At 52.9% G+C, this 115343-nt stretch carries 96 protein-coding genes, 13 tRNA genes, 3 rRNA genes and 2 other annotated features (2 of these 114 running past the window's edge); of the genes, 98 read left to right on the top strand and 14 right to left on the bottom strand.

Translation table 11 applies throughout. The features are described from left to right. Positions 1-635 carry the end of a glycogen/starch/alpha-glucan phosphorylase gene (locus tag NST44_RS28365; protein WP_340901225.1) on the top strand. Its footprint begins 1798 nt before the window's first position, so the window shows 635 of its 2433 coding nt (coding positions 1799-2433); its start codon lies beyond the left edge, outside the window; the stop codon is at positions 633-635. Positions 636-1082: 447 nt separating this feature from the next. On the opposite strand, the gene NST44_RS28360 is transcribed toward NST44_RS28365, so the two are convergent. Further along, entirely contained in the window at positions 1083-1646 is a 564-nt protein-coding gene (locus NST44_RS28360) for a phosphatidylglycerophosphatase A family protein (RefSeq protein ID WP_007130766.1), read from the bottom strand. 216 nt (positions 1647-1862) lie between these two features. Here NST44_RS28360 and NST44_RS28355 point away from each other — a divergent pair, with 216 nt between their 5' ends. The 3 genes from NST44_RS28355 to NST44_RS28345 all read left to right on the top strand — a co-directional run bounded on the left by NST44_RS28355 (position 1863) and on the right by NST44_RS28345 (position 4436). After that, positions 1863-2918: a GerMN domain-containing protein gene (locus NST44_RS28355; protein ID WP_340901224.1), complete on the top strand. Its 1056-nt coding sequence runs from the start codon at positions 1863-1865 to the stop codon at positions 2916-2918. A gap of 122 nt (positions 2919-3040) precedes the next feature. Then, on the top strand, positions 3041-3799 hold the full coding sequence (rph, locus tag NST44_RS28350; protein ID WP_007130764.1) for a ribonuclease PH: 759 nt from the start codon (positions 3041-3043) through the stop codon (positions 3797-3799). A gap of 4 nt (positions 3800-3803) precedes the next feature. Continuing rightward, complete coding sequence (locus NST44_RS28345; protein WP_340901220.1) at positions 3804-4436, top strand: XTP/dITP diphosphatase; 633 nt, start codon at positions 3804-3806, stop codon at positions 4434-4436. Between the two features lie 68 nt (positions 4437-4504). Here the strand turns inward: NST44_RS28345 and asnB are convergent, their stop codons facing one another. Continuing rightward, the gene (gene asnB / locus NST44_RS28340; protein WP_340901218.1) at positions 4505-6349 is read right to left on the bottom strand and encodes an asparagine synthase (glutamine-hydrolyzing); all 1845 of its coding nucleotides are present in this window, start codon (positions 6347-6349) and stop codon (positions 4505-4507) included. A 164-nt stretch (positions 6350-6513) separates the two neighbouring features. Here asnB and NST44_RS28335 point away from each other — a divergent pair, with 164 nt between their 5' ends. From NST44_RS28335 to NST44_RS28325, 3 genes are all read left to right on the top strand, one after another. Continuing rightward, complete coding sequence (locus NST44_RS28335) at positions 6514-6831, top strand: hypothetical protein (protein ID WP_007130761.1); 318 nt, start codon at positions 6514-6516, stop codon at positions 6829-6831. A 57-nt stretch (positions 6832-6888) separates the two neighbouring features. Next, positions 6889-7254 carry a hypothetical protein gene (locus NST44_RS28330; protein WP_007130760.1) on the top strand — a complete coding sequence of 122 codons (366 nt, stop codon included), beginning with the start codon at positions 6889-6891 and terminating at the stop codon, positions 7252-7254. A gap of 359 nt (positions 7255-7613) precedes the next feature. Further along, entirely contained in the window at positions 7614-9095 is a 1482-nt protein-coding gene (locus NST44_RS28325) for a stalk domain-containing protein (RefSeq protein WP_340901215.1), read from the top strand. Positions 9096-9177: 82 nt separating this feature from the next. On the opposite strand, the gene NST44_RS28320 is transcribed toward NST44_RS28325, so the two are convergent. Continuing rightward, the gene (locus tag NST44_RS28320) at positions 9178-9474 is read right to left on the bottom strand and encodes a DUF4870 domain-containing protein (RefSeq protein ID WP_007130758.1); all 297 of its coding nucleotides are present in this window, start codon (positions 9472-9474) and stop codon (positions 9178-9180) included. 154 nt (positions 9475-9628) lie between these two features. Here NST44_RS28320 and NST44_RS28315 point away from each other — a divergent pair. From NST44_RS28315 to NST44_RS28305, 3 genes are all read left to right on the top strand, one after another. Then, positions 9629-9702 (top strand) — tRNA-Arg (locus tag NST44_RS28315). Between the two features lie 497 nt (positions 9703-10199). Next, positions 10200-11213: a S66 family peptidase gene (locus NST44_RS28310; RefSeq protein WP_340901214.1), complete on the top strand. Its 1014-nt coding sequence runs from the start codon at positions 10200-10202 to the stop codon at positions 11211-11213. Between the two features lie 253 nt (positions 11214-11466). Further along, positions 11467-11910, top strand: coding sequence for a hypothetical protein (locus NST44_RS28305; RefSeq protein WP_340901211.1), 444 nt, complete (start codon positions 11467-11469; stop codon positions 11908-11910). Positions 11911-12051: 141 nt separating this feature from the next. Here NST44_RS28305 and NST44_RS28300 read toward each other — a convergent pair whose 3' ends face one another. The 3 genes from NST44_RS28300 to NST44_RS28290 all read right to left on the bottom strand — a co-directional run bounded on the left by NST44_RS28300 (position 12052) and on the right by NST44_RS28290 (position 15219). Further along, positions 12052-13917, bottom strand: coding sequence for an arginine--tRNA ligase (locus NST44_RS28300; protein WP_251537042.1), 1866 nt, complete (start codon positions 13915-13917; stop codon positions 12052-12054). A gap of 65 nt (positions 13918-13982) precedes the next feature. After that, positions 13983-14209, bottom strand: a binding site (T-box leader). 55 nt (positions 14210-14264) lie between these two features. After that, positions 14265-14693, bottom strand: coding sequence for an EamA family transporter (locus tag NST44_RS28295; RefSeq protein ID WP_007130754.1), 429 nt, complete (start codon positions 14691-14693; stop codon positions 14265-14267). Between the two features lie 452 nt (positions 14694-15145). Further along, positions 15146-15219: transfer RNA gene (locus NST44_RS28290), tRNA-Arg, on the bottom strand. Between the two features lie 360 nt (positions 15220-15579). Here NST44_RS28290 and NST44_RS28285 point away from each other — a divergent pair. The 5 genes from NST44_RS28285 (at position 15580) to ispG (ending at position 21273) form a co-directional block, all read left to right on the top strand. Beyond that, a complete protein-coding gene (locus NST44_RS28285; RefSeq protein ID WP_028407008.1) occupies positions 15580-16419 on the top strand; it encodes a hypothetical protein in 840 nt (279 codons plus the stop codon). A gap of 145 nt (positions 16420-16564) precedes the next feature. Then, complete coding sequence (gene tig / locus NST44_RS28280) at positions 16565-17902, top strand: trigger factor (protein WP_007130752.1); 1338 nt, start codon at positions 16565-16567, stop codon at positions 17900-17902. 272 nt (positions 17903-18174) lie between these two features. Continuing rightward, positions 18175-18765: an ATP-dependent Clp endopeptidase proteolytic subunit ClpP gene (clpP, locus tag NST44_RS28275; RefSeq protein ID WP_007130751.1), complete on the top strand. Its 591-nt coding sequence runs from the start codon at positions 18175-18177 to the stop codon at positions 18763-18765. Between the two features lie 14 nt (positions 18766-18779). Beyond that, positions 18780-20048, top strand: a complete 1269-nt coding sequence (gene clpX, locus NST44_RS28270; protein ID WP_007130750.1) for an ATP-dependent protease ATP-binding subunit ClpX — start codon at positions 18780-18782, stop codon at positions 20046-20048. Positions 20049-20163: 115 nt separating this feature from the next. Continuing rightward, a complete protein-coding gene (gene ispG, locus NST44_RS28265; RefSeq protein WP_007130749.1) occupies positions 20164-21273 on the top strand; it encodes a flavodoxin-dependent (E)-4-hydroxy-3-methylbut-2-enyl-diphosphate synthase in 1110 nt (369 codons plus the stop codon). 886 nt (positions 21274-22159) lie between these two features. On the opposite strand, the gene NST44_RS28260 is transcribed toward ispG, so the two are convergent. Continuing rightward, positions 22160-23368: an IS4 family transposase gene (locus NST44_RS28260; RefSeq protein ID WP_213617303.1), complete on the bottom strand. Its 1209-nt coding sequence runs from the start codon at positions 23366-23368 to the stop codon at positions 22160-22162. A gap of 866 nt (positions 23369-24234) precedes the next feature. Here NST44_RS28260 and lonB point away from each other — a divergent pair. The 37 genes from lonB (at position 24235) to NST44_RS28075 (ending at position 64871) form a co-directional block, all read left to right on the top strand. Beyond that, the gene (lonB, locus tag NST44_RS28255) at positions 24235-25944 is read left to right on the top strand and encodes an ATP-dependent protease LonB (protein ID WP_445670732.1); all 1710 of its coding nucleotides are present in this window, start codon (positions 24235-24237) and stop codon (positions 25942-25944) included. Between the two features lie 84 nt (positions 25945-26028). Beyond that, positions 26029-28365 carry an endopeptidase La gene (lon, locus tag NST44_RS28250; RefSeq protein ID WP_007130747.1) on the top strand — a complete coding sequence of 779 codons (2337 nt, stop codon included), beginning with the start codon at positions 26029-26031 and terminating at the stop codon, positions 28363-28365. Positions 28366-28384: 19 nt separating this feature from the next. Next, a complete protein-coding gene (gene yihA / locus NST44_RS28245) occupies positions 28385-29035 on the top strand; it encodes a ribosome biogenesis GTP-binding protein YihA/YsxC (RefSeq protein ID WP_007130746.1) in 651 nt (216 codons plus the stop codon). Between the two features lie 213 nt (positions 29036-29248). Next, positions 29249-29839 carry a hypothetical protein gene (locus tag NST44_RS28240; protein ID WP_007130745.1) on the top strand — a complete coding sequence of 197 codons (591 nt, stop codon included), beginning with the start codon at positions 29249-29251 and terminating at the stop codon, positions 29837-29839. Between the two features lie 307 nt (positions 29840-30146). Continuing rightward, entirely contained in the window at positions 30147-30545 is a 399-nt protein-coding gene (gene speD, locus NST44_RS28235) for an adenosylmethionine decarboxylase (RefSeq protein WP_007130744.1), read from the top strand. A 305-nt stretch (positions 30546-30850) separates the two neighbouring features. Next, positions 30851-32254, top strand: a complete 1404-nt coding sequence (hemA, locus tag NST44_RS28230) for a glutamyl-tRNA reductase (protein ID WP_340901206.1) — start codon at positions 30851-30853, stop codon at positions 32252-32254. A gap of 18 nt (positions 32255-32272) precedes the next feature. Further along, a complete protein-coding gene (ccsA, locus tag NST44_RS28225; RefSeq protein WP_007130742.1) occupies positions 32273-33106 on the top strand; it encodes a cytochrome c biogenesis protein CcsA in 834 nt (277 codons plus the stop codon). Positions 33107-33109: 3 nt separating this feature from the next. Next, a complete protein-coding gene (locus NST44_RS28220; RefSeq protein ID WP_340901205.1) occupies positions 33110-33769 on the top strand; it encodes a precorrin-2 dehydrogenase/sirohydrochlorin ferrochelatase family protein in 660 nt (219 codons plus the stop codon). 2 nt (positions 33770-33771) lie between these two features. Next, positions 33772-34725, top strand: a complete 954-nt coding sequence (gene hemC, locus NST44_RS28215; protein ID WP_340901204.1) for a hydroxymethylbilane synthase — start codon at positions 33772-33774, stop codon at positions 34723-34725. A 4-nt stretch (positions 34726-34729) separates the two neighbouring features. After that, positions 34730-36286 (top strand): uroporphyrinogen-III C-methyltransferase, encoded by a 1557-nt coding sequence (gene cobA, locus NST44_RS28210; protein WP_340901203.1) that lies wholly within the window; start codon positions 34730-34732, stop codon positions 36284-36286. A 125-nt stretch (positions 36287-36411) separates the two neighbouring features. Continuing rightward, the gene (hemB, locus tag NST44_RS28205; RefSeq protein ID WP_340901201.1) at positions 36412-37407 is read left to right on the top strand and encodes a porphobilinogen synthase; all 996 of its coding nucleotides are present in this window, start codon (positions 36412-36414) and stop codon (positions 37405-37407) included. A 38-nt stretch (positions 37408-37445) separates the two neighbouring features. Further along, the gene (gene hemL / locus NST44_RS28200) at positions 37446-38741 is read left to right on the top strand and encodes a glutamate-1-semialdehyde 2,1-aminomutase (protein ID WP_340901199.1); all 1296 of its coding nucleotides are present in this window, start codon (positions 37446-37448) and stop codon (positions 38739-38741) included. Then, positions 38738-39643 carry an RluA family pseudouridine synthase gene (locus NST44_RS28195; RefSeq protein ID WP_340901196.1) on the top strand — a complete coding sequence of 302 codons (906 nt, stop codon included), beginning with the start codon at positions 38738-38740 and terminating at the stop codon, positions 39641-39643. The genes hemL and NST44_RS28195 overlap by 4 nt, the downstream gene beginning before the upstream one ends. Positions 39644-39887: 244 nt before the next feature. Then, a complete protein-coding gene (locus NST44_RS28190) occupies positions 39888-41276 on the top strand; it encodes a LysM peptidoglycan-binding domain-containing protein (RefSeq protein WP_340901194.1) in 1389 nt (462 codons plus the stop codon). 623 nt (positions 41277-41899) lie between these two features. Then, positions 41900-44569: a valine--tRNA ligase gene (locus tag NST44_RS28185; protein WP_007130734.1), complete on the top strand. Its 2670-nt coding sequence runs from the start codon at positions 41900-41902 to the stop codon at positions 44567-44569. 7 nt (positions 44570-44576) lie between these two features. Continuing rightward, positions 44577-45980, top strand: a complete 1404-nt coding sequence (locus tag NST44_RS28180) for a bifunctional folylpolyglutamate synthase/dihydrofolate synthase (protein WP_007130733.1) — start codon at positions 44577-44579, stop codon at positions 45978-45980. 6 nt (positions 45981-45986) lie between these two features. Continuing rightward, positions 45987-47360 carry a UDP-N-acetylmuramate--L-alanine ligase gene (murC, locus tag NST44_RS28175; protein ID WP_028406582.1) on the top strand — a complete coding sequence of 458 codons (1374 nt, stop codon included), beginning with the start codon at positions 45987-45989 and terminating at the stop codon, positions 47358-47360. 206 nt (positions 47361-47566) lie between these two features. Then, entirely contained in the window at positions 47567-48994 is a 1428-nt protein-coding gene (locus tag NST44_RS28170) for an SPOR domain-containing protein (RefSeq protein WP_340901192.1), read from the top strand. A 127-nt stretch (positions 48995-49121) separates the two neighbouring features. After that, positions 49122-49364 carry a DUF4321 domain-containing protein gene (locus tag NST44_RS28165; protein WP_340901191.1) on the top strand — a complete coding sequence of 81 codons (243 nt, stop codon included), beginning with the start codon at positions 49122-49124 and terminating at the stop codon, positions 49362-49364. A gap of 25 nt (positions 49365-49389) precedes the next feature. Next, positions 49390-50001 (top strand): Maf family protein, encoded by a 612-nt coding sequence (locus NST44_RS28160; protein ID WP_007130729.1) that lies wholly within the window; start codon positions 49390-49392, stop codon positions 49999-50001. A gap of 88 nt (positions 50002-50089) precedes the next feature. Further along, entirely contained in the window at positions 50090-50779 is a 690-nt protein-coding gene (radC, locus tag NST44_RS28155) for a RadC family protein (protein ID WP_007130728.1), read from the top strand. Between the two features lie 38 nt (positions 50780-50817). Beyond that, complete coding sequence (locus NST44_RS28150; RefSeq protein WP_007130727.1) at positions 50818-51852, top strand: rod shape-determining protein; 1035 nt, start codon at positions 50818-50820, stop codon at positions 51850-51852. Between the two features lie 56 nt (positions 51853-51908). Continuing rightward, positions 51909-52784: a rod shape-determining protein MreC gene (mreC, locus tag NST44_RS28145; RefSeq protein WP_007130726.1), complete on the top strand. Its 876-nt coding sequence runs from the start codon at positions 51909-51911 to the stop codon at positions 52782-52784. Then, complete coding sequence (mreD, locus tag NST44_RS28140; RefSeq protein WP_007130725.1) at positions 52781-53311, top strand: rod shape-determining protein MreD; 531 nt, start codon at positions 52781-52783, stop codon at positions 53309-53311. The genes mreC and mreD overlap by 4 nt, the downstream gene beginning before the upstream one ends. An 84-nt stretch (positions 53312-53395) precedes the next feature. Continuing rightward, positions 53396-54058, top strand: a complete 663-nt coding sequence (minC, locus tag NST44_RS28135) for a septum site-determining protein MinC (protein WP_007130724.1) — start codon at positions 53396-53398, stop codon at positions 54056-54058. Between the two features lie 3 nt (positions 54059-54061). Next, positions 54062-54856 (top strand): septum site-determining protein MinD, encoded by a 795-nt coding sequence (minD, locus tag NST44_RS28130; RefSeq protein WP_007130723.1) that lies wholly within the window; start codon positions 54062-54064, stop codon positions 54854-54856. Positions 54857-55135: 279 nt separating this feature from the next. Then, positions 55136-56056 (top strand): M23 family metallopeptidase, encoded by a 921-nt coding sequence (locus NST44_RS28125; RefSeq protein ID WP_007130722.1) that lies wholly within the window; start codon positions 55136-55138, stop codon positions 56054-56056. Then, positions 56049-56903 (top strand): M50 family metallopeptidase, encoded by an 855-nt coding sequence (locus NST44_RS28120; RefSeq protein ID WP_007130721.1) that lies wholly within the window; start codon positions 56049-56051, stop codon positions 56901-56903. Before NST44_RS28125 ends, NST44_RS28120 begins: the two co-directional genes overlap by 8 nt. 123 nt (positions 56904-57026) lie before the next feature. Then, positions 57027-58268 (top strand): Rne/Rng family ribonuclease, encoded by a 1242-nt coding sequence (locus NST44_RS28115; protein WP_007130720.1) that lies wholly within the window; start codon positions 57027-57029, stop codon positions 58266-58268. Between the two features lie 56 nt (positions 58269-58324). Then, positions 58325-58409: a sequence feature (ribosomal protein L21 leader region), on the top strand. A 13-nt stretch (positions 58410-58422) separates the two neighbouring features. Further along, a complete protein-coding gene (gene rplU, locus NST44_RS28110) occupies positions 58423-58734 on the top strand; it encodes a 50S ribosomal protein L21 (RefSeq protein WP_007130719.1) in 312 nt (103 codons plus the stop codon). Between the two features lie 13 nt (positions 58735-58747). Continuing rightward, on the top strand, positions 58748-59080 hold the full coding sequence (locus NST44_RS28105; protein WP_007130718.1) for a ribosomal-processing cysteine protease Prp: 333 nt from the start codon (positions 58748-58750) through the stop codon (positions 59078-59080). A gap of 17 nt (positions 59081-59097) precedes the next feature. Beyond that, a complete protein-coding gene (gene rpmA / locus NST44_RS28100) occupies positions 59098-59409 on the top strand; it encodes a 50S ribosomal protein L27 (protein WP_007130717.1) in 312 nt (103 codons plus the stop codon). Positions 59410-59713: 304 nt separating this feature from the next. Next, the gene (locus NST44_RS28095; RefSeq protein WP_007130716.1) at positions 59714-60454 is read left to right on the top strand and encodes a Spo0B domain-containing protein; all 741 of its coding nucleotides are present in this window, start codon (positions 59714-59716) and stop codon (positions 60452-60454) included. 13 nt (positions 60455-60467) lie between these two features. Continuing rightward, positions 60468-61778 carry a GTPase ObgE gene (gene obgE, locus NST44_RS28090; protein WP_007130715.1) on the top strand — a complete coding sequence of 437 codons (1311 nt, stop codon included), beginning with the start codon at positions 60468-60470 and terminating at the stop codon, positions 61776-61778. A 255-nt stretch (positions 61779-62033) separates the two neighbouring features. Beyond that, positions 62034-63365, top strand: a complete 1332-nt coding sequence (locus NST44_RS28085) for an SPFH domain-containing protein (RefSeq protein WP_007130714.1) — start codon at positions 62034-62036, stop codon at positions 63363-63365. Further along, a complete protein-coding gene (locus NST44_RS28080; protein ID WP_007130713.1) occupies positions 63362-64126 on the top strand; it encodes a hypothetical protein in 765 nt (254 codons plus the stop codon). Before NST44_RS28085 ends, NST44_RS28080 begins: the two co-directional genes overlap by 4 nt. Positions 64127-64148: 22 nt before the next feature. Further along, positions 64149-64871 (top strand): hypothetical protein, encoded by a 723-nt coding sequence (locus NST44_RS28075; protein ID WP_340901184.1) that lies wholly within the window; start codon positions 64149-64151, stop codon positions 64869-64871. 149 nt (positions 64872-65020) lie between these two features. Here the strand turns inward: NST44_RS28075 and NST44_RS28070 are convergent, their stop codons facing one another. Both NST44_RS28070 and NST44_RS28065 read right to left on the bottom strand, forming a co-directional pair. Beyond that, entirely contained in the window at positions 65021-65881 is an 861-nt protein-coding gene (locus NST44_RS28070; protein WP_244152709.1) for an IS3 family transposase, read from the bottom strand. Positions 65882-65892: 11 nt separating this feature from the next. Beyond that, a complete protein-coding gene (locus NST44_RS28065) occupies positions 65893-66189 on the bottom strand; it encodes a transposase (RefSeq protein ID WP_007131733.1) in 297 nt (98 codons plus the stop codon). A 344-nt stretch (positions 66190-66533) separates the two neighbouring features. On the opposite strand from NST44_RS28065, the gene NST44_RS28060 reads away from it, so the two are divergent. The 29 genes from NST44_RS28060 (at position 66534) to yajC (ending at position 89176) form a co-directional block, all read left to right on the top strand. Further along, on the top strand, positions 66534-66971 hold the full coding sequence (locus NST44_RS28060; protein WP_007130711.1) for an ACT domain-containing protein: 438 nt from the start codon (positions 66534-66536) through the stop codon (positions 66969-66971). A gap of 59 nt (positions 66972-67030) precedes the next feature. Continuing rightward, positions 67031-68317: a homoserine dehydrogenase gene (locus NST44_RS28055; RefSeq protein ID WP_007130710.1), complete on the top strand. Its 1287-nt coding sequence runs from the start codon at positions 67031-67033 to the stop codon at positions 68315-68317. A 69-nt stretch (positions 68318-68386) separates the two neighbouring features. After that, positions 68387-69460, top strand: a complete 1074-nt coding sequence (thrC, locus tag NST44_RS28050; protein WP_007130709.1) for a threonine synthase — start codon at positions 68387-68389, stop codon at positions 69458-69460. Then, the gene (gene thrB / locus NST44_RS28045; protein ID WP_007130708.1) at positions 69457-70425 is read left to right on the top strand and encodes a homoserine kinase; all 969 of its coding nucleotides are present in this window, start codon (positions 69457-69459) and stop codon (positions 70423-70425) included. Before thrC ends, thrB begins: the two co-directional genes overlap by 4 nt. After that, positions 70422-71309 (top strand): prephenate dehydratase, encoded by an 888-nt coding sequence (gene pheA / locus NST44_RS28040; protein WP_007130707.1) that lies wholly within the window; start codon positions 70422-70424, stop codon positions 71307-71309. Before thrB ends, pheA begins: the two co-directional genes overlap by 4 nt. Beyond that, positions 71310-72194: a branched-chain-amino-acid transaminase gene (ilvE, locus tag NST44_RS28035; protein ID WP_007130706.1), complete on the top strand. Its 885-nt coding sequence runs from the start codon at positions 71310-71312 to the stop codon at positions 72192-72194. It begins immediately after the preceding gene. A gap of 165 nt (positions 72195-72359) precedes the next feature. Beyond that, on the top strand, positions 72360-74069 hold the full coding sequence (locus NST44_RS28030; RefSeq protein ID WP_340901183.1) for a LysM peptidoglycan-binding domain-containing protein: 1710 nt from the start codon (positions 72360-72362) through the stop codon (positions 74067-74069). A gap of 570 nt (positions 74070-74639) precedes the next feature. Further along, a 16S ribosomal RNA gene (locus NST44_RS28025) occupies positions 74640-76193 on the top strand. 439 nt (positions 76194-76632) lie between these two features. After that, positions 76633-79678, top strand: a 23S ribosomal RNA gene (locus NST44_RS28020). 261 nt (positions 79679-79939) lie between these two features. Then, positions 79940-80056, top strand: a 5S ribosomal RNA gene (gene rrf, locus NST44_RS28015). The 16S, 23S and 5S rRNA genes sit together here with 11 tRNA genes alongside, the layout of an rRNA operon. Before the next feature lie 9 nt (positions 80057-80065). Continuing rightward, positions 80066-80141 (top strand) — tRNA-Asn (locus tag NST44_RS28010). A gap of 5 nt (positions 80142-80146) precedes the next feature. Next, positions 80147-80238 (top strand) — tRNA-Ser (locus tag NST44_RS28005). 17 nt (positions 80239-80255) lie between these two features. Further along, positions 80256-80330 (top strand) — tRNA-Glu (locus NST44_RS28000). Between the two features lie 4 nt (positions 80331-80334). After that, positions 80335-80410 (top strand) — tRNA-Val (locus NST44_RS27995). A gap of 69 nt (positions 80411-80479) precedes the next feature. Beyond that, positions 80480-80556, top strand: a tRNA-Met gene (locus NST44_RS27990). A 29-nt stretch (positions 80557-80585) separates the two neighbouring features. Continuing rightward, positions 80586-80662, top strand: a tRNA-Asp gene (locus NST44_RS27985). Between the two features lie 13 nt (positions 80663-80675). Further along, positions 80676-80751 (top strand) — tRNA-Lys (locus NST44_RS27980). A gap of 22 nt (positions 80752-80773) precedes the next feature. Then, positions 80774-80848: transfer RNA gene (locus tag NST44_RS27975), tRNA-Gly, on the top strand. A gap of 3 nt (positions 80849-80851) precedes the next feature. Continuing rightward, a tRNA-Arg gene (locus tag NST44_RS27970) sits at positions 80852-80928 on the top strand. A 49-nt stretch (positions 80929-80977) separates the two neighbouring features. After that, positions 80978-81057, top strand: a tRNA-Leu gene (locus NST44_RS27965). 10 nt (positions 81058-81067) lie between these two features. Then, positions 81068-81141: transfer RNA gene (locus NST44_RS27960), tRNA-Pro, on the top strand. Positions 81142-81276: 135 nt separating this feature from the next. Then, complete coding sequence (locus NST44_RS27955; RefSeq protein WP_007133158.1) at positions 81277-81990, top strand: BofC C-terminal domain-containing protein; 714 nt, start codon at positions 81277-81279, stop codon at positions 81988-81990. Positions 81991-82329: 339 nt separating this feature from the next. Next, entirely contained in the window at positions 82330-82833 is a 504-nt protein-coding gene (gene ruvC / locus NST44_RS27950) for a crossover junction endodeoxyribonuclease RuvC (protein WP_028404989.1), read from the top strand. Continuing rightward, positions 82830-83447 (top strand): Holliday junction branch migration protein RuvA, encoded by a 618-nt coding sequence (gene ruvA, locus NST44_RS27945; protein ID WP_007133161.1) that lies wholly within the window; start codon positions 82830-82832, stop codon positions 83445-83447. The genes ruvC and ruvA overlap by 4 nt, the downstream gene beginning before the upstream one ends. A gap of 34 nt (positions 83448-83481) precedes the next feature. Then, a complete protein-coding gene (gene ruvB, locus NST44_RS27940; RefSeq protein WP_007133162.1) occupies positions 83482-84489 on the top strand; it encodes a Holliday junction branch migration DNA helicase RuvB in 1008 nt (335 codons plus the stop codon). A 57-nt stretch (positions 84490-84546) separates the two neighbouring features. Beyond that, positions 84547-86628 carry a SpoIID/LytB domain-containing protein gene (locus NST44_RS27935; protein WP_028404990.1) on the top strand — a complete coding sequence of 694 codons (2082 nt, stop codon included), beginning with the start codon at positions 84547-84549 and terminating at the stop codon, positions 86626-86628. 6 nt (positions 86629-86634) lie between these two features. Further along, on the top strand, positions 86635-87666 hold the full coding sequence (queA, locus tag NST44_RS27930; protein ID WP_028404991.1) for a tRNA preQ1(34) S-adenosylmethionine ribosyltransferase-isomerase QueA: 1032 nt from the start codon (positions 86635-86637) through the stop codon (positions 87664-87666). Between the two features lie 19 nt (positions 87667-87685). After that, complete coding sequence (gene tgt / locus NST44_RS27925) at positions 87686-88825, top strand: tRNA guanosine(34) transglycosylase Tgt (protein WP_007133165.1); 1140 nt, start codon at positions 87686-87688, stop codon at positions 88823-88825. Positions 88826-88873: 48 nt separating this feature from the next. Next, positions 88874-89176, top strand: a complete 303-nt coding sequence (gene yajC, locus NST44_RS27920) for a preprotein translocase subunit YajC (protein WP_007133166.1) — start codon at positions 88874-88876, stop codon at positions 89174-89176. A gap of 87 nt (positions 89177-89263) precedes the next feature. On the opposite strand, the gene NST44_RS27915 is transcribed toward yajC, so the two are convergent. After that, positions 89264-89653, bottom strand: coding sequence for a TIGR04086 family membrane protein (locus NST44_RS27915; protein ID WP_007133167.1), 390 nt, complete (start codon positions 89651-89653; stop codon positions 89264-89266). A 449-nt stretch (positions 89654-90102) separates the two neighbouring features. Between NST44_RS27915 and NST44_RS27910 the strand changes: the two genes are divergently transcribed. Continuing rightward, complete coding sequence (locus NST44_RS27910; protein WP_007133168.1) at positions 90103-91050, top strand: DUF421 domain-containing protein; 948 nt, start codon at positions 90103-90105, stop codon at positions 91048-91050. On the opposite strand, the gene spoVB is transcribed toward NST44_RS27910, so the two are convergent. Next, entirely contained in the window at positions 91047-92645 is a 1599-nt protein-coding gene (spoVB, locus tag NST44_RS27905; protein WP_040740405.1) for a stage V sporulation protein B, read from the bottom strand. The two genes, NST44_RS27910 and spoVB, sit on opposite strands and share 4 nt — an antisense overlap. A gap of 204 nt (positions 92646-92849) precedes the next feature. On the opposite strand from spoVB, the gene NST44_RS27900 reads away from it, so the two are divergent. From NST44_RS27900 to NST44_RS27875, 6 genes are all read left to right on the top strand, one after another. Continuing rightward, positions 92850-93110, top strand: coding sequence for a post-transcriptional regulator (locus tag NST44_RS27900; RefSeq protein WP_007133170.1), 261 nt, complete (start codon positions 92850-92852; stop codon positions 93108-93110). A 131-nt stretch (positions 93111-93241) separates the two neighbouring features. Beyond that, positions 93242-94492: a protein translocase subunit SecD gene (gene secD, locus NST44_RS27895; protein ID WP_007133171.1), complete on the top strand. Its 1251-nt coding sequence runs from the start codon at positions 93242-93244 to the stop codon at positions 94490-94492. After that, positions 94482-95402, top strand: a complete 921-nt coding sequence (gene secF, locus NST44_RS27890) for a protein translocase subunit SecF (protein WP_007133172.1) — start codon at positions 94482-94484, stop codon at positions 95400-95402. Before secD ends, secF begins: the two co-directional genes overlap by 11 nt. A gap of 96 nt (positions 95403-95498) precedes the next feature. Next, complete coding sequence (locus NST44_RS27885; protein ID WP_007133173.1) at positions 95499-96467, top strand: cation diffusion facilitator family transporter; 969 nt, start codon at positions 95499-95501, stop codon at positions 96465-96467. A gap of 60 nt (positions 96468-96527) precedes the next feature. Beyond that, the gene (recJ, locus tag NST44_RS27880) at positions 96528-98927 is read left to right on the top strand and encodes a single-stranded-DNA-specific exonuclease RecJ (protein WP_007133174.1); all 2400 of its coding nucleotides are present in this window, start codon (positions 96528-96530) and stop codon (positions 98925-98927) included. Between the two features lie 26 nt (positions 98928-98953). Further along, the gene (locus NST44_RS27875; RefSeq protein WP_007133175.1) at positions 98954-99469 is read left to right on the top strand and encodes an adenine phosphoribosyltransferase; all 516 of its coding nucleotides are present in this window, start codon (positions 98954-98956) and stop codon (positions 99467-99469) included. Positions 99470-99799: 330 nt separating this feature from the next. Here NST44_RS27875 and uraA read toward each other — a convergent pair whose 3' ends face one another. Next, positions 99800-101101, bottom strand: a complete 1302-nt coding sequence (gene uraA / locus NST44_RS27870; RefSeq protein ID WP_007133176.1) for a uracil permease — start codon at positions 101099-101101, stop codon at positions 99800-99802. Between the two features lie 334 nt (positions 101102-101435). Here uraA and NST44_RS27865 point away from each other — a divergent pair, with 334 nt between their 5' ends. The 8 genes from NST44_RS27865 (at position 101436) to NST44_RS27830 (ending at position 112642) form a co-directional block, all read left to right on the top strand. Beyond that, positions 101436-103616 carry a RelA/SpoT family protein gene (locus tag NST44_RS27865; protein ID WP_007133177.1) on the top strand — a complete coding sequence of 727 codons (2181 nt, stop codon included), beginning with the start codon at positions 101436-101438 and terminating at the stop codon, positions 103614-103616. A gap of 116 nt (positions 103617-103732) precedes the next feature. Then, positions 103733-104179, top strand: coding sequence for a D-aminoacyl-tRNA deacylase (gene dtd, locus NST44_RS27860; RefSeq protein ID WP_007133178.1), 447 nt, complete (start codon positions 103733-103735; stop codon positions 104177-104179). Between the two features lie 473 nt (positions 104180-104652). Further along, a complete protein-coding gene (locus tag NST44_RS27855; protein WP_007133181.1) occupies positions 104653-105159 on the top strand; it encodes a type 1 glutamine amidotransferase domain-containing protein in 507 nt (168 codons plus the stop codon). 78 nt (positions 105160-105237) lie between these two features. Continuing rightward, the gene (locus tag NST44_RS27850; RefSeq protein WP_007133182.1) at positions 105238-105684 is read left to right on the top strand and encodes a hypothetical protein; all 447 of its coding nucleotides are present in this window, start codon (positions 105238-105240) and stop codon (positions 105682-105684) included. Positions 105685-106376: 692 nt separating this feature from the next. Further along, entirely contained in the window at positions 106377-107630 is a 1254-nt protein-coding gene (gene hisS, locus NST44_RS27845; RefSeq protein ID WP_007133183.1) for a histidine--tRNA ligase, read from the top strand. A gap of 47 nt (positions 107631-107677) precedes the next feature. Continuing rightward, positions 107678-109453 (top strand): aspartate--tRNA ligase, encoded by a 1776-nt coding sequence (gene aspS, locus NST44_RS27840; RefSeq protein WP_007133184.1) that lies wholly within the window; start codon positions 107678-107680, stop codon positions 109451-109453. Positions 109454-109484: 31 nt separating this feature from the next. Further along, the gene (locus NST44_RS27835) at positions 109485-110240 is read left to right on the top strand and encodes a tRNA threonylcarbamoyladenosine dehydratase (RefSeq protein ID WP_007133185.1); all 756 of its coding nucleotides are present in this window, start codon (positions 109485-109487) and stop codon (positions 110238-110240) included. 230 nt (positions 110241-110470) lie between these two features. Beyond that, on the top strand, positions 110471-112642 hold the full coding sequence (locus NST44_RS27830) for a HelD family protein (RefSeq protein ID WP_007133186.1): 2172 nt from the start codon (positions 110471-110473) through the stop codon (positions 112640-112642). A 223-nt stretch (positions 112643-112865) separates the two neighbouring features. On the opposite strand, the gene NST44_RS27825 is transcribed toward NST44_RS27830, so the two are convergent. After that, positions 112866-112991 carry a hypothetical protein gene (locus NST44_RS27825; protein WP_007133187.1) on the bottom strand — a complete coding sequence of 42 codons (126 nt, stop codon included), beginning with the start codon at positions 112989-112991 and terminating at the stop codon, positions 112866-112868. Then, positions 112978-113292 (bottom strand): hypothetical protein, encoded by a 315-nt coding sequence (locus NST44_RS27820; RefSeq protein WP_007133188.1) that lies wholly within the window; start codon positions 113290-113292, stop codon positions 112978-112980. The genes NST44_RS27825 and NST44_RS27820 overlap by 14 nt, the downstream gene beginning before the upstream one ends. 463 nt (positions 113293-113755) lie before the next feature. Here NST44_RS27820 and NST44_RS27815 point away from each other — a divergent pair, with 463 nt between their 5' ends. Further along, positions 113756-115063 carry a replication-associated recombination protein A gene (locus tag NST44_RS27815; RefSeq protein WP_007133189.1) on the top strand — a complete coding sequence of 436 codons (1308 nt, stop codon included), beginning with the start codon at positions 113756-113758 and terminating at the stop codon, positions 115061-115063. A gap of 114 nt (positions 115064-115177) precedes the next feature. Continuing rightward, positions 115178-115343, top strand: the 5' portion of a protein-coding gene (locus tag NST44_RS27810) for a PCYCGC motif-containing (lipo)protein (protein WP_007133190.1). 371 nt of this gene lie beyond the right edge of the window; only the first 166 of its 537 coding nucleotides appear in the window; the start codon lies at positions 115178-115180; the stop codon falls past the right edge of the window.

Raw genomic sequence — 115343 nt, 5'->3', positions numbered from 1 at the left:
CGGTGGCCGATGTCATCAATCGGGATCCGGAGGTGAATGATAAGCTGCGGGTGCTCTTTCTCGAAAATTATTCCGTTTCCCTTGCCGAGAAGATCATTCCGGCTGCCGATGTCAGTGAACAAATATCGACCGCAGGGAAAGAGGCCTCCGGTACGGGGAACATGAAGTTCATGATGAACGGGGCGTTGACGATTGGAACGCTGGACGGGGCCAATGTGGAGATGTACCGGATGATCGGGGAGGAGCATATGTTTCTGTTCGGGCTGCGAGCCGAGGAGGTGCTTGAGCTGTCCCGATCCGGCGGGTATTTTGCAAGAGCCTGTTATGATCAGGATACCCGGATCGCCCGCGTGCTGGATCAACTGGCTTACCCGAGTCCCTTCAGCCGTCACGGCCGGCCATTTGGCCGCATTCTCCAGGCGCTGCTCGATCATAATGACGAATATTTCGTGCTGAAGGATTTTCATGCCTATCTCACGGCACAGGCAGCTGTGGAAAAAGCCTATGTCAATCCAAGAAGATGGGCGGAGAGCGCTATTGTCAATATCGCACATTCGGGCCGATTCTCCAGTGACTGCACCATTGCCCGGTATGCCTCCGAGATATGGCGGGTGCTCCCTGTGAAGAAGGGATAGGACGTCCGGCTTCCGGAATGGAGCGGGATCGCACGGAGTAATAAATCTATAATCCTACGAAAAAAAGCCCCGTTACAGGATAACGGGGGGCAGCAACAGGTGCTCTATTGAATCGTTCTCATCATAGGATATGTTCGAGGTTTGAAGAATGACTAGATAGATTTACCGGTGTGGACGATATTAAAGCCCGATTATTTCGGAATGTGCAAGACCCTATATTATAGAAGAAACCCGGCTGCAGAGGACGTTGCAGAGCTTCTGCGACCTATCACATTCGTCTATAACTCTTTGAAATGAGGAACGTTTTGACGGTTCTTTTCTGTAAAGATTTTATTCTTGCAGCGTCTTTCGCGTTAAAAACAGCAAGCAGGCTCGCTTTCAGAAGCGGGCCTGCTTGCTTTACTTCATATGTTGAAAGTAGCGTCCGCCAGAGGAGGTTTAATTGCACTAATCCTTCGGGAGTTCTTCGGTCGTCCCATACAATTCAAGCTCCCGCTCCGCCTGCTTGCGGTGGGCGATCCGGCTGCTGGCCGCCGCGGCAACAGCCCCGACGATATCGTCCAGGAAGGTATGGACGTCTCCGTCCGTTTTGTCGTTAAGCCGCTCAAGGACGCCGGGCTTCAGCTTGTCGATGTATCCGTAGTTCGTAAAGCCGATGCTGCCGTACACGTTAACAATGGAGAAGGCCAGAACTTCGTCTACGCCATACAGCCCTTCATCATTGGCCAGCATCTCCTGAAGGGGAGAAATAAGCTTCCCTTCCTCCGCCAGCTTGTCCAGCTGGATTCCGGTCAGCACCGCATTCTGGACCTCGCGCTTGCTTAGAACCGCGTCGACGTTCTGCATGCATTCCTCCATCGTCAAATTCGGATAATATTTCTTCTGAAGGATCATCACCAGCTCGGCGATTTCCTCCACCTTGACTCCTCGTTCCTTAAGCAGGCTTCGGGTTGCTTCCGCTACCTTTTTGCTGTTGAGACTATACGGGATGTTTGCATCCATTTCAGCCATGATGGATATCACCTCATTTTCGTAGTTTGGTAAAAGCTGCTTATAGAGGTTGTTCAAAAAGCCGTCTTTTGACTTTTTGATCTCGCGCTTAAAGACGATTGTACTTTTTAGGAACCCCTTTGTCCAGAAAGGGGAAACTGGAGGGTATTTTTTTGGAAAGGGCTCGTATACATAGGAGTACAACCTGTACTAAAAATGTTAGGGGAGGAACAATACATGACCAGTAAACGTAATCTTCGCAGGCTTTCGGCCGCCGGGCTGCTTGCTGTTCCGATTATCATGTCCGGCTGCGGTCCGTTTGCGGGCAAACAGTCCGAAGCGATTGACCCGCCGCCTGCACAAGTGGAGAAGCAGATGTTGGAGAATGTGAATTCCTCGGCTGCCCAGGGAGAGATCGGCATGCAGACGACGGTATATCTTGCCGATGCCAGGGGAATGCTTGCGCCTGTGACGCTGGGCATACCGAAGGCGGAGGCCGGGAGTGAGCTAAAGGAGTCTTTGGAAGTACTCGTTAGCGGCGGACGCTATACCGGATATATTCCGCAGGGCTTCCAAGGCGTACTGCCGGCCGAAACGGTAATTAACAATGTGACCGTCGATGCGGAGAACAAAATGGCCGTTGTGGAATTCAATAAGGCATTTACCGAATACAAGCCCTCGGATGAACGGAAAATTTTGGAGGCGCTGACCTGGACGCTGACAGGGCATGAGGGTGTTGAACAGATGCAGGTATGGGTAGAGGGGACACGCTTGACCGAAATGCCGGTGAATAAAACGCCGCTGGACCGCCCGCTCTCCCGCTCGATGGGCATCAATCTGCAGAAGGCCGATGATGCGGTGTATTCCGCTTCTTCCCCGGTTACCGTATATTTCTCCTCGGTTACTCCGTCCGGGATCCAGTACTATGTCCCGGTCACAAGACTCGTGCCGAGCGGTCAAGATGCGGTAACAGCCGCGCTGAACGAGCTGATCCGCGGTCCGCAGTACGGTGACGGCCTGGCGGAGGTCATTCCGGACAATACGAAGGTAAAAGCTATCGAGAAAGGGGAGGACGGTTCGGTGATCGTATCCCTTGAAGACGGCATGTTTGTCGAAGGGGATGCGGTTCCGGTTGAGCTGCTTCAAGCCGTCGTATTGACGGTATCCGAAAACGCGAACGACGCGAAAGTCAAAATCCATATGAATGATCTGGCCGAGGTCATCGGGGAAGACAGCCGCAACTACAGCGAGCCTGTAAGCGCGCCGGAATTCATTAACGAAATATCGATTTAAGAGCCGGGCATTTGCTGACGATACGGGGACTGTCTCTCGTCCAAAAAGGTGCTTTTATGCCAACACTTTGGTAAAATAGGGGATGCTAATCAGGATTGCGATATGAAGTAGGAGGCAAACAAATGAGATCTAACGGACGTAAGAGCGATGAGCTTCGCCCGATGAATTTATCAACCCATGTGAATAAATACGCGGAAGGCTCTGTGTACATCGAGATGGGGGACACCAAGGTATTGATTACCGCTACCGTGGACGAGAAGGTTCCCCCGTTCCTGAAGGGACAGGGAAAAGGCTGGGTTACGGCCGAATATTCGATGCTGCCGCGCGCAACGCAGTCCCGCAATCAGCGGGAAGCGAACCGCGGCAAGCTGAGCGGACGGACGATGGAAATTCAGCGGCTGATCGGCCGTGCGCTCCGGTCCGTTGTAAATCTGAATGCGCTTGGCGAGCGGACGATTACCCTGGATTGCGATGTTATCCAGGCGGACGGCGGAACGCGGACGACTTCCATCACGGGTGCATTCGTTGCGCTGGCCATCGCGGTCAATAAAATTGCCGAGCAGCATAAGCTTGCGGTATTCCCGATTACCGATTACCTGGCATCCGTCAGCGTCGGCATTGCGGGCGGACAGGCGCTGCTTGACCTGAACTATGAGGAAGACTCCAAGGCGAAGGTGGATATGAACCTGGTTATGACGGGCAGCGGAACATTCGTCGAGGTTCAGGGAACCGGGGAAGAGAGCCCGTTCTCCCGACAGGAGCTGGACCAGATTTTGGAGCTTGGGCAAAAAGGAATCAACGAGCTGATCGCTAGACAACAGGAAGCGCTTGGACCGATCGCGGCAAAGATTGGATCGGTGAACGCGGGAAGCGGAGTGTAAGGCGATGGCATTCGTACTAGGAGATACACTTATCGTAGCGACGCGCAATGCGGGGAAAGTGAAGGAATTCGCCCATGCATTCGCAGCTTTCGGCACGGAAGTAAAAAGCATGTATGACTTTCCCGACCTGCCGGATGTCGTCGAGGACGGAGCAACGTTTGAAGAGAATGCCTTCAAGAAAGCCAAAGAGGTCGCCGAAGCCCTGGGGCTGCCCGTGCTTGCGGACGATTCCGGTTTGTGCGTCGATGCGCTCGGGGGAGCGCCCGGCGTGTACTCTGCCAGGTACGCCGGAACGTACGGCGCCGACGAGGATAACAACGCGAAGCTTCTTGCCGAGCTGGAGAAGCTGAAGCTCGGTGAGGACACGGAGCAGCCGCTGCTCAGTCCGGCCCGGTTCGTCTGCGTTCTGGTATTGTATGATCCGCAGTCCGGACGTAAGCTTACGGCTGAGGGAACGGTGGACGGCTGGATTACATCCGAACCGGCCGGAGGGGGCGGCTTCGGCTATGATCCGCTCTTCTACCTGCCGAGCCATGAGAAGACGATGGCGGAATTGACCATGGAAGAGAAGCAGGCTATCAGCCATCGCGGCGAAGCGCTGTCGAAGCTTGTGGCCCAGCTGAAATCGGAAATGTAGGGAACGTAAGGAACCATGCCCTGGCGAGACGGGCATGGTTCCTTTTTTTTTATGCTGAAAGGCAATCGTCAGCGTATCGAGACATTGTACTCCTTAAGCCAATAATGTACCTGTGCCAGGTATGCAAACAATTGCGGGCCGGACATCAGCTGCCCGAACCAAGGAAGGTTGGACGAAGCATCCGGTGAGGATGCCAGCTCGCGGATCCGCGTCTTGTCGATAAGCGGCAGCAGCGGTGAGGAGGCATCGTCCAAAATGCGGAGCACCTGAGCCTTGACCGCCGCGAGATAGTTCGGGTTATGGGTTTTTGGATACGGACTTTTTTTCCGATAGAGCACATCGTCTGGAAGAACGCCTTCGAGCGCTTTTCGGAGAATGCCCTTTTCCCGGTTTCCGGTCGTCTTGATGCTCCACGGAATATTCCATACATATTCAATCAGCCGGTGGTCTGTATAAGGAACCCGGACTTCCAATCCAACGCCCATGCTCATCCGGTCCTTCCGATCCAGCAGCGTCGGCATGAAGCGGGTGATATTAAGGTATGACATGACCCGCATCTTCGCCTGCTCCCCGGTTTCGCCGTCCAGCTTCGGAACCTCGGCCACCGCATCCGAATAACGATCCCCGAGGTATTCCAGCGGCCGGATCCAATCCCGGATTTCGGGGGACAAGAGACTTGCCCGCATATCCGGTGCAACCGACCAAGGAAAGGTGCCGGAATTGAGCATTTCTTCCCGGTGAAACCATGGATAGCCGCCGAATATTTCATCGGCAGCCTCGCCGGATATGGCGACCGTTGCGCCTTTTTTGATCTCGCGGCAGAAGAGGAATAAGGAAGCATCGACATCCGCCATTCCCGGCAGATCACGCGTCCTTGTTGAATCATCCAGCGCCTCGACCAGCTCGGGCGTGTCAAACTCGACCCAATGATGATGGGTCCCGAGCTCCTCATGCATGCGCTTGATCCACGGTCCATCGGCGCCAGGCTGGAAGGAGTGGGACTGGAAATGCTTGCTGTTGTCGACATAATCGACGGAGTAGGTATGCACTTGTCCTTGGCCTGTTCGCCGGTAATAGTCTACGGCCAGCGACGAGAGCGCGCTGGAATCCAGCCCTCCGGAGAGCAGCGAGCAGACCGGAACATCCGATACGAGCTGGCGTTCTACCGTATCGCGGAGAAGGCCCTGCAGGTAGCTTGCCGTGCGTAGGACATCATCCTCATGGGGCTTGCTTTCCAGCTTCCAGTACGTATACTTTCGCAGCCCTTCCCGGCTAAAGATCATGGCCATGCCAGGACGAAGCTCGGAAATATCCTTGTAAACGCCATGCCCAGGCGTTCTTGCAGGGCCGATAATGAACACTTCGGCAAGCCCTTCCGCCCCGACCACCGGCTCGACCTTGGGGTGCTGCAGCAGTGCCTTCGGCTCGGAGCCGAAGATTAGCGTTCCATCGATATAACTGTAGAACAAAGGTTTAACCCCGACCCGGTCACGCGCCAGAAATACCTGTTCACGCGCGCTGTCCCAAATGGCAAACGCAAAAATACCGTTAAGGCGCTCCAGGCAGTCGGGGCCCCATTCGATATAGGAGACCAGGAGAACCTCGGTATCGCATTTGGTGCTGAAACGGTGTCCGCGTCGTATGAGATCCTCTCGAAGCTCGACTGCATTATATAATTCCCCATTGTATACAATAGCGTAGACTTCATCTTCCTGATGAATGATCATCGGCTGTGCTCCATTTTCGGGGTCGATCACGCTGAGTCTGCGGTGACCGAATGCGCACGGGTTTGAAATCCAGGTGCCGGATCCGTCAGGTCCGCGGTGAGCCAAACTCTCTGTCATTTTTACCAGCAGCTGCGAATCCTGCGTCAAATCGCCGTTCCATTGTATAAAACCGGTTATTCCGCACATGACGGTTCATCCTCTCTTTGTCTTTGTCGTACGCTGTCCCATCTTTTTACTCCCTTAGTCGCCAAAGTGATACCAGATATATGCCGAAGCAGGGCATAAAATGTCTGTCCTTTTACGAAAACTAAGGAACGACGGCGAATTCAAAGCGAAGGAGAGAAGCGTCCATGGACAAGTCAACCTACTATGTGTCCGTGCAAAGCCGCTCGGTTCTAACCGAACAAGGGGCGAGTCCGTACGAATGGGAGATCGAGGCCACGCCCGAAGAGGCGGATCAGGTCCGGATTGAGCTGGACATGCTGCAGGAGAAAGAAGAGGAGGCGTTTCCGGGATATGTCTTCCCTTGGCCGGATACTCCGGAGCAAAGCACAAATACTTTATTTCAGACCTCGCTGGACAGAGTATACCGGACCATCTACCGTCTGGGCACGCCAGAAACGCGTCAACAGATGGAGGAGCTGCGGCTGCTATCCGAGCTGACTTGAAAAATATGAAGGATGCTGAGCATGGAAGCTGCGCATCCGGGTAAGGAGAATGGAACCATGTATGCAATTAGAGATGCTAAAATACGCCGAATTACGGAAGTGAACGGAGCGCCTTGCGCCGAGGTTGAGGTTTATCCGCAAGAGGAGGGAGAAAGCGCTTTGCTGGCCTATTTGACCCCATCGTCTCCTCTGGGAGGCTATGATCTGGTCAAAATCGTACGCAGCAATGCCAGCTTGGAGGTGGACTGGTATGATAACAGCATGCATGATGCTTTTGTGGATGCGACGGATGTGGCGTTCGAGAACAGCGCGGCGTCTACAGCAGAAGAAGACCGGGATGCCTTCAAGCAGCAGCTGCTCTCCACCGGACAGCTGTACGAACAGCTGAATCAACGGCTGAGCGAAGGTCCGCTTTATTTTTAGGCAAGTCACATAAAACAATAAAGCGCTTGTGTCAAAACCCTGTAAAAAAGCCTGGTCCGTTTGGACCAGGCTTTTTCATGTCACATGGCCCATGTAAAGGGGAAGTTGCCGCCGTAAGCACAACATTTCTCGGATGCCCTTTGCGTTTCATTACGCAGTTCTGCAAGCGAAAGGCCATCTGAATATAGGATGCTGGTGGAGGAGCCCATCGCTCTGGGGAATAGGGACCAATGACGGCTGTGGATTACGCAAAATTAAGAAATAGGACTTATCCTCTATTTGATAACAGGGGAATCTTGCCTATAATGTTAGATTAGTGTAAGCATAATTCTAGCATATTTGACAAGGGGAGATTGGATTTGCGCAAAACAAACAGAAATTTGACGAAGCTGCTGGGCGCGGGATTGCTCGCTTTTTCGCTCATCTTCGGACCCGTTCAAGGGGCTGTGAAGGCAGATGGCACTGAAGGAATTAGCATACTTGAATCATCCCATGAGCTTATTAATGGCAAAATGCGCGTTACTGCCGATGTTCGCAATGGCGGTTCCGGCAAAGAGGGCGGCTTTTATGTCGTAGGTTATGACGAGAACGGCAATGCGCTGGAGGTTGCCGGCAACTCGGAATATTTCATGAGCGATGAGATCAATACATATGAAGTGGATCTTGACAGCGGAAGCAGCATCAAGCGGGTAGAAGTGCTTCCAGCCGGTCCGGCAGGTAATGAAGCCAAGCTGCTGGCATCCGGATCGTGGACCAATAACGGAGTGGTCAAGGTAACCGGCGTCGTTCAGAATGGAACCGAGGGCCGCAATGTGGGCATGTTGGCTGTTGGATACGACGCTTCCGGTAAAGCGGTTGAGGTTACGTCGGCAGACGGCTACTTCACCGGCAGCGAGGTTTCTACCTTTGAAGTCGAGTTGAAAGCAGCCAAATTGATTAAAACGGTTAAAGTTTCCGCGATTGATCCGGTAGAGGACGCTGTGAAGCTGCTTCAAACCGGAAGCCGTCTCGAGAACGGGAAGCTTATCGTAACCGGCTCGATCCAAAACCGTAAAGAAGGCGGCCGGGTTGGCGTAATCGTCGTCGGCAGCAATGGCAGCGGCAAGGTGCTGGAAGTGAACACGACCACCGGTTACCTGAGCGGCAGCGAAATCGCTAATTTTGCGGCTGAGCTGGAAGCGGGCAAAGCGGCCAGCAATATCAAGGTGTTCCTGACCGGAAGCAGCCAAACGCCGAAAATCATTGCCGAAGGCCGGATGACCGTTAACAACAAGCTGGTCGTTACAATCGGGATCGAGAACGGGGATACGTCCCAGCGCATTACCGTCAAATCGACGGCGTACGATGCGAAAGGACGTTCCTTGGGATCGGAGTCCAACTCTACGTTCTTGTCGGCTCATGAGACCACAACGCTGCGGATCGACTATGATTCCCGTGTGAAGAGCGTGAAGCTGAAATACTACGATCAATCCGGAAGAGAAATCGGCCAAATGCCGATCCGCATCAAGCTGAACGGACAGCTGCAATCTTATGCACAGGCACCTGTTATGTCCGGCGGCAGCGTGCTGGTGCCGATGCGCGCGATTTTCGAATCGCTTGACGCTTCCGTGAAATGGGATCAGAAGACGCAGACCATAACCTCCGTCAAAGGCTCCTCCCAAATCAAGCTGAAGATGGGATCAAAGCAGGCCGTGGTGAACGGAAAGAACGTTACGCTTGATTCCGCACCGCGCATGGTAAAGGGCACTACGATGGTACCGCTTCGATTTGTCGCTACGGCTCTCGGCGCTGACGTCAAGTGGGACAGCAGCGAGAAAATGGTGCACATTACAACGAAATAATAAATAAAATGAACCATGCCGGACGATTGCGGCATGGTTCTTCTTTTAGGTCAGGATTTTGCGAAATCCTCAGATAAAAGCATCAGTAGCTCGGTTCGCGGAGAACCTGAATGCCCAGGACGATATTATACACGAAGCTGCCGAAATAAATGATGCCGAACAGAATCAGGTACCCGATCACGGAACCGAAGGAGCCTGAGGTTACCGCCATATAGATGAGCGGGATGGCTGCAAGAAGCGGGAAGAGATGAGAGAAAAGGGCGCGGCGCGCATGCTTCGCTACATAAGCATCTTGGGATAGAATCCACACCAGGATCGGGAGAATAAAGGGCGCAAAGAAAATGCTAAAGTACGATAATGAGGATAGCAGTTGTCTCACGGGTACCACCTCCTGAAATGTTGTTTGATATTACAATACCCTGCGAGCGAACGGCTGATTCCCCGAATGATTCCTTTACAAAAAAATTCTTTGAAAAATGACGAAGTTGCGATATAATATATTTCGTTACTGTTTCAAAAAGATGTATACATATGTCCCAGTAGCTCAGCTGGATAGAGCAACGGCCTTCTAAGCCGTCGGTCAGGGGTTCGAATCCCTTCTGGGACGTAAAATAACACCGCCTTAATGGCGGTGTTTTTGCGTTCCATGAGGATGAGAACCCCAGTTAGGGGGGCGTCGGAGCATCCGCTTCGGGAGGATGACTTCGCAGTCGGCCTGAAAGGCCGCATCCCTTCTGGGACGTAAAATAACACCGCCTTAATGGCGGTGTTTTTGCGTTCTATGAGGATGAGAACCCCAGTTAGGGGGGCGTCGGAGCATCCGCTTCGGGAGGATGACTTCGCAGTCGGCCTGAAAGGCCGCATCCCTTCTGGGACGTAAAAAAACACCGCCTTAATGGCGGTGTTTTTGCGTTCCATGAGGATGAGAACCCCAGTTAGGGGGGCGTCGAAGCATCCGCTTCGGGAGGATGACTTCGCGGTCGGCCGAAAGGCCGCTCCCTTCTGTACGCTCTAGATGTTAAGATTAGTATAGGCATCTGAAGTCAGAACAACCGTGAAGGCTTGCAGGCATGAAGCGATACGTATGAGAGGGGAAGATAACCAATGATCCATTATCCGTTTTTGCAGGAAGGGGCGACCATCGGCATACCCGCTCCGTCATCGGGCGTAGAGGCCGAATTGCATGGTTTATTGAGGCAAGCGATCAACCGGATGGAGTCAAGGGGATTCCGTACGATTGTCGGAGATACTGTCTGGACACAGGAAAAGGCTAAGTCGGCTCCTGCGCGTATTCGGGCCCAAGAGCTGAATGCGATGCTTCAGAATGAAGCGATCGATCTCATCATTCCTCCATGGGGCGGGGAGCTATTGATCGAAATCCTGGAGCATATCGAATTTGATCAAGTGAGCCCCAAGTGGATTCTTGGCTACTCGGACACGAGTGTGCTCCTATTGGCACTCACGTTGGTAAGAGGCATCGCCACTGCGCATGGCACGAATCTCATTGACCTGCGCGGGGAGCAAACCGACCCGACGACTTCACGATGGCAAACCGTGCTGTCAACGTCCAGAGGGGGATCCGTCGCCCAGCAATCTTCCGAAAGCTATCAGAAGGAATGGCAGCATGACAACCCGACTCCATGGATCTACCATTTAACGGAGCCGACGGAGTGGAAATCCGTCACAGGCGCTCCTGCCCAAATGAAGGGACGACTGCTTGGGGGCTGCATCGATGTGATCCGCCATCTGATCGGCACTCCCTACGGCGACGTGACGAGCTTCCAGCAGCAGTACATCGGAAATGAACCCATCCTCTGGTACTTCGAGAACTGCGAGCTATCCACGACCGATTTACGCAGATCGCTTGTTCAGATGAAGCTTGCCGGCTGGTTCGCGAACTGCTCCGGCATTCTGTTCGGCAGAAGCGCTGCCAATCATGCCATCGAGAATTACGAGGCGGAGGATGTATACCAAGTCCTTGCCGAGGAGCTTGGCGTTCCCATCGTTTATGATATGGACTGCGGACATGTTCCGCCGCAGATGACATTGATCAATGGGGCATATGCCGAGGTGGATGTAAAGGACGGCAAAGGGGTGGTCGTTCAGACGTTTCGATGAGGTTGACAGACGGATCATAACCGCTTTGTTTAGACGGTACTGGGAATCGGGAGAATGGCTTAACCTTTTTGCGGTAGGAATCGGTTCATTTTTGCAGAAAGCTGGGGTATTATGAGATTAAGTCCTTTAGCAAGTACATAAGCGATGGAACGTTTAGTTTATATCTTGCGAAGCTTCCCCGTCTCACATCATTGCGAGTCTTATAATAGTAGAAAATGATTTTTTTTCATCCTTGAGGAGGCCTTAATTTACTATGCAGCTTACGAAAATATCGCAAAACACCGCCATTCTATTGGAGCATGCCAAAAATTCAGGAATGTCATCCGCCGATCTCTTGGATGCCGTTCGTTCACGGGAGGTTGAACGGTTCGGGAGGGCCCAAACCGGCCATTTCCATTACGATGAATTGTTCTCCTACGCCGAGGAGCATGGGGAGAATCTGGAGAAGGCTGTTCAGGAAGGCTACAGAATTACATTTAATACGCGGAACGGCTTGAAAATATGGCTGGAGGAAGCGTTTGGCATCAGCTCCGAATCCGACTTTCGCGTAGGCGAAGGGATCATAGATCAGCTGCAGCTGACGGAGGAACAGCTGGGCCGTTTGAAGGATACGCTCGCTGTTAATTGGACCATCCAAGAGGAACCTCTGACAGGCGGGAAGATTCAGGTTAAGCTTACGGTTAGAGGGCTGCAATAGAAGGGAAAATAGCCGTCATCCATCGGGATGGCGGCTATTTTTTGAGGACTGATTCCTGGTCCTTTAGAACCTAAAAGCCTAAGCGTTTACCAGGCAAGTTTCTAGGAAGAAGGAGAGCGGGCGGATGCTCTGCATGCGATTTTACATCCGGCTTGGCGTAGGCAGCCCGAGGACGTCCAGCGCATCGCCCAGCGTCTCTTTAAACACCGAGGTCAGCCATACACGGAATTGGAGGACCTCCTCCTCCGCCTTCAGGATCGGGCATGCCGAATAAAAATTGTTAAACCATGAGCACAGCTCGTAAGTGAAGTTGCAAATGGCGCTTGGAGACAGCTCGCGTCCGGCCGTGACGAGGGTGTCCTGCCAAGTGCTGATATGTCTCAGCAAGGCGTGCTCGGCTTTTTCCATGGCAGGAAAATGTACAGGTCTTACTGGCTCCACACCGGATGCCTTCGCTTTATTCAGTACACTCAGCGCTCGTGCATAAGAATAGAGCAGGTATACCCCCGTATTGCCGGATATTTCGGTAGCCTGCTTGAGATCAAATACGACCTCGGTCTGTAGTGCAAAGCGAAGCAGGTAGTAACGGATGGAGGCGATCGCGATTTCGCGGCTGGACAGTCCGTTTTTATCCGAGCGGGTCTCCTCAATGACCTTCTCCACCTGATCGATAAGCTCCGTAATTTTAATACCGATCCCTTGGCGCCCGGACATCGCGTAGGAGGCCTTCCCGTCACTTGTATCAATCCCGAGATCCGCCGCAGCAGACGGACTGAGGGAAACAACCCCGTAACTCACATGACGGAGCTTCTCCGCTTCCTTGACAAACCCCAGGCTTTCGAGCGCCTGCTTGACCATCGCCTGCGGATATTGCTGCCTGTAGTCAATAACATTGATTACCATAGTGGCTTTGCCGAACGGCTGCTGCTCGCCGTCAGCGCTTGTTGTCCACACATGCTCCGTAAATTTTTTGTAGGCAAAATCCTTGGCCAAAACCCCGTATTTCCACAAGTGGTACGCGATGTCCTTGGCCGTGTAGGTCAAAATGCCGTTGGAGCGGACAAGCACCTTATCCATGCTGTGCTCGGCCTCCGGATTTCCCGCAGCGTCTTCGCCGCCGGATTGCTTCAGCACCCAGCATCCAGCCAGCCTGCCCTCGGTTTCCTGCTGGAACAGCGGCGTATTCTTCAGCAGCTCGAATGCATAATCCCAGAAGCCCTCTCTTACGATGCTGCTCTCCCACACCAACAGATCATACTCGATGCCGAACTGCTTCATCTCCTCCAAATGCTCTTTAACGATCCGCTCCGCCACGAGGAGTCCGATCCACGCCAAGTTCTGGTGTCCTTCCTCCAGAGCGTGAAGCACTTCGGTTCGATGCTGCACGAGCGAAGGATCCTGCGTATAAGCCCGATTGGTGGCAGAGTATACATCCCAGCAATAATCCCCGAACCGGGCATGCTCTTGTGTGAGCGGAGTATGAAGAAGACCGACGACCGTATCTGCCAGCTGATTCCCCAGATCGTCGATATAGTTATGGACCTCGACTTCATAACCGAGCCTTCTCATCAATCTGACCAGCGTGTCGCCGATACAAGAATTTCGCAGATGGCCGATGTGTGCCGATTTATTCGGGTTGATGGATGTGTGTTCAATGACGATTTTTTCATCCGGGGCAGCCGGCAGCTCGAAACGCAATCCCGCCCACGCCTCCCAGCGGATGCGGAGATTCAGAAAGCCTGGTGCCGCTACCTCAACGGAAGCTATAAGCTCGAGGAATGGCTCATGCTGCTGAAGCTCCTGCTGAATCAGCCCGGCGATTTCAATGGGTGCCTTGCGCAAAACTTTGGCAAGCTGCATGGCGATGTTGGTCGCATAATCTCCATGCTCCATGCTCGCAGGTTGCTCGATACGGACCTGTACGGAATCCGGCAGCTTCGTGCCGAAGCTTTGGCACACCTTGTTTACGGCTTGTTCCAGGCTTTCAATGATAAAGTGACTTAACATAATGGTGAAATCCCCCTTTTAACAGTGACAACCATGTCTGAAAAAATAAAAAAAGTCCGCGTCTCCTAAGAGACGAGGACTTATGCTCGCGGTACCACTCTTGTTGTCAACCCCTGAAATTGGAAGGCTGACCCCTTTGCTACGATAACGGTGTAAGCCGGGTCACCCTACTGAAAGTTTCGGATAACCGTCTCCTGGGCCCGTTTCACTGGCGGCTTCGTACCGGTTCCCACCTGTCCCGGCTCGCTTGGACTGAAGCGCGTGCAGCTACTCTCCCAATCACAGAACATCAAAATGATCGAGTTTTCCATATTATAACCAATCTGCTTCGAAAAGCAATACGATTTTTATTTCACCGCAACCAGCAGCGCGCCGACAGCAATCAGAGCAACGCCGGCTGCGTTGATCCAGGAGATTTTCTCACCCAGAAAAACAAAAGCAAGAATGACCGCCATCACGACGCTCAATTTATCGATCGGCCCTACCTGCGATACTTTGCCGTACTTCAGTGCCAGGAAGTAGAACAGCCATGATAAGGCACCGGCAATTCCGCTGAGCACGATGAAGCTGAGCGCCTTTTTCTGCGTTAGAATGTCGCCGAGCTGCGAGAATTTTCCCTGAACCGCTATGACCCCGAGCAAGAACAAAGCCATGATGACTGATCGTATAGCGGTTGCGGAATTCGCGTCGATGTTCTGCAGGCCGATCTTGCCGAAGATGGCCACGAGCGCAGCGGCTACGGCAGACAGCAGCGCGTATATAAGCCACAAAGGCATACGCATCCTCCTCTTTTATGTATGTAGCTTGGCATCACTTTCGAATCCGACAGGGATTCTTTTTTTTTATAGTATAGGGTTATTGGGAAAAAGCCATTATTTTTTAATTTGGGTATCCCATGGAACGCAAAAAGGATCCCAAGGAACGCAAAAACACCGCCCTAAGGCGGTGTTATCTTTACGTCCCAGAAGGGATGCGGCCCTTCAGGCGACTGCGAAGTAATCCTACCGAAGCGGATGCTTCGACGCCCCCCTAATGGGGGTTCTCATCCTCAAGGAACGCAATAACACCGCCCTTAAAGGCGGTGTTATTTTTACGTCCCAGAAGGGATTCGGCCCTTCAGGCCGATTGCGAAGTAACCCTTTCGAAGCGGATGCTCCGACGCCCCCCTAATGGGGGTTTTCATCCTCAAGGAACGCAAAAACACCGCCCTAAGGCGGTGTAATCTTTACGTCCCAGAAGGGATTCGAACCCCTGACCGACGGCTTAGAAGGCCGTTGCTCTATCCAGCTGAGCTACTGGGACACATTTTTTTCAAGCAAAAAATATATTATCATATGCTCTGGAATATTTCAACTATATATTTTTGAAAATAGAAGATTTTTGATGCGATTAGATTATGACTAGGCAATCCGGGGTTATATTGATAAAATACGGTTGCTCTTTACTTGATCGGTGATCCCGATCCCTCTAAGTAAGAGAAGGAACCCATGGACCCCGCGCTTTTTTAATCTTGGCGGTACATATGCTATAATCAACGAATATTAAAAACAGGACTAGAAAGGAGGTGTCCTTATCAAGGACTCTTACTCCCCCGAACAAGAGGATAAGAACATCATCCTGTTTCCGAAGACGCTGGATTATTATCAGATTCAGCTAACGGTTATGCTCGAGAATGAACGGTACGGCGAAGCGATGGAGGTGCTGCGGTTTCTGCTGCAATGCAGCGGACAGAATGAGCGGAACTATGAGGAATGGCGTGCCCTTCTGGAATGGCTGGAGGCAGCCTTCCCCGAAGCAGCCGTGCCCCGTGAGAATGATGCCGATACCGAGGAGATCGACGATCCGGACGAAGCGGAAATGACCCGCCAGATGGTTAACGATAAGGCAGCCCAGGATGCAGGATATGCGGATAAACTTCTTGCTTCGGTCATGAACGGACCTTTGACCGAGCAGACGATCCTTGCGCTTGAACAGCTGGCCTATCTGGACCGTCCGGAAATCGATGCGGCTCTAGCGGATTGGCTTAGCGAGACCCCGCTTCATCCTCTGCTCCAATTCCGCGTGCTGCAGACGTTGCGCAGACGTGGCATGGAAGGGAGCGTAACGCTTAAGAGAGGACAGGAGGCCGTCGAAATCGAGATTGACTCGGTACCGCTCGATCCATCGGAATTCCCGCCTGCAATAACGAAAATATTGGAACGCGTTGCCGATCAGACAGAGGTTCACGAGCCGACGCTGTTTTATTTCGCCCAGGAATTATGGTCGCAGTTCATTATGGCCATTTACGGAACCTTGGATTACGAGTCCATGCTCGACGAGGATGAGTCTACGCTCGATATTTGGGCGGCAGCATTGCACGACATCGTGTCGGAGAGTTTAAAAGGGTTCCGGAATGAGGACGAAATCCGGCCGTTGTACGGAATTACGGACACCATGCGTTTTCGCTATGAGGGAGCATACCGTTCGTTAAAGCAATTCGTAGCTGCCGGGGCGGAGGAATAGGCAGAGATGGAAAACGTTTACGGTATCGCTCCATAAGGGTACGCCCTTGAAAAAGCATGTAATGTTGTTTATACTATAGTGGTTATTCGGTACGTGATAGATTATTGCGCCGACCACGTGAACTATTTTGGAGGGGAAAGCATAAATGAAAGCAACTTGGGAAAAAATAGAGAAGAACCTTGGCGTTCTTGACGTTGAGGTTGATGCGGATCGCGTTGCGGCCGCCCTCGACAAAGCTTTTAATAAAGTAGCGAAACAAGTAAATGTACCTGGATTCCGTAAAGGTAAAGTACCGCGCCCGATCTTTGAAGCTCGTTACGGCGTAGAGAGCTTGTATCAGGATGCAATCGACATTCTGCTTCCTGAAGTATACAGCGAAGCTGTTGAGCAAGCGGATATTTTCCCGGTAGATCGTCCAGAAGTAGAAATCGAGCAGTTCGCTAAAGGCGAAACCTTCAAATTCAAAGCGAAAGTAACCGTGAAGCCAGAAGTTAAGCTTGGCGATTACAAAGGACTTGAAGTTGCTGCTGTAACAGCTGAGGTTTCGGATGAGGAGCTGAACCAAGAGCTTGAGCGCCTGCAACAGCGTCATGCTGAGCTGGCTGTCATCGATGAAGGTTCGGCTGAATCCGGCGACATCGTCGTGATCGATTTCGACGGTTCCGTGGACGGCGTTCCTTTCGAAGGCGGACAAGCCGAGCGTTATTCCCTGGAGCTTGGAAGCAACACCTTCATCCCAGGCTTTGAAGATCAAGTGATCGGCATGGCTACGGGTGACTTCAAAGACGTGGAAGTGACATTCCCTGAAACCTACCACGCGGAAGAGCTGGCCGGCAAACAAGCGGTCTTCAAAGTGAAAGTGCATGAAATCAAGCGCAAGCAGCTTCCTGAGCTGGACGACGAGTTCGCTAAAGACGTAAGCGAGTTCGATACGCTTGATGAGTACAAGGAAGATCTGAAGAAGCAGCTTCTGGCACGCAAAGAGCAGGAAGCTCAAGGCGTCCGCGAGAATGAAGTTGTTGAAAAAGCGGCAGCTAACGCCGAAATCGATATTCCGGAAGCGATGATTCAATCCGAAGTTCAGAACATGATGCGCGATTTCGACAACCGTCTTCGCCAGCAAGGCATGAACCTCGAGATGTTCCTCAGCTTCTCCGGCCAAACCAATGCGGATTTGGAAGGTCAGATGAAGGACGATGCCGAGAAGCGCGTTCGCAACAACCTTGTGCTTGAAGCAATTGCGAAAGAAGAGAAGCTTGAAGTTTCCGAAGAGGAAATCAACAAGGAACTGGACAATATGGCTGAAACGTACAAGCGTTCCGCCGAAGAAATCCGCAGCATCCTGGCTGCCAACGGTTCCCTTGACAGCCTTAGCGAAGAGCTGCTTCTCCGCAAGACGATTGATTTCTTGCTGGAAAACAGCGTAGAAGGCGCACCAGTTGAGAAGAAGGAAGAAGCTGCAGAAACTGCGACTGAAGAATAATAACAACAGGCGGCTGCCGAAGCTGCCGTTACATGAGATAGGGCACGTACTTTATGCGTGCCTTATTTTTACCTAAGAATAGCCAATTTTCAACTAAATGTGACATGAATTGGTTATTTTTTCGACATACATAATGAGACAAGTTGGCTGGATATATTCCTAGCGAAGTTCATAGAATGTAATCAGGGTTAAAAAATGACATTGCGCTTTGAACATGTTAGAATAACTTTTGTAACGCATAAGTAAATTTTCAAGGAAATGAGGTTGGTCGCATGAGTCTTGTACCTATGGTGGTGGAGCAAACCAGTCGAGGCGAAAGATCCTACGATATCTACTCAAGATTACTGAAGGATCGCATTATATTCCTCAGCAATGCGATCGATGACGATGTAGCCAATCTCGTCATTGCCCAGCTGCTCTTCTTGGCTGCGGAAGATCCGGAGAAAGACATCTCTCTGTACATCAATTCTCCTGGCGGTTCGGTGACGGCCGGGATGGGTATATATGATACGATGCAGTTGATTAAGCCTGATGTGTCCACTATTTGCGTCGGCATGGCCGCCAGCATGGGCTCGCTGCTGCTCACCGCCGGAGCGCCCGGCAAACGGTATGCGCTTGAGAACAGCGAAGTCATGATCCATCAGCCGCTTGGCGGAATTCAAGGTCAGGCATCCGATATCCAAATCCATGCAGATTGGATCATCAAGACCAGACAGAAACTTAACCAAATCTATGTGGAACGCACGGGTCAGCCCCTTGAAAAAATCGAACGCGATACAGACCGTGACTTTTTTATGAGCGCGGAGGAAGCGAAGGCGTACGGTATTATTGACGAAGTTCTGTCTTCACCGACCAAATCATAAGGGGTGGTTATTGCATGTTTAAATTTAACGACGACAAAGGGCAGCTGAAATGCTCCTTCTGCGGCAAATCGCAGGAGCAGGTTCGCAAGCTGGTTGCGGGGCCCGGTGTTTATATATGTGACGAGTGCATTGACTTGTGCTCGGAAATCGTAGAGGAAGAACTCGGCCATGAGGAAGAAGTGGATTTGAAGGATATTCCGAAGCCGCGTGAAATTCGGGATATTCTTGACCAATACGTCATCGGACAGGACCAAGCGAAGAAGTCCTTATCGGTTGCCGTATATAACCACTACAAACGGATCAATACGCAAAACAAGATTGATGACGTTGAATTGCAGAAGAGTAACATTTTGCTGCTGGGACCTACAGGTTCAGGTAAAACATTGCTTGCGCAAACGATGGCTAAAATCTTGAACGTTCCGTTTGCCATTGCCGATGCCACCTCGTTGACGGAGGCCGGTTACGTGGGCGAGGATGTCGAGAACATCCTGCTCAAGCTGATCCAAGCCGCCGACTATGATGTGGAGAAAGCGGAACGCGGCATTATCTATATTGATGAAATTGATAAAGTGGCCCGCAAATCCGAGAATCCGTCCATCACTCGTGACGTTTCCGGCGAAGGGGTTCAGCAGGCGCTTCTGAAAATTCTGGAGGGAACGGTCGCTTCCGTTCCGCCGCAAGGTGGGCGCAAGCACCCGCACCAGGAGTTTATTCAGATCGATACAACCAACATTCTGTTCATTTGCGGGGGCGCATTTGACGGGTTGGAGCAGTACATCAAACGCCGGATCGGCAAGAAGGTCATCGGCTTCAACGCTTCCGCTGAAGGCCAGAAAGATCTGAAGCCAGGCGAATATTTGACGATGGTGCTGCCTGAGGACCTGCTCAAGTTCGGTCTCATTCCGGAATTTGTCGGCCGTCTGCCGGTTGTTTCCACATTGGAACCACTGGATGAGGCGACGCTGGTACGGATTCTGTCCGAGCCGAAGAATGCCCTCACCAAACAATACCAGAAGCTGCTTGAGCTTGATAATGTCAATCTCAAGTTCGAACGCGGCGCTCTCGAAGCCATTGCCCAGGAGGCAATCAAGCGCAATACGGGCGCGCGCGGACTGCGCTCCATCATTGAAGGCATCATGCTGGATGTAATGTATGAAGTGCCGTCCAGAGACGATATCAAGGATTGCGTCATCACCGAACAGGTCGTTCGTGACAGAGTGATCCCTGAGCTGATGCAAGGCAAGGGAACGGAAGATGACAAGAAACAGGAAGAAAGCGCCTGAGGCGTTCTAACGCTGCGGACGTGATATAAATTTACGCTGATCCTCTCCACTTCCAGTTATGGCCATGAGCCTAGGCTGGAGTGGAGCTTTGGCGTTATACGGGAGAGATCGTACCATGTTTTTGAGACAAGACACACGGCCCGTTAAGGTGGGGAACCTCACTATAGGGGGAAATAACCAAGTCATTATTCAAAGCATGTGCACCACCAAAACAGCGGATGTCGAGGCGACCGTCGCGGAAATTTTGCGTCTGGAGGAAGCCGGATGCCAAATCGTCCGGGTAACGGTCAACAATGAGGAAGCCGCCGCTGCCATTAAGGAAATCAAGAAACGCATTCATATCCCGCTTGTTGCGGATATTCATTTCAACTATAAGCTTGCCCTTCTCGCCATTGAGAACGGCATCGATAAAGTCCGGATTAATCCCGGCAATATCGGGAAACGCGAGAAGGTCGAAGCGGTCGTAAAAGCGTGCAAGGAGAAAGGCATTCCGATCCGGATCGGCGTAAACGCCGGCTCGCTGGAGAATCATCTTCTTGAAAAATACGGCTATCCGACGCCGGAAGCGATGGTGGAGAGCGCCCTGTACCATATCGGTATTCTGGAGGAGCTCGATTTTCATGACATCATCGTATCCTTGAAGGCATCGGATGTTCCGATGGCTATTGCGGCGTATACGAAGGCTGCCGAGGTGATTCCTTACCCGCTTCACCTGGGCATTACGGAAGCCGGTACGCTGTTCTCCGGAACGGTGAAAAGCGCGGCCGGACTTGGTGCGCTCCTGTCGATGGGCATCGGCAACACGATGCGGATTTCGCTCAGCGCCGATCCGGTAGAGGAGATTAAAGTCGGACGCGAGCTTCTCAAAACGTTCGGATTGATTTCCGATATGGCGACGCTCGTATCCTGCCCGACGTGCGGACGTCTCGATATCGATTTGTTCTCCATTGCCAATGAGGTCGAGGAGTATATCTCGAAACTGAGAGTGCCGATCAAGGTATCCGTTCTTGGCTGTGCCGTGAACGGACCGGGTGAAGCGAGAGAGGCCGACATTGGAATTGCCGGTGCTCGCGGAGAGGGACTGCTGTTCCGTTACGGCGAAATGATTCGCAAGGTTCCGGAAGCCACGATGGTGGAGGAGCTGAAGAAAGAGATCGATAACATTGTGAAGGTATACGAGGAGACGGGCGAAATCCCTGGCCGCAAGCATAAGTCCACGGTCTGAGCTTGATGGTATGCAATGTCAGTCACACATGGCCTTGGCATCGGTGGTTGCGATGTAACTAGAAGCCACATACCGTAACGCTAAGCATTGTGTCGTGATTCCAAACACCATGCAGGAGCTCCATACATCTTTGCTTGGTAATTCAATAGCGTTTGCCTTAAGCGGCAGCCTCTGATTCAGGAGGCTGCCGCTTTTTGCTATTCTTCATCGGGATCGTCCTCGGATTCAGCCGAATTGCGTTGAGTGGACTCAGTCGTTGGCGTCCCCCCCTTCTGTTTCGCCACGAGTCAATGCAAGTACTGGGAGAACGTGAGAGCCGTCGCAAAGTGACACGATTGCAGAAAAGGAGCAAGCAGGTCCCGAAAAGGGACTTGAAGAGGGTAGGTGGGCTCGGAAGGAGCAAGCAAGTCCCCGAAAGGAACTTGTAAAGCGAAAATGGGCTCCAAAGGGGCAAGTAAGTCCCCAAAAGGGACTTGCCCGCCAGGAAAGCTTCAACGGAGCAGGCGGAATTGTTCAGAAGAAGCGAAGCGTTCTCCTTTGTCCGCGGATTTCATCAATAGGAACATAGAATTCAAAGAAATCCGAGGACAACAGAGATCGTAAGAACAATCCGCAGGCGGAGTGCTGATTAAGCTCACAAAGGTTCAACTGGCTGTGAAGAAGTCCCCTAAAGGGACTTATAGAGGAAAATGGGCTTCAAACGAGCAAGTCCCCAAAAGGCATGAGCGTTGCATAAATCTTTACATCAGCAATCACTTGGATGAAATCTGAATAAGAACAATTAATTTACAGTTGTTTTTTCGAGAATTACACCAAAAGATCCAACACTTTCTTAAATGTAGCTACGTTTTCCTATAAAATGTATTTTGTGCAAGATTTTTGTTTCCTAAGTCACTTTGCTTGTTTTAAAAATGCCAATGCTCGTTCGTAATTCAGGTACCTTCCTTGGTGCACCGCGTGGCTTTCCAGAAGTTGTTCGCGTAGGTGCTCGAAACAGAGCATTCAAGAACTGGGACCACGGATGATACATGTGAATTCGAAACAATTCAAGGACACGCCAAACGCTTTTCTTGGTTTCTAGACGTAGCTGCATATACTGTGCCAGCACGTAAGCGATCAGCGCAAGGTAAATCTGGTTCCATATCGCTTGCGGCTTATAGCTGTGCAGTTTTTTTAGGCGCAGATGCTGCTTTATCCATTTAAAGAAAAGTTCAATAAGCCATCGGCATTTGTAGATATGAGCTACTTCTTCGGCCGTTATGTCCTGTCGAGAGGTAAGTAGGCGATAAAAGCGCCCCTGCTCATCATAAAACTCTACGAGCCGGACTCGTTCCTTCATCTTGCGCCAACCGCTACCTACGTTCACAAGAGCATCTCGTGTGATCGGACTTCCTGGAGGGATTTCTCGTTCCTCCACAACATGGATTGAGGTGCGATCTCTCATTCGCATGACAAATTGAATGCCGCGCTCCATCCAGTTATCCATGTTTTTGTAGCTATCATAACCACGGTCCATGACATAAGTTGCCGCCTGCTCGGTGACCAGTTCGACCGCCCCGGCTCGGTCGCCTACGTTTAAAGTCGATGGGATGACAGCGTCCGGATATACCACTTCGGGTGAAGCGGCTACGAGCCGCACATGCAGCTTTACCCCGCTGGAGGTATGCGAAACTCTGGCCCAATCCCCAAGTACCAAGGGGAGTGTGATTTTCGACGAATCAATGAGTGCCAGAGGTCCAATGGTTGAAGAAATGCCCTGCTGGTGAGCCGTCAGCTTCTGGACACGGGCAACGCTATGGAGAAAAAGCATGTGCAAGATTTCCGTCGGGATTTCGCTGAGTTTCCGTGACAATTGGGCTGCGCTGATGCTGGGCAGATCGAGGATGGACCGAATGTCAGAATGTGCATAAATTTGTTCTTCCATCTCGATATAGCTTTGCCAATGGTTGAGCTGAGCCAGAATGAAAATGAGAATGCTTTTGTTGATGGTGAGCTTCTTGGCGTAGCGATCGGCATGAAGGAGTCGATCGTGTACATCCAAAGGCAGTAAAGAAAGCAGTTGACGAACGACAGTGTTTTGGGTTACGTTATCCATGGTTTGGACTCCTTTTTAGAGGTCGTGGACAACGTGCTACGTCTTCTAAATTAGGAGCCTTTTTTTGTTTTGTCCATGAAAAAGATACAGGTAGTTACAGAAATAGTAACTTCAGCAAAAGTTGTGATAGGTTTTATGCAACGCTCATGCCCAAAAGGGACTTGTAAAGCGAAAGTGGGCTCCAAACGAGCAAGCAAGTCCCAAAAAGGAACTTGTAAAGCGAAAATGGGCTCCAAAGGAGCAAGGAAGTCCCCAAAAGGGACTTGCCCACCAGGAAAGCTTCAACGGAGCAGGCGGAATTGTTCAGAAGAAGCGAAGCGTTCTCCTTTGTCCGCGGATTTCATCAATAGGAACATAGAATTCAAGAAATCCGAGGGCAACAGAGATCGTAAGAACAATCCGCATGCGGAGTGCTGATTAAGCTCACAAAGGCCCTACTAGCTGTGAAGATGTCCCCAAAAGGGACTTATAGAGTGAAAATGGGCTCCAAAGGAGCAAGCAAGTCCCCAAAAGGGAATTGCCCGCCAGGAGAGCTTCAGCGGAGCAGGCGGAGTTGTTCTGAAGAAGCGAAGCGTTCTCCTTTGTCCGCGGATTTCATCAATAGGAACATAGAATTCAAAGAAATCCGAGGGCAACAGAGATCGTAAGAACAATCCGCAGGCGGAGTGCTGATTAAGCTCACAAAGGTTCAACTGGCTGTGAAGATGTTCTTTTAAGGGACTTGTTGTGAAAAAGCCCCTTTACAAATTGTTCCCGCATTGGCGTTTTACCTGCAAACGAATCGGCAATACTACCAAGTATTAACGTTGGATCTTGACATAATGGAGAAACAGGAGGAATGACTTGTGAATCTGAGTATCGTGATTATGCTGGTGCAGCTGTTTTTTGCAGTCATCATCGGCATTTATTTTTGGAACTTATTGCGTGGGCAAAAGACCAGCAAGACCGCAGTGGACCGGGAATCGCGCAAGGAGCTCGATAAGCTGCGCAAGCTTCGGTCGGTGTCGTTGACGAAGCCGCTTGCGGAGAAGACGAGACCTCAGACCATGGACGACATCGTCGGGCAAAAGGACGGACTGCGCGCCTTGAAGGCCGCCCTGTGCAGCGCCAATCCGCAGCACGTCATTATCTATGGCCCGCCGGGGGTGGGCAAGACGGCGGCAGCGCGCGTGGTGATGGAGGAAGCGAAGAAGAATCCGCAATCGCCGTTTAAATACGATGCAAAGTTTACGGAGATCGATGCGACCACCGCCCGCTTTGACGAGCGTGGTATTGCCGATCCGCTCATCGGGTCGGTGCACGATCCGATCTATCAGGGGGCTGGCGCGATGGGCGTAGCCGGCATTCCGCAGCCGAAGCCGGGCGCAGTGACGAAAGCGCACGGCGGCATTCTGTTCATTGACGAAATCGGCGAATTGCACCCGATTCAGATGAATAAGCTGCTAAAAGTACTGGAGGACCGCAAGGTCCTGCTTGAAAGTGCATATTATAATTCAGAGGATGCCAATACGCCAGCCTATATTCACGATATTTTTCAAAACGGACTTCCAGCCGATTTCCGCTTGGTTGGCGCGACCACGCGCTCCCCGGAAGAAGTTGCGCCCGCTCTTCGTTCACGCTGCATGGAGATCTTCTTCCGTCCGCTGCTCCCCGAGGAGATCGGTAAAATCGCGGAGGATGCCATTCAGAAGATAGGCCTTGGCGCAGCGCCGGAAGCGGTGGACGTCGTGAAGCAGTACTGCTCCAATGGACGCGAGGCCGTCAATATGATTCAACTCGCCGCAGGGCTTGCATTAACGGAAAAAAGAGACTCCATCCGCGCCTCGGATGTAGAGTGGGTAGCGAGCAGCAGTCAGCTGCAGCCCCGCCCGGACCGCAAGGTGCCGGAGAATCCGCAGATCGGCGTTGTCAACGGGCTGGCCGTATACGGTCCGAATATGGGGGCGCTGCTCGAGATTGAAGTGTCAGCGGTGCCGGTCGAGAAGGGACAGGGCACCTACAATATTACCGGTGTCGTGGATGAAGAAGAGCTTGGCGGGGGATCGCGCAAGCTGCGGCGCAAGAGCATGGCCAAGGGATCGATTGAGAACGTCCTGACCGTGCTGGAAGCGATGGGCTTCTCGCCGAAGGATTATAATCTCCATATCAATTTCCCGGGGGGAACCCCGATTGACGGCCCGTCCGCCGGTATTGCGATGGCAACGGCGATCGTATCGGCGATTAAGGGAATTGAGGTCGATAATAAAATTGCGATGACCGGTGAGATGAGCATTCACGGCAAAGTGAAGCCGATCGGCGGGGTGATTGCCAAAGTGGAGGCAGCGTTCCAGGCCGGAGCAACCCGTGTCATCATCCCGAAGGATAACTGGCAATCGTTATTCCAGGATCTGAGCGGCGGCTTGCGGGTCATTCCGGTCGAAACGGTCGACGAGGTGTTCCGCCAAGTATTCGGCGGCTCGCTGGCGGCGGACATCGTGGAGCTTCCGAACACCGACATCTATCCGGCCTCCTCGGCATCGCTTCTGCAGGCCACGCCACCGCGCAATGGCAAAATGACCGATGCCGGCGGCGTTTAAGTTTCCCGTTGTTGGTTTTTTATACGCAGATTTGATAAAATAGGAATAGTGTCAACATTGAGAGCCATTGGAGGTGCGAAAGCGATGGGACCAAGTAAAACCAAAGGTCGTCGTTTTCCTTTATTGCCTTTAAGAGGTCTTCTTGTCTACCCGAGTATGGTGCTTCATTTGGATGTAGGCCGGGAGAAATCCGTAAAGGCTTTAGAAAAGGCGATGGTTGAAGACAATTTGATTCTCCTGTGTTCTCAATCGGAAGTGAACATTGAAGAACCGACGCAAGAGGATATTTTTCGAATTGGAACCGTTGCGAATGTACGCCAGATGCTTAAGCTTCCAAACGGTACCATACGCGTGCTTGTGGAAGGTATGGAACGGGCGGAAATTATTCAATATACGGATCAAGCGGATTACTACGAGGTCATCGCGCGCGAGCTTCCGGAGGAAGAGAACAATGACCCTGAAGTATCCGCTTTGATGCGGACGGTGCTGTCACAGTTTGAGAATTATATCAATTTGTCCAAGAAAGTTACGCCCGAGACGCTTGCGGCCGTCTCCGATATCGATGAGCCGGGGCGTCTGGCGGATGTCATTACAAGCCACTTATCGTTAAAGATCAAGGATAAACAGGAGATCCTTGAGACGATCGACGTCCGCAAACGGCTGGAAAAGCTGCTGGATATTTTAAACAACGAGCGCGAAGTGCTGGAGCTGGAGCGAAAGATCAACCAGCGGGTTAAGAAGCAGATGGAGAAGACCCAGAAGGAATACTATCTGCGCGAGCAGATGAAGGCCATCCAGAAAGAGCTTGGCGATAAGGAAGGCCGTGCCGGGGAAGTCGAGGAGCTGCGCAGTCAGCTGCAAGAGCTTCAGCTTCCGGAACGCGTCCACGAGAAAGTCGAGAAGGAAATTGACCGCCTCGAGAAGATGCCGGCCAGTTCGGCAGAAGGCGGCGTCATCCGGAATTACGTCGATTGGCTGCTTGCCTTGCCGTGGACGAACAAGACCGAAGACGATCTCGACATCGCAAAAGCCGAGCAGGTCCTGGATGAGGATCACTACGGGCTGGAGAAGCCGAAAGAGCGCGTGCTGGAATATTTGGCCGTGCAGAAGCTCGTAAAGAAGATGAAGGGGCCGATTCTGTGCTTGGTCGGACCGCCGGGCGTCGGCAAAACGTCGCTGGCCCGTTCCATCGCCCGCTCCCTGGAGCGCAAATTCGTCCGCATTTCCCTCGGCGGCGTGCGGGATGAAGCCGAAATTAGGGGACATCGCCGGACTTATGTCGGGGCCATGCCCGGCCGAATCATTCAAGGCATGAAGACCGCAGGCTCTTTAAATCCGGTATTCTTGCTCGACGAAATCGATAAAATGGCTTCGGATTTCCGCGGCGACCCGTCTTCGGCGCTGCTGGAGGTGCTCGATCCGGAACAGAACAATACGTTCAGCGATCACTTTATCGAAATTCCGTTTGATTTATCCCAGGTCATGTTCGTGACGACAGCCAACGCTCTTCATAACATTCCAAGACCGCTGCTCGATCGGATGGAGGTTCTCTATATTCCGGGTTACACGGAAATCGAGAAGCTCCAGATTGCGAACCGCTATCTGCTGCCGAAGCAGAAGAGCGAGCACGGGCTTGAGCCCGAGCAGCTCCAGGTAGACGAAGGGGCGCTCCTGAAGGTGATCCGTGAATATACGCGGGAGTCCGGCGTCCGGAACCTGGAGCAGCAGGTGGCGGCTCTGTGTCGGAAGGCCGCGAAGCGGATTGTTACGAACGAATCCGATTCCATTGTGATCGGTGCGGACGATATTAAGGATTATCTCGGCATTCCGAAGTTCCGCTACGGTATGGCCGAGCTGGAGGACCAAGTCGGAACCGTAACCGGTCTTGCGTGGACCGAGGTTGGCGGCGAGACGCTGACCATTGAGGTTACCGTCGTTCCCGGAACCGGCAAGCTGACGCTAACGGGCAAGCTGGGCGATGTAATGAAGGAGTCGGCTCAGGCAGCTTTCAGCTTTACCCGTTCGAAGGCCGCAGAGCTCGGCATCGACCCGGATTTCCACGAGAAGCTGGATGTCCACATCCATATCCCCGAAGGAGCCATTCCGAAGGATGGTCCGTCTGCAGGCATCACGATTGCTACGGCCCTTATTTCATCCTTAACGAAGCGCCATGTTGCCCGTGACGTGGCGATGACCGGCGAGATAACACTCCGCGGACGCGTGCTGCCGATCGGAGGGCTTAAGGAGAAGTCCTTGGCCGCTCATAGGGCCGGCTACAAAAAAATATTGCTCCCGAAAGATAACGAGAGGGATTTGCGCGACATTCCGGACAGTGTCAAGAATGACGTCGAATTCGTTCCGGTATCCCACATGGACCAAGTTCTCGAGCATGCGCTCGTAGAGCAGGCGGGAGTGCATTAGAGAGGAACCTTTAAAAATCATGAAAGTAACAAAAGCCGAATTCGTCATCAGTGCGGTCGGTCCTGCTCAATATCCTGAAGACGCCTTGCCGGAAATTGCTCTGGCAGGGCGTTCCAATGTGGGTAAGTCCTCACTGATCAACCGTATGATATCAAGAAAGAACTTGGCCCGTACGAGCGCAACGCCAGGCAAGACGCAGCAGCTCAATTATTACCGGGTCAACGAGGATTTGTATTTGGTCGACTTTCCGGGGTACGGATACGCCAAGGTATCCAAAAGCCAGCGCGCGGCGTTCGGCGAGATGGTCGAGAAATATTTGCTCAGCCGGGATGAGCTGAAGCTCGTTCTGCTGGTGGTCGATATGCGCCACCCGCCTACAAAGGACGATGTCAGCATGTATGAGTGGCTGCAGCATTACGACCGACCGGTGTGCGTCGTCGCGACCAAAGCGGACAAAATCCCGAAGACGCGCAGACAGAAACACGTCAAGATTGTAAAGGAAACGCTTGGCTTTCAGCCTCATCATTCATTCGTCATGTTCTCTTCGGAGTTAGGGCTTGGTAAAGAGGAGCTATGGGAAATCATCGAATCACATATCGGATACCGTCAAGAAAACGGCGAAGGGGACAACGGCGATTTCCGGGATGCAGCCGTCGAAGAAGACGAATAAGCGTAATCGAGCGGATTTGCCTGATTTTTTGAGTAATAGAGGGAATCGGTGTATTCTTGACAGGAAAGTGAGCATGTTGAGGGAAATCTCAGTCTGATTCCGGCTAAAACCGTTTTTTTATGAAATATGATGAATAATCTCGTTCGGACGACAGGAAAGACCGCTGGGATGTACAGTATAATGGGAGTAAGTTAAAAGAATTGAGGGATTTTTATGGCTCAGCGGTTAGCCACAGAATATGTTAATGCCACAATGCAAATGACGGATGTTCAAATGGATCGATTTCTGCAAGGGACCCACGCTTTCCGGGTGAGCAGCCGAGTGAAAGTGATGGACGGCGGAGAGCATGAGTTCGTGCTTGAAGATGAAAGCGGGGAAGAAGTTCATTTGCCCTTTGAACGCAAGAATGGCCTGTACGTCTGTGAGCTGTCGTGCCGATTGGTAACTCCCCATCTGGCCGATGCCGTACGTAAGCTGTTTACGGCTTTTAAGGGGTCGGGGAAGGTAAATCGGATCTATCGCGGCTTTACAATGAGCTATGATTACCACGTCGGAACGGTTCACCGAATCACCCAGATGACCGGGAACGAGAGTATCGTCATATACGAGTACAAGAATACGGCCGGAGAGCTGCTGCGCCTGTTTAACAGCAAGGAAGCTGAGAAAGAGATCGAATCCATTCAGCGGAATATTAATCTTCTTCTGGACCAGCGGATTGCGGCAGGCAATGACATGTCTAAGATCCAATCGATCGATGAACAGCTCCGGAGCTACAATCAGCGGCTATTCGTTCTCGAAGCATAAGACTAGGTTAGGCTGCCCATAAATGGGCGGCTTTTTTATTTGCGGAAGGGGAGTAATCTTAGTCACAGCTTCGGAATTTGGCACATATATTGAGCTGTAAAATTATTTATTAGGTTATTTTTGAAAAAGGTGTTGCATTTCGCTGTCATAGATGTTATTTTTAATCTCGTTGAAAAGAATATAGGAACCAGGATTCACTCAGGACATGTAATGTTGCGAGAGATTATTCCCTCGGGAAGTGAATGACGTAGGTCCTAGCGGATGAAATTTTCAAACATTTTATTCCTAGGAAGGGGGAAACCGGAAGATGGAATACTCAACTTTCGGAAGACACGTTGCTGTTGATACTTGGGGAGTCGATTTTGAACTATTGAACAGTGCAGAATTTTTACAAGCTCAGATGGTCGAAGCCGCTGAAGCATGTGGAGCAACGGTATTGTCCGTCCAATCCAAGCAGTTCGAGCCACAAGGAGCTACGGTGCTTGTATTGCTGTCGGAAAGCCATCTCTCGATTCACACATACCCTGAGAGAGGTTTTGCTGCGATTGACTGTTACACCTGCGGGGAGACGGTAGATCCGCAATTGGCTATTGACTACCTGGTATCCGTACTGAAACCTGAAAAATGCTATGCTAAGAAACTCGTACGCGGACTTGGAGAAATGAAGGTCGAGACGCCCGAGATGAAACTGGCCGAACTCGTTTAACAGGCCAACTACAAATTGTGTATACCTATAACCATGGAGTCCTCCATGGTTATTTATTTTGAGACGACCTTTTCAAGGAAAATCATACGTATATCTCCAGTGCTGAATATCCACAATAGTAAGGTGTCGGTAAACAGGAAATGAGGGGGAGTCCCCATGAACAGAATATAACGAAACATGGGGATTTCATAAACATTTCATAAAATAGACAAGGGGATTTGGCTGACTGTGATATAATGAACAAGGTCAGGGCAGACCGCTTGATCGCGGTCATACTATCGGAGAAATAGGCAGGTGAACATGCAATGCACATCGTCGTTGTTGGGTTGAATTATCGCACGGCGCCCGTGGAGGTCAGGGAACGCTTTACGTTTTCGGAAGCTGAATTGCCGGAGGCGCTGCGGGAGCTGAAATCAACCAAGAGCGTATTGGAGGGCGTCATTGTCGCTACCTGCAACCGTACTGAGATTTATGTTGTGGTAGATCGCCTTCATATGTGCGGCTACTTTATCCGCAGTTTTATGGAGCAGTGGTTCGGCATTAACCGTGAGGAATTTACACAGCATCTATATATATATGAAGATGAACAGGCCATTTCCCATCTGTTCAAGGTCACCTGCGGCCTGGATTCCATGGTGATCGGAGAGACGCAGATCCTGGGACAGGTTCGCAATGCCTTTTTAACATCCCAGCAGCATCATGCTACCGGAACCTGGTTCAATATGCTGTTCAAGCAGGCGGTAACGCTCGGAAAACGCGCCCACTCGGAAACCTCGATCGGCGAGAGCGCCGTGTCGGTCAGCTATGCGGCGGTAGAGCTTGGCAAACGGATTTTCGGCACGTTCAACGATAAGAAGGTTATGATTCTCGGCGCAGGCAAGATGAGCGAGCTTACCGTCAAGCATCTTTATGCCAACGGCGCCGCAGAGGTAATTGTGGCTAACCGGACGCTGGGCCGCGCCCAGGAGCTTGCGAGCAAGTTCAAGGGCACGCCCTGCACGATGGAAGAAGGCATGGGGCTTCTTTATGACGTAGACATCATTATCAGCTCGACGGGCTCGAATGAATACGTGCTGAATGCCGACCGGGTAAGGGAGAGCATGAAGAAGCGCCAGTCGCGGCCGCTGTTCATGATTGATATTGCCGTTCCGCGGGATATCGATCCGGCTGTCGGCGAGCTGTCGAATGTATTTTTGTATGACATTGATGATTTGGAAGGTATTGTTGAGACGAATATGGAAATGCGCCGCATCGAGGCCGCTAAGATCGAGGTTATGATTCAGGCGGAGATGGACGCATTCCACACTTGGCTGAAGACGCTTGGCGTCAGACCGGCGATTCGCGCTCTGCAGGAGAAATCCAATACCATCCACGAAGAGACGCTTGAAAGCTTATTTAATAAGCTTCCGGAATTGGACGAACGTCAGCGCAAGGTTATTCGCCGATTGACGAAGAGCATCGTTAACCAAATGATGCATGACCCGATCAATCGGATTAAAGAAATGACCGGCGGTAAGCACGGCAATGAAGCGCTCGACTATTTCACTCAAATTTTCGCGCTGGAAAGCCTGATTCATGAAAAAGAGCAGGGGACCCGCAGCCACACCAAGGACAAAGCAGCAACCAAAGCTGAAGCGACATCGAGCGCTGCCGATCGGCAGGCAGAGGAGAAGCCCATAAAGGTATCTCTTGCCCCAGCCACCCTATGAGGCGGGTGAATTCATTCCATGCTGCTAAACCTTATTTATAATACCGGCATTTGTATCTATGCCCTGAGCCTTCTGTTTTTTATCTCGGATTGCGTATCGCGCAATTCGGTGGCGAAGCGGATAGGCACAGGGCTTCTTGGCATAACGGCGCTGCTTCAGCTTGGGGGAATCGGGATCAGAGCGATGGAGGGCGGGCATTTTCATCTCCCCGTGTTTACGTTGTTTGATTTCTTGCTCCTCCTTACGTTCTGCATCACGATAACATCGATGGCACTAACGTATTTAAAGCGATCCGAGTATGCGGTGCTGCTGATCAACCTTGTCGGCTTCTGCGTCATGCTGGTCAACCAGCTTTGGTTCAAAGCCGGAGGAGATAACGCCCTATACAGCTGGGAGACCGAGCATCGGCTCCTGCTGATCCACATCGCGCTGGCGAGCATAAGCTTTGCCGCACTGACGGTAGGGGCTGTTTTTGCCGCAATCTATATGTTTCTGCACCGAAAGCTTAAGCATAAACACTGGAATGATACGGTACGAAGATTGCCCAGCTTGGAGAAGCTGGATATTTACGCTTATAAAGCGTTGATGACGGGAACGGCGATTTTGGTGCTGTCCTTGATCGTGGCAATCATGTCGGTTGCCATGGCAGGGCGATGGCAGCTGCTCCTGGATATTAAGGTGCTGTCTACGCTCCTTGCGCTCAGCATGTATATTGTTTATTTCCTGAAACGCAGCCTGCTGAAACGCTCCGGCATGGAGGCCGCGGTTTGGGCGCTGATCGGGTACGGATTCATTATATTGAACTTTTATCTGAATACGTGGTCCGGATTTCACAGCTGGTCAGGAGTGTGACGGATGATGAATGATTCTAAGTATGTGCCCGTGATGCTGAAATGCGATGGGCGTTTATGCTTGCTGGTCGGCGGCGGTGCCGTGGCTGAACGGAAGGCCGCGGCGCTTCTGGATGCCGGAGCAAGCGTACATATTGTAAGCCCCGAATTAAAGAGCGGCCTGCTTCGCAGGCTGGCAGATGAAGGAGCCGTGCAATGGACCAGCAGGGTCTATGAGCCGGGGGACCTGCAAGGAGCTTTCCTGGTTTACGCCGCAACGGACGATGATACGCTGAATAAAACGATCGCACTGGAGGCCGACCGGTTTGGAATATGGGTGAACGTGGCCAGCGACGGAGAGGCGGGCTCGTTCATCAGTCCGGCGGTCATGCGCCGGGGAAGATTAACCTTAGCGGTAGCTACGTCCGGGGCAGGGCCCGCCGCGGCCGTGCGAATTCGGCAGCAGCTCGAAGAGCAGTTCGGCCAGGAATACGAGGAATATCTCGATATATTATACAGCATGCGCTCGGCGATTAAGGCACAAGCGGCATCCGCTGAGGCGCGCAAACGGCTGTTGGACCGATTATACCGATTGGATATTCTCGGCGATATTCGCCGCGAAGGTTATGCGTCCTGGAATACGGATAAAATCAAGCTATGGATTGAGAACAATCAGGAGGAATGAATATGCGCACGATCGTGGTTGGCAGCAGGCAGAGTGCTCTTGCACTTACACAAACAGGACAAGTTATCGATGATTTGAAGCGGTTAGCGAAGGAACATGGATTAGAGTACGAGTTTACCGTCAAGAAAATCGTCACGAAAGGCGATCGCATTGTCGATGTCACCCTGTCCAAAGTTGGCGGGAAAGGACTGTTCGTAAAGGAAATCGAGCAAGCCATGCTGGACGGGGAAATCGATATGGCGGTGCACAGCATGAAGGATATGCCGTCCGTTCTTCCGGAAGGCCTGGTGTCCGGTGCCGTTCCTAAGCGGAAGGATCCCCGCGACTGCCTCATTTCCATGGAAGGCTCGACATTGGATGATCTTCCGCAAGGGGCGAAGGTGGGGACAAGCAGTCTGCGCCGCTCCAGCCAGCTGAAGGCGTACCGGCCGGATCTGAAGATTGACTGGATCCGCGGCAATATCGACTCCCGGATCCGGAAGCTGGAGAGCGGGGAATTCCAGGCTATTATTCTCGCAACGGCAGGTCTTCAGCGGATGGGCTGGGAGAATCGGATCACGTCCTATCTGCCAATCGATATCAGCTTGCCGGCCGTGGGACAAGGCGCGCTCGGAATCGAATGCCGCGAGAACGATGCGGAGCTTCTGCATCTGCTATCCCTCTACAACGATGAGGTGACAGCACGGACCGTATCGGCAGAACGCAGGTTCCTGAGCGAGCTGAACGGGGGCTGCCAAGTACCGATCGGAGCGTATGCTGTCATCAAGGAGGATTCAGGAGATTCCCGCGGAGCTCAAAACATTATACAATTAACAGGTATGGTAGGTTCTCCGGACGGCGAAATCATCCTTAAAGAAACCGCCGAGGGAACCGATCCTGAATCGCTCGGAATCGAAGTGGCCGAGAAGCTGAAGGCTAAGGGAGCAGAGAAGATTCTGGCACAAGTTAGGGGATGAGGGGATGGCAGGTAAGGTTTATCTCGTAGGAGCGGGTCCTGGCGACGCGCGCCTGATTACAATTAAAGGCAAGGAATGTATAGAGAAAGCCGATGCCATTGTATATGACCGGCTTGCGAGCCCAAGGCTGCTTAAGTGGGCAAAGCCGGGCGTTGAGAAGGTGTACGTCGGCAAGCTGCCCGACCGGCATACGATGAAGCAGGAGGAGATCAACCAGCTGCTCGTTGATTTGGCGCTGGAAGGCAAGGTGGTCGTTCGTTTGAAAGGCGGCGACCCGACCATATTCGGGAGGGTCGGGGAGGAAGCGGAGCTGCTTAGGCAAAACGGCATTTCATATGAGATCGTGCCGGGAATCACGTCGGCGATCAGCGTGCCGGCCTACGCGGGCATACCGGTCACCCATCGCGAGCATGCCTCTTCCTTGTCCATCGTGACCGGTCATGAGAGTCCGGAGAAGCTCGATCGAATGATTCAATGGGATAAAGTGACCAACGCAACCGGGACGTTGATCTTCATGATGGGAGTGGCCAAGATCGGCTACATCAGCCGTCAATTGATCAAGCATGGCCGGTCTCCGGCAACCCCCGTAGCTCTGGTAAGATGGGGAACCCGCGCCGAGCAGGATACGCTGACCGGCACGCTGGCCGACATTGAGGAGAAGGTCCAAGCGGCCGACTTCCAGCCGCCTGCCGTTATTGTCGTTGGGGATGTCGTCCTGCAGCGGGAGCGGCTGAAGTGGGCCGAGAAGCTGCCCTTATTTGGCAAGCGAATTCTCGTAACGAGAACCCGGAGCCAGGCCAGCTCGCTTGTATCGAAAATCGAGGACCTTGGCGGAGAACCCTATGAATTTCCCGTCATCGAAACGATCGCGCCGACATCGGATGAGGCTGTTGCCGGCCTGCGGTCCGCGCTGGACAAGCTTCCGATCTATGATTGGGTCTTCTTCACGAGCACCAACGGGGTGGAATTCTTCTTCCGTCATTTAAAAGAATACGGGCGGGACATCCGCTCGCTAGCCGGTGCACGGATCGTTGCAGTCGGCCCGGCTACGGCCGAAGCGCTTCGCGATTACGGCATAGCGCCTGAGGTGCTGAAGGAGCGGTTTCAGGCTGAAGGCTTGATCGATGCCTATGGCCCCGAGCTTGCTGCCGGCCAGAACGTGCTGCTTCCCCGAGGGAATCTGGGCCGTTCATGGCTGCCAGAGAAGCTGACCGAAATGGGGCTGTCCGTTACGGAAGCAACCATGTACGAGAACGTATTGTGCGGGGAGGATGACGAGGAGCTGATGAAGCTGTTTGCCGAAGGCGGAATTCATGCCGTTACGTTTACGAGCTCCTCAACCGTTACGAACCTGCTGAAGGTGCTTGAGCGGATGGGGGCCGAGAACCCTGTTGAGCTGCTGAAAGGCTCAGCCATCGCTTGCATCGGTCCCCTCACGGCCCAAACCGCGGCCGAGGCCGGACTGGACGTTACGATGATGGCGGAGGAGGCAACCATCGACAGTCTGGTGGAGGCTCTCTGCAGCTGGAATCAGCAGGAAGACGATCCTCGCACGCGATAGGGCTATCATTCATTCGTTTAATTTCCATATATCGCTTGTAATCTCCTAAAATTGCGAGTTCAAAAAGTCGGGTTTTCAAAGACGACTTTTTGAACAACCTCTAAAAAAGAAAGGTTGTCACAGCTATGAGTTTTCCAATCGTACGCCACCGCCGGCTGCGTCAAAATGCCGGCATCCGCAGCATGGTCCGCGAGACCGTGCTGCATCCCGAGGATTTGGTGCAGCCGATCTTCGTTACCTACGGCAGCGGCGTGAAAACCGAAATTTCGTCGATGCCTGGCGTCTTTCATTTTTCGCTCGATACGTTGAAGGACGAAGTGGATGAGATCGTGCAGCTGGGCATTCCGGCTGTGCTGCTGTTCGGGATACCGGAGACGAAGGACAGTATCGGCACCTCGGGGTTTGCCGACGACGGAATCGTTCAGGAAGCGACCCGGCTTATTAAATCGTGGTATCCGGATCTTCTCGTCATTGCGGATACCTGCCTGTGCGAATTTACGGATCACGGGCACTGCGGCATGGTCCATACGTATGAGCGTGACGGCCATGTGTGCGGCGACGTCCTGAACGACGAATCCCTGGAGCTGCTCGTCCGTACCGCCGTATCCCAAGCCAAGGCGGGCGCGGATATTATCGCGCCGTCCAACATGATGGACGGTTTCGTACAGGCTATCCGTTCGGGTCTTGACGATGCCGGTTTCCAGAACGTGCCGATCATGTCGTATTCGGTTAAATATGCGTCGGCGTTCTACGGCCCGTTCCGGGAGGCGGCCGACTCCGCGCCGCAGTTCGGGGACAGGAAAACGTACCAGATGGACCCGGCGAACGTGAGGGAAGCGCTGCGCGAGGCGGAATCCGACGTGCTGGAAGGTGCGGACATGCTGATGGTGAAGCCGGCGATGGCCTATCTTGACGTTGTAAGATTGCTGCGAGATCAGTTCGACTTGCCGATCGTGGCTTACAATGTCAGCGGGGAATATTCGATGATCAAAGCCGCCGCCCAGCAAGGCTGGATCAGTGAGAAGGCGATCGTTATGGAGCTGCTGACCGGAATGAAACGCGCCGGCGCCGATATTATCATTACGTATTTCTCCAAGGATGCGGCACGCTGGATGCGCTAACCCGTAACGATACGATTATACAGTTAGGAGTTGCTAATATGAGCCAAGGTTTGAGAAAAGAAGAATTGTCGCGCTCTGCCTTTGAAGAAGCCAAGAAGTATATTCCCGGCGGTGTTAACAGCCCTGTCCGCGCGTTCAAGTCGGTGGGACTGACGCCGATCTATATCGAGCGCGGGGAAGGAAGCCGCGTTTATGATATCGATGGCAACAGCTTTATCGATTATGTCGGATCCTGGGGCCCGCTGATTATGGGACATGCGCATCCGGAAGTGGTCGAAGCTCTCCAAGAGACTGCGAAGAAAGGGACCAGCTTCGGTGCTCCGACGCTTCTGGAGACGGAGATGGCCAAGCTGGTCTGTGAGCGCGTGCCGTCCATCGAAGTGGTGCGCATGGTGAACTCCGGCACGGAAGCGACGATGAGCGCGATCCGTCTTGCCAGAGGCGTTACCGGCCGCAGTAAGATCATCAAATTCGAAGGCTCCTATCACGGTCATGCGGACAGCCTTCTTATCAAAGCCGGTTCAGGTATCGCCACGCTCGGCCTGCCTGACAGCCCGGGCGTTCCGGAAAGCGTAGCTTCCAATACCATTGCGGTGCCGTATAATGATTTGGAATCCGTTCAGCTTGCCTTTGAACGGTTCGGCGAAGAGATTGCCGCCGTCATTGTAGAGCCGGTTGCCGGCAATATGGGCGTCGTGCCACCGCAGGAAGATTTCCTTGCGGGCCTCCGCAAGGTGACGGCCGATTATGGCAGCCTGCTTATTTTCGACGAAGTCATGACCGGATTCCGTGTCGGCCTGAACTGTGCGCAGGGTCGTTATGGCGTTACGCCGGATTTGACCTGCCTCGGCAAAGTGATCGGCGGCGGCCTGCCGGTTGGCGCTTATGGCGGCAAGCGGGAGCTGATGGAGCAAATTGCACCGGCGGGTCCGATCTATCAGGCGGGAACGCTCAGCGGAAATCCGCTGGCGATGGCGGCAGGCTATACGACGCTGAAGCTGCTCACGCCTGCGGTCTATGATCAGCTGGAGGAGCGCGGTGCGCGCCTGCAGGCCGGCTTTGAACGCAATGCAAAGGAATTCGGCATTCCGCTCACGATTAACCGGATCGGCTCCATGGTCTGCCCGTTCTTTACCGATGTGCCGGTCGTTAACTTCGACACCGCCAAAACAAGCGATTTGGCGCGGTTCAACCGTTATTTTGCCGCAATGGTGCAGGAGGGCGTCAGCGTGCCACCGTCCCAGTTCGAGGGCATGTTCATATCCGCGGCGCACACGACGGAGGATATCGACGCAACGATCGAGGCGAACTATAACGCCTTCAAGAGCTTATGAGCTATCAGGGAAGCTGGGTCCGGCGGGGCGAATGGCTTGAAATGACGCCGGGCAAAGCACTGACCGGACAAGCGGACCGGGAGGAAGCCGCCGGCCGGTGGCTGCTGGATACCGTGGGGATGCCCGAGAAGCTGTATCGCAAGCTCCGTCAGGAACAGGGAATACGATGGAGAGGGGACCGGCTGTCGCTGGTCCTTTTTCCTTACCGGGAATATGGGATCGAGCCGAGGTGGCATGAGCTTGACGTGCTGTACGAGGATGAATTTTGCCTCGTCGTGAACAAGCCTGCGGGGATGTCCGTTCATCCCGCAGACCCTGCCAGCCGGGAGATCACGCTCAATCACGCGGTTGCGGCTTATTATGAAACGGCTGGAATCCGCGCGGCCGTCCGGCATATCCACAGGCTGGATAAGGATACGACGGGGCCGGTATTGTACGCCAAGAATGAATACGCCCAGCTCAAGCTGGATGAAGCGATGCGGAAGAAGGAGATCGTCCGCATCTATGCCGCCATCGTTCAAGGCCGGGTAGGGGATGACTTGAAAACCATCGCCCTGCCGATCGGGAAGGATCGCCATCATTCGGGCCGCCGCCGGGTTTCGCTTACCGGACAGCCGGCCATTACCCATATTATTTCATCGGAGATCTACCCGGGCACGAGCTTGCTGCATGTAAGCCTTGAAACCGGGCGGACGCATCAAATCCGGGTTCACTTGAGCCATATGGGGCATCCGCTGCTCGGGGATACGATGTACGGGGGCCGCGCCATCGGCCTTGGCAGACAGGCGCTTCACGGGGAAAGACTGCATTTTTCCCATCCCTTCACCGGCGAAGAGCTGGAGATCCATGCGCCGTGGCCGGAGGATTTAACAGCGCTTCGGAGACAATTCGCGCACGAGTGAATCGAGCATGAAGGCATGTATACAAAGCTGTTGCTCTAGCGGCCAAGCAGCCCTGTCGACAACCCTTCAGGGCGCTGCAGATAAGGCTGCCTGCCGGTCGGATCCAGCACCAAGATTCAGCCCCAATCCGTAAAAAAGTCATGCACTCCTTTTTCCCGCATATAAATAAGTTGAGTGGCAAAAAAATGGCTCATGCCGTGAACGACAGATCACGGATAGTATATGCCGAAAGGAGGACATTCCCGTGTTTGACCAGTCCTACGGATTGCGGTTTGATATTTATGAGCGTATTAATTTGGCGGAAGAGCTGCCGGGAATCGAAGAATTAGAGGAAGCGGAACTGATCCCGCATATTCAAGTCATCAGTCAGCAGGATCAGGCTACGCTCCGGGGGCATCTGCTTCTGGCGGGCGTGTATAAAGGCGATACCGAGACCGGAGAATCGGAGCCGCTGGAGCACTGGATTCCGGTCGAAATCACCGTCCCGATGAACCGGGTATCGTCGCTGGATGACATTGCAGTCGAGATCGAAAACTTCGATATTGATCTGTTATCGAGGCGTAGTCTTAACATCACCGGCGTTCTGTCGCTCAGAGGCATTCAGGCAGCGGCCCCGGGAGTCCGGGATCAGGCTTGGGCGAATGAGGAATTCACGGTGGTACATGCTCCCGAGCCGTCCGGCACGCAAACGGCTGGAGAACCGGCGGCAGAGGCGGGGTACGAGCCGTTCCAAGCCAATGAGGAGCCTTCCGGGAGCAATGATGCTGCTGCCTCGCATCCAAGCGAAACAGCGCCTTTTGTCAACTTCCGGGCCAGCATCCAGGAGCAGGAGGAGCGGACGCAGCAGTATTTGGCATCATGGGCCCAGTACGAGAATCAAATCCGCCGCGAAGAAGAGCCGGCTTCGGACACCCGCATGGCGGCAGCAGCTGATGATGCCGATGCGCGTGATACGGTAGAATACGCCTTACATAATGATCCGGAGCCTGCCGCCCAGGAAGCGGAGCCTTCGGTTCCAAGTGTATGGCAATTTGAACGCAAGGCGGAGCCAGAGCCTGCTCCTGAAGCGCAAGCAGAGGAAGTGGCATCGGCGTTTCCGGGCGTAGTCGACCGCAAGGGGGACGGCGTGGAGGCTGTGCCGGACCTGCAAGCTGTTGATGCAGGGGTTCAGGAAACGTACGAAGCGCCGGAGCCTGCTGACAGCGCGGCAGAGGAGGCGGAAGTTGTCCTGAAGGCCGAGGAGCCGTCCGATCCGGGCAAGCCGGAGCTGAAGGTCGCATTTTCGACGAAGGGCAGCGATGCTGCAGCTTCTTCAGGCGTAGGATTTTCTTCACTGCTGCATTCCAGCCGGCTTGTGCAGGACCAGGAGATTGCCGCCCTGGATGAGGAAGAGAAGGCCGAGGAATTGGCGGAGCCCGCCTCAACCGAGGATGTCGAATGGAAGAGCTTGTTCCTGGGCAACCGTAGGGAGGAAACGCCGTTCCGGAAGGTGCGGATGTGCATCGTTCAGCGGGAAGAGACGCTGGATATTATTGCGGAGAGGTATCAGCTTTCGCCGCGCGAGCTCTTGCTGTACAATCGGATGTCCGAGCAGAATGTGGAGGAAGGGCAAGTCCTTTACATTCCTCAGTAAATCTGCAAAAACCCGATCGCAGGACAAAGCCTGCGCTGCATCAGAGCGTTCCCTTGCATGGCATTTGCAAGGGAACGCTCTTTTTTTATTTCGGCCATTTCCGAGCGCAAGCAGGTATGGAGCAGCAAAATGCCGGAAATACTCGATATATTGACTATATTGCACAACCGCGTTATATTTGAATAGAATATGTACAGGTATTTCTAAAGTGAACAACGTTGAACGGGAAGAGTAGGAAGATATGGCCTTCAGAGAGCGGAATTGCTGTAATAGGCGCTGTGAAATTCCGCAGGAACCAGCTTGCCCAATGTCGCCCGGGAGTTGCGTGCTTGAACCGGAGCATCCATGATGCTAAGCCGGTCAGAGCCCGCCGGCTGCAGCCGTTATCTGCGTAAAGTGTCGCGCTTCAAGCTCTTCAATGATACAGCACGGTAAGGAACGGAGTTCCTGACGGCTGCTAAGCGCGAAACAAAGGTGGTACCGCGAGAGAACAGTCTTTCGTCCTTTGAGGACGAAGGGCTTTTTTTGTTTTCACGCCGCCGATGTGATATTAACGCCCTGCTTGGGCGGCTAAAACATTTTGGGATGGCAAAACTGATTAACAGTGACGGAGGTACGAAAATATGGAAGAAAAGCAAACGCAATCTCAGACGCAAATGCCGACGACGTATGACCCGAAGGCTGCGGAGCAAAAATGGTACCCTTATTGGAAGGAAGGCGGCTATTTCGAAGCGGGCAAGCGTCCGGACGCGAAGCCCTATACGATCGTAATCCCGCCTCCGAACGTGACGGGAATGCTTCATATCGGCCATGCTCTTGATTTCACGCTGCAAGATATCCTGATCCGCTTCAAACGCATGCAGGGCTACGATGCGTTGTGGCTCCCCGGCTCCGACCATGCGGGAATTGCTACGCAGGCGAAGGTAGAGCAGAAGCTCCGTGAGGAAGGCGTTACCCGCTACGATCTCGGCCGCGAGAAATTCCTCGAGAAGGTATGGGAGTGGAAGGAGCTGTACGCCGGCACCATTCGCGATCAATGGTCGAAGATCGGTCTGTCCCTCGATTACTCCAGGGAACGCTTTACGATGGACGAAGGGCTGTCGGACGCGGTTCGCCAGGTGTTCGTCAAGCTTTATGAAAAAGGGCTGATTTACCGCGGCAAGCGGATCATCAATTGGGACCCGGCTGCCCGGACCGCTCTGTCCGATATTGAAGTAGAATATAAAGAAGTGAACGGGCATCTGTATCATCTGGAATATCCGCTCAAAGACGGCAGCGGCTCCATCACGGTCGCGACGACCCGTCCGGAGACGATGCTCGGCGATACGGCTGTCGCCGTTCATCCGGAGGATGAGCGCTATAAGGATATGATTGGCAAAACTTTGGTTCTGCCGATCGTGGGGCGTGAAATTCCGGTCATTGCCGATGAGTATGTGGAGAAGGAATTCGGCAGCGGCGCCGTGAAAATTACGCCGGCACATGATCCGAACGATTTTGAGATGGGACTGCGGCATAATTTGCCTCAAATTACGGTGATGGACGAGTCGGGAACGATGAACGAGTTTGCCGGCCGGTATGAAGGTCTGGACCGCAGTGAATGCCGTAAGCAAATCGTCAATGATCTCAAGGAGTCCGGCGTTCTTATCCGGATCGAAGACCATGTTCACCAGGTTGGACACAGCGAGCGAAGCGGTGCGGTGGTAGAGCCTTATTTGTCAACGCAATGGTTTGTTAAAATGCAGCCGCTTGCCGAAGCGGCAATCGAGGCACAGAAGTCCGGCAATGGGGTAAACTTCGTTCCTGAACGGTTCGAGCGCACCTATCTGCACTGGATGGAGAACGTCCGCGACTGGTGCATTTCCCGGCAATTGTGGTGGGGGCATCGGATTCCGGCCTGGTATTCCGAATCCACCGGCGAAGTCGTTGTCGCAATGAACGAGGAAGAAGCGCGCGCGAAGCTCGGCAAGGATGATCTGAGACAGGATGAGGACGTGCTGGATACGTGGTTCAGCTCGGCATTATGGCCGTTCTCGACGATGGGATGGCCGAACGAGGACAGCGAGGACCTGAAGCGCTACTATCCGACCAGCGTACTCGTAACCGGATATGACATCATTCCGTTCTGGGTATCGCGGATGATTTTCCAAGGGCTTGAATTTACGGGGCAAATGCCGTTTAAGGATACGTTGATCCACGGCTTGGTTCGTGACAGCGAAGGCCGCAAAATGTCGAAATCGCTGGGCAACGGCATCGATCCGCTTGAGGTCATCGAGAAGTACGGCGCAGATGCGATGCGTTACATGATTTCGACAGGCAGCACACCGGGGCAGGATCTGCGGTTCCGCTGGGAGCGCGTCGAGCAGGCACGGAACTTCGCCAACAAAATTTGGAACGCATCCCGCTTTGCGCTCATGAATCTGGAGGGCTTCACCGCCGCCGATATTGATATTTCCGGGGAGCTCGGCACCGCCGATCGCTGGATTCTGCATCGACTCAACGAAACTTCCCGCGATATTACGCGTCTAATTGATGCCTACGAATTTGGCGAAACCGGTCGACTGCTCTACAATTTCATCTGGGATGATCTGTGCGATTGGTATATTGAATTTGCGAAGCTGTCCCTCTATGGCGAGGATCAGGCAGCCAAGAAAAAGACGCAATCGGTGCTTGCTTACGTGCTGGATCGCACGATGCGCCTGATTCATCCGTTCATGCCGTTCATCTCGGAGGAAATCTGGCAGCATCTGCCGCATGAGGGCGAGACCGTGATGCTGGCTTCCTGGCCGGTCTATGATCCGGCGTTCGAGAATCCGGAGTCGGTTGCGGAAATGAACCTGCTGATGGATGTCATTCGTGCGGTCCGCAACATCCGGGCCGAAGTGAATGTGCCGATGAGCAAAAAGGTCGAGCTCCTGCTCAAGCCGGTGAACGAGCAGATCGCGGGCATTATCGACCGCAACGCCGATTATATCCGCCGATTCTGCAATACGTCGGAATACCAGTCCTCGCTCGGGCTGGCAACGCCGGAGAAGGCCATGACTGCGGTTGTTACCGGTGTTGAATTATTCCTGCCGCTGGCGGGATTGATCGATATTGCGCAGGAGATCGCCCGTCTGGAGAAGGAGATTCAGCATCTGAACAGCGAGGTCGAACGGGTGGAGAAGAAGCTGAACAACCCCGGCTTCGTATCCAAGGCGCCTGAAAAAGTCATTGAAGAAGAACGCGCGAAGCTGGCAGATTATTCGGATAAACGCAGCAAGGTCATCGCGCGTATTGAAGAATTGAGAGGCTAAACAGCTTATGAATCTGGACCAGAAGGTGAAATCGATGGGGGATCATTCGGGAGCTGCCGTTGCAGCTCCATTCCAAACGTATGAGGAAGCGGTAGATTGGATCAACGGGTTAGTGGCATTCGGGATTCGTCCGGGCATGGAACGGATCCAGCAGCTGATGCAGCGGCTTGGTCATCCCGAGCGCCGCTTGAAATTTATCCATGTGGCCGGGACGAACGGCAAGGGGTCGACCTGTGCGTTTCTGACGAAGACGCTGCTCCAAGGCGGATTCTCCGTCGGAACGTATACGTCCCCTTATATCACGAAGTTTACAAACCGGTTCCAATATAACGGCGAAGACATTCCCGAGGAGACGCTGCTTGCGCTTGCTAACCGCTTGCAGCCGCTCGTTGAGGAAATCGCGCAATCAGGCCTTGGTTCACCGACCATGTTCGAGGTGTCTACGGCACTGGCCATCCTGTATTACGCCGAGGTGAGCTATCCCGACGTCGTGGTATGGGAGACCGGGCTGGGCGGCCGCCTCGATGTGACCAACATCGTGCATCCGATCGTATCGGTGATCACGAATATCGGGATGGATCACACCGACGTTCTGGGGGACACCATTGAGGAGATCGCAAGGGAAAAGGCCGGCATTATTAAGCCCGGCGTGCCGGTGGTAAGCACCGTCACGCAGCCGGAGGCCATAGCGATTCTGAAGGAGACGGTGGAGCGGAACCGGACGACGCTGTATCTGGCCGGTGAGCAATTCACCTATGAACCCCTTCGCAGCGATGAAGAAGGCCAGACTTTCCATTTCCAAGGACCGTTCCGGAGCATGGATATCAATATATCCATGCAGGGAGAGCATCAATGCGCGAATGCCGCGCTGTCGATGATGACTTTGGAAGTCCTTCGCCAGTACATGGCTTTTATCGTGGAGGATGATGATCTGCGCCAAGGCTTTAAGGAGACATTCTGGGCGGGAAGACTGGAGCTTGTGCAGAGCTCGCCGCGGATCGTTCTCGACGGGGCGCATAATCCGGAAGGGGCGGAGGCCCTGGCCAAAAGCCTGCCGCAGATCTATAAATACCGGAAGCTGAACTTGATGATGGGAATGCTGGCGAATAAGCATCATGATTCGTATTTGCAGCATATACTGCCAATAGTGGATACGCTTATCCTGACCGAACCGGATTTCCGGAAGAAATTGGACGCCAAGGCGTTAGGGGACATCGTAGAGCAGGTGAGGGAGCAATATGCGAAACGTACACTGCAAATCATCATAGAACCAAATTGGAAAAACGCACTTGAAGAGTTGAAGTCACGGACGGAAGCGGAGGATCTTGGGGTGGTGTCGGGCACGTTGTACCTGATTGCCGACGTGCGTTCCAGCCTCCTGGGCCTTTCCGATTCTGAAAAAGGTTGGTGATATCTGTTGAATACATCAGAACATGTTCATTTCATCGGAATTGGCGGCTATGGGATGAGCGCCATTGCACGAGTTATGCTGGAGATGGGTTATAAAGTCACGGGTTCTGACGTGGCATCTCAGGAATTGACAGAAAAGCTGGCGGCCAAAGGCGCCAAAATATATATCGGACATACGGCGGAGCAGGTGAAGGGAGCAGATCTCGTCGTCTACTCGACCGCATTGTCCAAGGATAATGTGGAGCGAGTCGAGGCGGAGAAGCTCAATATTCCTGTTCTTCACCGCGCCCAGATGCTGGCCCGCCTGCTGAATGAACGCAAGGGTGTGGCCGTTGCGGGGGCGCACGGCAAAACGACCACTTCATCGATGATCGCCCTCGTCATGGAAGAGTGCGGAGCGGATCCGACATTCATCATCGGCGGCGAAATCATGAACGTCGGCACGAATGCCAAAGCCGGCGAAGGCGAGCATGTCGTAGCGGAAGCGGATGAGAGCGACGGCTCATTCCTGCAATATCATCCATGGCTTGGCGTCGTGCTCAATATCGAAGCCGATCATCTTGAAAATTACGATGGCGACTTCAATCGTCTGAAAGCGGCCTATGTGCAGTTCCTCAGCCAGATCAAAGAGGACGGCACGGCGGTCGTATGTGCGGACGACGCGAATATCCAGGCCATTCTACCGGAGCTGCGCTGCAACGTGACGACGTACGGCATTCATTCGGATGCCGATTATACGGCGACCCAGCTTGTGCTGGGCGATCGTCATGTCAGCTTCAAGATGCTTCACCGTGGACAGGAGCTGGGAACGGTCGAATTGTCCGTGCCCGGCAAGCATAATGTTTATAATGCGATGGCAACGGTTATCAGCTGCCTGAAAGCCGGCATTTCATTCGAAGCGATCGCAAGAGCGATCGTGAAGTTCAACGGGGCGAAGCGCCGGTTCCAGGTGCTCGGGGAATCGAACGGCATCCTGGTGATCGACGATTACGCTCATCATCCGACGGAGATTGAAGCGACCATCAGCGCCGCCAAAGCGACGGGCAAGCGAATTATTGCCGTCTTCCAGCCGCAGCGGTATTCAAGAACCTTCTTCCTCCTGGATGCGTTCAGCCGAGCCTTCGGTGACGCGGATGAGGTGATCATTACGGACATTTATTCCCCGGCCGGCGAGAAGCAAATCGAGGGCATCAGCTCGGCAAAGCTGGTCGAATTGATCGTGCAGAACAGCAATCCGGGCGCGCGCTATTTGCCGACGAAGGAAGATGTCCTGAGCGACTTGAAGGACCGGGTCAAGGACGGAGACCTTGTCCTCACGATGGGGGCCGGCGACATCTGGAAGGTTGGAGCGGCACTCGCGGAATCCATAAAAGGCAAGTAAGATTACGATTAAACCATGCCGTCAGGCGCGAGCTTATGCACTTCAGAGCATAGCTCACCGGATCCTGACGCGTCAGGGCCCGTTTTCCTTTGTTCGGACACGAACACGGTGAAACGGGCCCTTATTTGTTCTTTTCTCAGCCGCACATAACTTGCCAAGCCCTATCATATAGCTAGGTATAGAGAGGACAAGTGAGGTGTGTGAATATGAACAAAGCGCGGATGACCATCCGTTTTGACCATGACCCTCCCAAACCGAATCATCGGAACGGCAGGGGCATGCAGGAAGAGCCCGGCACGAATGAACTGGGGGTTTCAAACTGGAATACGCCCAGCGATTGGGATTTCGAGAGGCTGGGGATGGAGGATGATGGAGCACCCGAAAGCTGGAATTCAAACGGCTTCATCGACCATTCGGCTTCATCGGCCGTTCCCAAACCAGAGCATCTGCGCGTTGTTCATCCCGAGGCAAAGACGGATCAGCCGGATGCGTTGGATGATCGGAGGCTGCGCAGCAGCCGGGACTCCTCGCGAAGAGGACGGCTGGCCGAGGAGAGAAGGCGGCTTCAGGCTGCCAATGAGCAATTGGCAGGCAATGGCAATCCGGAGCACCCGGATCCATATCAGGATCTTCCTGAGGTATGGGATGGCGGCGCGATTGACTCCCACTCCCGTACGGGAAAATTCTCAGCAGTACCTCCGCAGCAAGATTCATGGGAAAGCGGACAACAGGACGGGGTTTTCTATGAGGGAACACAGGGAGATGATTACAGCTATTACCGGACGAAGCGGCCGACGTCCTTCTGGAAGATGGCGGCTGCGGTCAGTGCAGCGGTCATCACCGGGTTAATGTTCGGGTACATGGTTCTGACGATGTTTAACGGCGGCGACGGCAGCAGTAACAATGGGGATATATCGGTGCCAGGGACGGGCAGTGAGACGGTGATTGAAAACGAAGCGGGAACGGGTGAAAGCACGGAGACACCGGCACCTTCCGGACAACAGCCTGCCACGGCCGTGCAAATTCCGGGATCGACCTTCTATATGCTGCAGTACGGTGTTTTCAGCACGCCCGAGCGCGTGGAGCAGGCGAAGAGCGAGCTGCTGGCGGCAGGAATCGCGGCCGGAGGGGATCCGAATGAGGAAAATCGGGTCTATGCAGGCATATCGCCGGATCGGGAACAGGCCAAGCTGCTGAGCAATCAGCTCAAGGCCGAAGGGGTCGAGCTGTACGTGCGGGAAATTTCCTTGCCGCAGGCCGAGCCCCGGGTGTATTCCGGTGAAGCGAAGACGCTTACGGACTATTTTACGGTCAGCGGCCAGCTGGTCTCCGAGCTGAGCGCGCTGTCTGCTTCTCTATTGGGCCAACAGGAGGGGGGAGGGCCGGCAGCCGCGGAAGCGATGAAGAGCGTGACAAACCTCCATCAGCAGTGGATCCAATCGGTCAAGCAGCTGTCTGAAGGACTGGGACCGGAGTCTCTGGCCGTGCTCCCAATGATGGAACAATCCATGAATGGATCGGTTATGGCGCTCTCCGAATATATCAAAAATCAATCCAAGGGGCATTTGTGGGAGATTCAAACAGGCATGATGAACTATATCATGGGCCAGAAGAAGCTCCTGGACGGCCTATAATTTCAAATCATCGTAAAATCCGGCAAGGAATTGGAAATAGTTCCCCCTGCCGGATTTCTGTTTGTATTGCTTATCGATTCACCGTATAATAATTAGGGTGTCAAAAAATGGCGAGGGAAGAGGATGCATGAAGAAAAATAAAGGAATGCTCATCTTATTTTTGCTGTTAGGGTGGCTTGCCGGCACATGGATCGCGGAGGCGCTTGAGCCGGTTAAGGCGGTGTCGTTTCTAACGGCGTCTACGCCCATCAAGTGGTCCCCTTCAGCCGACCTTGACATCATCATTTACGACATTAACCTTGAACTTCATTTCAGCCTGCTTAGTCTGCTGGGCATCATTGCAGCGATCTGGCTATACCGCAGGCTCTAAGACATGACAAAGGAGACTATCCCCCTTGAAAGAGAAGAGAAATCGCCGTATAATACTGGCTTCGACCTCTCCTCGGCGCCAGGAGCTGATCGCCTCCCTTCGAATTCCATTCGATATCGTGCCGAGTGAAGCGAATGAGGATACGCCTGCAGAATGGTCCCCGGACCGGATTGTAGAATCGCTGGCTCTGCGTAAGGCGGAGGCGGTTCACCGCAAGCTGAATACGGACCAGGGCGGCGGGATTATCGTCGGAAGCGACACGGTTGTTGTACTGGAGGATCTCGTGCTGGGGAAACCGGTGGATCATGACGATGCGGTGCGAATGCTGACCATGCTTCAGGGACGCGCTCACCGGGTATTTACGGGAGTTGCATGCATCGATCTGGCATCGGGCGCGATCAAGGTGTCTCACCGCGAAACCAAAGTGAGCATGAAACGCTTGAGTCCGGATGCGGTTGAAGCTTATGTAAGGAGCGGCGAACCGATGGACAAGGCCGGTGCGTATGCGATTCAGGGCCTTGGAGCAACGCTTATCGAAGGTATTGAGGGCGACTATTTTAATGTCGTCGGCCTTCCGCTTTCTCTGCTGTCGGACATGCTGTCTGAGATGGGGATGGATGTACTAACCGAATCGTAGATATAAAGGCTGATCGGTTCGCTGTCCTTGGGAGCACCCGGGGCAAGCTGAAACCGATTGATTTTATTCTTAGAAAGTAGGGGAATCTATGGAGTCGCCAACATTATTGCTGCGCGACATCCCCCATGACGAACGACCAAGAGAACGCATGATGCATTATGGGGCGAGCGCACTGAGCCATGCGGAATTGCTGGCGATATTGCTTCGAACAGGAACCCGCCAGGAATCTGCCGTACATATAGCGCAGCGGCTGCTTAAGGAAGCCGGAGGAATCCGGCAGCTCGTGGACCTCAGCATCGAAGAACTTACGCAAATTAAAGGAATTGGAACCGCCAAGGCCGTTCAGCTGAAGGCTGGCATAGAGCTTGGACGGCGATTGGCGGCATCCAGGCATGTGGAGCCTGTCATTATACGCAATCCGCATGATGCAGCGGAGCTGCTCAGTGAACAGATGCGATATTTGCAGAAAGAGCATTTTGTCTGCTTGTTTTTAAATACGAAGAATCACGTCATTGCCCAGGAAACGTTATCGATGGGGAGCCTCAACGCTTCCATCGTTCATCCCCGCGAGGTGTTCAGAGCGGCTATCAAATGCAGCAGTGCGTCGCTGGTATGCGCGCACAACCATCCAAGCGGAGATCCGACGCCCAGCCCGGAAGACATTTCCCTTACCTCCCGTCTGGTGGAGGCGGGACAGATTGTCGGGATCGACGTGCTGGATCATCTGATTATCGGGGACGGATCGTTCGTAAGTTTGAAGGAACGGGGCTTGATGTAATATAATAGTTCAGATTGAGGAAGAAAGGGAGATACATCATGTTGGGTGGTTTTACAAAAGATTTGGGAATCGATTTGGGGACGGCGAATACGCTGGTCTATGTCCGCGGTAAAGGAATTGTCGTGAGGGAGCCGTCTGTGGTTGCACTGCGTACGGATACAAAGACGATTGAGGCGGTCGGCGAGTCCGCAAAGAAAATGATCGGACGTACGCCGGGCAACATCCGTGCCATCCGTCCGATGAAGGACGGCGTCATTGCAGATTTTGATACGACGGCAACGATGATTAAGTATTTTATTCGCCAAGCGCAGAAGCAGCGCTCCGTTTTCCCGCGCCATCCGAATGTGATGGTCTGTGTTCCTTCGGGCATTACGGCGGTTGAACAGCGTGCGGTAGAGGATGCAACCAAGCAAGCCGGCGCACGCGAGGCGTATATCATTGAGGAGCCGTTCGCGGCCGCGATCGGCGCGGACCTGCCTGTATGGGAGCCGACCGGCAGCATGGTAGTCGATATCGGAGGCGGCACCACCGAGGTTGCGGTTATCTCGCTCGGCGGCATCGTAACGAGCCGTTCGGTTCGCGTTGCCGGCGATGAGATGGATGATTCTATTATTTCCTATATCAAACGACAATATAATCTGATGATCGGTGAGCGCACCGCCGAGCTGTTGAAGATGGAAGTCGGCTCCGCCATGCCGCTTGAAACGGTGGAAACGATGGAAATCCGCGGGCGCGACCTCGTAACCGGTCTGCCGAAGACCATTACGATTACGTCCGATGAGATTAGCGAAGCGCTGGCTGACACGATCAACGCCATCGTGGATGCGGTGAAGGTTACGCTGGAGAAATGTCCTCCGGAGCTTGCTGCGGATATTATGGACCGCGGTATCGTCCTGACCGGCGGCGGCGCGCTGCTGCGCAACCTGGACAAGCTGCTTGCCGAAGAGACCGGCATGCCGGTGATCGTTGCCGAGAATCCGCTGGACTGCGTGGCGATCGGTACGGGCAAGGCGCTCGAAAACATCCACCTGTTCAAATCCCGGAGCAGCTCTGCCGTCCGTTCCAAACGGTAGACCCAAGATGCGTGTAAACCCCTAATGTTGGGAGAGAAAAACAGTAAGGTTAGAGGGTGTTGCAACTGTTTAAGCTGCTAGGCAACAAGCGCTTGTTCATCATGCTCATCGGGCTCGTGGCGTTTATCGCGATCATGGGATTTACGCTCGGTCCGAGAGCTTCTTTATCTTGGCCTGAGAAATTCGTTAAAGATACGGTCGGTTTTGTGCAAAGCGTATTTTACAAGCCCGCTGCCTATATAGCGGGTTTCTTTGAAGACGTGCGGAATATGAAGGCGGTCTATGAGGAGAATGAAGAGCTTCGTAGGGCGGTTGCGCAGTATTCGCGAGAGAGTGCGAATTACAATACGATAAAAGCGAAGTACGAGAGGCTTCGGGATAATCTCCGATTTACGCAAAACCAGAAAAACCGGGATAAATATGATTACCGTACGGCAGAGGTGATCGCTGTCAATTCGGATCCGAACAACCGGACGCTTGTCGTCAATTTGGGCGAGCGCGACGGCATCCGGCCGAACATGTCGGTCACTACGGTTGACGGCATGGTGGGCATCGTAAGCAACGTGAGCAATTTCACCTCCACGGTGAAGCTGCTGACAACGATGGATGCCCAGGACCCGAATCCGCAGCCGATCTCGGTTACGGCGATCGGCAAGGAGGACAAAACCTTCGGCATCGTGGAAACTTACGACGAGAAGACCAACACGCTGCTCATGACACGGGTTGCGGAGGATGATCCGATTGCGGAAGGAGACAAGATTATTTCGTCCGGCGCGGGCGGCGTCATTCCGCCGGGCCTGATCATTGGAACCGTAGATAGCGTCCAGATCAGCCAATTCGGGCAGAGCAGAACCGCAACGATTACGCCTGCCGCCAAATTCGAGGACTGGAGATATGTCATTATCGTGGTTACCCCAGAGGAGCCGAAATGATGGCGCGCAAGCAGATTCTCATTCTCCTGTTGTTCGTTTTGTTCATCCTGCAAGGCACGGTGTTCTTCTGGTTAACGCCGAGCTCGCTGCAGCTGCAGATCTATCCTAATTTTGTTCTGGTCGCCATATTTTTCGTCTCGATCTATTATCACCGCCATACCGGCCTTGTGCTCGGACTTATATTCGGTATGCTTCATGACATCGTATACTACGGCGAAATGATCGGCACTTATTCTTTTGCTATGGGCATATCCGCATATTTGCTGGGACTTGTGTTCAAGGCGCCGCGTGCTCCGCTGCCGATGATGATGACGATCGTCATCTTGGGAAGCCTGCTGTTCGATAGCACGCTGTTTGGTATCTACAAGGTATTCCGGCTTAATCCGACCTCTTACAATTGGTCGCTGCTGCATCATATGCTGCCGAATCTCCTCGTTCACTTTGCCTTTGCTTTGGCGATTTATGTCCCGGTCCGCAAGCAGCTGGAGCTGATCGCGAAATATCAGCGAAGAAAGACTGCTTCCTAAGCCCACGCCAAGACATTTTACGAAGACTAGCAGGAACTTGAAGGTTTGAGCGCGAAATGTACTAGGATGGGAGGGACAGGTCTTATGGCTGTAAAATCCAATCATGTGACGATTAAGGGCATTAAGGATGGCCTGGTATTCCTGCTTGACGATCAATGTGAGCTCGACGAGCTGCTCCAGGAGCTTAGGTATAAGCTGGAGCACAGTCACCAGAATATTTTGACCGGACCGATCATTCATGTGGATGTAAAGCTGGGATCCCGTAAAGTATCCGAAGAAGAAAAACAGATGATTCTCGATATATTAAAGCAAAAAGGAAATCTTCTAATCCGCAATGTAGAGTCCCCGCCGATCGAGCCGGAGACCCCTCCCGGCAGCCAGCTGGAGCTGATGACGGGAATCGTGCGATCAGGGCAGGTGCTGCACCATGATGGAGATCTCCTATTCCTAGGAGACGTCAATCCCGGGGGCGTCATTACGTGCACCGGAGATATATACATACTGGGCGCGCTGCGCGGAACCGCGCATGCCGGTGTGGACGGCAACGAAGAAGCGATTATTGCCGCTTCGTATTTCGCTCCTACCCAGCTCCGGATTTCTCAAATGATCAGCCGGCCGCCGGACGAATGGGAGACGCGCGAGACGGTCATGGAATTTGCTTATTTGAAGAACGGAAGCATGGAGATCGACAAGATCAGCAACATCTCACGTTTGGGTCGGGATTTTAATGTGTTTAAAGGGGTGTAGTACATGGGAGAGGCAATCGTCGTAACTTCTGGTAAGGGCGGAGTCGGTAAAACGACGACATCGGCGAACATCGGCACAGCTTTAGCACTCTTGGGAAAAAAAGTGTGTTTGGTGGATACGGATATCGGTCTGCGCAATTTGGATGTCGTCATGGGCCTGGAGAACCGGATTATTTACGACATATGCGACGTTGCAGAAGGGCGATGCCGGCTCAATCAAGCGTTGATCAAGGACAAGCGCTTTGACGATCTGTATATGCTGCCTGCAGCCCAGACGAAGGATAAGAACGCGATTTCTCCGGATCAAGTGAAGGATATCGTTCTCGAACTCAAGAAAGAATTCGAATACATCATCATCGATTGCCCTGCAGGAATCGAACAGGGCTTCAAGAATGCAATTGCCGGCGCCGATAAAGCCATTGTCGTTACGACGCCGGAGAACGCAGCCGTTCGGGACGCAGACCGGGTTATCGGGCTTCTGGAGAGCTCCCATGTGGAATCGCCGAAGCTGATCGTGAACCGGATCCGTCCGAACATGGTGAAGACCGGCGACATGCTCGAGATTGAAGATGTGCTGCAGGTGCTGAACATCGATTTGATCGGCATCGTGCCCGATGACGAGAAGGTGATCAAGGCGGCCAATAGTGGGGAGCCGACCGTGATGAATCCGGATTCCCAGGCGGCGATCGCCTATCGGAACATCGCACGCCGAATTCTTGGCGATACCGTGCCTCTGATGCAGATTCATCAGAAAAAGGGCATGTTCACCAAGTTCAAGAAGTTTTTCGGAATGGGTTAAACGAAGTTTCAGTTTCATATAGAGCAGCAGGGGTATCCCAACAGATCTTGGATCTGGCGGGATACCCTTTTTTTCTGTTGGAAGCCGCTCCGTATAGAAAAGGTTCTCGACAGCCTGAGGGGTTCTCAAGAAGGCAACGGCATTTCTACCGGATCCGGCTCATCAAGATGAGCAGGGCTTGTTCTAAACGGCTTTCCCTCCCTCATATGATAGGACAAGAAGAGATCTGCCGAAGGATCTTGAGGCAGACAGACAAACAAGCCCCAAGGGGGAGAGCTTATGGACGTTAAATCCTCAGTGAAACATCGTAGGGAAGCCCGAATCCGGGAGCTGCTCGAGGGCGGGCAGCATTCGCTCCCGCCGGACAAGTCGTGGCCGGCGCTGCCTGGACAAGCGGAGACGGTCAAGCCGGAAGCCAAAGAGCCCGAGGGGGCTCAGAATTCGAAAGTCAGACCGGCATTGCCCGATCGGTCCTCGGCCGATATGGAGCCGGATCCCGAGCGGCTCTGGAAGCAGCAGGGATATCGCGGCTGGTACGACACTATAGATCCCGGCGACGCTCCGAATCCGCCGCGAAGGGGATCCTTTCTGCCCGGCCTTGTTCGACGCCTCGTCGTGAGCGCGCTGCTGTTCGGCATCATGTGGGGGATATTTTCCATGCAGCAGCCATGGGCTCTGCGAACGCAGGCCTTTATCATCGAAGGGCTGAGCCGTGAGATGGATTTCCGCGCGGCCCAGGTATGGTACGAAGAGCATTTTGGAGAAGCTCCATCCTTTATTCCGATTTTCGGGCAAACCGATGAGCACTCCACCAAAGTGAATGCATCCACATCGCTCATTCCTCCGCTTGAAGGCAGGTTGGTGCAATCCTTTGCTGTAGATCTGAAGGGAATCGTGCTGGAAGCCGCAGGAGGATCGTTATCCCAGCGGGCGGTCAGAAGCATTGAGACCGGCCGGGTACTGGAGGTGACAGAGCATCCGGAGAACGGGATATCGGTTTTAATTCAGCATACGGGAAACCGGAAGGCGATTTACAGCAGACTGGCGGAGACCGGGCTGAAGGTCAACGATTGGGTGCAGGGCGGAGATCCGATCGGTACGCTTCAATCGACGGATTCGGGCAGTCCCCCGACGCTTTATTTTGTTCTCAAAGAGGGCAACCGGGACGTGGACCCTGCGGAAGTGATGCCGCTTGATTAATTTTAAGGGGACAGCCCTGTCGCTGCATCCGCTTTTTGTCATCGTCATGCTGGCTTCCGTCGTAACGGGACGTTTTCTCGAGCTGCTTACATTATTCATCATCGTCTTTATCCATGAATTAGGTCATGCCGCCGCCGCTGCAGCGATGGGGTTCAAGGTGAGAGCCATTCAGATGCTGCCGTTCGGCGGCGTTGCTGTTATAGAGGACGATGGGCGGATGACGGCATGGAAGGAAATCGTCATCGCGCTTTCAGGTCCGCTCCAAAATGCCATCATGATCGGACTTGCCCTCTGCTGCCGCTGGGCCGGCTGGGGAGACGAGGCGATGCTGGCTTATATTATCCAGGGAAATGTGATGATCGCTCTATTCAATCTCCTGCCGATTCTGCCTCTTGATGGAGGAAAGGTGCTCCAGGCGCTGATCAGTTTAATCGCTCCTTACCACGCAACGCTGGTATGGACTTCCCGGGCCGGCATATGCGGCAGTCTGCTGATGATCGCTTACGGACTTGCTCCCTTATCCTCCGGCGGCGGGATCCGCCTCAACCTGCTGATGATCGGGCTGTTTCTGGCATACTCCAACTTTGAGGATCACCGGAATGTACCTTACCGTTTTCTCCGATTTCTTGTGCAGCGCAGCGAGATTTATGAACGAAATTTGGAGCGGCTCGGACCTGCACAGCCGATCGTAGCCGATTCTGCGAAACCTTTGAGTGATATCATGCGTCTATTTAAAAGAGAGAAGTATCATTTGATATATGTGATGGGCGGACCGGGCCGTTTGCTCGCCGTTGTGCCTGAACAGCATGTCATCTCTTCGTACTTCGCATCAAATGGACCACCCTGATATGCGTAAAATCGTAAACATCATGAGGGAGACACAGGGTGGGGCCGATTCTGTCTGCTTCATTCATCCAAATTGTGGTAGGATAGAATCATAGAGTTCGTCTTCCGTTTGTGAGGTGAAGCCATGAGGCAAATGATCGTTCATTGTGAACATGAGAACATTCAGATGGCTCTCATCGAGGATGGGAGATTAGCGGAGTTCGCGGTTGAGCGAAATTCCGAGCAGAGTGTAGTCGGAAGCATTTACAAGGGAAAGGTTGTCAATGTGCTGCCCGGGATGCAGGCAGCCTTTGTCGATATCGGACTGAAGAAGAACGCATTTTTATATGTTGATGATGTGCTTCATCCGCATCTTGAGAAACAGCCGAAGCAGAAACCCTCGATCTCGCAGCTGCTGACCGTCGGCCAAGAGCTGATCGTTCAAGTGATGAAAGAGCCGAGAGGAGGCAAGGGAGCCAGGGTGACAACGCATTTCTCCCTTCCGGGCAGATGCATGGTATACATGCCGACAGCCGATTATGTCGCCGTCTCGAAGAAGATCGAGCGCGATGCGGAGCGCAGCCGGCTGAAGGGGATTGGAGAGCAGCTGCGGACCGGGGAAGAGGGCATCATTATCCGGACGGTTTCGGAGGATGAGCCCATCGATTTTATCCGCAGTGATCTTGAGTTTTTAAGGGAAGAATGGGCGAGAATAACGGAAAAGGCACGGAAGCTTCAAGCTCCCGCTTTGCTCCATCGGGATCTTGGCCTTTTGCAGCGCCTGATCAGGGATTCATTTGATCCTTATGAGGATGAGCTCGTGATTGACAGCCTGCCCAAAGCCGAGGAGACGATTAGCTACCTGAAGGACAGCGTCCCGGGCATCGAGCCAAAGGTTATCCATTATTCGGAGAGCGTCCCGCTCTTCCAGGCTTACGGGATTGATGATCAGCTGAAGACCGGCTTCGCAAGAAAGATTGCGCTGCCGGAAGGGGTTACGATCGTCATTGACCAGACGGAAGCGATGACCATTATCGATGTCAATACCGCGAAATATATCGGCGGGGATAATCTGGGCGAGACGATTCTCCAGACCAACCTGCTGGCCGCTCGCGAGATTGCACGCATATTGCGGCTGTGGGACATCGGAGGGATCATCATCGTCGACTTCATCGATATGGAGCGCGTGGAGCATCGGCATCAGGTAGCGGCGGCAATGGAGGAGGCGATCCGGAAGGATCGGAGCAAGACCTTTGTCGTAGGCTGGACCAAGCTGGATTTGCTGGAAATGACCCGTAAGAAAGCGAGAGAGAGCATGCCGCTGCCCTTTGCCAAGCCTTGCGGTGCCTGCGGAGGGAGAGGCTTTGTTCTTCCTTCTGGAGGTTGACGTTGAATAAGGATTATGATATTATCATTGGGTATGTGTGAAGTAATCTATTGCTGCACATGCTGTAACCGCTCCGGTTGGGTTTATAAGCGCTGTTCAGGTATGGACAGTCACCTTTTCCAGGCGAGTCTGAGACATAGGGAGGTGCAAGCAAATGTACGCTATTATCGAAACAGGCGGTAAGCAATACAAAGTTCAAGAGGGCGATGTATTGTTCATCGAGAAGCTGAATGCAGGTGACGGAGAGAGCGTGACTTTCGACCGTGTACTGGCCGTTTCCAAAGAGGACGGACTGGTAGCAGGTACTCCGGTTGTAGCCGGTGCAACTGTGACTGCGAAAGTGGAGAAGCACGGTAAAGGCCGCAAGGTCGTTGTATACAAATACAAGCCGAAGAAGAACTACCACAAGAAGCAAGGTCATCGTCAGCCTTATACGAAAGTAACCATCGAGAAGATCCAAGCGTAAGAGGGTGCGGTAAGTGATTACGGTACAGATCCTGCGCGGGGAAGATGGACGAATCCGTAGCTTTAAGGTTGAGGGACATGCGGGCTATGCCGATCCCGGACAAGATATCGTGTGTGCCGGAGTATCCAGCATCACGGTGGGGACGGTCAATTCCGTCGAGGCTCTTACCGGAATCGTTATGGAGACCCGGATGAAGGGCGGCTTTCTCAGCGCGAATCTTCCGAAGAGTGCAGACGAATCTGCATCGGGTCAAGTTCAGCTGCTTCTCGAGTCGATGGTTGTCATGTTGCAGGGAATTGCCGATTCATACGGCAAATATATACGAATACAAGAATTGACTACTTAAAGAAGGAGGTAGACAACATGTTGAAATTGGATCTTCAGTTATTCGCATCGAAAAAAGGTGTAGGTTCCACGAAGAACGGTCGTGACAGTGAAGCGAAGCGCCTTGGCGTGAAGCGTGCGGACGGTCAAGTTGTGACCGGCGGCAGCATCTTGGTTCGTCAACGTGGTACGAAAATTCACCCAGGCACGAACGTGGGTATCGGTAAAGACGATACTTTGTTTGCGAAAGTGGACGGCGTTGTGAAATTCGAACGTTGGGGCCGTGACCGCAAGAAAGTGAGCGTCTACCCGGTTGAAGTCGCTCCTGTAGCGGCTGCAGTGGAAGCTTAATCGTTTCTTATACTGCTTACAGAAGAAGCCTTTCGGCATCGTTGCCGGGGCTTCTTTTTTTAATTATAAGAAGGGGCTTGCTTCACTCCGTGGGCGGGGTATCCGGTCGTCGAGTTGGTTAGCATCTTCGAAGCCAAGGTGGAGTAACCGTTAGCCTGCAGCGCCTTCGATCGCTGGCCTTCCACCGTAATTCGTATTGAAATTTGCCAAGATCATCATCCAGGGGATGAACCATGCGGAAAGACTGTGATATACTGAGATCTGGTGAATGTAACCAATTGCTGTTGAAAGACGAGGAGAAGCGATGAAATCCTGGATATGGATAACGGCTGGGGCCGGTTTAACCTCAGTCTTGCCGGTAGCATGGATGGTATGGAAGCCTAGTCTCGCAGCGGGTGCCGTAACGGCGATCTGGGCTGCGGCTGCTTCGGTTGGCGCTGCATGGCTTGTGCTGCGGTCGGAGAAGCGCAGGCAGCAGGCGATCGTTCGGAATATGGAGCACGCGTCGATTCGGATGTTGAATCATCACCGACATGATTGGATGAATGAACTTCAAATTTTATACGGCTATATTCAATTAGGCAAGCTTGATAAATCCGTGGCTTGTGTGGAAAGAATAAAAGAGCGGATGGCGCTGGAGAGCAAAATATCCAAGCTGGGCATCCCTTCTCTGGTTTTTTATTTACATTCATACCGGACCTCCGGCAACAATCTGCAGCTGGAAGTTGACATTGTGGATCAAGTCCAGTTGGAAGGCAAGGTCTCGCCAGGAACGGCCGATCGGGTGGCCGAAACGATTATTCGGACGGTCAAGGCTTTCCAGATGAGCGGGAAGGCGTCATGGGGAGAAACCCGGGAGTTAGCGTTAACATTTATGCAGCAGGAGCATGAGCTGATTGTATGGGCACAGGGTGAAGGAGACTTCGGAGAACCCGACAGCTTAAGGCTTCAGATCGAACAAGCCGTACAGGACGAAGGCGTTCGGGTGGAACAGACGGAGCCGGGGGAACCCACGTACCGCTTATACCTGCCGTTAGTGACTTGAGGAAGGTGATATCATGTTTGTAGATAAAGCGAAAGTTTACGTAAAAGGCGGAGACGGAGGAGATGGCCTCATTGCATTCCGCCGTGAGAAGTATGTGCCTGAGGGCGGCCCTGCCGGCGGTGACGGCGGCAAAGGCGGCGATGTCATATTTCGAGTGGATGAAGGACTGCGTACGCTGATGGATTTCCGTTACCAGAAGCATTTTAAGGCCAAGCGCGGAGAAAAGGGACGGAACAAAAGCCAGCATGGCGCCAACGCTGAAAATTTGATTGTGCGCATACCGCCCGGCACGATCCTGATGGATGACGACACGGGCGAAGTGATCGGGGATCTGACCCGGCATGGGCAGCAGGTCGTTGTAGCCAGAGGCGGACGCGGGGGACGGGGAAATATCCGTTTCGCAACGCCGAACAATCCTGCGCCGGAGCTCGCCGAGAACGGCGAAGAGGGCGAAGAGCGATATGTCGTAATGGAGCTTAAGGTCATGGCCGATGTCGGCTTGGTCGGCTTCCCGAGCGTCGGCAAGTCTACGCTGTTATCGGTCGTTTCCGCCGCGCAGCCTAAGATTGGAGCCTATCATTTTACGACCATCACGCCAAATCTCGGTATGGTGGAAGTGGGCGATGGCCGAAACTTCGTCATGGCCGATCTGCCCGGATTGATCGAGGGCGCCCATGAGGGCGTCGGACTCGGACATGAGTTCCTCCGGCATGTAGAGCGGACGCGCGTCATTATTCATGTGGTAGATATGGCCGGTACGGAGGGCAGGGACCCGTTCGAGGATTGGGAGAAGATCAATGATGAGATCAGGCTCTACAATGCGGCTCTGATGGACCGCCCGCAAATTGTGGCTGCCAATAAGATGGATATGCCTGAAGCCGAAGAGAATCTGGCCGTCTTCACCGAGAAGGTAAAGGCGATCCGCCCGGACATTGAAGTTATGCCCATTTCTTCACTGACCCGTCAAGGGATCCAGGAGCTTCTGTACCGAACGATGGATATTCTTGAGAGCATGCCGGAAGAGCCAACGGTGGAAGAGGTGACCGAAGTTGCCGAGCGGAAGGTCTACAAGTTCAAAGCCCAGAATGACAACTCGTTCACGATTACCCGCGACAATGAAATGTATGTCGTGCACAGCGAACGGATCGAGCGGATGCTGAAGCGGATGCAGATGAATTCGCATGACGCGATTCTGAAGCTTGCCCGGACCATGCGCCATATGGGTGTGGACGAGGAGCTTCGCAAGCGTGGTGCAACGGAAGGAACGATTGTACGAATCGGCGATTTTGAATTCGAGTTTGTTGAAGGAAGCAGCTATTATTAAGAGCAGAACAGAAGGATGGAACATCCCCCAATCGGGGCCTTCGAGCGCCGCTGGTTTTGTTTGATAAAGAGATACCGCTAAGTCTGTATGCAAGCAGGCTTGGCGGTTTTTTTGTACGCTAAAGAGCGCAAATATGCCCGCATTCCCAAATTTTTCATCCATTTACCAGTCAAATCGTATACAATAGTAGTACATTTGTACCTTTTTTTTATTGATCATCAGATCGGACGAACCGTGCAAAAGGAGAGCAGAACTATGGCAATCATTGATGTTGTTAAATTTGAAGGCCCGCCGGATGTGTTTGCTTGGCGTTATCCGAACCAGGAACTGGGCACCTGGACCCAACTTATCGTTCATGAATCGCAGGAGGCGATTTTATATAAGGGCGGCCAAGCCTTGGATTCCTTCTCTGCAGGCAGGCATACGCTAAGCACTGCAAACATTCCGATTTTATCGAATATCATCAATCTTCCGTTCGGCGGCAAATCCCCGTTTACCGCTGAAGTATGGTTTATCAACAAAATGCGCTCACTGGATGTGAAGTGGGGGACGAGCGCGCCGATACAGCTCCAGGATCCCAAATATAATATTATCGTCTCCGTGCGGGCATTCGGACAGTTCGGGGTCCAGATCAGCGATCTGAGAAAATTTTTGGGGAAAATGGTCGGCACGCTACCAACCTTTGATCAAAGCACCTTGGTCAAATATTACCGGGGGGTTCTTATGTCCAATATTAAGGATATCATCTCCTCGTACATCATTTTCAAAAAAATCAGCGTCGTCGAAATCAGCGCCTATATGACGGAAATATCAAAGCACATTATGGAAGCGATTGCCCCATCGTTCGATGAGATGGGGATTACGCTGCTCAATTTCTTTGTCGATTCCATCAACATACCGGAAGATGACCCCGCGGCTCTTCGAATTAAGGAAGCATTGGCGAAGAAAGCGGAAATGGACATTATCGGCTATACATATCATCAGGAGCGGACCTTCGATACGCTGGAAGGAGCCGCGAAGAATCCCGGGAGCCCGGCGGGAATCATCGGCAGCGGGCTGGGCGTAGGGATCGGCATGGCTGGTCCGGTATATGAGACGATGACCCGGGTGTTAAGGGACACTGAGGTACCGACTGCGGACGGCCCCGGACTGAAGCCAAGAGCCTGTACCGAGTGCGGAACGTTGATCGACGAGCATTCCCGGTTTTGTTCAGGCTGTGGTCAGCCGGCCCTTGTGCAGAAGCCGGACAAGCCGGCTCGCGATATTTTGTGCACCGATTGCGGTCATGTGATCCCCCGTCATGCGAAGTTTTGCCTGAACTGCGGAGATCCGTACAGAGCCTGTCCATCCTGCGGCTATGATTATCCGGCGAATGCCAAGATATGCGCGGAATGCGGCGCCCAGCTGCCAATCCCTTGCCGGGAATGCAGCCACTTGCTGGACCCGGGGGCGAAATTCTGTCCGAACTGCGGAGCAAGCCATAGGCTTCAATGCACTAACTGCAATCATGAGGTACAGCCGGGGCAGAAGTTCTGCATGGAATGCGGGCATCGGTTAATGGAAAGTGAAAGCGGTGATCCATCATGACGTCAAGAGTCGCAACTCGAAACGGTTTCTGGTTGGCTGCCGCGATCGTGCCGGTGGCAACGATACTGCTATTCGGCATTATTGGCGGGCTGACCGATATCAACGCGTGGATGTCCGGCATTGCCATTGGTTTCGCTGAGGCGTCTGTGCTTCTTTTTACCGGATCCTGCATCCATCAACGCAGACGCAAAGCTGCTGCCTCCAAGGCCCCTTTTACGATCGCCATGGGCTTCATTATCGGGGTGTATGCCGTATCCGTCATCCTTGAGGTGATTTTGCTGGGAAACCTGTTTAAGCTCTCAGGGCCGGCGTATCTCAAAATCCATGCGATGACGTTATTGGGATTTGCCGTTGTTTTGGCTTTAGTCTCTCTGATCGGCAGGTATGCATTCGCTCATGAGGAGAAGGAGGGGGAGCACACAGCAAGGAAGCGTGAAACGGTCGCTTGGGTTGGAGCGATCCGGGGAAAGCTGAACCTGCTGTCAGGCGAGGATATCCCCTTGCTGGACCGGGATTTGGCTGAACTGGAGGAGACACTTCGCTACAGCGATCCCATTCCCCATGCCTCCCTCCATGAAATGGAGCATTTGATCCGGGAGAAAATCGCGGTATTGGAAGATCAGGTGACACTGATCGGTGAAGTCAGCGCCGAAGCCCGTCCAGAGGTGGCCGAGGAAACGGCACGCATGATCCGGGATATCCTCAGAACGGTGCAGGACCGTAATATGCAGCTTTTACATGCAAAAGCGGGTTCTACATAAAAGCAGATCAAGGAGATAACGAATGGGTACGCCTTTGAAACCTTATAAATTGAAATTTTCCACAACCGATGCCCTTATCCTCGTGGCTGCCGTTTTATTTTTTCCGCTCGCGATGGTGCTGGCCGCCATTCGAATGAGTGCCACCCAGCGACGAAACAGCTGCAAGGGGAGAAATTACAGGCTCTTGGGCTGGGTATTGCTAATTACGTTTATGGTCCTTGAGTTTTTGATGACCGTCGGCAGCACCGACACCGGGGAGACCGGGAGTCTTCTGCTTCCGGCAGTCATTTTGTTCGTGATCGGACACAAGCGGGACCAAAGCTTCGGAATGCTGATCGAGGTTTATACGGATGCCATCGTGCGAAGGAGGCTGTTCCATATCCCGTACATTGCCCAGGCGGTTAGGCTGAGACCGGAGCAGGTGATCCGGGATTTGAATGATATGTTTCGCATGCATTTGCTCCCCCATGGACGGATCGAGAACGGTGTCGTGAAAATCCCGTCCTTGCGGAGCCGGGAAGACTTCAGCGAAACCAGTGGTGCACAGAGCCTTGATGAGCAGCTGAACTCGGTCCTGAATCAAGCAGCCGTGATTTTGACGGCAGAGCGGACGGAGACACCGGAAGAGGACGGCCCGTATTGGATAGAATGCCCCGGATGCGGTGCGAAATCGTCCGTGGCCCGCGGCGAGCACAAGGAGTGCGACTATTGCGGCACGCTGCTGAGGCACAGCAGGATCGGGTAGACGGAGGGTTCGAAAAAGGGGGATCTGCCCAAGCCCCTTCTAAAGCACTGGTCGCCTTGATCGAGTGGCCCCAAGCGTGTAAGGATAAAAGCCGGCCTGCGCGACAAGTCCCTTTATGCTCTTCTGTCAAGAAAGTAGACACCTCTAAGCTAAGCTATACACTCGTAATAGCACTGCTCAAAACGCACCGGGGACATATACCCAATCGTACTGTTAGAACGTTTTCGGTTGTAAAAAAATTCAAGGTACCGGTACAGCTTCTGCCCGGCTTCCTCTTTTGTTTTAAACTTAGGTTTGCTGTAAATGAATTCTCGCTTTAGGATACTGTGAAACGCTTCAATACAGGCGTTGTCGTAGCAGTTTCCTTTGCGGCTCATACTGGGCTTCATGTTAAATTGCTTCAACTGTTCACGGTACTCTTTAGCGGCATATTGCGAACCGCGGTCGGAATGGTGAATCAATCCCTTCGGAGGCTTCTTAGCAGCATACGCCATCTTTAGGGCATCGAGGGTAAGGTCTGTGGTCATCCGATCGCTTAGCTTCCAACCGACGATTTGTTTGGTGTACAGATCCAGGATGCTCGCAAGGTAGAGTTTCCCTTGGCGGCAGGGGATGTACGTGATGTCAGCGACCCACTTTTCGTTGGGCTTTGTGGCTTTGAAATTTTGTTCCAACACGTTAGGGGCAATCGGGAGATCATGCTTGGAATCGGTCGTAACCACTCGGAACTTACGGGCCATGCATGAACGAAGGCCATGTTCGCGCATAATGAGGCCCACCGTACGTTCCGATACCGTCCATCCTTCCTTCACCAGCTCGTTTCGTATTCGGGGACTGCCGTAGGTTTCATCGGAGTCATAGAAGTGCCATTTCACACGTTCAGCCAGCGTTGCCTTACGTTTTTCCCGTTCAGAAGCTTCAGAGGTACGCCATTTGTAATAACCGCTCCGAGACACGTGAAAGAGAACGCACATCTTCTCCAATCGAAACTCGGAGCGATGATCTTCGATAAACTGGAACCTTAGTTCTTTTCTTTGCTGAAGATGTGCATGGCCTTTTTTAGGATCGCAATTTCTTCTCTCAAATCATCAATTTCGCGTTTCTGATCTTCGATAAGTTGGGTTTGCTGACGTAAGGTTTCCCCATGATTGACAGGCTCGTGCTCGAATGTTCGATACTTTTTGACCCAGTTGCGTAATGTGCCTGGATTAATGTTCAACTCATCGGCGATCTGCTCCAGCGTCTTCGACTGTTCTTGCACGTACTTTACGGTTTCACGCTTAAATGTCTCGTTGTAATGTTGTCTATTGCCACTCATTTTTTTTGACACCCTCTCGTCTGCTTTGTTTCATTATCGTTTTATCACTAAGGGGTGTCCACTTTTTATTCTAGCTGCATTAAGGGACTTGTTTGCTGTCGCGGGCCCGAGGTACTTCATTCTTCGCTTTAAGCGTAGTATGGGCGTTTTTTCTTCGCTAAATTTACAATTTTACAGGGTTAACGATGAGTTCCTATAAAATTTGCGATATAGTATAGGTTATAGCCTGGACATGAAGATGCTGCCAACGCGAAAAAAGGGACATTTATGTATTGCCCTTGCCCGATATATCCAGTATAATGTCCACTATACGAAAACAGTAGTCTTTGAGGAGAGGACGTTTTGTGAAGGAACGCTATTATTTGGTCCGGGAAGACATCCTTCCCGAAGCTGTGGTCAAAACGATGCAGGTGAAGAAGCTGCTGGCCTCCGGCGACGTCAAGACGGTCCATGAAGCTGTTGAGCAGGTAGGGCTTAGCCGCAGCGCCTTTTATAAGTATAAGGATGGCATCCATCCGATCAATCAGCTGGAGCGGGATGAAATTGTCACCATATCGATTGATATGGAGCACCGTTCGGGCATGCTGTCAGAGGTGCTTGGATTGGTTGCCAGTGAAGGCGGCAATGTGCTGACCATCCACCAGAGCATTCCTTTACAGGGGATCGCAAACGTGGTGATCTCTGTTGAGGTCTCCCGCTTGATTGAAGAGCTCGACGATTTGTTGGACGGTCTGCGCCGGATCACCGGCGTACGCAAAGTACAGATGATCGGGCAAGGATAATTCGTTTCATAGTTAAGTAAATCGCTTATTGTGATGGGATACGGGAGGTAATTGTAGGAATGAAGCCGGTGAAGATAGGACTTTTAGGATTGGGAACAGTAGGAACTGGGGTTGTGCGAATTGTAGAAGGTCATCAGGAGGATCTGAGCAGCCAGGTCGGATCACCGATCGTGATCGAGCGGATTGCGGTGAAGCATCTGGAGAAATACCGCAGCGTCAGTGTGGATCAGAGCAAGCTGACGGAGGATCCGTGGGAAGTGATCCGGGATCCGGAGATTGATGTCATTGTGGAAGTTATGGGCGGCATCGATCAGACGAAGACGTACATTTTGGAAGCGCTGGACCGCGGCAAGCATATCGTGACGGCGAATAAGGATCTGATGGCTCTGCACGGCGCCGAGATTTTGGCAAAAGCGCAAGAGAAGCAGTGCGATGTATTCTATGAGGCAAGCGTAGCCGGCGGTATTCCGATTATCCGGACGCTGATTGAAGGCTTCTCATCGGACCGCATTATGAAGATTATGGGGATCGTGAACGGTACGACCAATTATATTTTGACGAAAATGAGCCAGGAGGGCGCATCCTTTGAGGACGTACTGGCTGAAGCGCAGGCGCTCGGCTATGCGGAGGCAGACCCGACCTCTGATGTGGAGGGCCTGGACGCGGCACGCAAGATGGCGATTCTCGGAACGCTTGGTTTCCGGACGAATGTCGAGCTGCAGGATGTATCGGTCAAGGGAATCTCTCAAGTAACCAAAGAAGATATTTCGTACGCCAAACGTCTGGGCTATGAGATGAAGCTGCTCGGCATCGCGGAGCGTCAGGACGACGAGGTCAGCATCAGCGTGCAGCCGACCATGGTACGCACGGGACATCCCATCGCAGCCGTTAACGGTGTTTTCAACGCCGTCTATGTGTATGGGGAAGCTGTAGGGGAGACGATGTTCTACGGAGCGGGTGCCGGCGAGATGCCGACGGCGACCTCCGTTGTGGCGGATCTGGTCGCGATCATCAAAAACTTGAAGCTTGGCGTGAACGGTCTGAAAGCGATTGTTCCGTATAAACAGAAGAAGCTTAAGACGGATGAGCAGATTTCGTATAAAAACTTCATTCTGCTGCATGTCGATGATAAAGCGGGTGTACTCGCCCAAATCACCCAAGTGTTTGCGCAGCATGACGTAAGCCTGGAATCGGTCGTTCAGCAGCCGAATGACCAGAATCCGGATGCAGAGATCATCATCGTCACGCACCATGCGAGCAAGGCAAATATGGATAAGGTGCTGAATCATTTCGAGGGCCTGGAGGTTATTCGGCGGATCAAGAGCGTCTACCGCGTAGAAGGCTAACCCATAAGACCGCGAAGTGAGCATCAGAGCCGAGACTATATTTTTTCATAGAAAAGGAGATCATGAGAGATGCCGTACGAAGGACTGCTTCAAACTTATAAAGAATATTTACCCGTTAATGAACAAACCCCGCTGCTGACCCTTAAAGAGGGGAATACGCCCCTGATCCGCGCCGAAAACCTGTCGGAGGAGCTAGGGATCGATCTGCACTTTAAATTTGAAGGCCTCAATCCTACAGGCTCCTTTAAAGACCGGGGAATGGTGATGGCGGTAGCCAAAGCGATGGAGGAAGGCAGCCGCACCATTATGTGCGCCTCGACCGGCAATACCTCCGCTGCAGCGGCTGCTTATGCGGCGCGTGGCGGGTTGAACTGCATCGTTATTATCCCGAACAACAATATTGCCCTGGGCAAACTCGCACAGGCGATGATCTACGGCGCCAAAGTGATTGCCATCGACGGCAATTTTGACCGCGCACTGGAAATCGTCCGGGAGATCACGGCTAAGCATCCGATTACCCTCGTCAACTCGGTGAACCCGTACCGGATCGAAGGGCAGAAGACGGCTGCATTCGAAGTGGTTGATCAGTTGGGAAAAGCGCCGGACGTGCTGGCGATCCCGGTTGGGAATGCAGGCAATATCTCCGCATATTGGAAAGGCTTCAAGGAATACCATGCAGCCGGCAAAGCGGCTTTGCTTCCTAAAATGCTCGGCTTTGAGGCCGAAGGAGCCATGGCCATCGTGAAAGGCGAGCCGATTGCTAATCCGGAAACGGTCGCAACGGCAATCCGAATCGGCAATCCGGCCAGCTGGAAGACGGCGGTTGCTGCAGCCGAGGAGTCCCGCGGCCAGATTAACTATGTAACCGATGAGGAAATATTGGAAGCCTACCGCAAAATCGCGTCACGTGAAGGAATCTTTGCCGAGCCGGGATCCGCAGCTTCGATTGCAGGCGTATATAAAATGAAGCGGGAAGGATATTTTAAAGGCGGGGAATCCGTTGTCTGCGTTCTGACTGGACATGGATTGAAGGATCCGAACATCGCGATCTCAACCGTCAAATCGGAACCGCTGGTCGTATCCGATACGGAGTCCGCAGTCATGGAAGCCATCGCGAAGCTTGAAGGAGCTGCGCAGGTATGAGTTTGTCCCAAGGCGTAAGGGTGAAGGTTCCGGCCAGTACGGCCAACCTCGGTCCCGGATTTGATACGCTCGGCATGGCATTGTCACTTTACTCCTGGATCGAGCTGAAGCCGGCTGATCGCACTGAACTTCATCTCTACGGGGACGAGATGAAGGGAGTGCCGGTCGACAAAAGCAATTTGATCTATAAAGTGGCGCAAATGGTGTTCGATGAAGCAGGAGAATCGGTTCCCGAGCTTGAAATATCGATGTATTCCGACATTCCGTTGGCCCGGGGACTCGGCAGCAGCGCTTCCGCCATCGTTGGCGCCTTATTCGCGGCCAATGCGTTGATCGGCTCTCCGTTGTCTGAGGCCAAGCTGTTCGATATGGCGACTGCCCTCGAGAAGCATCCGGACAACGTTGGCGCCTCGTTATTTGGCGGCATTATTACGGCGGTATGGGATGGAAAGCATGCGGATTATATCCGGATCGACCCGCCGGCCCGTCTCGGGACGGTGGTCGTCATTCCGGATTTCCACCTGGCCACGTCCAAAGCACGGGAGGCGCTGCCTGCCCAGGTCAATTTGACGGATGCCGTATATAATATTAGTCGATCGTCCTTGATGACGGCTGCCCTGTCGGCAGGCCGCCTGGATCTTGTACGTGCAGCGATGCAGGACCGCATTCACCAGCCTTACCGGGCACCGCTCGTGCCCGGGATGCCGAGAATTCTGGCGGAAGCGCCTGATCAAGGCGCACTGGGGGTCGCGCTCAGCGGAGCAGGCCCGACGATCATCGCTTTCGTGGATCGTGACGATCGGCGTGTGGATGATCTCAAGGCTTACTTGGTGAAAGCGATGGAGGCCGAAGGCATTTCGGCCTCGTGCTTCTGTCTGGACCCGGCAGCCGAGGGCGTCCGGACGATGGACGACATCAACAACAGATCCTTTTTGGATATGATTAGAGGGGAAGTTACCGCATGAAAAAAATAGCCTTGTTGCCCTCAGGATCGGTATCTCATGAAGCGATACGATATCTTCTTGGCGATCAGCCTGTCGAGCTGGTCCACTACAAACTGATCTCTGATGTGTTCATGTCTACGGTCGAAGGCAAGAGTGATTATAGCGTCATTCCGATTGAGAATACGATTGAGGGCTCTGTAAGCCTCCATATGGATTGGCTTGTCAATGAGGTGGATATGCCGATGCAGGTGGAGTGGGTGTATCCGTCGATTCAAAATTTGATCGGCAATGCTTCGGAATTCCGCGGACCCGATGGAATGATGGATTTCAGCAAGATTACGAAAATCTGGTCCCATCAGGTTGCGACTGCCCAGTGCCGCCAATTCCTGGCCAAAGCAGCCCCTCAGGCGGAGCTTGAACAGGTTGGCAGCACGTCCGAAGGCGTTAAAATCGTAAAAGAAAATCCGGGCAAAGGGTGGGCGGCCATCGGAACATCCCTCGGTGCAGCGGAGCATGGATTGGATCTGCTCGCAGAGCGGATTACGGATCACGACAACAATTACACCCGGTTCGTGCTGATCGGCCATGAGCCGATCGCCATTGACCGTTCACCGGAGCATGTCAAGACGAGCATTCTGGTTACGCTGCCGGAAGATGTGCCGGGTGCGCTGCATCAGGTGCTTTCGGCATTTGCGTGGAGACGGCTGAACCTGACCCGAATCGAATCCCGGCCGACCAAGAAAAAGCTCGGCAACTATTATTTCTATATTGATGTAATGGCTCCGGCCGATTCCGTTCTGTTGACGGCCGCCATGGGAGAAATCGAAGCGCTCGGATGCCAAGTCCGCACGCTTGGATCGTATCCGGGTTACGCCTACGAAAGCGAGAAATTGGGGGTAAAGTAAATGTCTGAGCAATGGATCTATTTAGACGGAGAATTTGTCACGAAAGAGAATGCGAAAGTTTCGGTATTTGATCACGGCTTCCTGTACGGGGACGGCATTTTCGAAGGCATCCGGATTTATAACGGCAACATCTTCAAATGCAAAGAGCATTTGGACCGTTTATACGATTCGGCCAAGTCTATCGATCTAGTTATTCCATTGGCCTACGATGAGCTGCTGGAGGCAATGGCGGAGACGATTCGCCGCAACGATATGAGAGACGGCTACATCCGCCTCGTCGTGTCGCGCGGTGCCGGCAATCTGGGGCTTGATCCACGTCGCTGCCCGAAACCGACGGTGTTGATCATTGTCGAACAGTTGGCAATCTATTCTGAGGAAGCTTATTTGAACGGCTTGCGGGCGGTTTCTGTGGCCCAGCGCAGAAACATTCCGGATGCGCTCAATCCGAAGATCAAGTCGCTGAACTATTTGAACAACATCCTCGTTAAGATCCAGTCAAACTTCGCAGGGGCCGATGAAGCCATTATGATGAACGCTCAAGGGTATGTTACGGAGGGTTCGGGAGACAATATTTTTATCGTGAAAAATGGTGTCGTCACAACGCCGCCTTGTTACCTGGGCGCACTTGAAGGCATTACGCGCCAGGCGATTATCGAGCTGTGCGGCAAGCTTGACATTCCGCTTAAGGAAGAGCCTTTCAGCATGCATGATGTGTATATCGCCGACGAGGTATTTTTCACAGGTACGGCCGCCGAGGTCATCGCTGCACGCGAAATTGACGGGCGCACCATCGGAAAAGGGCAAGCGGGTCCGATTACGCTCCGATTGCTTGAAGAATTCCGGAAAATCGTTGAGATTGACGGGTATAAAGTTTGGGAATCCTAAAGATTACGGACAAGTAAATCAAGCTTATTGAACAATCCTTTCATGTCGATGAAAGGATTTTTTTTGTATCGAGGGATGTCAATCGCCCATTTCTTGCATAGGATGTAGTAACGAACACGGGCGAATAACCATGACGCCTAGAAGAGTGTAGGAGGTTTTAGCGGCGTGAAGATACACATCGTCAAGGAAGGCGACACCCTATATGAGCTGTCCAAAAAATTTGACGTACCGTTAACGAAGATCATCGATGCCAACCCGCAGCTGGTCGATCCGAATAAGCTTGATGTCGGGGCTAAAATTAAAATTCCGACAGAGCCCGTTCCGGTACCTGGCGGCAGCCAGCCAATTATCCATAAGCACACGGTAAAGCAAGGGGATTCTCTATGGAAGCTGTCCAAAGCTTGGGGAGTGACCCTGAAAGAAATTATCGATGCCAACCCGCAGCTTAAAAATCCGAATGCCCTTTTGGTGGGAGAGATTGTGAACATCCCGTCATCTGGCATTTATACGGAGACGGGGGACAGCGATGGCGTAACGATGAGTGCTGAAATGGCTCCAGGCAAAAAGAAGCCGGGCAGCAAGGATTACACGGGCGTCAAAGAAGAAATTACCCAGCCCGTACCGCAGCCGCCGGTGGCCCCGCCACAGCCAATGCCAGAGCCGCCTGTGTTACCGAAGCTACCGGAGATTGCGCCTCTGCCGGAGGAGCCTAAAAAGGTAGAGCCGGAGTACAAACCGGAGATTAAGCCCGAGTACAAACCTGAGATTAAACTCGAGTATAAACCGGAGATTAAACCCGAATTTAAACTAGAATACAAACCGGAGTATAAGCCAGAGTTCAAGCCAGAATTTAAACCGGAGTATAAACCGGAGTATAAACCGGAGTATAAACCGGAATACAAACCTTTTGAGCCGGAGCAAATGTATCCGTTAAAGACAATGCCAATGCCGCATCCGGTTCTTCCGGTCGATGAACCATGCCCGAAGGTTGCGGATTTCCATGTCCAACCTTTCATGCATCCATGTCCGGAGTTTCCGATTCACCATGTTCCGGATCATCCATGTCTTGGTCCGTACCAACATCACCATCATCATGGATATCATGAGCCTCAGTTTACGATGCCGCAATACGGTTATCCGGAATCCCCATGCGGGTGCCATGAACCGGTAAAATGGCAAGGAGAGAGCGTTCATCCATATTACCACGTGCCACAGCCGGCTGTTCCGGCGTCCTATGGAGACGCTTGGGGAAATGCAGCGGGAGGTTATCCGGGATTGTCCGGGGACTCGGTTGGGATGGAGTATTCCCAGGTATCCGTTTCCGAGTCCTATACGGCAGGAGTTACTTCTAACTATATGCCGTACTCGGAACATCACGGGATTTCGCCGCTTGGCTACGCCTCTTCACCTTGCGGCTGTCAGGGCGGAGAAGTTAGTCCTTTTTACGGTATGCCTCAAAGTTATCCATATGCTAACCAGGGCGCATCGGAGCATGCAATGCCTTATAATTGGCAGCATGGTGCCATGAATTCGTCGGGTGCCTACAGCGTTCCTTCGGCACCGATTGGAGCTTTCGGCGCAAATCCATCATTCATGAACCCTTATGAACAGATGTGGATAGACCGTCAAAATGAAGAACAAGGAGTAGGAATTGCTTCAAGCTTTACGGAAGATGCACCTCCAACGAATCATTCAGTTGAAGAGAGCGATCAGGAAGCTGAAATTCGTGACGCTGCAATTGAAGAGAATAGTAAGACGGCCAAGGCAAAGGTTCATCGTCAGACGGGGGGGAAAGCCTCCAGAACTGCAGCCAAGAAAACACGGAAGCCGCAGTCGGCAAAGAACAAACAGCAAAACCCATGGATAAAAGGATAAAGGTTTAGCGAAAAAATAAGGGGTAACAGCTTAGAGGTAAGTTGTGAGTGGTTTAGAGCCATGTTAGGATTTTTAGTAGAAGGGCGGCCGGTCACCGGCCGTCTTGTCTCATTATAGTAGGGATACAAAGCGTGGTAAAATATAGGGCGGAACGAGCTTCAAGTGCTTTGAAAGCCACTATTTAATTAGTACAAGCTGCAATAATGGATTTGGAAAAAATTATGCATTGTTAAACAGTATTGATTCATGATATATTATAAATCCAGTCGCGAAACGAACGCCTTTGCGGCAGGGAAGAGGTCGATGAATAATTTTTGGTTTCGATTTTAAGTAATAAAAAAAACTTTAAAAAACCTCTTGCATTATCGAAATGAATATGATATATTATAAGAGTTGCTGATGCGAACGAGATTCGCCGGTAACGAAAAGGTTGATCTTTGAAAACTGAACAACGAGTGAGTAAAAACGAACCGCTTCGGCGGGGAGTTACAATAGAGAATTGAACAAATTCTCGTCAGTTTTTCTAATGAGCTTAATCGCTCTTTCAATCGATCGTCCTTCGGACGATCTTTATTGGAGAGTTTGATCCTGGCTCAGGACGAACGCTGGCGGCGTGCCTAATACATGCAAGTCGAGCGGAGCTGATGGAGTGCTTGCACTCCTGATGCTTAGCGGCGGACGGGTGAGTAACACGTAGGCAACCTGCCCTCAAGACTGGGATAACTACCGGAAACGGTAGCTAATACCGGATAATTAAATTCGCTGCATGGCGGAGTTATGAAAGGCGGAGCAATCTGTCGCTTGAGGATGGGCCTGCGGCGCATTAGCTAGTTGGTGAGGTAACGGCTCACCAAGGCGACGATGCGTAGCCGACCTGAGAGGGTGAACGGCCACACTGGGACTGAGACACGGCCCAGACTCCTACGGGAGGCAGCAGTAGGGAATCTTCCGCAATGGGCGAAAGCCTGACGGAGCAACGCCGCGTGAGTGATGAAGGTTTTCGGATCGTAAAGCTCTGTTGCCAGGGAAGAACGTCTCATAGAGTAACTGCTATGAGAGTGACGGTACCTGAGAAGAAAGCCCCGGCTAACTACGTGCCAGCAGCCGCGGTAATACGTAGGGGGCAAGCGTTGTCCGGAATTATTGGGCGTAAAGCGCGCGCAGGCGGTTCTTTAAGTCTGGTGTTTAAACCCGAGGCTCAACTTCGGGACGCACTGGAAACTGGGGAACTTGAGTGCAGAAGAGGAGAGTGGAATTCCACGTGTAGCGGTGAAATGCGTAGATATGTGGAGGAACACCAGTGGCGAAGGCGACTCTCTGGGCTGTAACTGACGCTGAGGCGCGAAAGCGTGGGGAGCGAACAGGATTAGATACCCTGGTAGTCCACGCCGTAAACGATGAATGCTAGGTGTTAGGGGTTTCGATACCCTTGGTGCCGAAGTTAACACATTAAGCATTCCGCCTGGGGAGTACGGTCGCAAGACTGAAACTCAAAGGAATTGACGGGGACCCGCACAAGCAGTGGAGTATGTGGTTTAATTCGAAGCAACGCGAAGAACCTTACCAAGTCTTGACATCCCTCTGAATCCTCTAGAGATAGAGGCGGCCTTCGGGACAGAGGAGACAGGTGGTGCATGGTTGTCGTCAGCTCGTGTCGTGAGATGTTGGGTTAAGTCCCGCAACGAGCGCAACCCTTGATCTTAGTTGCCAGCACTTTGGGTGGGCACTCTAAGGTGACTGCCGGTGACAAACCGGAGGAAGGTGGGGATGACGTCAAATCATCATGCCCCTTATGACTTGGGCTACACACGTACTACAATGGCTGGTACAACGGGAAGCGAAGCCGCGAGGTGGAGCCAATCCTAAAAAGCCAGTCTCAGTTCGGATTGCAGGCTGCAACTCGCCTGCATGAAGTCGGAATTGCTAGTAATCGCGGATCAGCATGCCGCGGTGAATACGTTCCCGGGTCTTGTACACACCGCCCGTCACACCACGAGAGTTTACAACACCCGAAGTCGGTGGGGTAACCCTTACGGGAGCCAGCCGCCGAAGGTGGGGTAGATGATTGGGGTGAAGTCGTAACAAGGTAGCCGTATCGGAAGGTGCGGCTGGATCACCTCCTTTCTATGGAGTACCTCGCTTCCGTAGCGAAGCGGTACAAATACGCTTGACCGAAAGGTCGCCGATTCCTTTGCGAAAGCAAAGACACCAAATCAGGTTTAGGCCTGTTACTCACTCGTTGGTCAGTTTTGAGAGTTCAACCTCTCAAGCTTGTTGATTCCAGATCTTTCTTGTAGACAAGATCGCTGAGAATTGATAAGATATTCTTCCGGTCGTTAAATGACCGAATGAATTTGATCCTTGAAAACTAGATAACGAAACGAATTTGCGTTTTAGAAATATCCTTTTAGCTGAACTTGTGTCAAAACAAGTTTCAATAAAAGTAGCACGCGAAGGTTTTGGGATCATCGATCCTTTGGAAGCTTGTTTCACCATTGAATGGTTTGATCCAATCAGGAAACAAGCGGACAACAGAGCGATGAGCACAATAACCGGAGCATAAGGTTAAGCTACTAAGAGCACACGGAGGATGCCTAGGCGCTAGGAGCCGATGAAGGACGTGGCGAACAACGATACTGCCTCGGGGAGCTGTAAGCAAGCTTCGATCCGGGGATGTCCGAATGGGGAAACCCGACTGGTGTAATAGCCAGTCACTTCTGCCTGAATACATAGGGCAGCTAGAGGCATACCCAGGGAACTGAAACATCTAAGTACCTGGAGGAAGAGAAAACAAGAGTGATTCCGTCAGTAGCGGCGAGCGAACGCGGAACAGCCTAAACCAGAGAGCTTGCTCTCTGGGGTTGTGGGACGTCTCACATGGAGTTACAAAGGTTTAGATTAGACGAACAGGTCTGGAAAGGCCGGCCATAGAAGGTAAAAGCCCTGTAATCGAAAATGTGAACCCTCCGAGACGGATCCCGAGTAGTGCGGGGCACGTGAAACCCCGTATGAATCCAGCAGGACCATCTGCTAAGGCTAAATACTCCCTAGCGACCGATAGTGAAGCAGTACCGTGAGGGAAAGGTGAAAAGCACCCCGGAAGGGGAGTGAAATAGAACCTGAAACCGTGTGCTTACAAGAAGTCAGAGCCCGATCGATGGGTGATGGCGTGCCTTTTGTAGAATGAACCGGCGAGTTACGTTCCCATGCAAGGTTAAGGCGAGAAGCCGTAGCCGCAGCGAAAGCGAGTCTGAATAGGGCGCTTTAGTATGTGGACGTAGACCCGAAACCGTGTGATCTACCCCTGTCCAGGGTGAAGGTGCGGTAACACGCACTGGAGGCCCGAACCCACGTACGTTGAAAAGTGCGGGGATGAGGTGGGGGTAGCGGAGAAATTCCAATCGAACTCGGAGATAGCTGGTTCTCCCCGAAATAGCTTTAGGGCTAGCCTCGGAAATTAGAGTCGTGGAGGTAGAGCACTGATTGGGTGCGGGGCCCGCAAGGGTTACCAAGCTCAGTCAAACTCCGAATGCCATAGACTTATATCCGGGAGTCAGACAGTGAGTGCTAAGATCCATTGTCAAAAGGGAAACAGCCCAGACCATCAGCTAAGGTCCCCAAGTGTGTGTTAAGTGGGAAAGGATGTGGAGTTGCACAGACAACCAGGATGTTGGCTTAGAAGCAGCCACCATTTAAAGAGTGCGTAATAGCTCACTGGTCGAGTGACTCTGCGCCGAAAATGTAACGGGGCTAAACACACCACCGAAGCTATGGCTTGAATCGACTTCACTGCTTCTTTGAGGTAGTGAGCCTGAGTTGAACATTTTTGTCAGACTTGAGATGAAATCAAGGATGACCAAATGCTCTCAGGGGTTAAACACACTTCGAAGGCGGAGTGAAGTCGATTCAGGGGTAGGGGAGCGTTGTATGTAGGTTGAAGGTGTACCGTAAGGAGCGCTGGACAGCATACAAGTGAGAATGCCGGTATGAGTAACGAAAAGATCAGTGAGAATCTGATCCGCCGAAAGCCCAAGGTTTCCTGAGGAAGGCTCGTCCGCTCAGGGTAAGTCGGGACCTAAGGCGAGGCCGAAAGGCGTAGTCGAAGGACAACAGGTTGAAATTCCTGTACCACCGTAAACCGTTATGAACGATGGGGTGACGCAGGAGGGTAGTGACGCGGACTGATGGATGTCCGTCCAAGCAGTGAGGCTGATGTGTAGGCAAATCCGCACATCGTAAGGCTGGGCTGTGATGGGGAGTGAAAATTACAGTAGCGAAGGTCATGATCTCACACTGCCAAGAAAAGCCTCTAGTCAGGTGAAGGTGCCCGTACCGCAAACCGACACAGGTAGGCGAGAAGAGAATTCTAAGGCGCGCGGAAGAACTCTCGTTAAGGAACTCGGCAAAATGACCCCGTAACTTCGGGAGAAGGGGTGCCTCGGTAGGGTGAATAGCCCGAGGGGGCCGCAGTGAAAAGGCCCAAGCGACTGTTTAGCAAAAACACAGGTCTGTGCGAAGCCGCAAGGCGAAGTATACGGGCTGACGCCTGCCCGGTGCTGGAAGGTTAAGGGGAGCGGTTAGGGATTAGTCCCGAAGCTGTGAACCGAAGCCCCAGTAAACGGCGGCCGTAACTATAACGGTCCTAAGGTAGCGAAATTCCTTGTCAGGTAAATTCTGACCCGCACGAATGGCGTAACGACTTGGGCGCTGTCTCAACGAGAGATCCGGTGAAATTTTAATACCTGTGAAGATGCAGGTTACCCGCGACAAGACGGAAAGACCCCATGGAGCTTTACTGCAGCTTGATATTGGATTTGGGTACGATCTGTACAGGATAGGTGGGAGCCTTTGAAGCATGAGCGCCAGCTTGTGTGGAGGCGACGTTGGGATACCACCCTGATCGTATCTAGGTTCTAACCTGGTACCGTGATCCGGTACGGGGACAGTGTCAGGCGGGCAGTTTGACTGGGGCGGTCGCCTCCTAAAGAGTAACGGAGGCGCCCCAAGGTTCCCTCAGAATGGTTGGAAATCATTCGAAGAGTGCAAAGGCATAAGGGAGCTTGACTGCGAGACCTACAAGTCGAGCAGGGACGAAAGTCGGGCTTAGTGATCCGGTGGTACCGCATGGAAGGGCCATCGCTCAACGGATAAAAGCTACCCTGGGGATAACAGGCTTATCTCCCCCAAGAGTCCACATCGACGGGGAGGTTTGGCACCTCGATGTCGGCTCATCGCATCCTGGGGCTGAAGTAGGTCCCAAGGGTTGGGCTGTTCGCCCATTAAAGCGGTACGCGAGCTGGGTTCAGAACGTCGTGAGACAGTTCGGTCCCTATCTGTCGTGGGCGTAGGAAATTTGAGAGGAGCTGTCCTTAGTACGAGAGGACCGGGATGGACGTACCGCTGGTGCACCAGTTGTTCCGCCAGGAGCATGGCTGGGTAGCTACGTACGGACGGGATAAGCGCTGAAAGCATCTAAGCGTGAAGCCCCCCTCAAGATGAGATTTCCCAGTATGTAAGACCCCTTGAAGACGACGAGGTAGATAGGTTGGAGGTGGAAGTGCAGCAATGCATGGAGCTGACCAATACTAATCGGTCGAGGGCTTATCCTAAAAGCTTTCTGAAAGAAAGCTCGCTACGGAAGCATAAATAAACCCACCAAAGTGAAGAAGAGCTTCGAAGCTGATTCCGATTACTTTGGCGGGGCCCAGAAAGATCTGAGGATCTGAAGGGACAATGCTACGGATTCTAATCAATGCAAAGACGTTTCGTATCTAGTTTTCAGGTGATCAAACCCGATTTGCAGGTGTACAAGCTGCACATGCAATGAAGATGATTACGGCATTTGGCGATGCCGCATCCTGAATTTAACGTTTGGTGGCGATGGCGGAAGGGTTCCACGCGTTCCCATACCGAACACGACCGTTAAGCCTTCCAGCGCCGATGGTACTTGGACCGAAGGGTCCCGGGAGAGTAGGACGCCGCCAAGCGGTACATATTCCCTGATAGCTCAGTTGGTAGAGCACTCGACTGTTAATCGAGTTGTCACAGGTTCGAGTCCTGTTCGGGGAGCCACTTATGGAGAGGTGTCCGAGTTGGCCGAAGGAGCACGATTGGAAATCGTGTAGGCGTCAAAAGCGTCTCGAGGGTTCGAATCCCTCTCTCTCCGCCAGCAAGGACTTTATATACGGCCCGTTGGTCAAGGGGTTAAGACACCTCCCTTTCACGGAGGTAACAGGGGTTCGAATCCCCTACGGGTCACCAACATGGAGGCTTAGCTCAGCTGGGAGAGCATCTGCCTTACAAGCAGAGGGTCGGGGGTTCGATCCCCTCAGCCTCCACCATTAAATATCCCCAAAAGATAAAGCAAAGGCTTTACAGGTGGTTTTATTAGGGGAGCTTATACACAATGACGCGGGGTGGAGCAGTTCGGTAGCTCGTCGGGCTCATAACCCGAAGGTCGCAGGTTCAAATCCTGCCCCCGCAACCAATTATATCGCATTAGCGATCAAGCCTCATGGAACTGTGGTGTAGAGGCCTAACATGCCTGCCTGTCACGCAGGAGATCGCGGGTTCGAATCCCGTCAGTTCCGCCATTTTTAACAATGGGAGCCATTAGCTCAGTTGGTAGAGCACCTGACTTTTAATCAGGGTGTCGAAGGTTCGAGTCCTTCATGGCTCACCAGTGTTACATAAATCTTGATATTGCGGACGTGGCTCAGCGGTAGAGCATCGCCTTGCCAAGGCGAGGGTCGCGGGTTCGATTCCCGTCGTCCGCTCCATTTGCGCCCTTAGCTCAGCTGGATAGAGCGTTTGACTACGAATCAAAAGGTCGGGAGTTCGAATCTCTCAGGGCGTGCCATTGATTGATGTGCGCATTCATCATGAATTTACTTAATGATTATCCTTACGCCGGTGTGGCGGAATTGGCAGACGCGCGCGACTCAAAATCGTGAGGGAAACCGTGGGGGTTCGAGTCCCTTCACCGGCATTTTAAATAACGGGACGTAGCTCAGCTTGGTAGAGCACCTGGTTTGGGACCAGGGGGTCGCATGTTCAAATCGTGTCGTCCCGATTCAAGCAAGGACCATTTTCAGAATTTCTGAAGATGGTCCTTTTGTCGTTGCGCACTTTCGGTACAAGGGATGTCTGAATAATTTGGCAGCCTTGCGGTCACAATATGAAAAACATTGAATAGAAGGGGATAACCTTGAGTGTTTTTCAATTCCTAAGAAAAGTGTTCCGCAAACGACGGAGACGCTGGAGACGGGCCATCTGGTCCAGTTCGATCCTTGCAGCGGCCATGATCTTCATTTGGTCTGGCCAGACGCTGAAGGATCAAATGAATATGCTGCTCACCGATAGCCGCGGCGAAAAACCGCTCGCGCTCGAGACGATGCATTATTTGCAGATGGAAGAAGAGAAGCAAGAAGAGCGGACTTCCGAGCAGAGAAAGTTTATGCAGGAACTGAACGCATCAAAGGGGAAGAAGAAAGTACATCTGCGCACTACCTATGTATGCGGGGTTGAAGAGCAGAATATCGGGCGCCTGAATGCAGACGGCATCTATGAACTGATGAATAAAAACCCATTATGGCAGGGCCGCCTGGATGACAAAGGGGAAGTTTGGCTGGAGCAAACGGTATCCGATCTCTCCCCCAACTGCAAGAAGCAAGCGTACATGAGCGTGGATGCAAGCGGAAATTTAACTTTGTTTGAGGGACCTCCCGAAGAAGAGAAGGTTCTCCGCACCTTTTTCCAATTAGATATCGGTTCGATGGAGTCCTCCTTGCCAAAGGATGTCATCCAGCAGCTTCAGGAGGGGATCCGGATTCAGGATATGGATGAATACAACAGCGTCTTGTCGACGTTTAGTGATTATGCGCGGGATATGGCTGAAAATGTGATGAAGCCCAGCTCCTGAGCGAATCCGGGCGAACCGGGTCGACCGTTTTTCGACAATGCCACATTTTTGCTGCTCTATTGTTACACTGCAACACCGCAACTGTCTGGTGCTGATTTGCACCGGGCAGTTTTTCTTTTTCAGTTGCGCGCAGCAGGCCATGCGGTCAAGAACGGAGTGCAATTTATCCGCCCACAAGCCTAATAGAAGCCTCCCTTAAAAAAGGAATCATAAGCTTAGGGAAACAATGTGAAAATAGGCACAAGAAAAGGTTCAAAGTTTTTCCTCAACTAAAGGTCGATCTTTTGTTATAATGGGAGAACGATACATATGTTCGCTTCATCAGAGGAGAGGTTAGTATTGCGTATTTTAGGCATTGACCCGGGGATTGCCATCGTTGGCTTCGGGTTTATTGATAAGACGGGGAGCAAGGTGTCGCCGGTGCAGTACGGCTGTATCCAGACCGAAGCGCATACGCCCGAAGAGGAAAGACTTCATCAGGTTTATGAGGGCATGCTGCAGTTGATTGATAAATATGAGCCGGAAGCCGTGGCTTTCGAGAAGCTTTTTTTTAACCGGAATGTAACGACGGCGATGACGGTATCCCAAGCAAGAGGCGTGCTCATTCTCGCAGCCGTTCAGCGGGGACTTCCCATTGCCGAGTACACGCCTATGCAGGTTAAGCAGGCGATTGTAGGCTATGGGAAGGCGGAGAAGAAACAGGTACAGGAGATGGTAAGGATGTACCTGAAGCTTGCGAGCATACCGAAGCCCGACGACGTGGCTGATGCGCTTGCTGTCGCTATATGTCACGCCCATTCCTATACGTTAAATTCCAGATTAAACGAGGTATTGCGAAAATGATTGATTTTTTACGTGGACAAGTCGTCCATCTCGAGAGTGAATATATTGTGCTGGATGTTCATGATGTAGGGTATCGCATCTTCTGCCCGAACCCGTATGCCTTCGCCAAAATGGAAGGAGTCGTCACGGTGTATACCCACCATCATGTACGCGAGGATGCGATTCTGCTGTTCGGCTTCCCGACACGGGAAGAGCAGCGGTTATTCCGCAAGCTCATCGAAGTATCCGGCATCGGCCCGCGGGTGGCGCTCGGAATATTGGGCGGCGGGTCGCCGGATCATGTGGTATCGGCCATCTACCAAGAGAATATTTCATTTCTGATCAAGCTGCCGGGCATCGGGAAGAAGACCGCCCAACGCATGATTTTGGATCTGAAGGACAAGCTGGACGGCTTCAGCGATGCCGCCATGGCGACAGGACTGTTCGCCCTGCAGCAGGAGCAGCCGGAAGAAAGCGGTTCGGCTTGGACAGAAGCCCGCGAGGGGCTGAAGGCGCTCGGGTACACGGACAGCGAACTGGATAAAGTATGGCTGAAGATTAAGGATTCCATAGGCAGCGGAGAATCGGTCGATGTATTGATGAAACGGGCACTGCAGCAGCTGTATGCCGGTTAATAGCGTCGTCTGCAGGAGAGGAGTTTAACTTAAGATGGACGATCGAATTATTACTGCGAATTTAATGATGGAGGACCAGGCGGTAGAGCTCAGCCTGCGTCCCCGGTATTTGGCCGAATATATCGGACAAAATCAGGTAAAAGAGAATTTGAGAATCTATATCGAGGCAGCGAAGATGCGCAAGGAAGCGCTGGACCATGTGCTGCTGTACGGTCCCCCGGGACTGGGGAAAACGACCCTTGCGAACATTATCGCCAATGAGCTTGGCGTAAATCTGCGTACGACCTCGGGACCCGCCATCGAGCGTCCCGGCGATTTGGCTGCCCTTCTTACGAATCTGCAGGAGGGCGATGTTCTTTTTATCGACGAAATCCATCGGTTGCATCGGACGGTCGAGGAGGTCATGTATCCGGCAATGGAGGATTTTGCGCTGGACATCATGATCGGCAAAGGGCCGAGCGCACGCTCGGTCCGGCTGGATTTGCCGCCCTTCACGCTCATAGGCGCCACCACGAGAGCGGGATTGCTCTCCGCCCCGCTGCGCGATCGCTTCGGGGTTGTCAGCCGGCTGGAATTTTACACGGTGGATGAGCTAAGTTATATCGTGTCCCGCGGCGCGGACATTTTAGGTATCGAAATATTAGGGGATGCCGCAGAGGAAATTGCCCTTCGTTCGCGGGGGACGCCGCGGATTGCAAACCGGCTGCTGAAGCGCGTCCGCGATTTCGCACAGGTACGAGGCGACGGGATGATTACGACCGACATTGCAAAGGAAGCGCTGAGAATGCTGCAGATCGACCCGATGGGGCTTGATCTGATCGATCATAAAATGCTTCATGCCATGATCAAGAGCTTCCGCGGCGGGCCGGTCGGCCTGGATACGATCGCGGCTACGATCGGCGAAGAGAGCCAGACCATCGAGGACGTGTACGAGCCGTATCTGCTGCAGATCGGGTTCCTGCAGCGTACACCGCGGGGGCGGGTCGTGACACCGAACGCATACCATCATTTAGGCATCCCGGTTCCGGAGGATCGCCGTTAGAAGTTTTTGGACAATAGCTTATCATTCTATCCTTACAGCTCCAGGAGGTTTGTAGACATGAATATAAAGGGGAAGAAGTCATTTCTCCGCAGAACTGCCGCAGGCATGGCGGCAGCTGCTCTTGCCGCAAGCATTTGGGCCGCACCTGCCGCGCACGCTGCCGCCCCGTCTCTTGACACGATTCGGGTAGCGATGTTCCTGGATCTTGGAAGCCAGTACAGATCCACAGTGAATGCCGTTACCCTGCAATCCGAGGAGGCCCTGACGGTTGCATTAGACAATGCCGGAGCCCAGGACGCGATGACAAGCATACCGGCTAACCAACAAACGCGCATGAGCGTCGATTCTTACCGGGTGAAGGTACTGGAGACGACAGATTGGAAAACGGCTGCCGAAGCCGCCAAAAAGCTGCAGGCAACGAGCGATAAACCAATGCTGTTTGTGGACGGCAAGGTGTACAAGCTGTATACGGGCATGTATGCATCGGAGAAGGCTGCATCCGATGCGGCCGCGAGAACAGCCAAGACGGCGGCTGCCCATTTGAACGGTCAGACCCCTTCGGTACGAGGCGGACTCCATCTGTCCGCAGGCTCCTTCGCAACGGAAGCGCAGGCGGAAGCAGCGCGTGCAGCCTATGCTGCTGCCGGCGTTGACGCATTTAACGTCATGACCCAGGCAGGTTACGAGGTCTGGGTCGGGGAGGCTGCCAATGCATCGGCTTTGGCCGCTGTCCAGCAGCAAGCCGCTGCTGCAGCGCCGAATCCCCTTGTTGAGACGAATACCAAGACCCCGGGATTGATCCTCCGCAGGGACGCCGGTCTGAACCTGGCGGCTGCTCAAGAAGTTCAGCACTTTATGCTGTCAGGTGAGCTGGCCACGCTCAAGGTGTCGGGGACAGCGGGCACCGGAATCCATGTGAAAGAACGTTCCGACCGAACTTACCGCGGAGCGATGGAGATCGGCAAGAAGAACGGGCAATTGTATTTGGTTAATGAGCTGCCGTTCCAGCAGTATTTATATTCGGTGGTAGGAGCCGAAGTGCCTTCCTCATGGGGGGCCGAGGCTTTGAAGGCACAAGCCGTTGCCGCAAGAACCTATGCGCTGTTCCAAGGAACCAAGTTTGAGGTCGCCAATGTCGTCGATACAACGCTGAGTCAGGCTTATTACGGTACGGCCTACGAGTATCCGAGCGTCGTGCAGGCGGTGGACGCCACTGAGGGAGAAGTCGTCATGAAGGACGGCAAGCTGGTCGAGACGGTGTTCTCCTCCAACGCGGGAGGCATGACCTCTGACCCTGCAGAGGTATGGGGCAATGCCAACAATGTATTCGCGGCAGTCGAGAGTCCGGGCGATACGTCGGCACAAGCCGCGTTGAAATCGTGGTACCACGTTCTTCTGCCCAGCGGGCTCACGGGCTATGTCCGGGAAGATAACGTGAAGGAGACAGGCAGCAAGACTGCTGCAGGCCTCCCTTATATGACCGTTACGTCTAAGGACACGAATGTGCGTCCGCTGCCCCTGATTCAATCCGATGCTAAGCCTGTAGCCCAAATGAATCCGGGCGATACGGCGGTCGTTCTGGACAAGGTGGCGGAATCGAACAGCTATGCGTGGATTCGGGGCCCGTTCACGTCCGAGCAGCTGCTGGCTTCGCTGAAAGGGAAGACGTCTAGCGCCCTCCCTTCAGCCATAACGTCGCTGACGGTGACCGAGCGCGGTCCTTCAGGCCGGGTTTTGTCCGTCAACGCCAATGGCCAGCAGCTGGATGTGAAGTACCCGGATGTGTACCGTTCGGCATTTAACGGACTGCCCAGCACCTTGTTTGATATTGAACCGACCGGAAGTTATACTGTATTGAGCGCGAATGGTGCAGAATCAACGGTTTCGTCCGGAGAGAGCGTTACGGTTGTCTCAGGCAACGGAAGCGCCAGCGTAAAGGGCGCCGGTACCGTTATTTTGAGCGGTGAAGGACAAGCCAGAGCCGTTGACAGCAAGGCTGGCTTTAAATTTACGGGCAAAGGGAACGGCCACGGCCTGGGCATGTCCCAATGGGGCGCCAAAGGAATGGCGGATCAAGGGTATGATTATAAGCAGATCCTGCAACACTATTACCGCGACACGATTATTACGAAGGAATGACCGATCATGAATGTGGATTTATACGATTTTGAATTGCCGGAGCGTTTGATTGCGCAGACTCCCTTAAAGGAACGCAGCGCTTCCCGGCTTCTTGCCTTGAATAAAGAGGATGGAGCGATGTCCCACGGGACCTTTGCCGATATCGTTGGTTTTCTGAATCCGGGTGACACCCTCGTTCTTAACGATACCAAGGTCATCCCCGCCCGATTGTTCGGCGAGAAAGAGGAGACGGGTGCGAAGGCGGAGGTGCTGCTTCTGAAGAACCTTGGGGAAGACCGCTGGGAAGCGCTTGTCAAGCCGGGCAAGAAGCTGAGACAGGGAAGCACGATCTCCTTCGGAAACGGGAAGCTCAAAGCCGTTATTGAAGAAGAGGGGGAAATGGGCGCTCGGACGCTTCGATTCACCTATAAAGGAATTTTCCAGGAGATCCTGGATGAACTGGGCCAGATGCCGCTGCCTCCTTACATTAAGGAGAAGCTCGATGACCGTGACCGGTATCAAACCGTGTATGCCCGGAATGAAGGCTCCGCGGCTGCTCCGACGGCAGGACTTCATTTTACGGAGGCTCTTCTCGACGAGATTAAGGCCAAAGGCGTGAATATCGCTTTTATTACGCTGCATGTCGGGCTTGGAACTTTCCGCCCGATGTCCGTTGAGCGGGTTGAGGATCATGTCATGCATGAAGAATACTATTCCCTCTCCAAGGAAACGGCTGAGCTCCTCAATGAGACCAAGCGTCGGGGAGGAAGAGTAATCGCGGTAGGAACGACGTCTTGCCGAACGCTCGAAACCGTGGGCCAAGCTCATAAGGGAGGCCCTCTCAGCGAGAGCAGCGGATGGACTAGCATTTTTATCTATCCAGGATACTCATTTACCGTGGTGGATGCGCTCATTACGAATTTCCACCTTCCCAAATCGACGCTGGTCATGCTCGTAAGCGCGCTGGCCGGACGCGAGCATATTCTGGAAGCTTACCGTGAAGCAGTCCGGCAGGAATACCGCTTCTTCAGCTTTGGGGACGCAATGTTTATTTATTAACTTCGGAGGTTGGTTGGACATGGCAGCTGCTGTTACGTACGAACATATAAAAACCTGCAAGCAGTCGGGAGCGAGGCTGGGAAGGGTTCACACCCCCCACGGCGTGATCGATACGCCGACGTTTATGCCGGTCGGCACGCTTGCAACCGTCAAAACAATGAGCCCGGAAGAGCTGAAGGCGATGGATGCCCATATCATTCTGAGCAATACCTACCATCTTTTTCTTCGCCCCGGGCATGAGATCGTCAAGGAGGCAGGCGGGCTGCACAAATTCATGAATTGGGACCGGCCCATCCTGACCGACAGCGGCGGATTCCAGGTATTCAGCCTTGCGGAAATGAGAAAAATTTCGGAGGAGGGCGTGCATTTTCGATCCCATTTAAACGGAGACAAATTGTTCATCTCCCCGGAAGTAGCGATGGAGATTCAAAATGCGCTCGGCTCCGATATTATGATGGCATTTGATGAATGTCCGCCTTACCCGGCGGAATACGAATACGTGAAACAATCCACTGAACGGACCTCACGCTGGGCCGAGCGGTGCCTTCAAAGCCATGCCAGACCGAAGGATCAGGCGCTCTTCGGAATCGTCCAGGGAGGGATGTACGAAGATCTCCGCCGGCAAAGCGCCGCTGATTTGACTTCCATGGATTTCCCGGGTTATGCTATTGGTGGACTTAGTGTGGGAGAATCGAAGCAGCTGATGTATGAAGTGCTGGATTACACGGTGCCCCTGCTGCCGGACAATAAGCCGCGCTATTTGATGGGAGTCGGATCACCCGACGCTTTGATCGAGGGCTCGATTCGTGGCGTGGATATGTTCGATTGCGTGCTTCCGACACGGATTGCCCGTAACGGAACAACGATGACAAGTCAAGGCCGTCTTGTCGTTCGAAATGCTCAATACGCCAGGGATTTTGGACCGCTGGATCCGGAATGTGACTGCTACACTTGCCGTAACTACTCGCGTGCGTATCTGCGTCATCTGATCAAGAGTGACGAGACGTTCGGGCTTCGTTTAACGACGTATCACAATCTTCATTTCTTGCTCGATCTGATGCGGAAAGTGCGTCAAAGTATTATGGAAGACCGTCTGCTTGATTTCCGCGATGAGTTTTTTGACAAGTACGGCCTTCATGATAATGAAAAAGGTTTCTAAGTAAGCTAATGACCCATGGGGTTTGTCGTTGAAGGGGGGGAAAGAAATATGCTTGATCAACTCGCAGCAGCACCGAATCAAGGCGGCGGAGGTCTTCTTGGCTTGATTCTGCCGTTCGTTCTGATGTTCGTCATCTTCTATTTCTTGCTGATTCGTCCGCAACAGAAGAAGCAGAAGCAGAGAACTGCAATGCTGAGCGCTTTGCAGAAAGGCGATAAAGTGGTAACTATCGGTGGCCTTCACGGTACGATTGTGGAAATTACCGATGATATCGTCGTTTTGAAAGTGAATGATGTAACGAAGTTGACGTTCGATCGCAATTCGATCAGCCATAGTGTAAACAATACGTAATCCTCAAGGCATACATATGTCCTTCGAGGGACTTGATTTGCAAGCGAAAGGCCGACTCTATTCTGGAGCCGGCCTTTTTGCTTGCTTTTATTTTTTCAAGTTAACGCCGAACATGCCTCCGATCGCACCGGCGATAAAGACGGTGGCCAGCAGGGTCAGGTCTCCAAGCGCCAGCGAGCTGTCCAGCGCAAGGAATCCGATAGCAAGCAGCGTAACACCGTACAGAAGCCCGGTTAAGCAGCCGTAATACCAGCCTCTGTTTCCTGCACGCTTTCCGCCAACACAGCCTCCGATAAACGCGGAAAGAGCATGTACGAGAAAGGTGTAGAACGATAAATCCTCTTCCGTCAAGCCGCTGCTCCACAGCAGGAGGGAGAGCGCCAGCGCGCCAAGAAACATCCAAAAAAATGAATACAAAAGTCCTGAAAGAATGGGATTGGTAACGCGAAAGGTGAATACTCGCCGGATCGGTTCCATGAATCGTTCCCCCTTAACGAATATATTAGTGCGAGTTCAAAAAGTCGGTTCTTCAGCACCGAAGCTTATGCTTCCGAAGTGCGTTTTTTCAAAACGCTTTAGGTTAGATAAAGCTAGGGCCTGAGGAGCGGAGCTACACGTTTTCTCAGAAAACGCCTTCGAAAGCATCTGCTAGTTTTGGGTACGTGAGCATCCGAAGGCCCGGCCGAATTCAAGATTCGATGCCGGGGTGCTTCTTGATTCACTGCGTGATCAAAAGACGACTTTTTGAACAACCTCTATTAGTAAATATTGTATGGCCAAGCCTGGTCAGATAGTACAACGGAAACCGCCAAATTCGATATTTGTAAGATTGCCATTAATTAATCGTCAATCTTCGAATGGGAATGGATGCCGAAGGTCAGAATAGCTGTACATGAGAATGTTCGACCAGCTAGGAGGGATTGATTATGTCTCATATTACGATTCTGATACTGCGGACGATTCTGATGTATGCGGTTATTTTTGTGACGATGCGCATTATGGGAAAAAGAGAGATCGGAAAGCTGTCCATATTCGATCTTGCCATCTCGATTATGATTGCAGAGATTGCAGCGTTTGTTCTGGAGGATGTCAACAAGCCGATTTGGGAAGGTCTCGCCCCGATTATCGTCCTCGTTGGGATTCAAGTGGGGCTGGCCTATCTTGGATTAAAATTTCGAAATATCCGTCTGTTGGCTGACGGCAAGCCTAGCATCCTAGTATCCAAGGGGAAGCTTCACCGCAAGGAGATGGCGAGGCTCCGCTACAATCTGGATGATCTGATGCAGCAGCTTCGCGGCAAGGATATAGACAGCCTGGCCGATGTAGAGTTTGCAATATTGGAAACGACCGGTCAGCTAACCATTATTCCTAAAGACAAAGAGGATGCAGCAGGCTCCTCGGCCAGCTCCTCAGGCTCGGATGATCAGGGCGGGGTTGTCGTGTCCGGCAGCGAGCAGGACAGCTCTGGATCCAGCAGCACGGCTTCCAGGTCCGATGCGGAGGCTTCCGTAGGTGGCAGTCAGCAGGGCATTTCCGGATCCAACAGCAACCCTTCGAGTTCCGGCAGCGGCTCTTCCACCTCCACCGGTGGTGCTTCCTCTGGTAACGGCAACGGGCAAACCATGTCCACCCGCAGTGCTTCACAAGAGGCAATTATCGATATTCCTTACCATAAGGTTACCTATGAAGGGATGCCGATCCCGCTGATCATGGACGGAAAGGTGCAAGATGAAAACCTGAAGCTCATCGACAAAAACCGGCCATGGCTCCAAGGCGAAATCCGAAAGTATGGTTTTAACGATTTCGAGGATGTATTCCTCTGCTCCATTGATCATAAGGGACGGATCTACCTCGACGGGAAAGAGCAGGATTAACGGCGGCTGCTGCGGTTGAGCCAAGCTCCCACCACGGGAACGCGCTCCAGATCGCGCGGCGTCACCAGTCTGGTCATAAAGATGACGGCCAAATAGACGGCGAAGCCTACGGTAACGGACGTAAGAAATTGAAGCCATGGCTGTGTACTAAACGGCAGATGGTTATATCCATAGAGAATCGAAGCCCCCATGATCAGCATGACGGCCGCCGTTTTGATGTAATCGAGCCAACGGAAGCGAAATCCGATCAGCCGGGACAGACTGAAGCCGTGCAGCACGGTGACCGCAACGCTGTTCACGAGAATGGCTATGACCGCCCCCTTGATGCCGAAGGCCGGATTGGATGCCAGATAGACGATCAGGCTCATTTTAATCAGGGCTCCGATCAAAGTGTTGACAAGGGCTCTTCCTGGCCGATCCAGCGCCTGCAGCGCTGCTTGTAGCGGGGACTGCACGTAAAGAAACAGCGCGAAGGGAGCCATTATTTTAAGCATGGTTCCGACCTCCCGGTTATCGTACAGAAGCAGGCACAGCGGTTCGGCCAGGACATACATAACAACGGCAAAGGGGGCGCCTGATACGAGAGCCAGTCGAAGTGACTGGTTCATCCGTTTATGTATGGTCACCCGGTCATTACGCGCGGAGGCCTCCGAGAGAGAAGGAACCAGGGAGATGGCGAGTGATACCGTGAGCGCCCCCGGAAGCAGCAGCAGCGGTATGACCATCCCCTGAAGGGCGCCGTATTGGGCGGTCGCGACGGTTGTAGCGATGCCGGCCAGAGCAAGGCTGCGGTTCGTAAGAATGGTTTCAAGCAGGTAGGAGAAGGAGCCTACCATTCGGCCTCCGGTGACCGGAATCGCGATTCCTGCCAGCCGCTTCAGAATCCCTCGGGTTGTATCCGCTGATTCTTTTAACCCGGATGTGTCCGGAGGAGGCGATTTGGGCAGGAGCTTGCCGTTTCGGCGCTCTTCGCCGGCATACTGCAGCAGCAGGGCAACCATCCCGATCAGTTCGCCTACGGCAGTGCCAAGCATTGCTCCAGCCGCTCCGTACTCGATGCCTTTAGGCATGAAGAGATGGGCAAACCACAGCATGCATACGATTCGGACGATCGTCTCGATGACGGAGGAGCTCGCGGAGGGAATCATGTTTTGTTTGCCCTGGAAGTAGCCCCTGTATACGGAAGAGACCGCGATGATAATAAGCATGGGCGTCATGCTGATGAAGGTCTGGAACACCCGCTCGTCCGGCAGAAGGACCCCCGTGACCCAAGGAGCCAGCAGCAGGCTCAATGCCATAAAGAGCGTTCCGGCTGTCAGCGTCAGCATCAGGCTGACTTGGAGAATTTGCTTGGAAGCATCCCGCTTTCCGGCGCCTTCCGCTTCGGCGACCATTTTGGCAATGGCAAGCGGAATTCCGCCGGTAATGATCGTAACAAGAACGATAAAGAAGGGATAACCGAGCTGGTAAATGCCAACGCCTTCCGGACCGATGATTCGTGGCAGGGCGATGCGGGGAATGAAACCGAGGATACGGTTCAGTATGCCTGCAGCTAGTAAGATTAATGTTCCTTTGATAAACGATTGCTTGTTCACTGTCCATCCCACTCCCTGGTTGAGGCTGAATTTAAGGGCTTGTTTTCCTGTATGAACCGCCAAATTAACGTTATTCTTATGGATATGCCCTACCTGTCCCATATGATGACTTTACTTTTTGACGCGGTCATGGTACGAATAGAAGGAAACAGGCTTTAGGAGTCGAATCTATCAAAGGAGACGACAGGGAGGAGGCTATACGTCATGGAACAACTGACACCTATGACTGAGGACGAATTGATGAGCACCATCGAAATGGTATGCCAAAGCAAAGTCGAGGAGATGCACCTCATAGGCTACGAGCACGTGACGACGGATGATATCTGGAACTGCGTCAATAGCAAATATGAGAAGGAAGGCGTTCCGTCCCTCCATAAACTGGTCAACGATATCTTATCTTTAAAGGCAATGAGCTTAATGAATTATATGACAATATCAGCATATAAGGGATCGTCTTTCGATTAATGAAAGAGGTCCCTTTTTGACTTGCCGTATATATGATTGATCCTCATCCCGACAAATTTTGATAAATTGACTGGGTTTTATGACATCGCTATAATAGGAATATTGAGTAAAAAGGGGGAAAAAGGGACGGCATGAAAAGAATCATCAGTTTCATCGTTACCGTGCTCGGGCTTACCATTATAATGGCCGTTACAACTCCAGGCTTGCTGAAAGATGTCCGCCTAGGTCTAGATCTGAAGGGCGGCTTTGAAATACTTTATGAAGCGGAGCCGTTGATGGAAGGGCAGCAAGTCACGAAAGAAGCATTGCAGGAAACTGCGAAGAGCTTGCAAAAGCGCGCAGATGCGCTCGGCACAACAGAGCCGGAGGTTACACCGGAAGGAACCAACCGCATTCGTTTGAAAGTGGCCGGCGTGACGGATGAGGCCGAGGTTCGGAAGACGATGAAGGAACCTGCAAACCTTACATTCCGAAGCAATGACGGCTGTAAAGAAGGCGAGGAGTTCTGTAAAATCGAGCTTCGGGGCAATGATTTTGTGGAGAATGGCGCATCCATTGCCTATGACCAACTGAATCAGCCTATGATAGACATTAAGGTGAAAGACAAAGCAAAGTTTGCTGAAATTACGGAACGCCTGCTCGGTCAGGAATTGGCAATCTTTATGGATGACCAGCTGCTGTCCGCTCCGACGGTACAAGCCGTGCTGACGGATGGTTCCGCTCAAATTACAGGTAGTTATACGCTGGATGAGGCGAAGCAAATCCGCGATACGATCAACCTTGGCGCATTGCCGCTCAAGCTGGTTGAGAAGTATTCGCAGAGCGTTGGGGCTACCCTTGGCATGCAGTCTCTAACGAAGACGCTTCAGGCAGGTCTTTTGGCGTCGGTTGCAATCCTGCTGTTTATGATCATCCGATACCGCATTCCTGGCTTGCTGGCAAGCTTTGCACTCATTCTGCATACATGGCTGCTGATTCTCGTGTTTGTATGGGCAGACTTTACCTTGACCCTGCCGGGGATTGCAGCGTTCATTCTCGGGGTAGGTATGGCGGTTGACGCCAACATCATAACCTATGAACGGATCCGGGAAGAGATTAGAACAGGTAAGAGCGTCGCTTCTGCGGTAAAAGCCGGAGGCAAGTCTTCGCTGCGCGCGATCATGGACTCGAACGTGACGACGATTCTCGTTGCGGCTGTCATGTTCGCATTCGGTACGGGTGCCGTTAAAGGCTTCGCCATCGTATTGATTTTGGAGATCCTTATCAGTATCGCCACGAACGTTTATTTCTCCCGTTTCTTGCTCAATCTACTTGTGAGAATAGGTTGGGCCGGCAAACCGAGCCATTACGGTGTAAAGGAGCGTGACATTCGTGAGCTTTAAAAACTTCAATTATGTCGGCAAAAGTAAAATCTTCTTTATCTTCTCTATTGTCATAACCGTTCTGGGCTTGGTATTCCTGCTGATGCGGGGGCTGAACTACGGCGTTGATTTCCGCTCCGGTTCGAACGTAGACATATCTTTTAAGCAGCAGCTGACGAGCGAACAGGTTCAGCCGGTGCTGAATGAAATCGGGATCGGCGAGGATGCCAGCATCACGGAAGGGACAGACCGCATCAATATCCGGTTCAGCGACGTGCTGAGCGAGGATCAGGACAGCAAGCTGCGGACGGCGGTTCAAAAGCTGGACCCCTCGGCTACCTTTGAAGTCAACACGGTAGATCCCGAGATGGCTAAGGAGCTTGGACGCAACGCTATCTATGCGGTGCTGCTGTCCTGTATCGGGATTATCATTTATGTCAGCATTCGGTTCGAGTGGCGGTTCGCCCTTGCAGCCATCGTAGCATTGCTGCATGACGCCTTTGTCGTCGTCAGCATATTCTCGATTCTGGGGCTGGAGGTCGACCTTACCTTTATTATCGCGGTGCTGACCATTATCGGTTATTCGATCAATGATACGATTGTTATCTTTGACCGGATCCGGGAAAATCTGCGCTTTGCCAAAATTAAACGCCGTTCCGATTTGGTCGAGCTGGTCAACAAAAGCTTGTCCCAGACGATTGGGCGTTCGATCTATACCGCATTGTCGGTGTTTATCGCTGCATTGTTCATGCTTATACTCGGCGGTGAATCGATTCGGATGTTCTCCTTGGCGATCTGTATCGGTCTCTTGATCGGTGCGTACTCGTCGATCTTCATCGCAAGCCCGTTGTGGCTTGTGCTTAAAGGGAAAAATGTCAGCAACAAGCCGCAAAAAGCAGTGAAGCCGAACAAAGATAAAATCGAGATTTAATCACATCGATCCTATACACATGAAAGCCGCGTCGCAGGCGACGCGGCTTTCAAAAGTTAGCTGCCTTATAGCGTGCATGATTGGGGGGGACCTCAAGTGAGGAACGGACGATCGAACCAAACGGAAGCTGTCCTCTGGACAGGCATTGTGACAGATTTCGCCTTGGCAGTCTTCAAAGGCATTGCCGGCTATCTGTTAAACAGTAAGGCTTTGATGGCAGATGCCATGTATTCGTCAGCAAGCGCTGCGTCGCTGCTGGCGGACCGTTTGCCGCATCTCCGGGTATTCGGGAGAAGCAGCGCTGAACGAAATAAGCAAGGTCCATCCATGCAGTCTGAGTCTGTGATCTCCATCCTAATCGCTGTATTGATTATGATGGGCGGCCTTCAAATCGGAGTTTCCGCGATCCAAACGTTTGCTTCCGGAGTCCCGGAAGCACCGGATAAAACGGCGCTGCTTGCCGTGCTCATCTCATTGGCCATCAATGAAGCGGTATTTCAGTACCAGTATCATCATATGAAAAAGAACAGAGACCATCGACTGCAGTCGATATTGGAGAACCACCGCTTTGCGTTATATTGCTCGATCACGGTCATCATCGGCGTTTTCTTGTCATTCATATCGGGGGTGTATTTTGACGGGTACGGACTTATTTATATGGATTCCGTGGCGGCTCTGATTGTGGCGTGCCTCGTGATTCGCAAAGGGTATATCTCCATCATTCATTCCGTATACGGTACGCTGACGGAAGAGAAGCGGCATGAATTCGAGCCCGAATTTATGGATACGATCCAGCGCGTTCATGGCGTCATTACGGTCGAGAAACTTAAAGTTCAGGAGTACGGCCAGGTTCGCCAAGTCAATCTGGAGGTTATGGTCAGCGTCAACCCGCGCACGTCGGTGCTGGAGGCTCAAGAAATTGCCGAACGCATTCGCAAGCTTCTGACCCATCGGTTTATGCTCGTTTCGGATGTCAAGGTTTCCGTTGTTCCGTATGATCCCGGTTATCCGTATAAGTCGAATTTTGACCTGTTGGACAATGATTCGCCAACACTGCCGCAGTAATCAAGTGATCTATACTTAAGACAGCAGGAAAGCGGCAGGAGAGAGGAAGGTGATTATCCTGTGCTGTATTCCAAATATGAATGGCGGGTAAAAGCCCCGGATCACCATACGGCACAATGGCTCGCAAAGGAAATGTCGCTATCGCCTGTTGTGGCATCATTGCTGGCGACGCGGGGAGTCTTATCCTTGGAAGACGGGAACAGATTCCTGTACGGCTCTTTTGAGCTTACCCATGATCCTTATCTCATGCAGGGAATGCGTGAGGCCGTTCCGCGTATTCGAAAAGCGCTGGAGGATCGGGAGCATATTCTGATCTACGGCGATTATGATGCCGACGGGGTTTCCAGCACCTCGCTCATGATTCAGCTAATGCGTGAGCTGGGAGCCTCCTACGATATATACATTCCTCACCGTGCGAATGAAGGTTATGGTCTACATAATCATGCGCTCGATTGGGCGCACCAGCAAGGCGTGAGCCTGGTGATCACGGTCGATACAGGAATCAGCGCGGTCGATCAGATTGCATATGCGAATGAGCTCGGCATGGATGTGATTGTTACCGATCACCATGAACCGCCGGAGCGGCTGCCCGATGCTTATGCGCTGATCAATCCGAAAATCAAGGCATGCCCCTACCCGTTTAAGGGCTTGGCTGGCGTCGGCGTAGCCTACAAACTGGCACAGGCTCTCGTCGGAGAGCCGCCAAAGGAATGGCTCGAAATCGTTGCGATCGGGACGATTGCCGATTTGATGCCGTTGACAGGCGAGAATCGCGTGCTCGTTAAGCAAGGGATCGAATCGATGCGGTCAACCCGGTATGAAGGCATTCGTTGCCTGCTTGAGGTATCGGGGGTCCAGGTCGAGCAGGTGACGGCTGTCAACGTGGCGTTTGCCATGGCCCCGAGGATTAATGCCAGCGGCCGGCTGGATCATGCCGGCAGGGCGGTTACGCTCCTTACGACGGAGAGCCGGGAGGAAGCAGAGCGGCTGGCGTTTGAGCTGGACGCCTTGAACAAGGACCGGCAGCAGGTCGTAGAAACGATCGTACAGGAAGCGATTGAAATGGTTAACGTCAAATGGGGCGAGCGCTTGCCATCCGTCATTGTACTGGCTGGCGAAGGCTGGAATGTGGGGGTTGTCGGCATTGTAGCGTCCAAAGTGCTGGAGCGGTTCTACCGGCCGGTTGTCATTCTTGGTATCGATCCCGAGACAGGCAACTGCAAGGGCTCTGCTCGTTCCATACCGGGGCTGGACATCTATGAAGCTTTAAGCTCCTGCCGGGACGTCATGGATCATTTCGGCGGTCACCCTTCGGCTGCAGGCATGAGCCTGCACCGGGACCGGCTGGACGAATTTGAACATGCGCTCCAGCAATTCGCTGATGGAGTGCTGAGGGAAGAGCATTTTACCGCAGTTTGCGAAGCGGATATGGAGTGCAGCATGTCGGACGTCTCGCTTCCCGTCATTGAACAGCTGGAGCTGCTTGGACCGTTCGGGATGGCCAACGCCGTTCCCAAGATCATTTTTCGGGATGTTACCGTACAGGAAGTACGGAAAATCGGCAAGGAAGGCAAGCATCTGAAGCTGCGGATTGCGCAGAAGGGTCAGCAGATCGATGCTCTCTTCTTCGGGAGCGGCCATCTGGCCGATCTGCTGCCGGCTGGCACGGTCTTGGATGTTCTTGGGGAGCTGTCCGTGAATGAATGGAACGGCAGCCGCAGACTCCAGCTCTTGATTCAAGACCTTCGGGTGTCTTCCAGACAGGTGTTTGATTTCCGCGGGATTTCTGAGCCTCTAAGTGCCATCAAACGGTGGAGAGCGGAGCTTGCGCCATACCTGCAGTGCTCAGCCGACAGGTCCGCCGTCGTATATGCAAAAGATTCACATCCTGAAATAAAAAGTCAATTGTATGATATGTGCCTTTGGGTATATGATAGGAATGCTGGCATTATGCCGGATAACGATATTGCTGAGAGCAAACCTAAAGAAGACACTTCCGTTTTGTTCGTGCTGGACATACCGGAGAGCGCCGAACAGCTGGATGCGATGATGGAGGCCTTCCACAACGTTCCTAATATATTCATGCTGCATCCGACTCGGAATGAGCGTGAACGACTGCTGATCCCGAGCCGCGAACAGTTCAAGCAGCTATATGTTCTGCTTGCCGGCATGGCATCCTCGCCGGTACCGGAGCAGGAAGCGGTGGCGCAGCTGAAGCGGCGAACTTCGCTGTCCTCGCGCATGCTTGCCAAAGCGCTGGATGTATTTGAGGAATTGGTGTTCATCCAGCGGGCCAAGGGATGGATTACCTTTGTTCCGAAACCGGAGAAGAAACCGCTTGATGCTTCCCGGCATTTCCGGGAATTAAGCAATCTTGCGGACATGGAACAGCATTTGCTGCATGCCGGTACTGAACAATTAACCCAGTGGATGATGTCCCGTACTAAAGATGTTTCTTAGCCGTAATGATACAGGAGGAGATTAAGTTGGATTTTAAAGATTATATTCGCGTCGTTCCCGACTTTCCGCAGCCAGGAATCAGTTTTAAAGACATTACGACGCTTCTGAAAAATGGTGAGGTATACCGCAAAGCGATCGAAGAGCTGAAAACGATGGTATCCGACCTCAAAATTGACGTGATCGCGGGCCCGGAAGCGCGCGGCTTCGTTGTCGGCGCACCGCTGGCCTATGCGCTTGGCGTCGGCTTTACGCCGATTCGCAAGAGCGGAAAGCTCCCTTACGAAACGATTGAGGTAGGATATGACCTCGAGTATGGCAAAGATCGTCTGGCTATGCATACCGACGCCATCGAGAAAGGGCAGAATGTACTGATTGCGGATGATCTTCTCGCAACCGGCGGCACCATTTCCACATCGGTTAACTTGATTCGTCAGCTGGGCGGCAATGTGGTCGGCGCTGCATTTATGATCGAGCTTGCAGATCTGAACGGGCGTTCGAAGCTGGATGGAATCGACGTATTTACGCTTATGAAATACGAGTAAACGACAAATTTTCCCGGGAAATAAAAAGGTCCTGAGCGATGGCTCAGGACCTTTTTGTGTTGGTTCAGGAGGCTGAAGAATATGCAGCCGTTAGCTCTCTTTGATCTACATTGAGATATAGCTCTCCCGGAATAATAACCTTCGATGCCATTGAGAAGGCGGTACGGAGAAGGGGTTCAAGCCCTTGATTGAAATATACTTCATGTCCATCCGATCAATGTCTTTATAACAAGGGCACTAAAAGGCTATTGCAACAGAGAATCCCGCAATTGAATATAAAAAAACAGCCGCAGGTTTGCGGCTGTTTTTCATGATGCTCCTTAGACAGCTTTAGTCCGGCGTTTTCTCGGTGATAGGCTGTTCGTTATTCTTTTCGTTAGAGAGGCCCGTTATTTCAAACAGTTTGAAGAGAATAGCGAGGCACATGCCCACGATCGTTGCCAAAGCCATACCTTTCAATTCTACCGTCCAGATCTTCAAGGAAACGCCGCTGATGCCGGTTACGAATACCAGCGTCGCCATAATCATGTTGCTTGCCTTGGAGAAATCGACCTTCTGCTCAACGAAAATTCGCAGGCCTGAAGCCGCGATTACACCGAACAGCAGCAAGGATACGCCGCCCATAACCGGCGTTGGAATATTGGCCACGACGGCCGAGAACGAGCCGGAGAACGAGAGCAGAATCGCAATGACGGCCGCTCCGGCAATGACGTATACCGAGTATACCTTCGTCAGCGCCATGACGCCGATGTTCTCCCCATAGGTCGTGTTCGGCGTCGAGCCGACGAAGCCGGACAAAATGGTGGAGACCCCGTTGCCGAGCAGGGAGCGGTGAAGCCCCGGGTCTTTCGCTAAATCCCTGCCTACAATATTGCTGGTTACGAGCAGGTGCCCGATGTGCTCCACGATCACGACGAGCGAGACCAGAATAATGCTGAAGATGGCTGTAGCGTCGAATACCGGCGTCGTAATTTCAGGCATGGAGAGGAAGCTGGCCTCGGCGATTTTTTCCGTCTCTACAACGCCAAGTGCAAAGGATAGCGCATAACCTACCACGATCCCGATCAGGATATGAATGATTTTGGGAAAGCCCCGGAACAGCACCGATCCGAACACGGTTACGCCGAGCGTTACGAGCGAGATCGTTACCGTTGTCGGATTGATGGACTCTCCTTCTGCAGGGAGTAAGCCGGCCATGTCTGCGGCGACCGGAACGAGCTCCAGACCGATCATGGCGATGATGGCGCCCATGACAGCCGGAGGGAACACAAAGTCGATCCACTTGGTTCCTGCGTACTTGACAATAAGGGCAACCAGGCAGAAGATGACCCCGGTTACGATGAACGCGCCGAGTGCTTTTCCGTAGTTGGCATCCGGGTTGCCATCCAGCACCATCAGAACCGGCGCAATGAAGGCGAAGCTTGAGCCGAGATATGCAGGAATTTTCCCTTTACAGAAAAAAATGTAGAGCAGCGTGCCGATCCCGTTCATCAGCAGGATCATGCCGGGATCCACACCGAACAAGTTAGGAACGAGCACCGTGCTTCCGAACATGGCGAACAAATGCTGAAGGCTCAGCAGGAAACCGGGGCCAAGCGGAAGCTTTTCATCAACCTGAATTTCGCGTTGCAAGTTATTCCACTCCTCTATAGGACTTTAAATATAGGACCGTTCGCGTACGATCTTTAATAGATTAAATACAATCGTTCGTTTTTTCAACAATATTTTTTGCAGTCCGTCAAAAAAGATGCAAGCCTTGTCGAATCCAAGATGTCTATCCGCCAGGAATAGGGCATAATGTATGTAACTGTTAGCGAAACGCTGTCCGTGATTGGAGAAACCCGCATACGGTTGACGTAAACCGCCACAAGCGTCATAATGAGAGGAAAACCATCAAGAGGGAACCTGCACGTTTTGACAAGGGCGGGTTCCATTTTATATAGAAAGGGAAGAGAAGGACTCCAAAATGGGCATAGAGCGATTACTCGAAAAGGCCAGCGCCTATATTAAAGAACCCGATCTTCTCCGCATCCGGGAAGCGTATGAATTTGCGGAACAAGCCCACCACGGACAAGTGCGGAAATCGGGAGAACCTTATATTCTTCATCCGCTCGCGGTTGCCGACATCGTGGTGAATATGCAGATGGATACGCTGTCGATCATCGCTGCGCTGCTGCATGATGTCGTTGAGGACACGACCGTATCCCTTGACGAGATTCGGGAGCGCTTCGGGGATACCTGCGCCATGCTGGTGGATGGGCTTACCAAGCTCGAGCGGATCCAGTTCAGATCCAAGGAAGAGCAGCAGAACGAAAATTACCGCAAAATGTTTATCGCCATGGCAAGGGATATCCGGGTCATCGTGATCAAACTGGCGGATCGACTTCATAATATGCGGACTCTGAAGTACCAGTCCGAGGAAAGCCAGCGTCGTATTTCCTATGAGACACTGGAGATTTTCTGTCCCATCGCCCACCGTCTCGGTATTTCCGCGATCAAGTGGGAGATGGAGGATATTGCGCTGCGCTACTTGAACCCGCAGCAGTATTACCGCATCGCGAATCTGATGCATAAGAAGCGGGCGGAGCGCGAGCAGTACATCGACAACGTTATCGTCTGCATCCGCGAGAAGCTGGATGAAATGGGCATTCAGGCGGATCTGTCTGGAAGACCGAAGCATATTTACAGCGTCTTTAAGAAGATGACGGTGAAGAACAAGCAATTTAATGAGATTTACGATTTGCTTGCCATTCGGATTATTGTCGACAATATTAAAGATTGTTATGCTACGCTGGGCATTATCCACACTCTGTGGAAGCCGATGCCCGGTCGATTCAAAGATTATATCGCTATGCCGAAGACGAATATGTACCAATCCTTGCATACGACCGTCGTCGGGCCTAACGGAGAGCCTACCGAGGTTCAGATCCGGACGTGGGAGATGCATCGCACGGCCGAATACGGTATCGCCGCCCACTGGGCGTATAAAGAAGGCTCTTCCGGTTCCAGCGGAAGCTTCGACAATCGGCTGACATTTTTCCGTGAAATCCTGGAGCTTCAGCATGAGACGAAGGATGCATCAGAGTTTGTTGAATCGTTAAAAATGGACTTTTTCTCGGATTTGGTATTTGTATTCACGCCGAAAGGCGAGGTTATCGAGCTGCCATCCGGTTCGGTGCCCCTGGATTTTGCGTATCGGATTCATACCGAGGTCGGCAACCGGACGATCGGGGCCAAGGTCAACGGACGGATTGTTCCGCTGGACCATCAGCTGAAAACGGGCGATATCGTCGAAATCCTAACCTCCAAGCATTCCTATGGGCCGAGTCAGGATTGGCTCAAGATCGCCCAGTCTTCCCATGCTCGGAGCAAGATCAAGCAGTGGTTCAAGAAGGAAAAGCGCGAAGAGAACGTGGAAAAGGGACGCGAAATGCTGGAGCGGGAGTTTAAGCGCCTCGGCCTTGACGTGTCCGAATGGACGACCGATGATAAGCTGATGGAAGCGGCGAAGAAATTCGCTTTCAATGATATCGAGGATATGCTGTCGGCCATCGGCTTCGGGGGCATTACCGCCGCCCAGATCTGTACCAAGGTAACGGAGAAGATGCGCAGGGAGCAGGAGGAAGCAGCCAATCAGCTGGAGATGACCTCCGAGATGAAGGAGATCAAACCGGCCGAGAAGCGCAGCCGTCCGACGAACGGCGTTCGCGTCAAAGGGATCGATAATCTGCTGGTCCGTTTTGCCCGCTGCTGCAACCCGGTTCCGGGAGACGATATCGTCGGTTATGTTACACGGGGCCGCGGCGTCTCGGTCCATCGCTCGGACTGTCCGAACCTTCCGGCTACAGGCGAAGGCGAAGATGCCGCTCGGGTGATCGAGGTCGAATGGGAATCCTCGGTGGAGGCTAACTACAGTGTCGATATCGAGGTGACCGGGCATGATCGAAACGGGCTCTTGAATGAAGTGCTGCAGGCCGTTTCGGAGAGCAAGACGAATATATCCGCCGTCACGGGCCGCTCGGACAAGAACAAAATGGCGATGATTCATATGACGATTCTGATTCGGAATACCGATCATTTGCATTCGGTCGTCGAGCGCATTAAACGGGTAAAGGATGTATATACCGTTCACCGGATCATGCAGTGATTCTTATTTCGTGCGGGCTTCCGGTTGCCTGATGCAATTCACGGTCTGCTGCCCTTCAGGGAGCAGGCCTTTTATTATTGTGGTAACTTATTTTTTGACAGAGGGAGCTAAGTGTTATGAGAGTTGTCATTCAGCGATGCAAGCATGCGGAGGTTACGGTTGAAGGGGAGGTTGTGGGCCGGATCGGAGAGGGGCTTATGGTGCTCGTGGGCGTGACCCATGAAGATGACGAGAAGGATGTAAAATATATAGCCGACAAGGTGGCCGGACTCCGGATATTCGAGGATGAGGAAGGGAAAATGAACTTCAGCGTCCAGGATGTCGGCGGAGCCGTGCTGTCCGTCTCCCAGTTTACGCTTTACGGCGACACCCGCAAGGGTAAACGTCCGAACTTCATGGCTGCGGCGAAGCCGGACGCGGCCAAGGCGCTGTACGAGGCGTTCAACCAGGAGCTGGCGGCAAAAGGGTTAACCGTGGAAACCGGAAAATTTGGAGCGATGATGGACGTGTCGCTTACGAACTGGGGGCCCGTAACGATTATCATCGACAGCCGTGCCTCCTAGCTCTTATCGGTGCTGACCTTTCATGCATGATCCCGGAATTTTTGGGCAACCTGTGGGGGAATGGTTCTGCTTGCACAACCAAGCGAATGAAGGAGTGATGCGACCGATGCGTCAATCCCCCAAGTCTTCCCTTTGCAGCGGGTTGAAAGCATGTGAGCCGTCTAGCGGCATAAGAGAGAGTACGGGAGTGGAGCGGCTTTCGGCTTCGCCGGAGGATCCTGTGCTGGCGTTGAGAATGAAGGGGCAATACCGAAGGCTGCTGCCGAGATGGTAGCTTCTTTATGGAATAAGAATACATGAATGGATAGAAGGTCCGGGGGATGTCCTCCGGGCTTTTTTATGTTGAAGCGGGTTATATTCAATGCGAGTCTAAGCCGGCATCCCCCTTCATTCTTGCGGAAGTTCGTTGTTATAAAAGAAGCGCGGCAGGGTAATAACAAATCGAGGACCAATCGTGAAAGGAGACATGCCAGATGAGCAAGGTTGCATTTCTGCTAGCAGATCAGTTTGAGGATTCCGAGATGAAGACCCCTTATGACGCCGTGAAGGAAGCGGGGCATGAGGCGGAGATTATCGGCTTGAAACAGGGTCAGGAAGTGAAGGGGAAACAAGGCAAGGCCTCGTATACGACCGATAAAGCGATTGCTGATGCAAATATAGAGGATTATGATGCGGTGGTTATTCCAGGCGGCTCCTCACCGGAGAATCTACGTCTGGATTCCCATATATTGCAGTTTGTCACAGCGGCAGACCGTGCGGGCAAACCGATTGCCGCCATATGCCACGGACCGCAAATTCTGGCAAGCGCCGATTTACTGAAGGGTCGAACGATCACATCGTATCCGCCGCTTCAGGATGATATGGTGAATGCCGGAGCGCAGTTCAAGGATGAAGAGGTTGTAGTGGACCGGAATTTCATTACATCCCGCACGCCGAAGGATGAGCCGGCCTTTGTACGCGAGCTGCTGAAGGCTCTCTGATTCGGCAGTGGAGGCAGTTTGTCCATGCAAGACCAGTCTTTTCAAAACGATAGCTTTTGAAAAAAAGGAGGAATGGACATGTCGAAACAAATTCAAGCTTATTTCAGGACCGAAGATGAAGCAGAGGGTGCCAGAACGTCGCTGCTGACCTACCACACCGAGCAGCTTGAGGTGGGTCAGCTGCAAGACCCGATCCGCAGCGGGGCAAATATTCTGGTGCCGCTAGTGCCTTGGAACAATTCGGGCACCGCTGGCGCGACGATGGGAGCCGGTACGGCGGCCGCGCCCGGCGGCGTCATTGGGGCACCCGGCGTCGTTATCGGAGGGGACAGGGCGCTGACCGGGGACCTCGCGGAGGACCGCGCGGACGGCGACCGTTCAGACGGATGGCGGGAAGCGGACGTGACGGACAGAGATTACGGAGAATTGAAGTATGCGTTGTCCGTTAAGGTAAGAGACGAGGATTACGACGCGATTGTCCATAAGCTTCGGGCGAACCATGCGTACGTGGAACGATTCGATTAATTACGAGACAATCAGGCTTATTCTGTTGCGATAGCGCAAGACCGGCTGATTGTGACGAGACCCGACAACCTTTTAAAGCGTTTTCTTGCTTGTAATATAACTGTAATGTTTGTTCAATCTTTCTTTAATATTAGATGCTTATAATAACAGCATGACCCCCTTTTTTATATAATATATGTTTTGGACCTACGGCATTCGGCCAGTAGGTTTTTTTCTTTTTTCGGGTTATTTCTACAAAGCTGCTTGACTTTAGCTCGGCGGTTCATTAGAATCTAAAAATATAATGTTTCGGGTATACTGATAACATCATATCGGATTTGATGACGGGACCAAGTACTCCATCCCCACAAGAACAGAGAGGAATCCCTTTGGCTGTAAGGATTCTCTTGATGAATGGACGAATGACTTCCTCGAGAACAGACGGCGAACCTTCGCACCGGCAGCCCCGGTGGCAGGAACAGTAGCCGATCTGCGCGGCCGGGCGTTACGCGGTTGAAGCGGATGCAGGATTTGCACAGAGTACATGATGTACGCCTGGGCGGGGCCGATCCGGAATGTGGGTGGTACCACGGGTGATATACGTTTATGAACATCTCTCGTCCCAGTTGTCTTTGGACAGCCGGGGCGGGGGATTTTTTAATTTCAAGCGATGTTTGTAAAAGAAAAAAGCAGTAGGATGTGGAGGGATGAAGATGGCAAACGAAAAATTTGAGAAGCCGACCGGCACGCAGGACATTCTGCCCGGAACGGTCGAGAAATGGCAGCTGATCGAGGAGAAGGCCCGGGATTTGTGCCGGAGATATAATTACCGCGAGATCCGGACGCCGATCTTCGAGCAGACCGAATTATTCGAGCGCGGAGTCGGAGAGACGACCGATATCGTTGAGAAGGAAATGTATACCTTCAAGGACAAAGGCGATCGCAGCATGACCCTTCGTCCGGAGGGAACGGCAGGCGTCGTTCGGGCCTTCGTGCAGAACAAGCTCTATGGGGAGCCGGATATTACCAAATTGTATTATATCGGTCCGATGTTCCGTTATGAGCGGCCCCAAGCCGGGAGATACCGGCAGTTCCATCAGTTCGGCGTCGAAGTGTTCGGCACGGCGGATCCGGCTGTGGATGCGGAGGTTATCGCGCTTGGCTATACCTTTTATAAGGAGCTTGGACTTCAAGGCGTGAAGGCGGAGATTAACTCTGTCGGTACGCCGGAGGTACGGGCGGCTTACCGGAGCCGATTGCTTGCTTACCTGGAACCGATGAAGGACAATCTTTGTTCGGACTGCCAATCCCGTATGGAGCGCAATCCGCTTCGCGTGCTGGATTGCAAGAAGGACCAGGACAAATTCACGGATGCGCCTTCCATCCTGGACAGCTTGGATGAGGAATGCAGCGTTCACTTCGGTAAGGTGCAGAGCTATCTGGATGCAATGAACATCGAGTATGAGATTAATCCGAGGCTTGTTCGCGGCCTCGATTATTACACGCATACCGCTTTCGAATTCAAGGCGCAGGGGATCGGCGCTATCGATACGGTCGGCGGGGGCGGACGCTTTAACGGATTGGTGGACCAGATCGGCGGACCGGATCAGCCGGGCATCGGCTTCGGGATCGGCCTCGAGCGCATACAGCTCATTTTGGAACACCAGGGCATAGACCTCTCGGGCGTAAAACCGCTGGATGTGTACTTGGTGGCCCTCGGCGAAGCAGCCGAGCGGGAAGTCGTAAAGATCATTTACGAGCTGCGCGGCAAAGGCATTTCCGCAGAACGGGACTATCTCGGGCGGAAAATGAAAGCTCAAATGAAATCCGCCGATCGTCTGAACGCGCGCTATACGGCCATATTGGGTGATGACGAGCTTGCCCGCGGGGAAATTTCGCTGAAATCCATGGAAAGCGGCGAGCAGCGCACGGTGAAGCTGGAACAGCTGTTTGAAGAACTTGTTTAACCACCCGCGATCAGCGGCTAATTATACTAAAGGGGAATGATAACAAGATGAAAAGGACGCATCAATGCGGTCTGCTGACGACCGCGAACATTGGAGAAACCGTAACGCTGAACGGCTGGGTACAGACCCGCCGCGACTTGGGTGGCGTATTGTTTATCGACCTGCGCGACCGCAGCGGCATTATGCAGGTTGTATTCAATCCGGATTTCTCCGGAGAAGCCTTGGCGGTTGCAGACAAAGTGCGCAGCGAATATGTTATTGCCGTATCCGGTAAAGTCGTTAAACGCGCGCCGGAGACGTTCAATCCAAATCTGCCGACCGGCGAAATCGAAGTTCAAGTGACTGAAATCGAGGTGCTGAACGCTGCCAAGACGCCGCCGTTCTTCATCGAGGACGGGGTTGAGGTTGATGAGCAGCTTCGCCTGAAATACCGATATTTGGACCTGCGTCGTCCGGAAATGCAGAAGACGCTGATGCTCCGCTCCAAAGCGGCCAAAGTATTCCGCGACTTCCTTGACGGCGAAGGCTTCGTCGATGTAGAGACGCCGATTCTGACCAAGAGCACGCCGGAAGGCGCGCGGGATTACCTCGTGCCGAGCCGCGTACATGCGGGCGAATTCTTCGCTCTGCCGCAATCTCCGCAAATCTACAAGCAGCTGCTGATGGTCAGCGGTCTCGAGCGCTATTACCAGATCGCGCGCTGCTTCCGGGACGAGGACCTGCGGGCGGACCGCCAGCCGGAATTCACTCAGGTCGACATCGAAACGTCGTTCATGGAGCGCGATGATCTTCTGAATATGATGGAGCAGCTCATGGTCAAATTGTTCAAGGAAACGATCGGCGTAGAGCTTGCGACTCCGTTCCAACGCATCAGCTATGCCGAAGCGATGGGCAAATACGGCTCCGACAAGCCTGATCTTCGTTTCGGGCTCGAGCTGATCGAGATGAACGATATCGTCGCAAACAGCGGTGTCAAAGTATTCTCCTCTGTTATTGAAAAAGGCGGCGAAGTGAAGTGCTTGAATGCGAAGGGCTGCGGTACCTGGACCCGTAAAGAGATCGATGACCTGGGACCATATGCGGCTCGCTACGGCGCAAAGGGTCTGGCCTGGATTCAAGTGAAGGAAGGCGAATTCAAGGGACCGATCGTGAAATTCTTTACGGAGCAGGAGATCGAAGCGGTACGCGAGCGCACCGGCGCCGAGGAAGGCGACCTGCTGCTGTTCTCCGCCGACAACAAGAAGGTTGTGGCTGATGTGCTTGGGGCGCTCCGTCTGAAAATCGGACGTCAGCTCGGTCTCATCAACGACAATGAATACAAGTTTGCATGGGTGCTTGACTTCCCGCTGCTCAGTTATGACGAAGAGGCGAAGCGTTATGTTGCCGAGCACCATCCGTTCACCCGTCCGAAGGACGAGGATCTGGAACTGATGGACACCGATCCGCTTGCCGTGCGCGCTCAAGCGTACGACCTGGTGCTGAACGGCTATGAAGTCGGCGGCGGTTCGATGCGGATCTACAAGCGCGAAATTCAAGAAAAAATGTTCGCAGCGCTCGGCCTTTCGCCGGAAGAGGCGCATGAGAAATTCGGCTTCCTGCTGGATGCGTTCGAGTACGGTACGCCTCCGCACGGCGGGATCGCCTTTGGCTTCGACCGTCTGGTGATGCTGCTGGCCGGCCGCAACAACCTGCGGGAGACGATTGCGTTCCCTAAGACGGCAAGCGCAACGGATCTGCTCATGGACGCTCCTTCCCAAGTGGACGGCGGACAGCTTGAGCAGCTGCATATCAAGCTGGCCAAGAAGCCGGGCGACGAGAAGTAAGCCGTCTGTCGATAAAGGAGGATTTGCATACATGCTGCATCAATTTTCCCGGACGGAACTAGCCATTGGCCCTGAGGGCCTTGAAATCATGAAGAACAGCACGGTCGCGGTGCTCGGGATCGGGGGCGTCGGCTCCATAGCGGTAGAGGCTCTGGCCCGTACCGGTGTCGGTCGCATCATTCTGATCGATAAGGATGTCGTTGATATTACGAACATCAATCGTCAGATCCACGCGCTGACGACGACCATCGGTCAGAAGAAGGCGGATCTGATGGTCGAGCGAGTGAAGCTCATCAATCCCGAATGCGAAGCGATCGCACTGAACATGTTCTACACGGAGGAAACTTATGAAGAGCTCTTCAAGTATGAGCTCGATTATGTCATCGACGCCTCCGATACGATCATTTACAAGGTGCATCTGATCAAGGAATGTCTGAAACGAGGGATTCCGATCATCTCGAGCATGGGAGCTGCCAACAAAATGGATCCGACCAAGTTCCAGGTGGCCGACATCTCCAAAACCTCGATGGATCCGATTGCCCGCGTTGTCCGTACCAAGCTGCGCAAGGACGGCATCAAGAAAGGCGTCAAGGTGGTCTTCTCGCTCGAAGAGCCGATGAAGCCCCGCAAAGACGTCACGGAGAAGATCGTTCCGGAGAATGCGCCGGAAATCCGTAAGGCGAAGCAGCCGCCGGCAAGCAATGCTTTCGTGCCGCCGGTAGCCGGACTCATCATGGTGAGCGTGACCGTAAGAGAGCTGCTGGAAAAGGGCGGCGTCACCGTATAACCGAAAAAATGGATCAGGCAAAAGCAGCATCCCATGGCCGGGATGCTGCTTTTTTGGCAAACGCAACTCGTCGGCCGGATCACGCAGCACGTAACAGGGTACTAGTGTAAGCGGTATGATCTGGTATAACGGCTGGAGGTATGTTACAATAGAACTCCTTTTTGTGTCACGGCTCGCAAAGCCAGGCTTTTCGATGCGAAAAAATTAGAATTCTTAGGAGGTAACTGAAAGTGTCACAATCTTTTCAAAGTGCCTATCAAGAAGAGGAGTCAAGGCTTCGCGAGGTGATCGTCGAGATCGACCGGCAGCTTGAACGGCTGCGCAGCATCCCGGTGTATACCGGACATGATTTTACGGAGCAGGTGCTCGAGGCCGGGAGGGAAGAGAAGCGGCAGGCGCTGGCCAAGAGCTTGCCTGAGCCTTACTTCGGGAGGCTGGATTTTCAGGAGAACGGGACCGGAGAGAAGAAACCGCTGTATATCGGGAAGGTAGGCTTCGATAAGGAAGAGGCTGGGGATCATCCGATGGTGATCGATTGGCGCGCTCCTGTCGCAAGCCTGTTTTATTCGTTTACGGGCGGAACGGAGCCTGCATCCTTCGAGGCGCCGGAGGGGTTGATTGAAGGGCTGGTATATCTCAAACGCAATGTCGTCATCCGGAAGCAAATACTGGAGCGGGTATCAGATACGTACAATCGCGAGAGCGGCGGTCCGGCCGTAAATGACGAGTTTCTGGTCTACCGTCTAGGAGAGAACAAGGACAACCGCCTGCGGGATATCGTCTCGACGATACAGGCTGAGCAGGACAAGATTATTCGGGCGGCGAAAAACACGGCGCTGATCATCCAGGGGGTTGCGGGAAGCGGAAAAACCACGGTAGCGCTTCATCGGCTTGCTTATTTGCTGTATCAGTACAAGGAGCAGGTCCATGCGGAAAAAATGATTATTTTTGCACCGAACCTGATGTTTCTGGACTACATATCCGACGTCCTGCCGGAGCTGGGGGTTGGAGATATCCAGCAGCGCACCTTCGGCGACTGGGCAGCCGAGCTGCTTGGAATCGAGCTGTTCTCGGGAGACCACGCGCAGACGCTTCATCGGTGGTTCGAGAGCGAGCCGGGGCGCGGGACCCCGGATGTTAACGATGAGGTCAGCGGCCGTTACAAAGGCTCGTTGCGCCTTATGGGGCTGATCCGCCGCTTTGTCGAACGGATGGAGCGCAATGCGCTCCCGGACGAGGACTTCTCGCCTTGGGACGGGGCCGTTCTGAAGCGGGAGGCGATCGCCGAGTGGTTCGAGCAGGAATATAAGCCTTATCCGCTTGCCAAGCGGAAGGAACGGCTGCTTGCCCGGCTGCATCGCTGGATCGAAATGGAGCTGAAGAAATCGCCATCCGGGGCCGTCATGAAGGAACGGAAGAAGAAAGCGTCCCAGCGGGAAAAAGCGTACGCGAACCGGTGGCCGAAATTTGAGCCGCTTGCCCTGTATAAACAGCTGTTTGGGGCATCGAAGGCAGCTGGAGCATGGGTCGAGGAGCTGTCGGCGGAAATTCCGGCCGATGTGCTTAAGGCAACGCGGAAGGATCTGAAGCAAAATATCGTTCGGGAAGAGGATCTGCCGGCGCTGTTATATTTCCACTGCCTGCTCAATGATATTACGGGCGAGCAGCGCTTCGACCATATCGTCATCGACGAGGCGCAGGATTTCTCCCCATTTCAGGTAGCCGTACTGGATCTGTTCGTCAGGGGGCATTCCTTCACCATCCTCGGCGATCTGTCGCAGGGCATTCATGCCTATCGCGGCGTTCATGCCTGGGAGGAAATGAGCTCCTTATTCAAGGAGGAGGAGACCGCTTATTTTGCCCTGACGCGCAGCTACCGGTCGACGATGGAGATCATCGAATTTGCGAACGGTATTTTGGAAAAGGGTGTCGGCAGCGATCTGCTTGCGGTTCCGGTGTTCCGGAGCGGGGATGCGGTGCGTTTGATCCCTTACGCTTCCGGAAGCTCAAGGACGAAGGATCTGAAGCGGGCGATGGAGTCTCTGATCGCGAAGGATTATCGTACGGTAGCGATTCTGACGCGGACGCTGCTTGAGGCGGAGGCGCTTCACGAAGAGCTGCGTGCGGCATGGCCGGAGCTGAACCTGATCGACGGCAGCGAAGGTACGTATCAGGGCGGATACTCGGTGCTGCCGGTCTATTTGTCCAAGGGCCTCGAATTCGATGCGGTCATCGTTGCGGATGCAGATGCGGGACATTACGCGGAGAAAGCTTGGGATGCCAAGCTGATGTATGTTGGCTGTACCCGGGCACTGCACGAGCTGTGGCTGCTGCATGGGGAAGCGCGTCCTTCTTACGTGACGGCGGAGGCATCGGATATTACAGCCATTGGCTGGCCGTGACGTCGTGATACAAGGATACATGGCCGGATATGGATCGATTGCATAGGGATTGACTACGAGCGGAAATAAAAATGCTAGACTAGGGATAGCCCCTGAAGTTAGCGGTTGCTGCATGCACCGTTTCTTCAGGGGCTATTTCCTATGGCGGGGAATTCGTCCTTTGTCTATTCAATACAGCGCAATACACGCCAATACACGCAAATAAACGCACGGAATAAGTATTCTATCCCAGCATCCGGTACGAATCACCGAGATGGCCGATATACCGAAGCAGCGTCCACACGATGAGGGCAGCAGCTGCCAGCAGCGTTCCCGAGAGAATTGCAATTCGCACTTTATTTCTTTTCATAACAACCTCCGTCGATGCCTATCGAATTACCGGAAGGATTGGCCCTCGCCCGGCGGATTTCCTGCTTGTATTCCCATATCCGAATAGCAGAGCGGATCAACACGTACAGGGAGTACAGAAGCTGGAGCGAAAGAATGATATAGATCATTCGAAAGGCGAGAAGATGCTCTGTCAGAGCTTCAGGCTCATAGATTTCGAAGAGCACTTGATTGTGCTGGGCATGAATGCACATTATGAGCAGACTCGCCCCGATTCCGATGGCCGCATGAACCATTTTCCGCTTGGCATTCCGGATCTTCATGCCCGCTTCCACTCTCCCCTTAATAACGGCTTTATATACATTTAACGCTCACAAGTAGAAAAAAGTTAGGATAGATCTAAAATGAATCTAAAACGGGAGGATGAATCAAAAAGCAAATGCTCGACGTCAGCCCCGAATCGTGTGGGAACGAACCGGACCGACCATCTCTCTGGGAGTGAGAGAATGAACCGCCGCCGCCATCTCTCGGGGATGGGAATGAACCGCCGCTGTCCATCACTCGGGGCAGTGTAGGGAATGAACCGTCGCCGACCATCACTCGGGGCAGTGTAGAGAATGAACCGTCGCCGACCATCACTCGGAGCAGTGAGGGAACGAACGGCTGCCGTCCATCGTGCCGGCAGTGCGGGCACGCCCGCTGCATATATGATATGATAAGCTGTGATAGATTTTAAGGGGCCAGGGTCTGGCCGACGACTGATCTAGAGACAAGGAAGTGTAGCAAATGGATTTATTCAGTTACGGACGCGAAGCCGACCGGGATTCCAGGCTGCTGGCCGACCGAATGCGGCCGGTTTCGCTGGATGAATATATAGGACAAGAGCATATCATCGGGCCGGGGAAGCTGCTCCGGCGAGCCATCGAAGCGGACCAGGTATCATCTATTTTGCTGTACGGTCCTCCCGGATGCGGCAAAACGACGCTCGCCCATATTATTTCACAGCAGACCAAGGGCCATTTTGTCCGGCTTAATGCGGTTGAGGCCTCGGTTAAGGATGTGCGGGAAGTCATTGAACAGGCCCAGAGCAACCGCAGCTTGTACGGAACGAAGACGATTCTGTTCCTGGACGAGGTGCACCGATTCAATAGTTCCAGACAGGATGCGCTGCTGCCGGCGGTTGAGAACGGAACCATCATCTTCATCGGAGCGACAACGGAAAATCCGTTTCATTACGTGAACGGGGCCTTGATGAGCCGGTCCACGTTGTTTCAATTGCAGCCTTTAACCAAGGAGCATTCGCTGATTGCGATGCGGCGCGCGCTGACCGATTCCGACAAGGGACTTGGCTATATGGATTTGATCGCGGATGACGAGGCGCTTGAGCATATTGCAACGATGGCTAACGGCGACATTCGCCGGGCCTTGAACGCCCTTGAATTGGCGGCCATGACCACGCCCCCGGATGAAAACGGCACCGTTCATATTACGCTAGATGTGGCCGAGGAATCGATCCGCAAGCCGCTCGTGAAGGCGGATGAATCCACGCAGTACGACGTGCTCTCCGCCTTCCATAAGAGCATTCGGGGCTCGAGCGATGCGGCGGTGTTCTGGTTCCTGTACGCCGTCGAAAAGCTGGGGATGGACCCGATGGTGTTCATCCGGCGTCTTATCGCCGCAAGCAGCGAGGATATCGGCCTTGCCAACCCGCAGGCGATGGTTCAGGCTGTCAGCGCCTTGGAGGCTTACAGGAACAACGGCTGGCCCGAAGCGAAGCTGAACGTTGTCCAAGCGATTGTGTTCGCGGTAGAGAGTCCGAAGTCCAATGCGGTCGTCGAGGCCATTTCCCGCGCCATGGCAGCTATGGACGAGGTGAAGTCGGCGGAGGTTCCACTGCACTTGCGGGATGCCCATTATCAAGGGGCAATCAAGCTTGGACATGTCGGATATAAATACCCGCATGATTATCCAGGGCATTACGTGAAGCAGGAGTATCTGCCGAAGGAGCTATCCGGTCGGGTGTTTTATCAGGCGACGGAGCAGGGGAACGAGGCGAAGATTGCCCACAATCAGCGGCTGAGACGTGAACAATAGGCGTTTTTGGGATGCAGGGAAGAGAATGCAGGAATGCAGGGAAGCAGGAATGCAGGGATGCAGGTATGAGCAGCTCGTCCTGGGCGGGCACTAATGATTTTAGGGAGGATGAAGATGAGAATAGGGAAAAGAAGCTTTGTCATATTACTGTTATCGATTGGTGTTGTGCTGGGCGGTTGTTCAGCCAAGAGCGGCCAGGAGCAGGCGCCTGACGGACAGGCTGCGGAGTCTGCGCATGCCCATGGACACCAGACGCAGCTGGCCAACGGAGACCTTCAGG

Source organism: Paenibacillus sp. FSL W8-0919, assembly GCF_038003785.1.
Classification (GTDB): Bacteria; Bacillota; Bacilli; order Paenibacillales; family Paenibacillaceae; genus Paenibacillus_AQ; species Paenibacillus_AQ lactis.
Note: the sequence above shows the minus strand (reverse complement) of the source record. Positions and strands in the feature narration are given on the sequence as shown.

Excerpts from the sequence above, each read along its gene's own strand:
- NST44_RS28360 (WP_007130766.1), bottom strand. The coding sequence starts at position 1,646 with ATGGCTGAAATGGATGCAAACATCCCGTATAGTCTCAACAGCAAAAAG.
- NST44_RS28355 (WP_340901224.1), top strand. The coding sequence starts at position 1,863 with ATGACCAGTAAACGTAATCTTCGCAGGCTTTCGGCCGCCGGGCTGCTT.
- rph (WP_007130764.1), top strand. The coding sequence starts at position 3,041 with ATGAGATCTAACGGACGTAAGAGCGATGAGCTTCGCCCGATGAATTTA.
- NST44_RS28345 (WP_340901220.1), top strand. The coding sequence starts at position 3,804 with ATGGCATTCGTACTAGGAGATACACTTATCGTAGCGACGCGCAATGCG.
- asnB (WP_340901218.1), bottom strand. The coding sequence starts at position 6,349 with ATGTGCGGAATAACCGGTTTTATACAATGGAACGGCGATTTGACGCAG.
- NST44_RS28335 (WP_007130761.1), top strand. The coding sequence starts at position 6,514 with ATGGACAAGTCAACCTACTATGTGTCCGTGCAAAGCCGCTCGGTTCTA.
- NST44_RS28330 (WP_007130760.1), top strand. The coding sequence starts at position 6,889 with ATGTATGCAATTAGAGATGCTAAAATACGCCGAATTACGGAAGTGAAC.
- NST44_RS28310 (WP_340901214.1), top strand. The coding sequence starts at position 10,200 with ATGATCCATTATCCGTTTTTGCAGGAAGGGGCGACCATCGGCATACCC.
- NST44_RS28305 (WP_340901211.1), top strand. The coding sequence starts at position 11,467 with ATGCAGCTTACGAAAATATCGCAAAACACCGCCATTCTATTGGAGCAT.
- NST44_RS28300 (WP_251537042.1), bottom strand. The coding sequence starts at position 13,917 with ATGTTAAGTCACTTTATCATTGAAAGCCTGGAACAAGCCGTAAACAAG.
- NST44_RS28295 (WP_007130754.1), bottom strand. The coding sequence starts at position 14,693 with ATGCCTTTGTGGCTTATATACGCGCTGCTGTCTGCCGTAGCCGCTGCG.
- NST44_RS28285 (WP_028407008.1), top strand. The coding sequence starts at position 15,580 with ATGCTCGAGAATGAACGGTACGGCGAAGCGATGGAGGTGCTGCGGTTT.
- tig (WP_007130752.1), top strand. The coding sequence starts at position 16,565 with ATGAAAGCAACTTGGGAAAAAATAGAGAAGAACCTTGGCGTTCTTGAC.
- clpP (WP_007130751.1), top strand. The coding sequence starts at position 18,175 with ATGAGTCTTGTACCTATGGTGGTGGAGCAAACCAGTCGAGGCGAAAGA.
- clpX (WP_007130750.1), top strand. The coding sequence starts at position 18,780 with ATGTTTAAATTTAACGACGACAAAGGGCAGCTGAAATGCTCCTTCTGC.
- ispG (WP_007130749.1), top strand. The coding sequence starts at position 20,164 with ATGTTTTTGAGACAAGACACACGGCCCGTTAAGGTGGGGAACCTCACT.
- NST44_RS28260 (WP_213617303.1), bottom strand. The coding sequence starts at position 23,368 with ATGGATAACGTAACCCAAAACACTGTCGTTCGTCAACTGCTTTCTTTA.
- lonB (WP_445670732.1), top strand. The coding sequence starts at position 24,235 with ATGCTGGTGCAGCTGTTTTTTGCAGTCATCATCGGCATTTATTTTTGG.
- lon (WP_007130747.1), top strand. The coding sequence starts at position 26,029 with ATGGGACCAAGTAAAACCAAAGGTCGTCGTTTTCCTTTATTGCCTTTA.
- yihA (WP_007130746.1), top strand. The coding sequence starts at position 28,385 with ATGAAAGTAACAAAAGCCGAATTCGTCATCAGTGCGGTCGGTCCTGCT.
- NST44_RS28240 (WP_007130745.1), top strand. The coding sequence starts at position 29,249 with ATGGCTCAGCGGTTAGCCACAGAATATGTTAATGCCACAATGCAAATG.
- speD (WP_007130744.1), top strand. The coding sequence starts at position 30,147 with ATGGAATACTCAACTTTCGGAAGACACGTTGCTGTTGATACTTGGGGA.
- hemA (WP_340901206.1), top strand. The coding sequence starts at position 30,851 with ATGCACATCGTCGTTGTTGGGTTGAATTATCGCACGGCGCCCGTGGAG.
- ccsA (WP_007130742.1), top strand. The coding sequence starts at position 32,273 with ATGCTGCTAAACCTTATTTATAATACCGGCATTTGTATCTATGCCCTG.
- NST44_RS28220 (WP_340901205.1), top strand. The coding sequence starts at position 33,110 with ATGATGAATGATTCTAAGTATGTGCCCGTGATGCTGAAATGCGATGGG.
- hemC (WP_340901204.1), top strand. The coding sequence starts at position 33,772 with ATGCGCACGATCGTGGTTGGCAGCAGGCAGAGTGCTCTTGCACTTACA.
- cobA (WP_340901203.1), top strand. The coding sequence starts at position 34,730 with ATGGCAGGTAAGGTTTATCTCGTAGGAGCGGGTCCTGGCGACGCGCGC.
- hemB (WP_340901201.1), top strand. The coding sequence starts at position 36,412 with ATGAGTTTTCCAATCGTACGCCACCGCCGGCTGCGTCAAAATGCCGGC.
- hemL (WP_340901199.1), top strand. The coding sequence starts at position 37,446 with ATGAGCCAAGGTTTGAGAAAAGAAGAATTGTCGCGCTCTGCCTTTGAA.
- NST44_RS28195 (WP_340901196.1), top strand. The coding sequence starts at position 38,738 with ATGAGCTATCAGGGAAGCTGGGTCCGGCGGGGCGAATGGCTTGAAATG.
- NST44_RS28185 (WP_007130734.1), top strand. The coding sequence starts at position 41,900 with ATGGAAGAAAAGCAAACGCAATCTCAGACGCAAATGCCGACGACGTAT.
- NST44_RS28180 (WP_007130733.1), top strand. The coding sequence starts at position 44,577 with ATGAATCTGGACCAGAAGGTGAAATCGATGGGGGATCATTCGGGAGCT.
- NST44_RS28170 (WP_340901192.1), top strand. The coding sequence starts at position 47,567 with ATGAACAAAGCGCGGATGACCATCCGTTTTGACCATGACCCTCCCAAA.
- NST44_RS28165 (WP_340901191.1), top strand. The coding sequence starts at position 49,122 with ATGAAGAAAAATAAAGGAATGCTCATCTTATTTTTGCTGTTAGGGTGG.
- radC (WP_007130728.1), top strand. The coding sequence starts at position 50,090 with ATGGAGTCGCCAACATTATTGCTGCGCGACATCCCCCATGACGAACGA.
- NST44_RS28150 (WP_007130727.1), top strand. The coding sequence starts at position 50,818 with ATGTTGGGTGGTTTTACAAAAGATTTGGGAATCGATTTGGGGACGGCG.
- mreD (WP_007130725.1), top strand. The coding sequence starts at position 52,781 with ATGATGGCGCGCAAGCAGATTCTCATTCTCCTGTTGTTCGTTTTGTTC.
- minC (WP_007130724.1), top strand. The coding sequence starts at position 53,396 with ATGGCTGTAAAATCCAATCATGTGACGATTAAGGGCATTAAGGATGGC.
- minD (WP_007130723.1), top strand. The coding sequence starts at position 54,062 with ATGGGAGAGGCAATCGTCGTAACTTCTGGTAAGGGCGGAGTCGGTAAA.
- NST44_RS28125 (WP_007130722.1), top strand. The coding sequence starts at position 55,136 with ATGGACGTTAAATCCTCAGTGAAACATCGTAGGGAAGCCCGAATCCGG.
- NST44_RS28115 (WP_007130720.1), top strand. The coding sequence starts at position 57,027 with ATGAGGCAAATGATCGTTCATTGTGAACATGAGAACATTCAGATGGCT.
- rplU (WP_007130719.1), top strand. The coding sequence starts at position 58,423 with ATGTACGCTATTATCGAAACAGGCGGTAAGCAATACAAAGTTCAAGAG.
- rpmA (WP_007130717.1), top strand. The coding sequence starts at position 59,098 with ATGTTGAAATTGGATCTTCAGTTATTCGCATCGAAAAAAGGTGTAGGT.
- NST44_RS28095 (WP_007130716.1), top strand. The coding sequence starts at position 59,714 with ATGAAATCCTGGATATGGATAACGGCTGGGGCCGGTTTAACCTCAGTC.
- obgE (WP_007130715.1), top strand. The coding sequence starts at position 60,468 with ATGTTTGTAGATAAAGCGAAAGTTTACGTAAAAGGCGGAGACGGAGGA.
- NST44_RS28085 (WP_007130714.1), top strand. The coding sequence starts at position 62,034 with ATGGCAATCATTGATGTTGTTAAATTTGAAGGCCCGCCGGATGTGTTT.
- NST44_RS28080 (WP_007130713.1), top strand. The coding sequence starts at position 63,362 with ATGACGTCAAGAGTCGCAACTCGAAACGGTTTCTGGTTGGCTGCCGCG.
- NST44_RS28075 (WP_340901184.1), top strand. The coding sequence starts at position 64,149 with ATGGGTACGCCTTTGAAACCTTATAAATTGAAATTTTCCACAACCGAT.
- NST44_RS28065 (WP_007131733.1), bottom strand. The coding sequence starts at position 66,189 with ATGAGTGGCAATAGACAACATTACAACGAGACATTTAAGCGTGAAACC.
- NST44_RS28055 (WP_007130710.1), top strand. The coding sequence starts at position 67,031 with ATGAAGCCGGTGAAGATAGGACTTTTAGGATTGGGAACAGTAGGAACT.
- thrC (WP_007130709.1), top strand. The coding sequence starts at position 68,387 with ATGCCGTACGAAGGACTGCTTCAAACTTATAAAGAATATTTACCCGTT.
- thrB (WP_007130708.1), top strand. The coding sequence starts at position 69,457 with ATGAGTTTGTCCCAAGGCGTAAGGGTGAAGGTTCCGGCCAGTACGGCC.
- pheA (WP_007130707.1), top strand. The coding sequence starts at position 70,422 with ATGAAAAAAATAGCCTTGTTGCCCTCAGGATCGGTATCTCATGAAGCG.
- ilvE (WP_007130706.1), top strand. The coding sequence starts at position 71,310 with ATGTCTGAGCAATGGATCTATTTAGACGGAGAATTTGTCACGAAAGAG.
- ruvA (WP_007133161.1), top strand. The coding sequence starts at position 82,830 with ATGATTGATTTTTTACGTGGACAAGTCGTCCATCTCGAGAGTGAATAT.
- ruvB (WP_007133162.1), top strand. The coding sequence starts at position 83,482 with ATGGACGATCGAATTATTACTGCGAATTTAATGATGGAGGACCAGGCG.
- NST44_RS27935 (WP_028404990.1), top strand. The coding sequence starts at position 84,547 with ATGAATATAAAGGGGAAGAAGTCATTTCTCCGCAGAACTGCCGCAGGC.
- queA (WP_028404991.1), top strand. The coding sequence starts at position 86,635 with ATGAATGTGGATTTATACGATTTTGAATTGCCGGAGCGTTTGATTGCG.
- tgt (WP_007133165.1), top strand. The coding sequence starts at position 87,686 with ATGGCAGCTGCTGTTACGTACGAACATATAAAAACCTGCAAGCAGTCG.
- yajC (WP_007133166.1), top strand. The coding sequence starts at position 88,874 with ATGCTTGATCAACTCGCAGCAGCACCGAATCAAGGCGGCGGAGGTCTT.
- NST44_RS27915 (WP_007133167.1), bottom strand. The coding sequence starts at position 89,653 with ATGGAACCGATCCGGCGAGTATTCACCTTTCGCGTTACCAATCCCATT.
- NST44_RS27910 (WP_007133168.1), top strand. The coding sequence starts at position 90,103 with ATGTCTCATATTACGATTCTGATACTGCGGACGATTCTGATGTATGCG.
- NST44_RS27900 (WP_007133170.1), top strand. The coding sequence starts at position 92,850 with ATGGAACAACTGACACCTATGACTGAGGACGAATTGATGAGCACCATC.
- secD (WP_007133171.1), top strand. The coding sequence starts at position 93,242 with ATGAAAAGAATCATCAGTTTCATCGTTACCGTGCTCGGGCTTACCATT.
- NST44_RS27865 (WP_007133177.1), top strand. The coding sequence starts at position 101,436 with ATGGGCATAGAGCGATTACTCGAAAAGGCCAGCGCCTATATTAAAGAA.
- dtd (WP_007133178.1), top strand. The coding sequence starts at position 103,733 with ATGAGAGTTGTCATTCAGCGATGCAAGCATGCGGAGGTTACGGTTGAA.
- NST44_RS27855 (WP_007133181.1), top strand. The coding sequence starts at position 104,653 with ATGAGCAAGGTTGCATTTCTGCTAGCAGATCAGTTTGAGGATTCCGAG.
- NST44_RS27850 (WP_007133182.1), top strand. The coding sequence starts at position 105,238 with ATGTCGAAACAAATTCAAGCTTATTTCAGGACCGAAGATGAAGCAGAG.
- hisS (WP_007133183.1), top strand. The coding sequence starts at position 106,377 with ATGGCAAACGAAAAATTTGAGAAGCCGACCGGCACGCAGGACATTCTG.
- aspS (WP_007133184.1), top strand. The coding sequence starts at position 107,678 with ATGAAAAGGACGCATCAATGCGGTCTGCTGACGACCGCGAACATTGGA.
- NST44_RS27835 (WP_007133185.1), top strand. The coding sequence starts at position 109,485 with ATGCTGCATCAATTTTCCCGGACGGAACTAGCCATTGGCCCTGAGGGC.
- NST44_RS27825 (WP_007133187.1), bottom strand. The coding sequence starts at position 112,991 with ATGAAAAGAAATAAAGTGCGAATTGCAATTCTCTCGGGAACGCTGCTG.
- NST44_RS27820 (WP_007133188.1), bottom strand. The coding sequence starts at position 113,292 with ATGAAGATCCGGAATGCCAAGCGGAAAATGGTTCATGCGGCCATCGGA.
- NST44_RS27815 (WP_007133189.1), top strand. The coding sequence starts at position 113,756 with ATGGATTTATTCAGTTACGGACGCGAAGCCGACCGGGATTCCAGGCTG.